The 115343-nt window shown below is 39.1% G+C and carries 106 protein-coding genes, 1 tRNA gene and 4 pseudogenes (2 of these 111 running past the window's edge); 68 read left to right on the forward strand and 43 right to left on the reverse strand.

What is annotated here, in order from left to right:
- Positions 1–2020: the 5' portion of a glutamine synthetase III family protein gene (locus tag EJF25_RS06150; protein ID WP_125040508.1), read on the reverse strand. It extends 170 nt beyond the left edge of the window; the window shows 2020 of its 2190 coding nt (coding positions 1–2020); the start codon lies at positions 2018–2020; its stop codon lies off the left edge, out of view.
- Positions 2021–2238: 218 nt separating this feature from the next.
- On the opposite strand from EJF25_RS06150, the gene EJF25_RS06155 reads away from it, so the two are divergent.
- The 30 genes and pseudogenes from EJF25_RS06155 to EJF25_RS06295 all read left to right on the forward strand — a co-directional run bounded on the left by EJF25_RS06155 (position 2239) and on the right by EJF25_RS06295 (position 33255).
- The gene (locus EJF25_RS06155) at positions 2239–3183 is read left to right on the forward strand and encodes a tyrosine-type recombinase/integrase (protein WP_125040792.1); all 945 of its coding nucleotides are present in this window, start codon (positions 2239–2241) and stop codon (positions 3181–3183) included.
- 315 nt (positions 3184–3498) lie between these two features.
- Positions 3499–4092, forward strand: a complete 594-nt coding sequence (locus EJF25_RS06160; RefSeq protein ID WP_125040509.1) for a UpxY family transcription antiterminator — start codon at positions 3499–3501, stop codon at positions 4090–4092.
- 28 nt (positions 4093–4120) lie between these two features.
- Positions 4121–4480, forward strand: a complete 360-nt coding sequence (locus tag EJF25_RS06165) for a UpxZ family transcription anti-terminator antagonist (RefSeq protein ID WP_370685704.1) — start codon at positions 4121–4123, stop codon at positions 4478–4480.
- An 18-nt stretch (positions 4481–4498) separates the two neighbouring features.
- Complete coding sequence (locus EJF25_RS06170) at positions 4499–6913, forward strand: SLBB domain-containing protein (protein WP_200832877.1); 2415 nt, start codon at positions 4499–4501, stop codon at positions 6911–6913.
- A gap of 7 nt (positions 6914–6920) precedes the next feature.
- Positions 6921–8018 (forward strand): chain-length determining protein, encoded by a 1098-nt coding sequence (locus EJF25_RS06175; RefSeq protein WP_125040511.1) that lies wholly within the window; start codon positions 6921–6923, stop codon positions 8016–8018.
- Between the two features lie 45 nt (positions 8019–8063).
- Positions 8064–9989 (forward strand): polysaccharide biosynthesis protein, encoded by a 1926-nt coding sequence (locus EJF25_RS06180; RefSeq protein WP_125040512.1) that lies wholly within the window; start codon positions 8064–8066, stop codon positions 9987–9989.
- 144 nt (positions 9990–10133) lie between these two features.
- Complete coding sequence (locus EJF25_RS25055) at positions 10134–10568, forward strand: hypothetical protein (RefSeq protein ID WP_200832889.1); 435 nt, start codon at positions 10134–10136, stop codon at positions 10566–10568.
- Positions 10569–10772: 204 nt separating this feature from the next.
- On the forward strand, positions 10773–11660 hold the full coding sequence (locus tag EJF25_RS06190; RefSeq protein ID WP_125040514.1) for an NAD-dependent epimerase/dehydratase family protein: 888 nt from the start codon (positions 10773–10775) through the stop codon (positions 11658–11660).
- Between the two features lie 5 nt (positions 11661–11665).
- Positions 11666–13105 carry an NDP-hexose 2,3-dehydratase family protein gene (locus EJF25_RS06195; protein WP_125040515.1) on the forward strand — a complete coding sequence of 480 codons (1440 nt, stop codon included), beginning with the start codon at positions 11666–11668 and terminating at the stop codon, positions 13103–13105.
- A 10-nt stretch (positions 13106–13115) separates the two neighbouring features.
- Positions 13116–14144, forward strand: a complete 1029-nt coding sequence (locus EJF25_RS06200) for a Gfo/Idh/MocA family protein (protein ID WP_125040516.1) — start codon at positions 13116–13118, stop codon at positions 14142–14144.
- 10 nt (positions 14145–14154) lie between these two features.
- Positions 14155–15627, forward strand: a complete 1473-nt coding sequence (locus EJF25_RS06205) for an O-antigen translocase (protein WP_125040517.1) — start codon at positions 14155–14157, stop codon at positions 15625–15627.
- A gap of 5 nt (positions 15628–15632) precedes the next feature.
- Positions 15633–16841 carry a glycosyltransferase gene (locus EJF25_RS06210; RefSeq protein WP_125040518.1) on the forward strand — a complete coding sequence of 403 codons (1209 nt, stop codon included), beginning with the start codon at positions 15633–15635 and terminating at the stop codon, positions 16839–16841.
- On the forward strand, positions 16838–17650 hold the full coding sequence (rfbF, locus tag EJF25_RS06215; protein ID WP_125040519.1) for a glucose-1-phosphate cytidylyltransferase: 813 nt from the start codon (positions 16838–16840) through the stop codon (positions 17648–17650). Before EJF25_RS06210 ends, rfbF begins: the two co-directional genes overlap by 4 nt.
- Before the next feature lie 152 nt (positions 17651–17802).
- The gene (gene rfbG, locus EJF25_RS06220; RefSeq protein ID WP_125040520.1) at positions 17803–18870 is read left to right on the forward strand and encodes a CDP-glucose 4,6-dehydratase; all 1068 of its coding nucleotides are present in this window, start codon (positions 17803–17805) and stop codon (positions 18868–18870) included.
- Between the two features lie 203 nt (positions 18871–19073).
- A complete protein-coding gene (locus EJF25_RS26535; protein WP_370685705.1) occupies positions 19074–19817 on the forward strand; it encodes an acyltransferase family protein in 744 nt (247 codons plus the stop codon).
- Complete coding sequence (locus EJF25_RS06225; RefSeq protein WP_125040521.1) at positions 19818–20729, forward strand: NAD-dependent epimerase/dehydratase family protein; 912 nt, start codon at positions 19818–19820, stop codon at positions 20727–20729.
- Positions 20730–20997: 268 nt separating this feature from the next.
- A complete protein-coding gene (gene rfbC / locus EJF25_RS06230; protein WP_125040522.1) occupies positions 20998–21567 on the forward strand; it encodes a dTDP-4-dehydrorhamnose 3,5-epimerase in 570 nt (189 codons plus the stop codon).
- A gap of 2 nt (positions 21568–21569) precedes the next feature.
- Positions 21570–22439 carry a glycosyltransferase family 2 protein gene (locus EJF25_RS06235; RefSeq protein WP_125040523.1) on the forward strand — a complete coding sequence of 290 codons (870 nt, stop codon included), beginning with the start codon at positions 21570–21572 and terminating at the stop codon, positions 22437–22439.
- Between the two features lie 184 nt (positions 22440–22623).
- Positions 22624–23736: a hypothetical protein gene (locus EJF25_RS06240; protein ID WP_125040524.1), complete on the forward strand. Its 1113-nt coding sequence runs from the start codon at positions 22624–22626 to the stop codon at positions 23734–23736.
- A gap of 107 nt (positions 23737–23843) precedes the next feature.
- Entirely contained in the window at positions 23844–24929 is a 1086-nt protein-coding gene (locus EJF25_RS06245) for a glycosyltransferase (protein ID WP_125040525.1), read from the forward strand.
- Positions 24916–25659, forward strand: a complete 744-nt coding sequence (locus EJF25_RS06250; protein WP_160119381.1) for a glycosyltransferase family 2 protein — start codon at positions 24916–24918, stop codon at positions 25657–25659. Before EJF25_RS06245 ends, EJF25_RS06250 begins: the two co-directional genes overlap by 14 nt.
- A 217-nt stretch (positions 25660–25876) precedes the next feature.
- Positions 25877–27139: a TolB family protein gene (locus EJF25_RS06255; RefSeq protein ID WP_125040527.1), complete on the forward strand. Its 1263-nt coding sequence runs from the start codon at positions 25877–25879 to the stop codon at positions 27137–27139.
- Positions 27140–27167: 28 nt separating this feature from the next.
- On the forward strand, positions 27168–28142 hold the full coding sequence (locus EJF25_RS06260; RefSeq protein WP_125040528.1) for an SDR family oxidoreductase: 975 nt from the start codon (positions 27168–27170) through the stop codon (positions 28140–28142).
- A 24-nt stretch (positions 28143–28166) separates the two neighbouring features.
- On the forward strand, positions 28167–29435 hold the full coding sequence (locus tag EJF25_RS06265) for a nucleotide sugar dehydrogenase (protein ID WP_125040529.1): 1269 nt from the start codon (positions 28167–28169) through the stop codon (positions 29433–29435).
- The gene (locus EJF25_RS06270; RefSeq protein WP_235016739.1) at positions 29422–30429 is read left to right on the forward strand and encodes a glycosyltransferase family 2 protein; all 1008 of its coding nucleotides are present in this window, start codon (positions 29422–29424) and stop codon (positions 30427–30429) included. Before EJF25_RS06265 ends, EJF25_RS06270 begins: the two co-directional genes overlap by 14 nt.
- A gap of 18 nt (positions 30430–30447) precedes the next feature.
- On the forward strand, positions 30448–30642 hold the full coding sequence (locus EJF25_RS06275; RefSeq protein ID WP_125040530.1) for a hypothetical protein: 195 nt from the start codon (positions 30448–30450) through the stop codon (positions 30640–30642).
- A gap of 129 nt (positions 30643–30771) precedes the next feature.
- Complete coding sequence (locus tag EJF25_RS06280; RefSeq protein WP_125040531.1) at positions 30772–31017, forward strand: acyltransferase; 246 nt, start codon at positions 30772–30774, stop codon at positions 31015–31017.
- An 18-nt stretch (positions 31018–31035) separates the two neighbouring features.
- A pseudogene (locus EJF25_RS06285) lies at positions 31036–31688 on the forward strand (sugar transferase).
- A 4-nt stretch (positions 31689–31692) separates the two neighbouring features.
- Positions 31693–32937 carry a DegT/DnrJ/EryC1/StrS family aminotransferase gene (locus EJF25_RS06290; RefSeq protein ID WP_125040532.1) on the forward strand — a complete coding sequence of 415 codons (1245 nt, stop codon included), beginning with the start codon at positions 31693–31695 and terminating at the stop codon, positions 32935–32937.
- A gap of 84 nt (positions 32938–33021) precedes the next feature.
- Positions 33022–33255, forward strand: a complete 234-nt coding sequence (locus EJF25_RS06295; RefSeq protein WP_025075272.1) for a DUF4248 domain-containing protein — start codon at positions 33022–33024, stop codon at positions 33253–33255.
- A 90-nt stretch (positions 33256–33345) separates the two neighbouring features.
- Here EJF25_RS06295 and EJF25_RS06300 read toward each other — a convergent pair whose 3' ends face one another.
- The 4 genes and pseudogenes from EJF25_RS06300 to EJF25_RS06310 all read right to left on the reverse strand — a co-directional run.
- Complete coding sequence (locus tag EJF25_RS06300) at positions 33346–33789, reverse strand: N-acetylmuramoyl-L-alanine amidase (protein WP_125040533.1); 444 nt, start codon at positions 33787–33789, stop codon at positions 33346–33348.
- 10 nt (positions 33790–33799) lie between these two features.
- On the reverse strand, positions 33800–33901 hold the full coding sequence (locus EJF25_RS24845; protein WP_159106330.1) for a smalltalk protein: 102 nt from the start codon (positions 33899–33901) through the stop codon (positions 33800–33802).
- Between the two features lie 66 nt (positions 33902–33967).
- Entirely contained in the window at positions 33968–34447 is a 480-nt protein-coding gene (locus EJF25_RS06305; protein WP_125040534.1) for an HU family DNA-binding protein, read from the reverse strand.
- Between the two features lie 251 nt (positions 34448–34698).
- Positions 34699–35778 (reverse strand): annotated as a pseudogene (locus tag EJF25_RS06310) (DUF3987 domain-containing protein); the annotation flags it as partial.
- Positions 35779–35979: 201 nt separating this feature from the next.
- On the opposite strand from EJF25_RS06310, the gene EJF25_RS06315 reads away from it, so the two are divergent.
- The 8 genes from EJF25_RS06315 to EJF25_RS06350 all read left to right on the forward strand — a co-directional run bounded on the left by EJF25_RS06315 (position 35980) and on the right by EJF25_RS06350 (position 43297).
- Complete coding sequence (locus EJF25_RS06315; RefSeq protein WP_016277256.1) at positions 35980–37212, forward strand: site-specific integrase; 1233 nt, start codon at positions 35980–35982, stop codon at positions 37210–37212.
- 2 nt (positions 37213–37214) lie between these two features.
- A complete protein-coding gene (locus EJF25_RS06320; protein ID WP_117589464.1) occupies positions 37215–37619 on the forward strand; it encodes a hypothetical protein in 405 nt (134 codons plus the stop codon).
- Between the two features lie 65 nt (positions 37620–37684).
- Positions 37685–38230 (forward strand): DEAD/DEAH box helicase family protein, encoded by a 546-nt coding sequence (locus EJF25_RS25500; RefSeq protein WP_235016740.1) that lies wholly within the window; start codon positions 37685–37687, stop codon positions 38228–38230.
- Positions 38220–39296 carry an AAA family ATPase gene (locus EJF25_RS06330; protein ID WP_117616358.1) on the forward strand — a complete coding sequence of 359 codons (1077 nt, stop codon included), beginning with the start codon at positions 38220–38222 and terminating at the stop codon, positions 39294–39296. The genes EJF25_RS25500 and EJF25_RS06330 overlap by 11 nt, the downstream gene beginning before the upstream one ends.
- Positions 39297–39505: 209 nt before the next feature.
- Positions 39506–40468, forward strand: coding sequence for a DUF8464 domain-containing protein (locus tag EJF25_RS06335; RefSeq protein ID WP_117589463.1), 963 nt, complete (start codon positions 39506–39508; stop codon positions 40466–40468).
- 186 nt (positions 40469–40654) lie between these two features.
- Entirely contained in the window at positions 40655–42022 is a 1368-nt protein-coding gene (gene mobV, locus EJF25_RS06340) for a MobV family relaxase (RefSeq protein WP_117589462.1), read from the forward strand.
- A 339-nt stretch (positions 42023–42361) separates the two neighbouring features.
- Positions 42362–43030 carry a hypothetical protein gene (locus EJF25_RS06345; RefSeq protein ID WP_117589461.1) on the forward strand — a complete coding sequence of 223 codons (669 nt, stop codon included), beginning with the start codon at positions 42362–42364 and terminating at the stop codon, positions 43028–43030.
- Positions 43031–43048: 18 nt separating this feature from the next.
- The gene (locus tag EJF25_RS06350) at positions 43049–43297 is read left to right on the forward strand and encodes a hypothetical protein (protein WP_229532295.1); all 249 of its coding nucleotides are present in this window, start codon (positions 43049–43051) and stop codon (positions 43295–43297) included.
- Positions 43298–44428: 1131 nt separating this feature from the next.
- Here EJF25_RS06350 and EJF25_RS06355 read toward each other — a convergent pair.
- From EJF25_RS06355 to EJF25_RS06365, 3 genes are all read right to left on the reverse strand, one after another.
- Entirely contained in the window at positions 44429–44698 is a 270-nt protein-coding gene (locus tag EJF25_RS06355; RefSeq protein WP_125040535.1) for a DUF3098 domain-containing protein, read from the reverse strand.
- Positions 44699–44711: 13 nt separating this feature from the next.
- The gene (locus EJF25_RS06360; protein ID WP_125040536.1) at positions 44712–47846 is read right to left on the reverse strand and encodes a protein O-mannosyl-transferase family; all 3135 of its coding nucleotides are present in this window, start codon (positions 47844–47846) and stop codon (positions 44712–44714) included.
- 141 nt (positions 47847–47987) lie between these two features.
- Positions 47988–49076, reverse strand: coding sequence for a tetratricopeptide repeat protein (locus EJF25_RS06365; RefSeq protein ID WP_125040537.1), 1089 nt, complete (start codon positions 49074–49076; stop codon positions 47988–47990).
- A 202-nt stretch (positions 49077–49278) separates the two neighbouring features.
- On the opposite strand from EJF25_RS06365, the gene EJF25_RS06370 reads away from it, so the two are divergent.
- Positions 49279–50181, forward strand: a complete 903-nt coding sequence (locus EJF25_RS06370) for a helix-turn-helix domain-containing protein (RefSeq protein WP_125040538.1) — start codon at positions 49279–49281, stop codon at positions 50179–50181.
- Positions 50182–50187: 6 nt separating this feature from the next.
- Here EJF25_RS06370 and EJF25_RS06375 read toward each other — a convergent pair whose 3' ends face one another.
- The gene (locus EJF25_RS06375; RefSeq protein WP_125040539.1) at positions 50188–50988 is read right to left on the reverse strand and encodes a DUF4846 domain-containing protein; all 801 of its coding nucleotides are present in this window, start codon (positions 50986–50988) and stop codon (positions 50188–50190) included.
- Positions 50989–51232: 244 nt separating this feature from the next.
- On the opposite strand from EJF25_RS06375, the gene EJF25_RS06380 reads away from it, so the two are divergent.
- The 3 genes from EJF25_RS06380 to EJF25_RS25510 are packed head-to-tail and all read left to right on the forward strand — an operon-like array spanning position 51233 to position 53015.
- Positions 51233–51907 carry a response regulator transcription factor gene (locus EJF25_RS06380; protein WP_125040540.1) on the forward strand — a complete coding sequence of 225 codons (675 nt, stop codon included), beginning with the start codon at positions 51233–51235 and terminating at the stop codon, positions 51905–51907.
- Positions 51904–52431, forward strand: a complete 528-nt coding sequence (locus tag EJF25_RS25505; protein ID WP_235016741.1) for a hypothetical protein — start codon at positions 51904–51906, stop codon at positions 52429–52431. The genes EJF25_RS06380 and EJF25_RS25505 overlap by 4 nt, the downstream gene beginning before the upstream one ends.
- A complete protein-coding gene (locus tag EJF25_RS25510) occupies positions 52386–53015 on the forward strand; it encodes a sensor histidine kinase (RefSeq protein WP_235016742.1) in 630 nt (209 codons plus the stop codon). The genes EJF25_RS25505 and EJF25_RS25510 overlap by 46 nt, the downstream gene beginning before the upstream one ends.
- On the opposite strand, the gene EJF25_RS06390 is transcribed toward EJF25_RS25510, so the two are convergent.
- The 7 genes from EJF25_RS06390 to EJF25_RS06420 all read right to left on the reverse strand — a co-directional run bounded on the left by EJF25_RS06390 (position 52967) and on the right by EJF25_RS06420 (position 58264).
- Positions 52967–53353, reverse strand: coding sequence for a GDP-mannose 4,6-dehydratase (locus EJF25_RS06390; RefSeq protein WP_125040541.1), 387 nt, complete (start codon positions 53351–53353; stop codon positions 52967–52969). The genes EJF25_RS25510 and EJF25_RS06390 overlap by 49 nt on opposite strands.
- A 104-nt stretch (positions 53354–53457) precedes the next feature.
- Positions 53458–54006, reverse strand: coding sequence for a tetratricopeptide repeat protein (locus EJF25_RS06395; RefSeq protein ID WP_125040542.1), 549 nt, complete (start codon positions 54004–54006; stop codon positions 53458–53460).
- A 762-nt stretch (positions 54007–54768) separates the two neighbouring features.
- On the reverse strand, positions 54769–55164 hold the full coding sequence (locus EJF25_RS06400) for a hypothetical protein (RefSeq protein ID WP_125040543.1): 396 nt from the start codon (positions 55162–55164) through the stop codon (positions 54769–54771).
- 119 nt (positions 55165–55283) lie between these two features.
- The gene (locus tag EJF25_RS06405; protein WP_125040544.1) at positions 55284–55817 is read right to left on the reverse strand and encodes a hypothetical protein; all 534 of its coding nucleotides are present in this window, start codon (positions 55815–55817) and stop codon (positions 55284–55286) included.
- 59 nt (positions 55818–55876) lie between these two features.
- On the reverse strand, positions 55877–56887 hold the full coding sequence (locus EJF25_RS06410) for an ArnT family glycosyltransferase (RefSeq protein WP_125040545.1): 1011 nt from the start codon (positions 56885–56887) through the stop codon (positions 55877–55879).
- The gene (locus EJF25_RS06415; RefSeq protein ID WP_125040546.1) at positions 56877–57521 is read right to left on the reverse strand and encodes a lipid-A-disaccharide synthase N-terminal domain-containing protein; all 645 of its coding nucleotides are present in this window, start codon (positions 57519–57521) and stop codon (positions 56877–56879) included. The genes EJF25_RS06410 and EJF25_RS06415 overlap by 11 nt, the downstream gene beginning before the upstream one ends.
- 5 nt (positions 57522–57526) lie before the next feature.
- Positions 57527–58264 (reverse strand): glycosyltransferase, encoded by a 738-nt coding sequence (locus EJF25_RS06420; RefSeq protein ID WP_125040547.1) that lies wholly within the window; start codon positions 58262–58264, stop codon positions 57527–57529.
- Between the two features lie 109 nt (positions 58265–58373).
- Here EJF25_RS06420 and kdsR point away from each other — a divergent pair, with 109 nt between their 5' ends.
- Positions 58374–59186: a 3-ketodihydrosphingosine reductase gene (gene kdsR, locus EJF25_RS06425; protein WP_125040548.1), complete on the forward strand. Its 813-nt coding sequence runs from the start codon at positions 58374–58376 to the stop codon at positions 59184–59186.
- A 76-nt stretch (positions 59187–59262) separates the two neighbouring features.
- Here kdsR and EJF25_RS06430 read toward each other — a convergent pair whose 3' ends face one another.
- From EJF25_RS06430 to EJF25_RS06440, 3 genes are read right to left on the reverse strand one after another with little or no spacing between them, the layout of a single operon-like run.
- Positions 59263–59991 (reverse strand): DUF6064 family protein, encoded by a 729-nt coding sequence (locus tag EJF25_RS06430; protein ID WP_125040549.1) that lies wholly within the window; start codon positions 59989–59991, stop codon positions 59263–59265.
- A gap of 13 nt (positions 59992–60004) precedes the next feature.
- Positions 60005–60490, reverse strand: coding sequence for a threonine/serine exporter family protein (locus tag EJF25_RS06435; RefSeq protein WP_125040550.1), 486 nt, complete (start codon positions 60488–60490; stop codon positions 60005–60007).
- Complete coding sequence (locus EJF25_RS06440) at positions 60487–61254, reverse strand: threonine/serine exporter family protein (protein ID WP_125040551.1); 768 nt, start codon at positions 61252–61254, stop codon at positions 60487–60489. Before EJF25_RS06440 ends, EJF25_RS06435 begins: the two co-directional genes overlap by 4 nt.
- A gap of 221 nt (positions 61255–61475) precedes the next feature.
- Here EJF25_RS06440 and EJF25_RS25515 point away from each other — a divergent pair.
- Positions 61476–61698: pseudogene (locus EJF25_RS25515) on the forward strand (MFS transporter); the annotation flags it as partial.
- 311 nt (positions 61699–62009) lie between these two features.
- Here the strand turns inward: EJF25_RS25515 and EJF25_RS06450 are convergent.
- Positions 62010–62765, reverse strand: a complete 756-nt coding sequence (locus tag EJF25_RS06450; RefSeq protein ID WP_125040552.1) for a CDGSH iron-sulfur domain-containing protein — start codon at positions 62763–62765, stop codon at positions 62010–62012.
- Between the two features lie 251 nt (positions 62766–63016).
- On the opposite strand from EJF25_RS06450, the gene EJF25_RS06455 reads away from it, so the two are divergent.
- Positions 63017–63691, forward strand: coding sequence for a DUF421 domain-containing protein (locus tag EJF25_RS06455; RefSeq protein ID WP_125040553.1), 675 nt, complete (start codon positions 63017–63019; stop codon positions 63689–63691).
- Between the two features lie 80 nt (positions 63692–63771).
- Positions 63772–64302, forward strand: coding sequence for a GNAT family N-acetyltransferase (locus EJF25_RS06460; RefSeq protein WP_125040554.1), 531 nt, complete (start codon positions 63772–63774; stop codon positions 64300–64302).
- A 147-nt stretch (positions 64303–64449) separates the two neighbouring features.
- Here the strand turns inward: EJF25_RS06460 and EJF25_RS06465 are convergent, their stop codons facing one another.
- Positions 64450–65241, reverse strand: a complete 792-nt coding sequence (locus EJF25_RS06465) for a head GIN domain-containing protein (RefSeq protein WP_125040555.1) — start codon at positions 65239–65241, stop codon at positions 64450–64452.
- Positions 65242–65381: 140 nt separating this feature from the next.
- Between EJF25_RS06465 and EJF25_RS06470 the strand changes: the two genes are divergently transcribed.
- Positions 65382–66263 (forward strand): SDR family NAD(P)-dependent oxidoreductase, encoded by an 882-nt coding sequence (locus EJF25_RS06470; protein WP_125040556.1) that lies wholly within the window; start codon positions 65382–65384, stop codon positions 66261–66263.
- Positions 66264–66422: 159 nt separating this feature from the next.
- On the opposite strand, the gene EJF25_RS06475 is transcribed toward EJF25_RS06470, so the two are convergent.
- The 9 genes from EJF25_RS06475 to EJF25_RS06515 form a co-directional block, all read right to left on the reverse strand.
- Positions 66423–68693 carry a GH92 family glycosyl hydrolase gene (locus tag EJF25_RS06475; protein WP_125040557.1) on the reverse strand — a complete coding sequence of 757 codons (2271 nt, stop codon included), beginning with the start codon at positions 68691–68693 and terminating at the stop codon, positions 66423–66425.
- Positions 68694–68695: 2 nt separating this feature from the next.
- A complete protein-coding gene (locus EJF25_RS06480) occupies positions 68696–69664 on the reverse strand; it encodes a 1,4-beta-mannosyl-N-acetylglucosamine phosphorylase (protein ID WP_125040558.1) in 969 nt (322 codons plus the stop codon).
- Between the two features lie 19 nt (positions 69665–69683).
- Positions 69684–71015: an MFS transporter gene (locus tag EJF25_RS06485; protein ID WP_125040559.1), complete on the reverse strand. Its 1332-nt coding sequence runs from the start codon at positions 71013–71015 to the stop codon at positions 69684–69686.
- A gap of 128 nt (positions 71016–71143) precedes the next feature.
- Positions 71144–72178, reverse strand: coding sequence for a BT_3987 domain-containing protein (locus EJF25_RS06490; protein ID WP_125040560.1), 1035 nt, complete (start codon positions 72176–72178; stop codon positions 71144–71146).
- Between the two features lie 12 nt (positions 72179–72190).
- A complete protein-coding gene (locus EJF25_RS06495) occupies positions 72191–73381 on the reverse strand; it encodes a DUF1735 and LamG domain-containing protein (protein WP_160119382.1) in 1191 nt (396 codons plus the stop codon).
- Between the two features lie 20 nt (positions 73382–73401).
- On the reverse strand, positions 73402–74484 hold the full coding sequence (locus tag EJF25_RS06500; RefSeq protein ID WP_125040562.1) for a glycoside hydrolase family 18: 1083 nt from the start codon (positions 74482–74484) through the stop codon (positions 73402–73404).
- Positions 74485–74522: 38 nt separating this feature from the next.
- Positions 74523–76091 (reverse strand): SusD/RagB family nutrient-binding outer membrane lipoprotein, encoded by a 1569-nt coding sequence (locus EJF25_RS06505; RefSeq protein ID WP_125040563.1) that lies wholly within the window; start codon positions 76089–76091, stop codon positions 74523–74525.
- A gap of 18 nt (positions 76092–76109) precedes the next feature.
- Positions 76110–79442, reverse strand: coding sequence for a TonB-dependent receptor (locus EJF25_RS06510; RefSeq protein ID WP_125040564.1), 3333 nt, complete (start codon positions 79440–79442; stop codon positions 76110–76112).
- 348 nt (positions 79443–79790) lie between these two features.
- Positions 79791–80783: a FecR family protein gene (locus EJF25_RS06515; protein WP_125040565.1), complete on the reverse strand. Its 993-nt coding sequence runs from the start codon at positions 80781–80783 to the stop codon at positions 79791–79793.
- Positions 80784–80946: 163 nt separating this feature from the next.
- Here EJF25_RS06515 and EJF25_RS06520 point away from each other — a divergent pair, with 163 nt between their 5' ends.
- From EJF25_RS06520 to EJF25_RS06545, 6 genes are read left to right on the forward strand one after another with little or no spacing between them, the layout of a single operon-like run.
- On the forward strand, positions 80947–81558 hold the full coding sequence (locus EJF25_RS06520) for an RNA polymerase sigma-70 factor (RefSeq protein WP_125040566.1): 612 nt from the start codon (positions 80947–80949) through the stop codon (positions 81556–81558).
- 20 nt (positions 81559–81578) lie between these two features.
- Complete coding sequence (locus EJF25_RS06525) at positions 81579–84749, forward strand: UvrD-helicase domain-containing protein (protein WP_125040567.1); 3171 nt, start codon at positions 81579–81581, stop codon at positions 84747–84749.
- 27 nt (positions 84750–84776) lie between these two features.
- Positions 84777–85397, forward strand: coding sequence for a radical SAM protein (locus tag EJF25_RS06530; protein WP_125040795.1), 621 nt, complete (start codon positions 84777–84779; stop codon positions 85395–85397).
- 4 nt (positions 85398–85401) lie between these two features.
- Positions 85402–86358 (forward strand): TonB family protein, encoded by a 957-nt coding sequence (locus EJF25_RS06535; RefSeq protein WP_160119383.1) that lies wholly within the window; start codon positions 85402–85404, stop codon positions 86356–86358.
- Between the two features lie 19 nt (positions 86359–86377).
- Complete coding sequence (locus EJF25_RS06540) at positions 86378–87190, forward strand: energy transducer TonB (RefSeq protein ID WP_125040568.1); 813 nt, start codon at positions 86378–86380, stop codon at positions 87188–87190.
- 23 nt (positions 87191–87213) lie between these two features.
- Positions 87214–90081, forward strand: a complete 2868-nt coding sequence (locus EJF25_RS06545; protein ID WP_125040569.1) for a PD-(D/E)XK nuclease family protein — start codon at positions 87214–87216, stop codon at positions 90079–90081.
- Positions 90082–90242: 161 nt separating this feature from the next.
- On the opposite strand, the gene EJF25_RS06550 is transcribed toward EJF25_RS06545, so the two are convergent.
- The 7 genes from EJF25_RS06550 to EJF25_RS06580 form a co-directional block, all read right to left on the reverse strand.
- Positions 90243–91376 carry an ATP-binding response regulator gene (locus EJF25_RS06550; protein WP_125040570.1) on the reverse strand — a complete coding sequence of 378 codons (1134 nt, stop codon included), beginning with the start codon at positions 91374–91376 and terminating at the stop codon, positions 90243–90245.
- Between the two features lie 21 nt (positions 91377–91397).
- Complete coding sequence (locus EJF25_RS06555; RefSeq protein ID WP_125040571.1) at positions 91398–92327, reverse strand: UDP-glucuronic acid decarboxylase family protein; 930 nt, start codon at positions 92325–92327, stop codon at positions 91398–91400.
- Positions 92328–92490: 163 nt separating this feature from the next.
- Entirely contained in the window at positions 92491–93033 is a 543-nt protein-coding gene (locus tag EJF25_RS06560) for an IbrB-like domain-containing protein (protein WP_125040572.1), read from the reverse strand.
- Positions 93030–94334 carry a DUF3440 domain-containing protein gene (locus tag EJF25_RS06565; protein ID WP_125040573.1) on the reverse strand — a complete coding sequence of 435 codons (1305 nt, stop codon included), beginning with the start codon at positions 94332–94334 and terminating at the stop codon, positions 93030–93032. The genes EJF25_RS06560 and EJF25_RS06565 overlap by 4 nt, the downstream gene beginning before the upstream one ends.
- Positions 94335–94340: 6 nt before the next feature.
- The gene (locus tag EJF25_RS06570; RefSeq protein WP_125040574.1) at positions 94341–94748 is read right to left on the reverse strand and encodes a hypothetical protein; all 408 of its coding nucleotides are present in this window, start codon (positions 94746–94748) and stop codon (positions 94341–94343) included.
- A gap of 365 nt (positions 94749–95113) precedes the next feature.
- The gene (locus EJF25_RS06575) at positions 95114–95350 is read right to left on the reverse strand and encodes a hypothetical protein (RefSeq protein ID WP_125040575.1); all 237 of its coding nucleotides are present in this window, start codon (positions 95348–95350) and stop codon (positions 95114–95116) included.
- Positions 95351–95455: 105 nt separating this feature from the next.
- Positions 95456–95671, reverse strand: a complete 216-nt coding sequence (locus EJF25_RS06580) for a hypothetical protein (RefSeq protein WP_125040576.1) — start codon at positions 95669–95671, stop codon at positions 95456–95458.
- 394 nt (positions 95672–96065) lie between these two features.
- On the opposite strand from EJF25_RS06580, the gene EJF25_RS06585 reads away from it, so the two are divergent.
- From EJF25_RS06585 to EJF25_RS06605, 5 genes are all read left to right on the forward strand, one after another.
- Entirely contained in the window at positions 96066–97847 is a 1782-nt protein-coding gene (locus EJF25_RS06585) for a glycosyltransferase family 2 protein (RefSeq protein WP_235016743.1), read from the forward strand.
- 70 nt (positions 97848–97917) lie between these two features.
- Positions 97918–98163 carry a hypothetical protein gene (locus EJF25_RS06590; protein ID WP_125040577.1) on the forward strand — a complete coding sequence of 82 codons (246 nt, stop codon included), beginning with the start codon at positions 97918–97920 and terminating at the stop codon, positions 98161–98163.
- A complete protein-coding gene (locus EJF25_RS06595; RefSeq protein ID WP_125040578.1) occupies positions 98163–98813 on the forward strand; it encodes a hypothetical protein in 651 nt (216 codons plus the stop codon). Before EJF25_RS06590 ends, EJF25_RS06595 begins: the two co-directional genes overlap by 1 nt.
- Before the next feature lie 36 nt (positions 98814–98849).
- Positions 98850–99845, forward strand: coding sequence for a hypothetical protein (locus EJF25_RS06600; protein ID WP_125040579.1), 996 nt, complete (start codon positions 98850–98852; stop codon positions 99843–99845).
- Positions 99846–99849: 4 nt separating this feature from the next.
- Entirely contained in the window at positions 99850–101325 is a 1476-nt protein-coding gene (locus tag EJF25_RS06605; RefSeq protein ID WP_125040580.1) for a hypothetical protein, read from the forward strand.
- A gap of 151 nt (positions 101326–101476) precedes the next feature.
- On the opposite strand, the pseudogene EJF25_RS06610 reads toward EJF25_RS06605, so the two are convergent.
- Positions 101477–101674 (reverse strand): annotated as a pseudogene (locus EJF25_RS06610) (integrase); the annotation flags it as partial.
- Between the two features lie 246 nt (positions 101675–101920).
- A tRNA-Asp gene (locus EJF25_RS06615) sits at positions 101921–101994 on the reverse strand.
- Between the two features lie 164 nt (positions 101995–102158).
- Between EJF25_RS06615 and EJF25_RS06620 the strand changes: the two genes are divergently transcribed.
- Together EJF25_RS06620 and EJF25_RS06625 are read left to right on the forward strand one after the other, a co-directional pair.
- On the forward strand, positions 102159–103475 hold the full coding sequence (locus tag EJF25_RS06620) for a pyridoxal phosphate-dependent aminotransferase (RefSeq protein WP_125040581.1): 1317 nt from the start codon (positions 102159–102161) through the stop codon (positions 103473–103475).
- Positions 103476–103577: 102 nt separating this feature from the next.
- Positions 103578–104168, forward strand: coding sequence for a YqgE/AlgH family protein (locus EJF25_RS06625; RefSeq protein WP_125040582.1), 591 nt, complete (start codon positions 103578–103580; stop codon positions 104166–104168).
- A 13-nt stretch (positions 104169–104181) separates the two neighbouring features.
- Here EJF25_RS06625 and EJF25_RS06630 read toward each other — a convergent pair whose 3' ends face one another.
- Genes EJF25_RS06630 through recR form a run of 3 tightly spaced genes read right to left on the reverse strand, consistent with a single transcriptional unit; the run spans position 104182 to position 105824 of the window.
- Positions 104182–104721 (reverse strand): GNAT family N-acetyltransferase, encoded by a 540-nt coding sequence (locus EJF25_RS06630; protein WP_125040583.1) that lies wholly within the window; start codon positions 104719–104721, stop codon positions 104182–104184.
- Between the two features lie 8 nt (positions 104722–104729).
- Positions 104730–105179 carry a hypothetical protein gene (locus tag EJF25_RS06635; RefSeq protein ID WP_125040584.1) on the reverse strand — a complete coding sequence of 150 codons (450 nt, stop codon included), beginning with the start codon at positions 105177–105179 and terminating at the stop codon, positions 104730–104732.
- Between the two features lie 27 nt (positions 105180–105206).
- Complete coding sequence (gene recR, locus EJF25_RS06640) at positions 105207–105824, reverse strand: recombination mediator RecR (protein WP_125040585.1); 618 nt, start codon at positions 105822–105824, stop codon at positions 105207–105209.
- A gap of 90 nt (positions 105825–105914) precedes the next feature.
- On the opposite strand from recR, the gene EJF25_RS06645 reads away from it, so the two are divergent.
- The 7 genes from EJF25_RS06645 (at position 105915) to EJF25_RS06675 (ending at position 113798) form a co-directional block, all read left to right on the forward strand.
- A complete protein-coding gene (locus EJF25_RS06645) occupies positions 105915–107372 on the forward strand; it encodes a sodium:solute symporter (RefSeq protein ID WP_125040586.1) in 1458 nt (485 codons plus the stop codon).
- Positions 107373–107475: 103 nt separating this feature from the next.
- The gene (gene yihA / locus EJF25_RS06650; protein ID WP_125040587.1) at positions 107476–108081 is read left to right on the forward strand and encodes a ribosome biogenesis GTP-binding protein YihA/YsxC; all 606 of its coding nucleotides are present in this window, start codon (positions 107476–107478) and stop codon (positions 108079–108081) included.
- 2 nt (positions 108082–108083) lie between these two features.
- A complete protein-coding gene (locus EJF25_RS06655) occupies positions 108084–108683 on the forward strand; it encodes a DUF4923 family protein (RefSeq protein ID WP_125040588.1) in 600 nt (199 codons plus the stop codon).
- Positions 108684–108778: 95 nt separating this feature from the next.
- A complete protein-coding gene (locus tag EJF25_RS06660; protein ID WP_125040589.1) occupies positions 108779–109198 on the forward strand; it encodes a DUF1573 domain-containing protein in 420 nt (139 codons plus the stop codon).
- 94 nt (positions 109199–109292) lie between these two features.
- Positions 109293–111287: an OPT family oligopeptide transporter gene (locus EJF25_RS06665; protein ID WP_125040590.1), complete on the forward strand. Its 1995-nt coding sequence runs from the start codon at positions 109293–109295 to the stop codon at positions 111285–111287.
- A 1-nt stretch (position 111288) separates the two neighbouring features.
- Positions 111289–112851, forward strand: coding sequence for an N-acetylmuramoyl-L-alanine amidase-like domain-containing protein (locus EJF25_RS06670; protein ID WP_125040591.1), 1563 nt, complete (start codon positions 111289–111291; stop codon positions 112849–112851).
- Positions 112848–113798, forward strand: a complete 951-nt coding sequence (locus EJF25_RS06675; RefSeq protein WP_125040592.1) for a PorV/PorQ family protein — start codon at positions 112848–112850, stop codon at positions 113796–113798. The genes EJF25_RS06670 and EJF25_RS06675 overlap by 4 nt, the downstream gene beginning before the upstream one ends.
- Here EJF25_RS06675 and lipB read toward each other — a convergent pair.
- Entirely contained in the window at positions 113776–114438 is a 663-nt protein-coding gene (gene lipB / locus EJF25_RS06680; RefSeq protein WP_125040593.1) for a lipoyl(octanoyl) transferase LipB, read from the reverse strand. The genes EJF25_RS06675 and lipB overlap by 23 nt on opposite strands.
- A gap of 68 nt (positions 114439–114506) precedes the next feature.
- Between lipB and EJF25_RS06685 the strand changes: the two genes are divergently transcribed.
- Positions 114507–115343, forward strand: the 5' portion of a protein-coding gene (locus EJF25_RS06685) for an AraC family transcriptional regulator (RefSeq protein ID WP_125040594.1). The gene runs 3 nt beyond the window's last position; 837 of the gene's 840 nt are visible here — the first part of the coding sequence; the start codon lies at positions 114507–114509; its stop codon lies off the right edge, out of view.

The raw sequence follows: 115343 nt of genomic DNA on the forward strand, positions 1-115343 counted from the left end.
TTGCTTCGGTCATATCATGTACGAGCACCTTGATAGAAGTGACACGATGGGATATTTCGCGAATCAATTCTTTACGATCAGCACTTAATACCTCATATTCCTCAGGAGAGAAGATTTCTTTCAGTCCTCGTAAATTCTCAAGTAAACGATTCTGGTATGCAACAGCTGTCGGAACGATATGATTGATAGCAAGATCACCTAAAACGCGACTTTCAATTTGCACTTTCATCGTATATTTTTCCAGTTCCACTTCCAGGCGGCAATTCAATTCCGTTTCATTGAAGATACGTTCACCGATAAGGACTGCTTTTGATTGATTATCGACATAGTGCATTAGAGCTTGCGGCACATGGCAAATATTGGTTAGTCCGCGACGGGCAGCTTCTTGTTTCCATTCTTCCGAATAACCATCACCTTCAAAACGGATTGGTTCGGAAGCAATAATTGTTTCTTTCAGCAGGCGGAAGATTGCTTCGTCTTTACCTACTCCTTCTTCCATTAGTTTTTCTACCGATGCGCGGAATTCGTTTAGTTGGTTTGCCATAGCTGCGTTGATGGCGATCATGGCAGCAGCACAGTTTGAAGAAGACCCAGCAGCACGGAATTCGAAACGATTTCCGGTGAAAGCGAAAGGAGAAGTACGGTTACGGTCTGTTGTATCAAGTAGAATTTCAGGAATACGCCCGATACCGAGTTTCAATGTTGTTTTCTCTTCCGGAGTCATTTTTTCATTTCCTACTTGGCGGACAATTTCGTTTAATGTAGCCGAAAGTTGTTTTCCCAAAAAGCAGGAAAGGATGGCAGGAGGTGCTTCGTTGGCTCCTAATCGGTAGCTATTGCTGGCACTCATGATAGAGGCACGTAGTAAATCCTGATTTTTATATACCATCATTAATGCATTCACCAAGAAGGTAAGGAATAACATATTACCTTTCGGGTTCTTACCCGGAGCAAACAAGTTGATTCCGGTGTCGGTACAAAGTGACCAGTTATTGTGTTTGCCGGAACCATTCACACCACTGTATGGCTTTTCGTGTAGCAGTACATTAAAATGATGTTTGCGGGCGATACGTTTCATCAGATCCATAACGAGCTGATTATGGTCGTTTGCCAAATTACAGTTCTCGAAAATAGGAGCTAATTCAAATTGATTGGGAGCTACTTCGTTGTGTCGGGTTTTGGCAGGGATTCCCAGTTTATGGCATTCTATTTCCAGTTCCTTCATAAAAGCGGTGACGCGTGGAGGAATTGAACCAAAATAATGGTCTTCCAATTGCTGGTCTTTGGCAGATGAATGTCCCATCAATGTTCTTCCTGTCAGGCAGAGGTCAGGACGTGCATTATATAAGGAAGAGTCTACAAGAAAATATTCCTGTTCCCAACCAAGATTTGTATATACGCGTGTTACATTCTTATCAAATAACTGACAGACTTCAGTAGCAGCTTTATCTACGGCTGCAAGCGCTTTCAACAAAGGAGTTTTGTAGTCGAGTGCTTCGCCAGTATAGGAAATAAAAATTGTTGGGATGCAAAGAGTTGTATCTACGACGAATGCGGGAGACGAAACATCCCATGCAGTATATCCTCGAGCCTCGAAAGTATTACGAATACCACCGTTCGGGAAAGAAGAAGCATCCGGCTCTTGCTGTATAAGCAGCTTTCCTGAAAAACGTTCGATCACTCCTCCTTCTTCACTGAATTCAATGAAACCGTCATGTTTTTCGGCCGTACCGTCTGTCAGAGGCTGGAACCAGTGTGTGTAGTGAGTTACATTAAGTGATTTAGCCCAACTCTTCATACCATTGGCAACCAGGTCCGCTACTTCCCGACTGATGGGTGTACCTTTTTCAATGGCATCAATTACAGCCCTGTAGGCCTCTTTCGGAAGATACTCCTGCATCTTCTTGCGATCGAATACATGGCTACCATAATAATCTGAGAGTTTGTTGGAAGGGGCAGTTACTTCCAGAGCTTTCCGATTGGAAAGTTGTTGCAAAGCGAAAAATCTCAATTTGGACATAAATAGTCTAACTTTTATCGGTTGATGGCGCAAAATTATATGTTTTTTCTGAAAGTACCCCTATTTTTTAGGGGGTAATTTGAAAAAATAGTTTGTTTTTTGAGAACTACCCCCTCCCTGATGTGAAATCAGAAACTTATTTTTTAAATTTGTCCGTTTACAGTGAAAAGTTACTCTAATATACCCCATGTAGTTATAAACCAATAAAGAATTAAATGATGGAAAATAATAGATTTACCATTTGTGCGATTAATTATATTGCTTCTTTAAGAAAAGAAGGCCGATACTCTACAGCACACGTATACAAAAATGCAATTCGTTCTTTTACTCAGTTTTGTGGAACACCGTCCGTTGCGTTTTATCAGATAAATCGTGAGAATCTGAAACGATATAGTAATTATCTCATTGCCCGTAAATTGAAACTTAATACAATTTCTACTTATATGCGTATGCTGCGATGTATTTACAATCAGGGAGTTGATACAGGTCAGGCTCCTTATATATATCGTTTATTTCATGATGTCTTTACAGGAGTGGAGACTCGGCAAAAGAAAGCACTTCCTGTGCACGAACTTCGTACCTTATTATATAAGGATCCTCAATCCGAATCTCTCCGTCGTACTCAAGCTATTGCCAGCCTATTGTTTCAATTCTGTGGTATGCCTTTTAGCGATCTTGTTCATTTGGAGAAAACAAACTTGAAACAGGGCATCCTTAAATATAATCGTATGAAGACGGGTACTCCTATGTGTCTTGAGATTTTGGATACTGCGACAGAGGCTATTACTTTGCTTCGCAATAAACATTCTACTCACCATTCTGATTATCCCGATTATCTTTTATGTGTGTTAAGTGGTAATTATAAAAGAAATGATGTAAGAGGTTATATTGAGTATCAATCTGCATTGCGTTGTTTTAATAACCAATTGAAACGTTTGGCAAAGCGGTTATGTATTTATTCCTCTGTTTCTTCGTATACCTTTCGTCATTCCTGGGCTACTACGGCCAAGTATCGGGGAGCTTCTATTGAAATGATTAGTGAGTCATTAGGTCATAAATCTATTAAAACTACACAGATCTATTTAAAAGGATTTGAATTAGAAGAAAGAACAAGAATAAATCGTATGAATTATTCTTACGTAATAAATTCTAGGGTAATGTAGGGAGAATGCATAAATGGTTGAATAATAATAGTATATGTTATCCGTTACTTCATAGGTAACGGATAAGAATTCGCTGCAAAGATAGATAAAATAGTAAATAGAAAACAAATAAAAAAAATCTTTTTTTCTTTTTTCTTAAAATATATAACAAGAAAATACCCCCAGACATGAAGAATACCGTTCGTGTCAAAGAATTTTCCATTGTTTGAATGTTGAGGAAATCTACTATGTATCAGCAAAGACTCTTCTGACATCTGATACTAGCCTAATTATCCGTTACCTATGAAGTAACGGATAAACATGGGGTAAAAATAGATGATTCTTAACAAAAATGACAATTCTCAAGTTCTGCCGGCAAATGTGACTGGCAGAAGCGTAGCACACTCAAAACGTTGGTTGGTGGCTGTAGTGCGTATTTACCACGAGAAAAAGACGAGCGAACGTCTAACGAAAATGGGAATTGAAAATTTCCTTCCTATTCAACAAGAATACCATCAATGGAGTGATCGTCGTAAAGTGATCGATCGTGTTTTACTTCCGATGATGATTTTTGTCCATGTCGATCTTCAGGAGCAGAAAGAAGTCCTGACTCTGTCAGCTGTGACCCGCTATATGGTATTACGTGGTGAAAGTGCTCCGGCAGTGATTCCCGATGAACAAATGTTACGTTTTAAGTTCATGCTCGATTATTCGGAAGAAACGATTAGTATGAGTTCCTCACCGCTGTCACCAGGTGAAAAGATTCGTGTAATTAAAGGTCCTTTGGCTGGATTGGAAGGTGAGTTGGTGACGGTTAATGGCAAGTCTAAAGTTGCCGTCCGTTTAACGATGTTGGGATGTGCTTTTGTCGATATACCCGTAGGTTGCGTGGAATCTATTGAGATGGAAAATGAACATGGAATAAAGTAGAGTAATAGTGATTGGGGATATGGGGAATATGCTATTACAAGAAAAAATAGACAATCTGTACAGCTTGGCAGATCGTTTTCTTCACATTGGTGATCAGAATGGTTATGTATATGCTGATGACCTTTCTCTTCTTAATAAAAGCATTCATATTTTAATCAATGAATTATACCCTCAGCGAGGTGTGACTTTAGAGCAGGAAGCTGCTTTATGCTTAGCTTTGTTGATGGGATATAGTGTGTCGATGTATGCTAATTGGGAAGACGAATCTAAAAAGCAAGCCATATTGGCTCGTTCCTGGAAAATTCTTCCAACTCTTTCCCCTTCTCAGACTAAAGAACGTTTATCGACACTTTGTAATGAATTGAATCACTCATTTGAAATCAACTGATATTTATTTAATTAGTAAATGAAAATACAAAACCTATTTCGCTTATTTCTATTAGTTCTAATGTTGGGTAGTAGCCCTTCTCTGATGGCTCAGACTATGAGTGACCAACAAGTCCTTGAATATGTCAAAGAGGGTATCAAACAAGGCAAGGAGCAGAAACAAATGGCCGCAGAATTAGCCCGTAAGGGTGTAACCAAGGAACAAGCCATTCGAGTAAAAGAATTATACGAGAAACAGAATAATGTAAACACTTCCAATGCTACCGGTACAGATATAAATGAATCTCGTCTTCGCGAAGAGATGAAGGAAAACACTTCCGACATGTTGGAAGACCATCCCAGTACTCAAGATTTATCCCGCGAAGATCAAGTATTCGGACGCAATATCTTTAATACCCGGAATTTGACCTTTGAACCTAGCGTCAATCTCGCTACCCCTTCCAATTATCGTTTGGGCCCCGGCGATGAAGTCATTATTGATATCTGGGGCGCCAGCCAGAATACCATCCGTCAAGCTATCTCTCCTGACGGAACGATTAATATCCAGAAGATCGGTCCTGTCTATCTGAGTGGTCTGACCGTTTCTGAAGCCAATGATTATCTGAAGAAATCGTTGAATAAAATCTATAACGGCCTTAATAACGCTACCGATCCGAGTTCCGATATTCGCCTGAGCCTGGGCAATATCCGTACCATCCAGATAAATATCATGGGAGAAGTCGTTCAACCCGGTACCTACGCCCTTTCCGCTTTCTCCACAGTCTTCCACGCCCTCTATCGTGCAGGCGGAGTCAGTGACATCGGCAGTCTGCGTAATGTCCAACTAGTACGTAATGGCAAAAAACTTACCACCATCGACGTCTACGAATTCATCATGAAAGGCAACGCCCAAGATGACATCCGTCTTCAGGAAGGCGATGTTGTCATCGTTCCTGCCTATGACGTTCTGGTAAAGCTAAGCGGTAAAGTAAAACGCCCGATGCGTTTTGAAATGAAGCCAGACGAACCCCTTTCCACCTTAATCAAATACGCCGGTGGCTTTGATGCCGACGCCTATACCCGTTCTTTGCGTGTTGTACGCCAGAATGGTGAGGAATACGAAGTAAATACAGTCAAAGATATCGATTATAGCATCTATAAGATGCGTAACGGTGATGTAGTAACCGCCGAGGCCATCCTGAACCGCTTCACCAACAAGCTTGAAGTTCGCGGTGCAGTTTATCGTCCCGGTATCTACCAGCTGAGCGGTACCCTGAATACCATTCGTGAACTGGTGAATGAAGCCCAAGGTCTGACCGGTGATGCTTTCCTGAACCGTTCAGTTTTATACCGTCAGCATGATGATTTAACCACCGAAGTATTACCCATCGATATCAAGTCCATCATGGACGGCACTTCTCCTAATATCGCCTTGCAAAAGAACGATATCCTATATATCCCCAGCATTCATGATTTGTCCGACCGAGGAAATATCACCGTTCATGGTGAAGTCGCCAACCCCGATTCCTATCCTTATGCCGATAACATGACCTTAGAGGACCTGATCATTCAAGCAGGTGGTTTACGCGAGGCCGCTTCAACCGTTCGCGTTGATGTAACCAGACGCATCAAGAATCCCCGTAGTACGGCCGATAACGACACCATTGGCCAAATGTTCTCTTTTTCCTTGAAAGACGGTTTTGTCATCGACGGTCAGCCCGGTTTTGTTCTTCAGCCCTATGATGAAGTCTATGTCCGTCGCAGTCCGGGTTATCAGGCACAACAGAATGTGAAGATTGAGGGCGAAATCCTTTTTGGTGGTACTTATGCCTTGACTAGCCGCGAAGAACGTCTCTCTGATTTGGTGAATAAGGCCGGTGGTGCTACAAATTACGCTTACTTACGTGGTGCAAAGCTTGCTCGTGTAGCTAATGCCGATGAGAAAAAACGTATGGGAGATGTAATTCGTCTGATGCGTCGCCAGTTAGGAGAGGAGATGATGGATTCTCTGGGAATAGATGTTGATAGTACTTTTACCGTAGGTATTGATTTGGAAAGTGCCCTTCGTAATCCTCAAAGCAGTTCCAATATTGTTTTACGAGAAGGCGATGTCATTTCCATTCCGAAGAATACCAATACAGTCACTATTAATGGTGCTGTGATGGTTCCTAATACCGTTTCTTATTTGGAAGGAAAAAATATTGATTATTATTTGAATCAAGCTGGCGGCTATTCGGATAATGCTAAGAAAAGTAAGAAATTCATTGTCTACATGAACGGAGAGGTGACCCGGGTAAAGGGTAATGCTAAGAAACAGATCGAGCCCGGCTGTGAGATCATAGTTCCGAGTAAATCGAAGAAACGTACTAATGTAGGAGAAATACTGGGTTATGCCACTTCTTTCAGTTCTCTGGGTATGATGATTGCCTCTATTGCCAACCTGATAAAGAAATGATGAAGTGATGGAAGAACAGAATAAACAAAATATGACCGATGAGTCGGAAATCGACTTGATGGAGATTTTACGTAAGATCATCAAGATTCGCAGGACGCTTTATAAGGCCGCAGGTATCGGACTGATCTTTGGCATTATTATAGCGTTAAGTGTTCCCAAGCACTATACGGTGGAAGTAACTTTGTCCCCCGAGATGGGCAGTTCCAAAGGTAACAGTGGTCTCGCCTCGATGGCTGCCTCGTTTTTGGGAGCTGGGGCGACAATGAGTGATGGGGTGGACGCCTTGAATGCCTCCCTCTCTTCAGACATCGTTTCTTCGACCCCTTTTCTGTTGGAGCTTTTGTCAATGAATGTTCCCGTTGATGGTGAAAAGATTACTTTCGGATCTTATTTGGACACTCAGTCCACTCCTTGGTGGAGTTATATTATAGGTTTTCCGGGCATGGCAATCAGCGGGGTACGGTCATTGTTCTCGAACGAGGATGAGACTGATGGCATGAGAAACGGTGATTCCGGTGCTATTGAGCTTACTAAAGATGAGAGTAAGAAAATCATCTCTCTCAAGAAGAGTATAACCGCCATGATGGATAAGAAGACTTCCATAACCGATGTTTCTGTTACTCTGCAGGACCCTAAGGTCGCTGCCGTCGTAGCGGATTCAGTTGTTCGTAAGTTACAAGAATACATCATCGGTTACCGCACCTCAAAGGCTAAGGAGGACTGCGCCTATTTAGAGAGATTGTTTAAGGAACGTCAGGAGGAATATTATGCTGCACAGAAAAAATATGCCGAGTATGTGGATACCCACGACAACTTGATCCTTCAGAGTGTTCGTGCTGAGCAAGAACGCCTACAGAACGACATGAGCCTTGCATATCAGGTTTACAGCCAGGTGGCTAACCAGCTTCAGGTGGCGCGCGCCAAGGTACAAGAAGAAAAACCGGTGTTCGCTGTAGTGGAACCTGCAGTTATACCACAGGAATCTTCAGGTACCAGCAAAAAGACCTATGTGACTCTCTTTGTCTTTTTCTTTGTGGCTGTTGTCTGTGGCTGGAAACTTTTTGCAGAAGAATTCTGGGATAAATTAAAGCGTGAATTTGTGTAGCGGCTGTATCGTGTAGAAGATAACAAGGGGAATATAGATACAATTATGAAGAAATCATTGGAGAAATTTTTGCATTACACTAGTCGCAATTTCTTTAACTGCTGGCTTATTCTTGGCGTGGATACGTTGATTGCGGGTTTGTGCACGCTGTCGGCTTTTATCGGCATTTACTACATTGCGGGTATCGGTTGGAACGCCTTTCAGCTTTTGCAAGTTATAGCGGTCTCCCTGCTGTCCAGTATCGTCGGTGACTTGTTTTTCAACACCTATCGCAATACGATCCGTTATTCAGAGATAAAAGACCTGTGGCGTATTACCTGCAGCGTCTTGTTCAAGACGTGCTGTCTCGCTGTTTACGTGTTTTTTCTTTTGCAGGGAGATAAGTTGTTCAGCAGCCAGAATTTGGTGTTTGTCATCGTTGACGGCATGCTTACCCTGATCGCCCTGATTGGGTTGCGTGTCGCGGTGATCGTTACATACGAGTCTCTGATTGGCATGGTTCGTAAGACCGACATGCGTGTGTTGATCTATGGTACCGGCGACAAGAGCGTCGCACTGAAGACCCGTCTCCGTAACAGCTCGCATTACCGGATATCGGGTTTCTGCGTTTACAGTCGTGAGCGCAGCCGCAGGATCCTTGCCGATTCCCAGGTGTATTCCTTCTCGGGAAAGTCGGATTTTGAAATACTGATCAAGAAACATCAAATTCAGGGAATCTTGTTTGCGCGCTACGACTCCATTAAGGATGAGGAGAGCCGTCTTCTTGAATATTGTAAGAGCGCGGGTGTTAAAACCCTGATCGCTCCCTCGATCAGTGAGGCCGATGTTGACGGCCTTTTTCATCAGTTCGTTCGTCCAATCCGTATCGAGGACCTTTTGGGGCGTGAGGAAATCAAGATTAACATGCGCGAAATTGCGGTCGAATATTGTAACAAGACAGTGTTAGTAACTGGTGCGGCCGGAAGTATCGGTAGCGAGCTGTGTCGTCAGTTGGCTCAGATAGGTGTCCGTAAGCTAATTCTATTCGACTCTGCCGAGAGTCCTCTTCACAACGTCCGTTTGGAGTTCGAGAAGAAATATCCTGAGATTGACTTCGTTCCTGTGATTGGTGACGTTCGTGTGGCCCAGCGCCTCCGTATGGTCTTCGACTTGTATCATCCACAGATTGTTTTCCATGCCGCTGCTTACAAGCATGTTCCCCTGATGGAAGAGAATCCCTGCGAGGCTGTTTATGTCAACGTCATCGGTTCGCGCCAGGTTGCTGACATGGCTGTCGAGTACGATGCTGAGAAGATGATCATGGTCTCTACGGACAAGGCGGTCAATCCCACGAATGTGATGGGAGCTTCTAAACGTCTTGCTGAGATTTATGTTCAGAGTCTGGGCACAGCAATAAAAGAAAGAAGAGTAAAAGGTAATACGAAGTTCATCACCACCCGTTTCGGTAACGTTTTGGGTAGTAACGGTTCGGTGATACCTCGCTTTAAGGAGCAGATCGAGAACGGTGGCCCTGTGACTGTCACCCATCCCGATATCATCCGTTATTTTATGACCATTCCCGAGGCTTGTCGTCTGGTCATGGAGGCTGGCATGATGGGTGAGGGGAACGAGATTTTCCTCTTTGAGATGGGTGAACCCATCAAGATTGTAGATTTGGCGACTCGAATGATTGAGCTGGCCGGTTATCGTGCGGGAGAGGATATTAAGATTGAGTTTACAGGCTTAAGACCGGGAGAGAAATTATATGAGGAGTTATTAAGTACTGAGGAGAACACGCTTCCCACTTCAAACAGGAAGATTAAGATCGCCAAGGTCCGTCATTATGAATATGAGGACGTATTAGGAGTTTACTCCGAGTTTGAGGATCTAGCCCGTAATGTGAGGATCATGGATACGGTCGCCCTGATGAAGAGGATCGTTCCGGAGTTCATCTCCAAGAATTCGAAGTTTGAGGTGCTGGATAAAAAGTAGATTAAAAACAAAGAAACATGAAAATAACGGTAGCAGGCACCTGTTATGTAGGCTTGCCCATGGTAACGTTACGTAAGCGTCCAAAATGACGTATTGCTTCAAGCATAAATAGCCAGATCTTTACTGCTGTATCAGCTTATAAATATGTATAGTAGCAGTGATTATGAGCGTCTGTTCATCCGCTACAAGGCAGAGACTGTTCCACAGGGAAAATCTATTCAGAATTTCTGCTTTAAGATAAAGTACCTTACAATATCTTTCACAAATGGTATAAGGATACGTGACATTTGTTGGTTCCTGTTCAGGTCGAAGACCGTACGGATTTGGAATCTGTCCTGTGGCTTCCGTTATTCAGGAAGTCCCGAAAAATACGGGACTGTGTCCTTTGAAGATAATGATAGACATCTGTATGAGCAACGGGATGCATATACAGCAGCAGAACCTAAGCTATCAAAGTCTGAGAAGTTTGGTGTAGAAACTGGAGGGGCTATGCTGAGCATTATAGGAATGACCCGTTTCTATTACCTGAGGAACTTCCACTACCTTCGTTGCAAGAACAGTCGGGTGTTCTCCATCTAAAAGAATATTGGCTTATCATTGGAACTATAAGAATATGGTATATAATAGGATAAAAAATTCCATTGTAGACAGTATATAAATCAATAAGCATTATGCGTGTTTTTAAATCTTGTGCAGTTCTTTTAGGTTTGAATATGTTCTCTTGTGCTTTAATGACTTATTTAAAAAAGTTCTTTTGTTTATATGGATAATAGTTAGATGGGCATGAAGAATACGAAAACAGCAATAATCGGAGCCAATGGTTACATTGGTAAACATCTTGAGTTCTATCTAAAAAGGATGGGATTAGATCCTACGTGTTACGATATACAAGATGATAGTCGTGAAAATTATAAGCAGGTTGATATAACAGACAAAGAGTCTGTTAAAAATATTGATATCAATGTAGATTATATCTATATGTTTGCAGGTCTTACTGGTACTTATGCTGGATTTGATAAGTATGAAACTTACGTTAGCATTAATGAGATTGGATTGCTGAATCTTCTTGATGCTATACGAAATTCGGAGAAAAAACCTAAGATAGTGTTTCCTTCAACTCGATTAATATATAAGGGAGTTGATAAACCGCTTAAGGAAGAGGATGAGAAAGAGACGAAGACTCTATATGCTATCAATAAGTTAGCATGCGAGAGTATTCTCTATGCTTACAACAAAAGTTTTGATATTCCATACACAATTTTTCGTATCTGTATTCCATATGGCAATATGCTTTCAACAGACTATAGTTTTGGAACAATTGGTTTCTTTATCAAACAGGCTAAAGCAGGTAAAGATATAGCTCTTTATGGAGGTGGAGATGCCAAACGTACTTTTACTCATATGGAAGATCTTTGCTACCAAATAGTACAGGGATCAATGAGTAAAGATAGTAATGGCGAAATTTATAATATTGGTGGTCAGACTCTTTCTTTGAGAGAAGCAGCCGAATTTGTTGCCAAAAAATTTAATACCAATGTAGTTGCAGTGGAATGGCCGGAAAAAGATTTTCGTATAGAAAGCAATCATACATACTTTGATGATACAAAAATTCGCTCATTGTTATGCATTGGTGAGTACAAACAATTACAAGAATTTTCAAAAGACTTATAAACTCGATGAAAACAAGAAATATAGAGGACGTGCAATTAGATTTCCTTGTTTCAGCACTTAGCCATGGCAATTTCATCAGTACTACTGATATTCTTATGTGGATGAAGCAACAGAATGAAGATGTTGTTAGTAATGTCAAGCAGATTCCAATCGAACAACTTAAAGGGTGGAACTATCGTGATGATCGTATTTGTCATGATAGCGGTAAATTCTTTAGTATTGATGGTATTCACATCATGACTAATTATCGTAATGTACCAGAATGGGATCAACCTATCATCAATCAACCTGAAATTGGATTTCTTGGCTTTATAGTAAAGAAGTTCAATGGGGTAATGCATTTTTTGATGCAGGCTAAAATTGAACCCGGAAACTTGAATATTGTTCAACTTTCCCCAACTCTTCAGGCTACAAGAAGTAATTATACACGTGTCCATGGGGGTAAATCTCCTAATTATTTGGAGTATTTTAACGGTGAGAAAGAAGTATATGTATTGGTTGACCAATTGCAGTCAGAGCAAGGTGCTCGCTTCCTTCATAAGCGTAATAGAAATATTATTGTGGAGATTAATGAGGATGAGGAAATCTCTGTAAAGGATGGTTTCATATGGGTATCTCTTGGTCAGATAAAAGAGTTACTACGTTATCCTAATGTTGTAAATATGGATAGCCGTACTGTTATTTCTTGCATTAAGTTTGGTAACTATTCAGAACAGTCGCTTAAATTACTTTCTTCTGTGAAGAACATGTATGGAATTGAGAACGATAAACCTGATTTATTTCTGTATTCAGTTTTGAGTAGCGATAACCATCTTCACGAATTGCAAGATATTATCCAATGGGTGACGTCACTTAAATTTAAATACGAACTTGGTGTGAATTCTATCGGTATTTCAAAAATGAAGTATTGGATTTATGACGGAAATGTTTTGCGTCATGAAGATAATAAGTATTTTGATGTGATTGGGGTACGGGTTGAAATTGGTAATCGTGAGGTCGTATCTTGGGATCAGCCTATGGTACGATCTGCTCAGGAAGGACTCATGGGCTTTATCGTGAAGAAGATAAATGGTATCTATCACTTCTTGGTTCAGGCAAAATTAGAAGCAGGCAATTTTGATATAGTGGAAATGGCTCCAACGGTACAGTGTTTGACTGGAAACTACAGAAATGGTAAAAACGAATATACTATACCTTATTTGGAACAGGTACTAAATGCGCCCAATGAGAATATTTGGTATAGCAGTTACCAGAGTGAAGAAGGTGGACGTTTCTTTCAAGAACAGAACCTGAACATAATTGTAGAGGTTGGTGACGAATTCCCTATAGAAGTAGAGGAAAACTACTGTTGGATGACACTCAACCAGATGCTTTCATTTGTTACATATAATAATTACTTAAATATTGCAGCTCGCAGCCTCTTGTCTGCTGTCAGTTTCTATTAAAGATTAATATATGATTAAAATAGGCATTATTTGCCCCTCAGAAATAGCTTTACGTAGATTTATGCCCGCTCTCCAAAAAGTGCAGGGTGTGTTGTTTTCCGCTATAGGCATTGCCTCTCCTAAAGAATGGTTTGGGGATTTGGAGAATGTCACAGCTGAACAAATTGAAGAACAACAATTTCGAGAGCTTGCTAAAGCTAGTGCTTTTGTTGATCAATATGGTGGCGAGATTATTGTGGGTTATGAAACACTGGTATCATCTGATAAGATTGATGCAATTTATATTCCGCTCCCCCCAGCACTACACTATAAATGGGCTAAATTAGCTCTTCAGAATAGTAAACATGTGTTTGTGGAGAAGCCTTCTACTACAACTTTGGCAGATACAGATGATTTGATTTCAATAGCTTCAGAAAAAGAACTTGTTTTGCATGAGAATTATATGTTTATTTATCACTCTCAGTTAGAAGAAATTCAGTCAGTAGTGAAGAAAGGTGAGATAGGAGAAGTGCGTTTGTACCGCATTACATTTGGCTTTCCTCGACGTGCAGCTAATGATTTTCGTTATAATAAAACATTGGGAGGTGGAGCGCTATTAGATGCAGGTGGTTACTGTTTGAAGTATGCTAATTGGCTCCTTGGAGGTGATGCCCATGTGATTTCAGCTCAAACTAATTATTTAGAAGGTTTTGAGGTTGACATGTATGGTTCTGCTATTATGGCTGATTCTGATGGGCATATTGCACAACTTGCTTTCGGTATGGATAACGACTATCGTTGTGATATTGAGATTTGGGGGAGCAATGGAACCATCACCAGTGGTCGTATTTTGACTGCACCAGCGGGCTTTGTACCTACATATAGTATAAAGAAAAATCAAAACATTGAAATTCGTCAGCTTTCTGCAGACGATACATTCTTCAAATCAATTCAGCGATTTATATCTTGTATAGAGAATGCTAGTGTTCGTATAGAAGAGTATAATCTTTTAAAAAAGCAAGAAGAGCTAGTTGAAGAATTTAAATATTTATGTAAATAAAGGAAGGAGCATGTCCGATAGCAAACAGTCTACATATAGAAGTATTTTTAAAGCTACATCTTTATTTGGCGGGTTGCAATTATATCTGATTTTTATTAGTATAATTAAGTCCAAGTTTATCGCTATTTTACTTGGTCCTTTAGGTGTTGGAATACAGGGACTTTTTCAGTCAGGTACTGAGGTCATTCGTACTTTAACTAACTTTGGATTATCTCAAAGTGCTGTCAGAGAAGTTTCTGAAGCTAATGGGAATAAAGATGAAGTACGCATAAAGCTAGTTACTTCAGTCATCAATAAACTGGTTTGGATTACTGGGCTCTTAGGCGCAATTTTAGTTTGTATACTGTCACCATATTTAAGCCAATCTTTATTTAGGAATTACGATTATACCGTTCCCTTTATACTCCTGTCTGTTACTTTGTTGTTAGAACAACTCTCAGCAGGTCAAAAAGTTATTCTTCAGGGGCTGAGAAAAATAAAAGAACTTGCAAAAGCATCAGCATGGGGCTCTACAGTAGGATTGCTGGTATCAATTCCAATTTACTATTTATTTGGAGTTAAAGGTATTGTACCGACATTAATATTAAGTTCTGTTACTACGTTTTTGCTTTCTTGGTTCTATGCAAGGCATTATATAAAAGCTTGTCCTAAAGTTACAATAAACCAAACCGTTACTGAAGGTTGTTCAATGCTAACTATGGGTATAGCAATGAGTGTTAGTAATATTCTGATAACTGTTTGTGCGTTTGTATTAAGAGCTTTCATCAGTAATAACGGAGGAACAGAAATAGTAGGTTATTATACAGCTGGTTTTACTATAGTTACCACCTATTTTTCTATGATATTCAATGCCCTTGCTACAGATTATTATCCACGGCTTGCGGCCGTTAATTCTGATAATGTGAAATGCCGAAATTTATCCAACGAACAAGGGGAGATTGCTTCACTTATTATGGCTCCCTTATTGTTAATATGTTTGGTATTTATGTCACTCATATTACAAATTTTATATTCAGATAAGTTTTTAGAGGCTAATAATTTCGTAATTTGGGCAGTTGTAGGTATGCTTTTTAAACTTGCTTCTTGGCTTATCGCATTTCAGTTTATAGCAAAGGGTGAAACAAAAATTTATATAGTTAATGAAACACTTTTAAATTCGTATACTCTTGCTCTATCTCTATTAGGTTATAAATACTTTGGATTGGCAGGTTTGGGAGCAGCGTATTCTTTGAGCAATTTATTATACTTTATTCAAGTTTTCTGTATTGCAAAGGTTCGATATGGTTATTGCTTTAGCGTGAGCTTTAAAAAATTATTCACAATGCAAAATCTAATGGTTCTAGTGTGTTTTCTTCTTGTGTTGTGTAGTAATAAATTGTTGTCATATATACTCGGTTCTGTTTGTATATTGTGCTCAGGTATTTATTCATTTGTAGGTCTAGATAGAAGAATGGGAATTTGCAATCTACTAAAGAAGAAATAAAAGCGATGAAAAAGAAGGTTTTACTATATAGCGATTGTAATTTATTTGGTGGAAGTGAACATGTGATATATAACATCATTCGTAATCCGTATTTGAAAGAAAAATTTTCTTTTTCCTTCTTATACAGATATAGCAAGCTATATCAAGATAAAGTGACCGAACTAAACTACAGTCAATATTGTGATAATTTGTATTCAATACATCTGTTAACAAACCATACAATACATAGATATTTAAAATCGAAAATCACAATTCGTATAATTAGAAGGATTCTTTTCTTGCCGTTTTATATTTTGGAGACTGTAGGTTTTTATAAATTCATTAATCGTATAATCATAGATATATTCATCAAAAAACACCATGACTATGCGATAGTGCATATAAATAATGGTGGTTACCCTGGTGCATATTCTTGTCTGCAGTTTGCACTAGGATTAAGAAAGTATCCTAAAATTAGAACTATTATGCAGGTCAATAATTTGGCACAATCAGGGTATGAAAAAATTGATGATAGAGTATGTTCTTCTATTGATAAATTTGTAACAGCTTCCAAAAATGCGCGTAAGGCACTTCTTTTAAAACGGAAAATAAAATCTTCAAAGGTTACTACACTATCAAATTACGTTGAAGATGTAGCTATTCAATATGACAAAGGAGGCAAAGAGGATTTGGATGACGGTACAATCACTATCCTTCAAGTTGCATTACTTCAAAAACGTAAAGGGCAAAAGTATTTAATTGATGCATTGAAAATTCTAAATACTAATTCTTCTGTTAAATATCATTTGTTGCTTATAGGCAATGGTGAATGTTATAATGAAATAAAACAATACATTAAATTGCAGGGTGTTGAAGCTTGTGTACAATTACTTGGTTATAGAGATGATTATCTTGATTATGTAAATAAGGCAGATGTCATAGCTTTGCCGTCAATTAAGGATGAAGATATGCCTCTGATAATACTTTCTTCTATGGCATTATCGAAACCTATTGTATCAACTGATATAGGCGGTATTCCTGAAGAAATTATCAATGGGGTATCAGGCATTTTAATTAGTCCAAAAGAAGACGGTTTTTCTTATCGACTGGCAGATGCAATCAAAAAGGCCTATAAAGAAAGAAATGTGATAGGGGAAAATGCTCGTTGTAGGTATGAAGAATGTTTTAGTGCACAATCATATGCAAAGAATATAATAAGATTATATAACGAATGAAAGTAGTTTTATTAGCTGGAGGCTTTGGCTCTCGCATATCTGAGGAATCTCAGTTTAAACCAAAACCAATGATTGAAATTGGTGGTATGCCAATTTTGTGGCATATCATGAAGGAGTATGCCTACTATGGTCATACTGAGTTTATTATATGTGCCGGTTACAAGCAGGAGTATATTAAGGAGTGGTTTGCTAACTACTATCTTCATAACTCAGACGTAAGTTTCGACTTTCGTGAGGGTAAGAATGATATAACTATTCATCATACTAATTTGGAACCATGGAAAGTGACAGTTGTAGATACTGGTTACAACACTATGACTGGAGGTAGGATCAAGCGCATACAAGAGTACGTGGGCAATGAGCCTTTCTTAATGACTTATGGTGATGGTGTGTGTGATGTGGAAATTGATAAGTTGATAAATTTTCATAAGTCTCATGGCAAATTGGCTACTCTTACTGCTGTAAAGATGGCACAAGATAAAGGAGTGCTTGATATTACCCATGATCAGGCTGTTCGTGCGTTCCGCGAAAAGAATTCTGTTGACGGTTCTCCTATCAATGCCGGTTACATGGTACTGCAGCCGGAGGTGTTCGAACTTTTGGATGGTGATTCTTGTGTATTTGAGAAAAATGTACTAGTGGAGCTTGCTAACAAAGGTGAGTTAATGTCTTATATCCATACAGGTTTTTGGCAGTGTATGGATAACGTTCGTGAAAAGTCAATACTTGAAAAGTTATTGGCAGAGGATAAAGCTCCTTGGAAGCGTTGGGAGCGTTCTGTGCCTAAGATACCTGAATATGCTAAATAATTTTGATCTCAATATCGGTTGTTATTTTTTACTATACTTATTTTTATGGGATATGGAATCTCTTTTAGGTAACCATGTCGTTGTTGGCTACGAAAAGTGTACGATATGTCAGAATCATTAGTTACCAGTTTAATAAATACTATGTTTAAGATATGGAGAATATACTAGATTTTTACAAAGATAAACGAGTCTTCCTAACTGGACATACTGGCTTTAAAGGTAGTTGGATGTGTAAAATATTTACCAATGCGGGTGCCATTGTTACTGGCTATTCGTTAGAAGCTCCTACAGATCCCTCTCTCTTTAAAATCGCTGACATTGAGAATGATATCAAAAGTGTGATTGGTGACATTCGCGATATGGCAGCTTTGAAGAAGGCATTTGATGAGACTCAGCCTGAGATTGTTTTTCATCTAGCTGCACAGCCTATTGTACGCAACTCTTACGAAAATCCGGCCTATACTTATGAGACTAACGTAATGGGTACAGTTAATATCTTGGAGTGTGTCCGTCAGTCGAGTTGCGTAAAGTCATTTTTAAATGTTACTACTGATAAAGTTTACTTAAATAAGGAGTGGAATTGGGGGTATCGTGAAAATGAAGAATTGGATGGCTATGATCCATATTCTAATTCGAAATCTTGCTCTGAACTGGTGACACATTCATACAAGCGTTCGTTTTTTACAGATAAGGATGGCAAGGCAATTATTCCTATTTCAACTGCACGTGCTGGTAATGTGATAGGAGGTGGTGATTTTGCTAATGATCGTATTATTCCTGATTGTATTCGTGCAGCAACTAAGCATGAAGATATCATAGTTCGTAACCCATTCTCTACCCGTCCATATCAACATGTGCTAGAGCCTCTGTATGCTTACCTTTTGATTGCTATGAAGCAGTATGAGGATAGCTCGTATGCTGCTTATTACAATGTAGGTCCGGATGATGTTGATTGTTTCCAGACAGGTGCTTTGGTTGACCTCTTTGTGAACACGTGGGGGGGAGGTATGAAGTGGGTGAACAAATATGATAGCGGTCCTCATGAGGCTAATTTTCTAAAACTGGATTGCTCTAAACTCAAATCAACCTTTGGTTGGACTCCTCGTTGGAACTTGGATAAGGCCATGGAGAAGATTGTGGAATGGAGCAAGATTTGGTTATCTGGTGGTGATGTACGTGCCTGTATGGATAGACAGATTATAGAATTTCTTCAGAGGTAAGTAATGAAAAATAGGGATTATTCGCTTGATTTTCTAGCTGGTATTCTGCTTCTTCAGATAATTTACAACCATTGTTGCTCTATAAGTAAATCTGTCAGCATAGATCTTTCATTTTTAGCTTTCTATATGCCTTGGTTTTTTTATAAAGGAGGAATGTTTTTTAAAGCTTTAGAAAGTAAACAAATGTTAACGGGGGTAAAAGGTTGCTACTACCTTTTATGAAATACTCCATTTTAGGGTTAAGCATAGGTTTTATATTATCGCAGTTAAAGGATGTGTCAGTTTTGGATTTCTCGTTATGCCAAGTCAAATATATCCTGTTACAAGGATCATTCTTTGGTAATTTACCCCTATGGTTCCTTCCTGCATTATTTGGTGCAAGGCTTCTATCAAATTATCTTGTTAACCATAAATGGAATATGATCCTTAGTGTAACATTGTTGTATACTGTTTCGATATTATTGAATTACATTCAAGTAAATGTCACATCTTATATTCCCTATATGATATGTACTATTTGTACAGGTACAATGTTCTTCCTGTTGGGGGCTTTGCTGAAAGACATTCAATATGACAAGCATATATTTTTGATCTCTGGGTTTGTTTATGTCACTTTTTTATACTTTGGCATTCCTATTATAGATATGCGTACCAATTTGACTGTCTATGGTTCTTATTACCTATGGCTTCCATTTTCGGTTAGCGGCTGTCTGTTTTTTAACAATATAGTACACCATATATCAGTTAGATTTATAGAAAGTGAATATAATCTATTTACTTATGTAGGTACTAATTCTATGACGTATTATGTGTGGCATTGGATTTTCTTATTACCTGCAAATTATCTGTTAATCAATATTATTCATGTTCCGAAAGAGTATTGTTTACTATCTATTTTAATGATAGTGGCACTATGCCTCTTTCTTGTAAGAAAAAAGACGATATAAATGGAAAAAGTAATAATCACAGGTGCTGACGGTTTTGTTGGCAGTTATACAGTAAAACATTTTTTGAATGAGGGTAAGGTCGTTCTTGCTTTGGATATGGGCTCTGTTGCTCGCAGATTGGAGGCTCATCCCAATCTTACCTATATGCAGTGTGACATCACCAATACGCAGGCAATGCTCGAGAATATTGAGCATGACGTGTATGATACCTTCATTCACTTTGCCTGGGCCGGATCAGCTGGTGAGGCTCGTATCGATTACAATCTTCAGATGCAGAATGCGCTCAATACAGTAGAGTGTATGAAGTCTGCAAAAGAGCTGGGTTGTAGCCGTTTTGTATGTGCTGGTTCTATTATGGAGTATGAAGTTGAAGCTGCTATCCATACTCAAGGAAGTAAACCGGGAATGGGGTATATCTATGGAATGGCTAAACACATTGCTCACTGCATGTGTAAATCTGTTGCTGTAAATATCGGTATTGATCTTCTTTGGCCCATGATTACCAATGCTTATGGGGTAGGTGAGTTCTCCCCACGTTTTGTGAATACTACACTTCGTAAGATTATCAACGGAGAAACTCTTCAGTTTACTGCAGCTACACAAAACTATGATTTTGTTTATGTGAGTGACGTGGCAAAAGCTTTCTATTTGGTAGCAGAAAAGGGTAAACCATTCTGTGAGTATATGATTGGTTCGGGTGATGCTAAACCATTGAAGAATTTTATACTTGAGATGGTGGTAAGCTGTGGTCCCGAAAGTACCCCTTTGTTTGGCGATATTCCTTTCACAGGTACTAACATGTCATTGAGTACATTTTCAATCGAAGCAATTAAGAACGATTGTGGCTTTGTGCCGGACGTAACCTTTGGTGAGGGAACCAAGATGACCATGGATTGGCTGAAAACTATTTAAAACATTTATCATGATCTCTATATGGTATCACAACTGTTTAGCCGATATTGTTGTTCGGGCTCTATTGACTCTTGTATTTGCGACACATCTAATATACAGTCTTCTTGCATTTTAAAAATCTTAAATATTTTATTGCTGTTAGATTTTCAATGGATGGGTGTAGATATTTAGGATGTACTGTTTCACCTATTTTATTTGTGTGATTTTATACCGATTATTAAATAAGCTGGCGCCGAGGCTTCCTCAGCGTTGGTAGGAAAACGTTAATATGATAAAAAAAATCAATTTTGAAGAACTGGATTTGAAGGGAGCCTTCAAGATTCAGCCTTTTTATGCCACCGACGAGAGAGGTGGTTTTGTAAAAGATTACAATATAGATATGTTCAAGTCTAACGGCATTGAGCATGAGCTGAAAGAAGTGTTCTATACCATCAGTAAGAGAGGTGTGGTTCGTGCTACGCACTTCCAACTTGTGAAACAGCAGGCAAAACTTGTTCGTTGCATCAGTGGTCATGTTTATGATGTGATTGTGGACTTGCGTCCGGATTCTCCCACATTGGGTCAATGGAGAGGTTTTGATCTTACAGGTGAGAACCAAGTTGAGCTTTATATTCCTCAGTACTTCGGGCACGGTTATCTTGTATTGGAAGATTCTGTGGTGAGTTATAAGTGTGGTGAAGTATTCTATGGTGAAGGTGATTCTGGTATAATGTATAATGATCTGGATATTAATATTAAATGGCCGTTTGAGAAGATTGGAGGTATTGAGAACCTGATAATCTCAGATAAAGATAAGAATCTGATGAGTTTTAAGGAGTATATTAAAAGGGTGAAGTAAGTATGGTTTCAATAATTACAAATTGCTACAATGGAGAGGCATTCTTGAATGAAACCATTCAATCTGTTTTAAGCCAAACATATGCAGATTGGGAATATTTGCTTTTCGATAACTGTTCTACAGATAAATCTGCAGAGATATTCAAATCATACAAGGATCCAAGATTTAAGTATTATCATAATGATCATACTGTACCTCTTGGACATGGAAGATATGAGGCAGTAAAGTTAGTACATGGAGATTATGTTTGCTTTATCGATTCAGACGATCTTTGGCTTCCTGAGAACCTAGAAAAACAAGTAGCTGTAATGGAGCATGATTCATGTATAGGAGTTGTTTATACTGACTATCAAAAGTTTGGTGTAGATAATTCAATGAGAAGCACAAGTAAAAAAGGCTATCGAACAACCAGTGAAATGCTAGCATACTATGATTTAGGGCTTTCTTCTACCATGTTTAGAAGAGAACTCTTGCAGAAGTACAACATTAATATAAACAAATCATATCAGATTATTGCAGATTTTGATTTGTTTATTAGGCTTTCGCGCGTTTCAAAGTGCTATCATATTAAAGAAAATCTTGTTAAATATCGTACTCATGCAAAAAATTTGTCATCAACATATACGAAAACGCGACTAGAGTATAAGGACATATTGAAAAAGTTTGATGAGGAATTTTCGGATAAAGAAAAAAGTGAATGTAGAGAAGGTCTGAATAAATTTAATGATGAATATGAAATTATGACTTTAGAAAATAATCTTAAGAATCATAATCATATGGAGGCATTTAAAGGTGTTTTTCAACTAAAATGCAGTCGCTCCTACTTGTCTTGTTTGAAGAGATTTGCTTTATATCTTATAGGAAAATTGTAATTCCCATATGCTAATAAAGTATTTAATTAGTATAGCTTTAATGTTCGTTTATCTATTTTCGGTGAATGTTACATTTCTACCTTCATTAATATCAACAAGATGGTTCCTAGCAGTGCCAGGAGTTCTCTTGATGCTTATCTACTATAAAAATCTATACAAAAAAACTATTCATTATAAAAAGACAATGAATAGCTTTTGGAAAAGTTTGTGTTTTTTTTATTTTACAGTATTATGTTCAAGCATATTAAACGGTAGGTTTGATGGTTTTTACTCTTCTTACCCAATTACGATACTATTAATCACCACTGCTAGTTTTTGTCTAATATACTTGTTGAATAAAATATGGAATGGTGTTGACTTAAGGCGATATTTTTGGCTGCTTGTATTGACTTGTGTTGGTCATCAGTTATTATCTATAGCAATGTTTTTCTTTCCAGTAGTGAACGATGTGGTATTTTCTATCATACAGCAATCTGCTTTGGAGGAGCGAGCAAATGAACTTACAGTACTAAATCGATTTCATACTGTAGGAATAGCTTATTTTGGTGCTGGAGCATTATATTCATATTGTATACTCCTAACAGTTATACTATCCCAACATAATTATAAATTTATCAAACGGTGGGGTATACCAATAATATTAGTCTTCCTTTTTGCTGTAGGTAGTGCTGTGTCACGTACTACTATGATGGGGCTTATTGTTGCATTGATGTACTTAGGATTGGTTATTTGGCAATCAAAGGGATCTCAAAGAATGATAAAGCTTGTAAAATATGTATTTGGTGGTGCCTTTGTCCTTTTACTAACTTTTATACTGTTTAATAAGTATATTGCTGATAATTTTTTGCTTGAATCCGTTATAGAACATGCATTTGAAGGGATATGTAATTTGTTTAACGATGGTAAATTCACTACGTCATCTTCAGAAAAAATGTTCGATGCATATATATGGCCTGACAATCTTTTGACATGGCTTATTGGTGATGCCAAACTTAAAGGAATAGATGAATTTTCGTATTATATGTTTACAGATATTGGTTGGTGTCGGTTAATTTTTGATTTTGGCTTAATAGGGACTATTGCATTTATCTTTATGCAGTGGAAACTATTAAAAGTAGTCTTTGTACAAAAGATCAACTATCTAATTGTTTTTGTTCTATTTTTATCTTTTCAATTCAAAGGAATTTCGGAATTAATCGTTTATTTTATGCCAGCCGCAATGGTATGGTTATTTAAGGAACCAAATATTGAGTTGTCAAATGAACAAAGTAAACTCGCTAATCTAATAGTTAAATGATAACTTCCGACGCTTTTATCGATAAATCCTTGAATAACAGAAAGTCCTTTAAAAAAATGTATAAAGTTATTGTTTAGTTATTACTAAATCTAATAAAATTCAAGAATATGCATATAGGTGTTGTTATGGATTCTTTCAATATAGGGGGAGTTCAATCTGTCTTTTACAATTTAATTTCTGAATGGTCGAAAGAAGGACATGATGTTACTGTGTTTGTCTATCAGAATAAAGGAAACTTGAAGAATAGGTTACCGTCTAATATCAAAGTGATTCCATTTACGTCTTCAAGATTATACAAAAGTTTTTTTGTAATCCCTAATTTGTTGCGAAAATATAATATTGAGATTCTATTGACAGCAAAGGATGGAATTAATCTTTTTTATATATTAAATAAGCTAACTTTTCAGTATAATACCAAACTTGTGATTTCTCAGCATAACCACTTAATATTTGAGAACCAATTTAATAAGAAATTTTATAAGGTAATTATACCGTTCTTGATTAAGAATATGTATAAGAGAGCTGACTATATAATATGTGTATCGCATAGCGTTGATTTGTTTTTAAAGAAACAGGGGATTGGAAATAAGATGAAGACTATCTATAATCCCCTTAATATTTATGAGGTATTAGAAAAATCTCTGGAAACTCCTCATGTCAAGTATAAATATTTATTATATTGTGGAAGATTCAGTACTGTAAAGAATTTATTCTTTTTAATAGACTCATTTTCGCATTTTCATAAAAAAAATCCCAATTATAAACTGCTATTAGTCGGTGATGGACCGCTAAAGTCAGATTTAGAGATTTACGTGAATGAAAGAAAACTAAATGAAGAAGTGATATTTACAGGATCTCAAAGTAATCCTTATGGCTATATGAAAAAAGCTGAATTACTTATCCTTTCATCTTTTTCTGAAGCACTTTCCATGGTGTGTTTAGAGGCTATGTCTCTTGGAATAACTATTGTTTCTACACCATGTGAAGGTCCTTCCGAAATTCTTTCTAATGATTTAGGTTATATTTCAGCAGATTTCCATGATGCTCAAAATTTTGCAAATTTGATGGAGTATGCATTATATAATAAAAAAGATCCATCTATTCTTAAGGCTTTTGTTTCAAAGTTCGGAGTTATCGATATTTCAAAGGAATATATTAACGTTTTTAAAAACATCATTCATGGAAGCAATTGATAATAATTTGGTTTCTTGTATCATACCTTCATATAAAAGAACTGATACATTAAGAAGAGCTATAAATAGTGTACTAAAACAAACTTATAAGAATATTGAGGTTTTAATAGTTGATGATAACTTTAATGGCGATGAATATAGTGAACAAGTTAGAAATATAGTTGTGTCATTTGACAATCCTCGTATCAGGCTTATTTCTCAACCGATGCATATAAATGGTGCAGAAGCAAGAAATGCAGGGGTGCGGGCTGCGAAAGGTGAATATATAGCTTTTCTTGATGATGATGATGAGTGGCTATCAGAAAAAATCGAAAAACAATTAAGATTTTTAAAAGATAATCCTATATATGATGGATGTTCTGTATTCTATCAGGAATTTAACAATAACATCGTTGTACATTCATGTCCTCCATATATAGCGAGAGATCTTTTTTACAAAATTTTTTGTAGGGAAGTTGCAGTATTAACTCCTACAGTTTTGTTGAAGAAAGGATGCCTAATAAATACAGGTATTTTTGATAATTCATTAAAGCGTCATCAAGATTTACAGATGCTTCTACGTTTTACGTCAAAATATAATCTTGGGGTCTTACCAGAATACTTGGTAAAGATTCATCGGGATTCAGAGATTAATAGACCTAATGCTAAAAGCATTATTGAAATTAAAAAAATTTTTTTAGATCTGTCCAAGATTTATTTGATTCTTGTACCTCTAAAGAAAAAAGAATAATAAAATTTGCTCATTGTTATGAGGTTCTTTTTGTGGCACTTAAACAGAAGCAATTTGTTATGGCTATTAAATATTTTTTCAAAGCAGGTATATCTATTAAAGGGTATAAATTATTAATCAAAAGAGCTCAAGATCGAAAGTATATTAATGCGGAACATTAGTGTATATTCTCTTTTGAGGTGTCGTATGCTAGTATTTCAATTTTAATCCATAATTTATGAGCATAGAACAAAAAATAAACTACCAACTGAATAAATTTCCATTGGTAAAGAGGGGGATTAAACGAGCATATCAGTCAGTTTGCTATGCAGTAAGTAAGAAAATAGAATCAGAAGGAAATATTGTTCGTTTATCACCAAATGATAAAGAACATGAGTACTTTTTTGGATATTATGACAAGAGTCCTTGGGATGCGACAGGTCGCTACATTATTTGTATGCGAGCCAAAGATACTTGGAGTGAACCAGATCCGGTTGAATCAGCAGATATCTTATTAATTGACACGTTGAAAAGTAATAGTATATGTAAGATTGCCACTACACATACATGGAACGTCCAACAAGGTTGTATGGCACAGTGGCTGGGGCCTGATTATAAGAGTCATATTCTTTATAATGACATACGTCAGGGAAAATATTGCTCAATAGTATTGAATATAGAAGCTGGTGTTGAACGTGTATTGCCAATGCCTGCATATACAGTTTCGGCAGATGGTAAGATAGCATTGTCACTTGACTTCTCTCGTTTACATAGTTTGCGCTTGGGGTATGGATATGCAGCTTTGCCAGAAACCACCAAAGGTGAAGCTCTTCCTAATAGTACAGCTATCTGGCGAATGGATATTGAAACTGGAAAAGTTGTAGATATTCTTAAATACGTAGATTTTTCAAATTTCCAACCTCGCCCCGAAATGAAGGAAAAAGGTAGCGTACACAAGGTAAATCACTTGATGCTTTCACCTAATGGGAAGCGTTTTATGGTCCTTTATCGTTGGTTTTGCGGTCAAAGAAAATATACTCGTTTGGTGACTTGCAATGTGGATGGTTCAGATATGTATCTATTGAGTGATGATGACATGGTGAGCCATTGTTATTGGAAGAATGATGAAGAAATAATTGCTTTTGAACGTAAGCATTCAGAAGGCAATGGTTACTATTTGATGAAAGATAAAACCCAAGAGTGGAAACACCTGTGGTCTCAGTTAAGTAATGATGGTCATCCAAGTTACAGTCCTATAGATAAGAATTTGGTCGTGATTGACTCATATCCAAACAGGGCTCGTATTGCAGACGTTAAAATTCTTAGGGATAACGACCCTGAAGGCAAAGATATAAAAGTTATTGCTCGTGTGTTTGCTCCCTTTAAATACGATAATGATACTCGTTGTGATTTGCATCCTCGTTGGAGCAGAGATGGCAAGAAAGTTTGCTTCGATTCTATCTTTGAAGGGCATAGAGGTCTTTATGTAGTCGAGCTTTAATTACGAAGAGTAAAAAATAAAACATATTATGGCATATAAACATCTAAAATTTCCAGAGAACTCATTATTCTTGGTGACTGGAGCTGCAGGTTTCATTGGTAGTAATTTGTGCGAGGCAATCTTGAATATGGGATATCGTGTCCGTGCATTGGATGATCTTTCAACTGGTAAGCAAAAGAATATCGAGTTGTTTATTGATAATCCTCGCTATGAGTTTATAAAAGGGGATATTAAAGACCTTGATATTTGTATGAAGGCTTGCGTAGGAGTGGATTATGTTCTCAATCAAGCTGCTTGGGGATCTGTTCCCCGCTCTATTGAAATGCCGTTATTCTATTCTTTGAACAATATTCAAGGTACACTTAATATGCTTGAGGCGGCTCGCCAACAAGGTGTGAAGAAGTTTGTGTATGCGTCAAGTTCTTCTGTCTATGGAGATGAGCCAAATCTTCCTAAAAGAGAGGGTATAGAAGGTAATCTCCTTTCTCCTTATGCCGTAAGCAAACGTTGCAATGAAGAGTGGGCAAAGCAGTACACAAAACATTATGGTCTTGATACCTATGGAATGCGTTACTTCAATGTGTTTGGGCGCAGACAAGATCCGGATGGAGCTTATGCAGCAGTTATTCCTAAGTTTATAAAGCAGTTGCTTAACGGTCAGGTATGCCACATCAATGGTGATGGCAAGCAATCGCGTGATTTTACTTATGTTGAGAATGTAATAGAGGCTAACCTTAAGGCATGTCTCGCTTCAAGTGAAGCTGCCGGTCAAGCTTTTAATATTGCATATGGTGGGCGTGAGTATCTGATTGACATTTATTATGGCTTAACTAAAGCACTTGGTGTAAATATTGAGCCTGAATTCGGTCCAGATAGAGCAGGTGATATTAAGCACTCTAATGCGGATATCTCTAAGGCTAAAAAGCTCCTTGATTATGATCCGGACTGGAGTTTCGAGAAAGGTATAGCTGCAGCGATTGATTGGTATAAAGCAAATTTGTAATAAATAGTTTTAAAGGCAATAAAAATGAAAGAGACTAAAATCTGTGTAATAGGCTTGGGCTACGTAGGACTTCCCCTTGCTCGTCTTTTCAGTTCTAAGTACAAGACCATTGGTTTCGATATGAACGCAAAGCGTTGTGAAGCTTTGATGGCTGGTCATGATTCAACGCTTGAAGTAAGCGACGAATTGCTTCAGGATGCAATCAATAATCATGGCTTTCTTTGCACAGCAGATATCGAACAGATTAAAGATTGTAATTTTTATGTAGTTGCAGTTCCTACTCCAGTGGATGAGAATAACAACCCAGATCTTACTCCTCTATATGGAGCATCTACTACTGTCGGTAAAGTCATCTCAAAAGGCAATGTCGTTGTATATGAGTCAACTGTTTATCCTGGGGTAACAGAGGATGAGTGTATTCCTGTGGTAGAGAAAGTAAGTGGCATGAAGATGAACATAGACTTCTTTGCAGGTTATTCTCCTGAGCGTATCAACCCTGGTGATAAACTTCATACAGTTGAACATATCAAGAAGGTAACATCAGGCTCAACTCCTGAGATTGGACAATATGTAAATGAGGTTTATGCTTCTGTTATCACAGCCGGAACCCACCTTGCTCCTTCAATTAAAGTAGCTGAAGCTGCTAAAGTGATTGAGAACTCTCAGCGTGATATTAATATTGCATTTGTGAATGAACTTTCACGCATTTTCAACAAAATGGATATTGATACTCTCGATGTTCTTGAAGCTGCTGGTACTAAATGGAATTTCTTGCCTTTCCGCCCAGGTCTGGTAGGTGGTCACTGTATTGGCGTTGACCCTTACTATTTGGCTCAGTGTGCTCAACGTCATGGTCATAATCCGGAGATTATTCTTGCCGGACGACGAATGAATGATGGTATGGGAGAGTATGTAGCTACTGAAACAGTTAAGTGTATGCTTAAGAAAGGAATCCAAGTACTCAACTCAAATGTTATCCTTTTAGGCTTCACTTTTAAAGAAAACTGTCCTGATGTACGTAACACTAAGGTTGTTGACATCTATCGAACTCTAAAGGAGTATAATGTGAACGTAACAGTCTATGACCCATGGGCTAATCCTGCCATAGCAATGCACGAGTATGGTGTTGAGGTAGTAAATGAATTACCTACTCAAAAATTTGATGTTGCAATTGCTGCTGTTGCTCACAAAAAGTTTGAAGGAATGGATATTTGCACTCTCTTAAAGGAAAATCATGTTATCTTTGATGTGAAGTGTACATTGGATAGAAATATTATTGATGCTAGATTGTAATATGGGTTCAGCGCAGTTACCCTTTGTTTCACTTCTTCTCGTTACTCGCAACGAGAAGAACTACATTGAGAGGTCATTGATGTCTCTTATTAACCAGACATATCCTAAAGACAAATATGAAATTGTCATAGCTGACGGAAAGTCTGAAGATGGAACCCTTGATGTTGTTAGGAAATTTCAAGACAAATATATAAAGGAAGGGCTGGTGATTACTGTTGTGACGAATGAGAAGAAAATCTTAGCTACAGGATGGAATATCGCTATTAATGCAGCTAAGGGAGAATATGTTACACGTATAGATGCTCATGCCGAAGCAGAACCTGATTTTGTGGAAAATAGCATTAAAGCAATCTTAACAGTTGATGCTGTATGTGTAGGCGGTAAGCTAACTTCTCTTTCTTTGGATGGTGCTGAGAATGTGATATCAAAGGTGCTGTCTTCTCCGTTCGGAGTGGGAAACTCATCATTTCGCGTGTCAAGTCAAGCATGTTATGCGGATACTGCAGTGTACGGCTTGTATAAGAAGAGTGTGTTTGAAGAGGTTGGATATTTTAATGAGAAGATGGTGAGAAATCAAGATATTGAACTCCATAGCAGAATAAAAGCGGCAGGTTATAAGTTTTATTTTGATCCCTCAATCAAATCAACTTATTATACTCGTACTACCCTGTCTAAAATGTTGAAACAGGCGTATGGTAATGGCTTTTGGAATATGATTTTGCTTAAGAAAGGAAACTCTGCACTTTCGTTGCGTCATTTAATTCCGTTTGCATTTGTGGTTTTCTTGATGCTATCCATTATTGGGGGGTACTTTTGGAGGACAATATGGGCTTTAGGCTTGGGCGTTGTTTGTCTTCATTTATGTTTGGGACTATATTTCGCTGGCAAGAAAACGCACTCTTTGTTAGAGATTTTAGAAATGTCTTGGCTATTTATGTCCCTACATCTGGCATATGGTTGGGGGTATATAATGGCTATATTCAAGAAGATTTGATTTGTGAAACTCAAGTATATGAGAAACCTTCATAATATGTTTGATACAGAACCTCTTTCTTTTCATAATGAGATTCTGATAGAGTGCCTTATGGATGGTAATCCGTGGGATATCTTAGAACATGCTTTGGAACAGATTTATGATGAGTTATATCAACTGTCTGGAATATTCATCGTACCAGATATATCGCTTCGTGGGAATTCCCGGGAGTGAGACTCTCGAAGAACATCCTCTCATTAAAAATATTCTTAATGACTGAATCACTCTTAGTAACCCTTCTAATTTTAATGACAAAGAGTGACTGGATATAAAGAAAAAGGGTAAGCAGCCAAAAATGACATATTGTTCATAATTGGACGCTTACTTTTTTATGGTGTTTTCTTTGCTTGTCATGGTCGTAAGCAGGGGTATCATTCGATTAAAATTGAAGATAGAGCTTATGTTGAAATGAATGCAATCATCATAGCCCGCAAAGATGAAGGTACCATTATTGGGGAAAATGCAGTGGTTGGTGCCTGTACACTGGTCAATAAAAGCATACCCGAAGGTGCTACTTCGATGGGAGTACCTGCAAAGGTGATTGGATAACAGATTATTCTTAACGTTATGTGTATTAAATTTCTTTTCGACCGCTTAGTCTCTCTAATCGGTTTGCTCTTTCTGTGGCCTTTACTTATCGTTGTGGGCATTCTTATCAAGATAAAAATGCCGGATGGGCCTGCTATATTCACTCAAAAACGGGTGGGAAAGATGGTAAGTTGTTTACTTGCCATAAATTCCGCTCGATGACGATGAAGCACAGTGGTTCGACGGTGAGTGTGGCGGGCGACAGTCGTATTACGCCTTTGGGTGCTATGCTTCGCCATTACAAGATTGATGAGCTTCCGGGGCTGTGGGATGTGTTGATTGGCAATATGTCGTTCGTCGGTCCTCGTCCCGATGTGCCTGGTTATGCTGATAAACTGCAGGGGGATGATCGCATTGTATTGAAACTTCGCCCGGGCATTACGGGGCCTGCCACGCTGAAGTATCGTCTGGAAGATGAGATGATTTCAGAGTATGTCACGAAGAAGCAGGAAGAGGGGGATAGCCGTTCCGCTCAAGAAATCGCTGAAAAGTATAACGATAAGGTGATTTTTCCCGATAAGGTGCGCATCAACAAATACTACTACGAGCACTATTCATTCATCAAGGATATCCAAATGATTTTCTGTACGGTGTTGGGAAAGAAAATGAAGTATAATAACGAAATAATATAAACTTATGACAAACAGAATATATTTATGTCTTGCCCACATGTCGGGCAAAGAGCGGGACTTCATTAAAGAAGCGTTCGACACCAACTGGGTCGTTCCTCTTGGTCCGAACGTGAATGGTTTTGAAGAGGACCTGAAGCAGTTTATAGGTGCTCAGAATGAGGTCGTTGCTTTATCAGCAGGTACAGCTGCCGTACATTTGGCCTTGATAGCTTGCGGTGTGAATCCCGGAGATGAAGTGATTGTGCAGTCGTTTACTTTTTGTGCTTCCTCGCACCCGATAACTTATCTTGGTGCTAAGCCTGTGTTCGTGGATTCGGAAATGGATACCTGGAACATGGATCCTGACCTATTAGAAGTAGCTATCAAAGACCGTATTGAGAAAACCGGAAAGAAACCGAAAGCGATTGTGCCAGTGTATCTGTATGGTATGCCTGCCAAGATCAATGAAATCATAGCAATTGCAGAGAAGTATGACATCCCTGTGATCGAGGATGCTGCCGAAGGTTTTGGCTCGAAGTATAATGGGCAGATGTGTGGTACATTCGGGAAATACGGTGTGTTGAGTTTTAACGGCAATAAGATGATTACCACTTCAGGTGGTGGGGCTCTAATAACTTCTTCTGCGGAAGATAAGAAAGAAATAATGTTCTATGCTACCCAGGCCCGCGAGTCATATCCATATTACCAACACGAGAAGATCGGTTATAACTATCGTATGTCAAATATCTGCGCTGGTATCGGTCGTGGTCAGATGACGGTAGCGGAGGCTCACATTGACCATCATAAACACGTTCAAGCTCTCTATGAAGAATTACTGAAGGACGTGCAGGGGATTAAGCTTCATTGCCAGCCGGAAACCGGTGAGTATGACAGTAACTATTGGCTTTGTACTGTCACTCTTGATCCCACATTGAAGGTGAACGGACAGGAGAATGTCTATAAAGCAGTTGTTCAAGGCGCGGTGGGAGGTGCTGCCGGTGTGACTCACGATACGAAAGATCTTCATACCGACTGCGAACCTAATCCGAATGTTGAAGCTATGCGTATATTCCTTGACGCTAAAGGTATTGAGAGCCGTCCACTTTGGAAACCTATGCATAAACAACCCGTATATGCCAATGCAGTGGCTTACACTAATGGCGTGTCGGAATCTCTCTTCAAGGTTGGTCTGTGTCTGCCTTCCGGTCCATGTGTCACTGATGACGACGTGCGTTACATCATTGATTGTATCAAGGAAGCAATTCTGTAAGTACTGACAATATCATACTATTTTGTTGTAAATTAGCGATTTATTATGTATCTTTATAGTCTATAATTCAAACTTAAAGATACAATGAACCAACCAGATTTTGTAGTGAAATGCTACAATAAACAAGAACTTGCCCAAATGTATTTTCCTGATATAAGTGTTCGTGCTTCTGTTGATAAACTCCGTCGTTGGATGCGTCGTTGTCAGCCTTTGATGGATGAGATACTTGCTACGGATTTCCATCCGAAAACAAAGGCTTTTTCTGTACGTGAGGTACGTTTAATTGCTTATTATTTAGGTAAACCAGGAGAATTCTGATCTAATCTGAATTGTAAATGATATATTAAAAATAACGGGAGACAGCATTTTCGCTGACTCCCGTATTTAGTATTAGGACTATACCTACAATTATATTTGTGAATATTCTTTTCTTGCATCAAAGCAAGGACAAGCTTTATGAATATTAGCACTTAACTGATAATGTCCCAGGACTTGTGCCTCCGGATACTGATGTTTGAGAATAGCCAGCAGATCGATCAAGGCGAAGCGTTGTGCCTGCGTTCTCGTATCTGCCGGACGACCTTCTTCGTCGAGTCCTCCTTCATAACAAATTCCAATACTATGTCGGTTGAATCCTCTCACATGAGCTCCCGGTTCAGAGACCGGACGGCACTGATGTGCTTCTCCGTTACGAGTAATGTAGAAATGATAACCGATATCTTTGAATCCTCTTTGCTGATGACATTCACGAAGTTGCTCTACAGAGAAGGGGACATTGCAGCGCGTAGCGCTGCAATGAATCACCAACAACTTAATCTCTCGTGGAAGATACTCTTCTTTTGAATTTTCCATCGTCATCTATTTATAAACTTCCCATGCAAGAGGTTACACCTAGGGCAGAAATGATAGACGTGGCTATCGTTACGATAAACTGAAGAACATTTTTCCAAACTTGTTTTTTCATACACATACAATTTCACGTTTTAAATGAATTATTTGAATTTTAAATAATGAATCACCGATTTGTTAACTACAGTGTCGGATCAGGAGATTCTCCGTCATCAGGATCAGATCCACCGCCATCAGGCAACGGTTCATCATTTTTCGAATCAGTCTTGCTGTCACTCTTATACAAAGTGAAATCTATCGCCTTACATAGTTTCTGGAGATCGCTTCCCGGATGAAACAACACTTTGCCTTTCTCAATGCAATATGCCTTGAACTCTTTTCCTGTTGCTGTAGGAGTACCGGTTTTGAGACTCATCCGGAAATTTCCCAGATCACCCATCTGTACGATATTTCCTTCTTCCAACACATTGACAATCTCCAGTAGAAACTCTCCGATACATCCTTCGAGTTCTCCCTTGGAGTAAGAGGAACGTTCGGTGATACGTTTGCAGACCTCCTTAACGGAAACTTTCTTTCCGCTGCGTGCCACTGCATAATACTTCGGAGCTTCGTCCGGTTTCAACAGGTTCTTTCGAGCCATAATCACATAATTCTGAGCCATAACATTTAGAATTTTAAGTTTTGAAATTTTGAATCATTTTGTAACCGATTACATAGCAAAGATACGATAGGACAGAATCTGCATAAAGTACAATGACGTACACCGACGTACTGAAAAAAGATAAAAACATTGGGAAGTTTGTATTGAATCTTCCCAATGTTTAGATTCAATCATTGAGAAGATTTTTTCAAACTTCTCAATGATTTTTTCAGTGTTTCAAAACGACAAAACGACAAAAACGACATATGACGTTATTTACCACTCAACTTTCTATATGAACCATGGGACATTTTTGTGATTATCACCCCATTAAGTGATTTTAATAACCTGTTTATTTTACGAGAGCTGAATCCGTAATTTGCGCCGGCTTTAATTGCTTCATCGGTCGTAAATGTATCAGAAAGTTCATTAATAAATCTTCTTGTTATGTTAGGATCTTTTAGTGGATGTTTGCCGGAGGAACTCATGGATGAGAGTAACAGACGGCTATGTTCGTAACAACAAAGTACGATTTCTAATGAACGTTGAAAATCGATGTCGTTACAGTAGATTTCCGATGAAAGGTCGTTTGTTTCGAACTGGCGGATACGGGTCTGCACCATACTGATACGCATTACTAAAACAGCATATCTTTTCACAACTGCTTGCAGATCATCATTTCCTTCCAGCACCACTTCATTCAATAATACGGAAAAGGTTTTGTTTAATTGATCCCATTGTGAGCGTTTGAAGTGAAATAAGACCGGATTGTTCAAGCAAAAATTGAATAACTCAAATACCTGATGTGCTAACGGATGGAATATTTCTTCCTGCGACACACTGTCGTCATCCATTGATTTCCAATTCGGATTGAGCCTGAAAGTATAGAAACCGACCCGGCTTGTTAATCCGTTTTCGTAACTTCCTAACAAGGCTTCCAACTGTCCGGGAGTTCCGGTCAGAAACATGGCAAGGCTGGGATGCTTGATGGTGATGGGGGTAGTTCCGTTCGCTTTGTACGAAGATTCAATGTTCTCGTGCTCGTATGCTTTTCGAAGCATATCATTGAAGTTGCCACAATCCAGATGGTTGGCGGTGGTAAGGGTTTCGGCTTCAGTGTCGAAAATGATACCTCCCAATGCCCCGTTGTCTCTCATCTGTATTTGCATTCGCGTATAGCTGGTGGTTGCCGGGATAAACAACATTTTGAAGGCCGGTCTTTTAGGAGCATCGGAAATCTCTTCGTCGCAAGTCTCCTTTTTCATGCATCTCTTTTGCCACCGGATATGTTCCTTTTCGTATGCTTTCTGCTGATATTCACTTTGCGAGAGAATATATTGTTGGATTTTATCTTACAGTTAAAATAAGCCCATTTTTATTTATTTTCCACCATTTGACCTATATACGCAAATCACTGTATTATAGTGCGTTTTAGCAAATTTTCTCTCCAAATAATTTGCATCGTTTTCCGATAATCTCTATTTTTGTATGCAAATCGTATGCACATATATTTGCATACAGACCAAGTAAAGAACCATCAAAAACGGCAGATTATGTACAAGTATTCAAAGGACGGAATTTCGGTGCTGTCGGTACTGGACGCACGCAGGGCGAAGAAAAGCGGCTTGTTCCCCGTGAAGATACAAGTCATACACAACCGCAGGCAGAAATACTATTCCACGGGGCAGGAGCTGTCAAAGGAGGATTGGGCGAACCTTGCGGAAAGCAAGAGCCGCAGGCTCACGGAGGCACGCTCGAACATAGAGAACAGCTTCTCAATCATCAAGGGGCAGGTGGAGGCACTCGCCGAGCGTGGCGATTTCGCGTTTGATCTTTTGAGTGTCCGGCTGGGCAGATGCTCCACCGCGACAGTGAACGCCGCGATAAAGGCGAAGACGGAAGAGTTGAAACGTAACGGGCAGGCGGGTACGTACCGCAGCTATCATGCACTGCTGACGGCGGTGGAGGAGTTTGCAGGGAAAGACATTCCGTTTTCTGCCGTCACGGTGGACTGGCTGAACCGCTGCGGAAGATTCTGGACGGGCCAAAAGAAAAGCAAGTCCACGCTCAGCGTCTATTTCAAGATGCTCAAGGCGATAATGAACCGGGCAAAGGCGGACGGCATAATAAAGGAGGCGCACTTCCCGTTCGGCAGGAACAGGTTCGAGATACCCTCAGCCGAGGGCAGGAAGCTGGCACTCACACTGGAGCAGATAAAGAGGCTCGTCACCTATACCGACGGAAGGGAGGAAACCGAGCTTTACCGGGACATGTGGTTCTTCTCCTACCTCTGCAACGGCATCAACTTCCGGGACATGCTCTATCTTACTTACGGAAACATCGTGGGAGGTGAAATCTGTTTTGTCAGGGCAAAAACGATGAATACTTCCAAGCAAGTGCGTACCATACGTGCGGTGCTCACCCCCGAGATGCGGAAAATCATGGACCGCTGGGGTAACCCCGACGACGGAAACCCCGGCACGCTCATCTTCAAGTTCGCCACGGGGAAGGAGGACGGCTTCGCCACCAAGCACCTTGTCGATACGGTCATACAGAAATGCAACAAGGTATTGGGTAGGATAGCCGAGGCGGTGGGTCTGCCCCCCGTGACCACGTATTCGGCCCGGCACTCGTTCGCCACCGTGCTCAAGCGCAGCGGGACGAATATCTCCTACATATCCGAAAGTCTGGGGCACTCCAACCTTGCCATAACGGAGAACTACCTTGCCAGTTTCGAGCGGGACGAACGGATGAGGAACGCGCAGTTACTTACCAAATTCGACTGACCATGCCAAGAAAGAAGACCAGAGAGATAAAGATACGGCACCTCAAATGTTTCGGTGCCATATGGGAGGAGCTTTCCGGACATCCCGGGCTTGCCGGATATGAGATAACGGAGGCCGTGATACGCGTACAGGAGCGGGTACGGCCCACCATAAACAATGTGGAGGCGGTCATCGAACGCATAAGGTTCAGCCATGCCACCCGCAAGTACAAATACCCCGTCATCCTCGGCAGGGAGATGATAGGCCAGAGTGTACTGGCAAAGATGGCGGGCGTGAGCCGCCAGAGCATAGCCCGGTGGGAGGAGCTGGGCTTCATATCGCGCTCCGACATCGGGATACCGGGAGAGAAATATTTCGTAATAGAAGAAGTCATTTCCCAACTCGGAAAGTTAAAGGATGTGAAATAATAGTGCATTCCGAATCACTTGACATATGTGTGCAAAACGGTGCCATTGGAAGATTATATCCGCCTATGGCACCGTTTCCCTTTTTACCCGCCCCACGCAGTGTCACCAAAAGTCATGAAACGTCCATAAAAGTCATATCCGTGTTAAGTTATTTGCGGTTCGATATTCGCTTTCCTTTATTCTTCCTTTGCGCCACAACCGGTTGGAACGGCTGTGACGACAGCCATAGTACAAACACCCAAAAAGAAAGGAAGAAAATGAACCAGATCATTCTTACCACGCCCGAGGAACTCCGGGCAATCGTGAGCGAGAGCGTCTCGCAGACACTGGCAGGGCTCACCCTGCCGAAGGACGAACCCGACAACCTCACGCCGGATGCGGCTGTGGGGGTACTCGAACAGCACGGGTTCCTGATTTCGAAGGCCCGCCTCTACAAGCTGACCGCCAAGGGGAATGTGCCGTTCCGCAAGTACGGAAACAAACTGCTGTTCTCCCGCAGGGAGCTGCTCGTATGGGCCGAAAGCCTCGCAAGACGTGTGAACGACAAGGGCGAGGCGGCACTCGCCATCGCCAGAAGCGCAAACCGAAAACTCCGCAGCCATGGAAAGTAACGAGCGCATGGAAGAAGTGACCCGTGAGAACGCCATCATCATCTGGCAGGCCTCACGGCTGAGCATCGGCATGAAATGTGAGAAGGCTCCCGAGATACTGAAGGCGAACGGCACTGTCGTCGGCACGCTGGGCAATTTCAGCGCGTCCATCGGCAAGGCGAAAAGCAAGAAGACGTTCAACGTCTCTGCCATCGTCGCGGCGGCGTTGAAGAACGGCACGGTACTGCTGTATTCGGCGGAACTGCCCAAGGACAAGCGGAAAATCCTCTACGTTGATACCGAACAGAGCCCGTACCATTGTCTCAAAGTGATGGAACGCATCCTGCGCATGGCAGGCCTGCCGACCGACCGGGACAGCGAGCACCTCGAATTTCTCGCCCTGCGCAAGTACACCCCGAAAGAACGCATCGCGGCTGTGGAGCAGGCCATCTACAATACCCCGGAACTGGGACTTGTCGTGATAGACGGCATCCGCGACATGGTGTACGACATCAACAGCCCCGGCGAATCCACACGCATCATCTCCAAGCTGATGCAGTGGACGGACGACCGCCAGATACATATCCACACAATACTGCACCAGAACAAGGGTGACGAGAACGCGCGCGGGCACATCGGCACGGAACTGAACAACAAGGCCGAGACGGTGCTGCTGGTGGAGAAGGACAAGGGCGACGCCGACATCAGTCGGGTATCGGCCATGCACATCCGGGCGATGGACTTCGAGCCGTTCGCCTTCCGCATCAATGACAGGGCACTTCCCGAACTGGTGGAGAACTATACCCCGCAGGGGAGGAAAGCCGGAAGACCGCAGCAGGAGCCGTTCGACGCGTACAGGCACATCACGGAGCAACAGCACCGCATCGCGCTGGAGGCGGCATTCGCACTGAAAAGCGAATACGGCTACAAGGAACTGGAGGACGCGCTGATAAATGCCTATGCCTCCGTCGGCGTGAGACTGAACCACCACAAGGCGGTATCGCTCATCATCACGTTGCGCAACAAGCGGATGATAGTGCAGGAGAACGGCAGGAAATACACCTTCATGCCCGATTTCCATTATTAAACCGGATGCGGAGAAACGCTTCACTTTATTCACGGTGCCTATATATAAGGGAAAAGCGAAGCGGTGCGCGGACATCACGCAACCGCTTCACTTAATACCCGTATCCTATATATACGAGCATTTAAGTGAAGCCATGTATATGCCGTACCTTATATAAGAAGGTGCGGGCGAAAAAACAAAAACAGTCATTCATTCAAACACTCACACGTATGGACATTCAGACAGCGAAACAAATCAGCATAGCCGAATACCTGCACAGTCTGGGGTACTCACCCGTAAGACGGCAGGGCGGCAACCTATGGTACAAGTCACCGTTGAGGGAGGAAACCGAGGCCTCGTTCAAGGTGAACACCGAACGTAATCTCTGGTATGACTTTGCCACCGGGAAAGGCGGCAACATCATCGCACTAGCGGCGGAACTCTACGCATCCGACCATGTGCCCTACCTTCTGGAAATGATAGCAAGGCAGGCACCGCACGTGCGCCCCGTCTCCTTCTCTTTTGGCGGGCAGACATTATCACAACCAAGTTTCCGGCAGTTGGAAGTAATGCCGCTTTCTTCCCCCGCCTTATTCTCCTATCTGCGGGAAAGGGGGATAAATACGGAACTGGCAAAAAGAGAATGCAGGGAGGTGCACTATCTGACCGACGGCAAACCCTACTTTGCCGTCGGTTTTCCCAACCGTTCGGGAGGCTACGAGATACGCAACAAGTTCTTCAAGGGCTGCATAGCCCCGAAAGACATCACTCACATACGGCAAACGGAACCGGGGGAAACCTGCTGCCTCTTCGAAGGTTTCATGGACTACCTCTCCTTTCTCACGCTGCGGCAGGCGGGGCATCCCGACCGCCCCGCCCTTGACGGACAGGACTATATCGTGCTGAACTCGGTTTCCAATCTTTCCAAAGCCCTGCGGCTGCTGGGGAATTATGAGCGGATACACTGCTTCCTTGACAACGACCGCGCCGGGCTGGAAGCCCTGCGCGAAATCCAAAGAGAGTACGGTTCGCGTGTCCGCGACGCATCACCTGTGTACAGCGGGTACAAGGACCTGAACGACTACCTGAACGGAAAAAAGTTGTCACAGCAGGTGAACCCGGTACAGCAGGCAAAGCAAGTACAGTGGGTGCAGCAGCCGGGCAAGAAAAAGGGGAAGGGCATCGGAATGTAACCCACGCATCCCGCAGGCTTTTTGCACAGTGAAAAGCCATAGCTCAATAGGGCGTTTTCTTCACGCAGCGCAAGCGCAGCTAAAAACGCCCTATTGAGGCGAGGGGCCGGCCCCTCTGCACACCCCGTTCGCCGTGAGGCATATCCGCACGGCAGGCGGAATTGTCAAACCTAAAAAGACTTTACAATGGGATATTTCTCACTCGATTTCAGAAAAGCGAAGGGGGCATCCGACAGCCGGATGTCCGACCATATCGAGCGCAGGGTGATAGCACCGAACGTCGACCCCACGCGCACGCACCTGAACCGCGAGCTCGTCCGGATGCCCGAAGGCATCAGGGAGCGTGACGACGCGATTGCGGCCCGCATCAGCAGTGCGGGCATCAGAAGGAAAATCACCCACGACCAGGTACGCGCCATCCGTGTCATGCTCTCAGGAACACATGAGGACATGATGGAAATAGAGAAAGCCGGAAGACTGGACGACTGGTGCCGGGACAGCATGGACTGGCTGTACAGGACCTTCGGGCGGGAGAACGTGGTCTCGGCGGTGCTGCACATGGACGAGCACACGCCGCACATACATGCCACACTTGTACCGATAGTGACGGGAGAGCGCAGGAAGGCGGGGCAGAAGAAGCCGAAGGAGGAAGGGCGAACTTACCGCAAGAAGGCGAATGCCGTCCGACTGTGTGCCGACGACGTGTTGAACCGTACCAAACTGATTGCCTATCACGACGACTATGCCAGAGTCATGGTGAAATACGGCCTGCAACGCGGGATAAGAGGTTCGGAAGCCCGGCATGTCTCCACCGCCCAGTATTACCGCGATTTGAGGCGGCAGACGGACGAACTGGAAGAGAACGTGCGCCAACTCCAAGCCGAGCAGGAAGAGGCGGAGAAACGGCTGGAAACGGCCAGAAAGGAAATCAACACGCAAAAGCTGGAGGCGGTCAAGGTGGAGGCAAAGACCGCCATCATGGCGAAGGTGGGTTCTCTTTTGGGCAGTGGGAAAATCAGGGAGCTGGAGGCGGACAACCGCAGCTTGCAAAACGAAATAGCCGCCCGTGAAGAGAGCATAGAGGACTTGCAGGCCAGTCTGCAACGGCAGCGGGCACAGCACGGCAGGGAACTTGCCACGGTGCAGACCGACTACATCCAAAAACTGGAAAGGGAAAGGGAGCGGACGGCATATCTGCAAAAATGGACGGAGCGTGCGTGCGGCTGGTTTCCTCTTTTCGCCGACGCGATGCGCATGGAGAGGTACTGCCATTCGGCAGGCTTCACACCCGAGCAGACGGACCGGCTTTTCACGTTCCAGCCGTTGGAGTACAGCGGGAACCTTTACTCCGAGGAACACAAGAGAGCCCTCTCCGTGACAGGTGCCACTGCGCAGATGGGAATAGAGCAGGGAGAGAGAGGGAAACGCTTTGTCCTGCGCATCAACGGGAAGAACATCCTCGACTGGTTCAGGGAGCAGTTCGAGAGGCTGCTCCGACGAATACGGCCAACGATACAGCAACCGCAACGGAAAAACAAGGGATTCAAACTGTAACGATTATAAATACTTATGTGCCAACATAAAAAATGCAGGAAATATTATTGCGCTTCCTGCATTTTTCATATTTTTGCATTTGGAGAGAGCAACTCCCTCCAAGACATTTTAGAATTTGAAGAAGCGTTATGCGTATCTTGTAAATTGAAAACGTAGGAAATTTTCAAATGTAGTACAAGGGATTGCATAGTGGTTCTCACGCTATAGCGTGGGCTGCTATATCCATATCTGTACTACGGGTTTTCCTACGACCTTCAATTTAGACGTGGCATTGCAGTTCCACGCTTCGTGGTTTAGTAAAGGTTCTTATGGTAACTGGGGAACAAAAAACTTGGTAATATGAAAAAAATACTATCAATTACGATGTTGCTTATGTTTTCAATAGTCGTACATGCGCAACAAGATGTTACCCAATTTCTTGGAATTCCTATTGATGGGAACAAGAAAGAAATGGTACGCAAGCTAAAAGAAAAAGGTTATCAGAATGATCCTATGTCAGAAGCTTTAGTAGGAGAATTTAATGGCGCAAACGTTAATGTTTTTGTAGTGACGAATAATAACAAAGTTTGCCGCATCATGGTAGCTGATGCCAATAATGTTGATGAACGGGCTATTCAAATAAGGTTCAATAGACTCTGCGAACAATTTGCACATAATCCCAAATATGTATCTTTACAAGACTATACAATACCCGAAGACGAAGACATCTCCTATGAAATAAGTGTTCACAAGAAACGATATGAAGCCGTTTTTTATCAACAGCCAACAGATACTGTTACCGTTAGAGAAAAATTACGATCTGTCCTATTATCCAAATATACAGAGGAGCAATTAGCAAATCCGACCGAAGAAACCCAGTCAGAGATTATAAAACTCTCGACTGAATATTTAATGGAAGATTGGTCAAAACGCCCTGTTTGGTTTATGATTTCAGACTATTATGGGAAATATTATATTACAATGTTTTATGATAACGAATACAATCGTGCAAATGGCGAAGACTTATAACAAATAATAGCAATGAATATGAATAACTTAAATCAAGGATTTTCCGTTAAGTGTGGAAAAACAACTGATAGTTTTGATGAACTAAAAATGTTATGCGAAAAAGAAGCAGATAAACTGTTGGAAACAATAGATTTTTCCTCTCAATCAATGACTTCTGTAGCTTTTTGGACAACAGATATTCCTGAACTTATCTGTGTAGGTGATTTTTTTAAAGAAAAAGGAGATAAGGTTTCTTACCATTTGGATTTTTCACAAACTACTTTATAGCATTTATTACATTTGAAAATTTAAAAGTAGCCATTTTTTTGATTGTACAAAAAAATGGCTACTTTTAAATTTACAGAGAGTTATGTGACAGCATTGCATTACAGATCGCAGAAAATGGAACGGTTGCCAATTCGTTACTTCATACTACTCAAATACTCTGCTAAATGTTTATTCCTCAAATGATTGTATCAAATCGCTGAAAATCTAAAATAATATTATTACTTTTAATCAATACACATTTTATTCACATTAGTACAAACGGAAGAAAATAGTGCTAAAAAGGGCTTACTATTTTTCATTTCAAAATTCGTATTTTTGCGTATTTGCTTTCTTGAATCCGGTGTTTTTGTATGCAAATCGTATGTATACATATAAATAAGTTTGATTAAATTGCTTTGTAAAATATTGATTATTAATATGTTAGATTATAAATTTAAACGTTTTATATTTAACTTACAGACAAGGTTCAATTAGTATTTTTTGCAAGGTATGTATTCTCGTTTCATGTACGTGAACCATTCGGATGCAGTACGTGAACCCAAAAGATCACGTACGTGGAGCCATGGGATCATGTACGTAAAACGATATTTACCATCTCAAAAAGACATTAATTGAAGCTTTAAAACAACTAAACAAACGGTTTATTTACCTTTATATAAAGGAGATTGCGCAATTTTACACGCTAAATCTATTCTATTGAAAGAAAAATAACACAAGCTGGGGGAAAGAAAAATACAAAAGCATAGCGGATAGTAGAATAACAAAGTGACAATAGAACCCGAATAACTTTCTATTGTCACTCTATTGTCACCGACTATTATCACCATTTCAGCATTGATTAGTAACTGTTTAACTTAAAAAAGTGACAAATGACAATAAAACAAGCATTTTTTAGTCTAAGTATGCTGAAGGAACGAGCCTTGAATGTACAGTAACTGACCGGAAGAACTAGAATAACTTGATAGTTACTGTACAGCATTCAGTCAGTTGCTCTGTTGTAATATAGTTGTTCGTGCAGATGTTTTCGCTAATGGATAGAGGAATATTATTAATTTATACGGATAAAAACGATAACTCCTCTTTATGGATTGGTAAAGACACTTTTTATTATTAGACTACAAAGGTCATCTTTTATTGCGCTTTACTCTTTTTCTGTCGGGATTTACTTATATAAACAACTCCACAAATAGTTAGTAAATATCCTGTCAGGCATATTACAGGAGCTACACGTATACGTTGATCACTGAATATATCCGGATTATAAGCGGTAAGGGTACTCCCCTCGCCGCTCATCAACATATATCCTACAATAATCAATACTGAACCGACCAATAGGATTATATAGTTTACCTTTCCAAATACATTTTCGGTTTCCAGTTGTTCCATTTCTCTTGTTTTCATATGTCTTTGATTATTAATTTCCGATATTCAAGATTTGAGAAAACTGTGCATATTTCTCTTCAAAACGGTGAGAATTCTCTTTATACTTGGTCGAATCTATTTCTTTCATTAAGTCATTATAGAGATTCCACTGCCAGAATTTAGTCATACAATCTTTTTGAGCAATTCTTATATCGCTATCATTCAGCGAAAAAATCCACCGGATAGATGACTCTGCTTCTGCCGTTAGATAGTCCAGTATAGAAACAGCTTTCTTCTTTTCACCCAAAGCAGCATAGGCAGTTGCCATATCAAAGGAACCGCTTTCATATACTTCAGGCACATTGTAGTTAGGGATAGCCTTTTCGGCATATGCAAGCACTTCCTTAGCTCGTGAATGTTCTCCCTGTTCTATCAGTTTCAAAGCAAGTTGCGTAAATAATCTTCGATGAGAATAACAGAGACGCATGGTTGTTTCGTCTATATACAACCCCGGAGTATCCAAACCACCATATTTATATCTTTGCATTACGTTCGTATAAAGTTTCTCTACATCTACCACACGATTGTTATGTTCGTCCGCATCCCCCCATTGTTTATAATCGAACGGAGTGAAACGATAAGCCAACCCCTCCATTACAAAATAATTATCCAGTTTCAACTTGCTGGCTTCACCTACGGAAATGGCCATATAGAGTGGTCGTTCCCAATTACAATTAGCAATCATTTCCAAAATCAATAAATCCATTTTAGTCAGCATACGTATTCCTTTTAATGAGATTTCTAGTTTTTCAGGTAGAGCATTCATCAAATCCTCTCCTTTTAAATGCCGGATAGACTGAGGAAGCATGACACCGGAACGTAGAATGGCTTCTTTATCAAGCCGGATGGTAACAGTATCTGTAGGTATGACATGGAAGTCCGGATTTTCTGAAAACGCCCAATGTTTCAGGATATTCTTCACCTCAAAAGGGTCTTCTCCAAAACTGTCACGCGCTTCTTCCGGATGCTTTTGATAAAATTCCTCTATCTGTTTCTTTAATTCCGGACGAATGGTGACATATTCGTTTTTGCCTTCTTTATATTGTTCCCTTTCCCAAGAGATGGGTAACCCTGGAGCGTCATACAGGGGACATTGCTGCTGATAAATATACCAGTCGGTTTGTGCATAACTGAGGTTACAGATACGGATATCCCGACGCACTTCTTCGGTATCCTGATTGTACCACAAAGGGAAAGTATCATTATCTCCATTACAGAAAATAATCGGATTTCCTTTATCGGGAAGAGTCATTAAATAGTTAGCTCCGAAGTCACGACAAGTATAACGGTTGCTTCGATCATGATCATCCCAAGTTTGACTGACCATCTGTATGGGAATCAGCAAACAAATTGCCATCACCCCACTAACCGGAACAATACCTGCTTTCTTTTTACGCATCCAATCACACAAACCGGCAGCTCCCATCCCTATCCAAATAGCAAAAGCATAGAAAGAACCGGCATAAGCATAATCCCGTTCACGAGGTTGATCCGGAGCCTGATTCAGGTAGAGTATAATGGCAAGTCCTGTCATGAAGAAAAGGAAAAGTAAGACACTAAACTGCTGTTGTCCCGTTCTGCCGCGTTTCAATTGCCAATAGATACCTATCAGTCCTAAAAGTAATGGCAGACCATAAAAGACATTGTGACCTTTGTTCTGACGCAAAGAATCCGGCAATAGTTCCTGATCGCCAAGCCTTAGATTATCGAGCCAGGAAATACCCGTAATCCAGTTTCCATGTTCCAGATCTCCATGGCCTTGTATGTCATTCTGTCGCCCTACAAAGTTCCATAGGAAATAACGCCAATACATATAATTTAGCTGATAGGTCACAAAATAAGTCAAGTTCTCTATCTGTGTAGGAAGTCCCTCCGTACCGCCCGACCAAGCTTTATAAAGAGGTGTCGCCCGTTCATTCCACATTCGGGGGAAAAACATATTTTGAGTGTAGCAAACATCCTCTTTCTGCCGAACGACTTTATATTTATGATCGTTTTTATCGAAAGAATATACTTTTCCTCCTTGTTTCATTTTTAGTTTGTAATATTCTCCTTCAACTACGTATTCCGGCTCGGAAGCATAACTCTTTCCATAAAGTAATGGAATACTTCCGTATTGATCCCTGTTCAGATAGCTTTTCAGAGTAAAGATATTATCCGGTGCGTTCTCATTTAGCGGAGTATTGGCGTTCGCCCGAATTAGAATTACGGCATAAGTAGTATAACCTACCGTAAGCATAATCAGACACCAAAGAGACGTACGTATCACTCGTTTTCTGAATCGATAGACAGCTTCTACCAACAGTAATAAAACCAAAACAACGAAACTAATCAAACCGGATTGGAAAGGAAGTCTCAATATATTAACGAAAAGAAGTTCAAACCATCCACCCATTTCCGCCATTCCCGGAATGTATATGAAAAGAATGAAAGCGATAATCAACCCGGAAAAAGCCATTGCCATCATAAAGCCTTTGAAAGAAATAGAACGGTATTTCTGATAGTAGAAAACCAATACTATAGCCGGAATACAAAGCAAATTGAGTAAATGTACCCCGATGGAAAGGCCGATAATATAAGCTATCAATATAATCCAACGGTCACCGGAAACTGTTTCCGACTCATCCTGCCAACGAAGAATCATCCAAAACACCACCGCAGTGAGAAAAGAAGAAAAAGCGTAAACCTCTCCCTCCACTGCACTGAACCAGAAGGTATCACTGAATGTATATGCCAACGCTCCAACCAGCCCTGAACCTAGAATAATAATACTATCAATTTTCGACAAACTTTTCTGACCATCCGTCATTAAACTCCTGACCAGTCGGGTAATACTCCAGAAGAGAAACAAAATACATCCCGCACTCAATAACGCATTCAGCAGATTGACCATACGTGCTATCTGTGAAGGATCAGTAGCAAATTGAGTAAAGAGATTTCCCACTAACATATAGAAAGGTGCACCCGGTGCATGACCGACCTGTAACTTTTCGGCACATGAAATAAACTCGGGACAATCCCAAAAACTTGCTGTCGGTTCAATCGTCGATCCGTATACAAAAGCAGCGATCAGAAAAACACTCCAACCAATAAAATCATTCCATCTTTTAAACAGTAATTTGCTCATGGTTCTATTACTTTTTTATTTGCAAAGTTATAGAACTGGCATATAAAAGACTAGTTTCTAGCCGGACGAATACGGACAACTGCAAATTACAATAATCTGATAATCAGAAGAAAAGTTGAAAATTACGCGGACAAATTCGGACTACAACGATTTTACAATCTCTTCCAATGATTCTTTAGAGTTCACCAGCATTAATTTCTCCGTTTTTATTCTGGATATTCTACGGGTTAATGTTTCCACTGTCAGCTTCATGAGATCGGCAAAGCAAGAAGGTTGAACACCCTCACGCAAGAAAGCGCATACCCTCAAATCTTCTTCAGTAAGTTTAGGGCCGATCTCTTTCAGTTTGGAGACGATTCCATAAACACCTTCTTGAAGCCGTAACAATTCATTCCAGTCTCTTTCCGAAAATGAAGGTATTTTAGCAGACAAAACATTTCTATCCTTAAACTGACGAACTTTAGTAATCACCGGAGAGCTTTCATAGATTTGCAACTGTAACGATTGGTATTTCTCTTCCAAATGCTCGCATTGCAACATCAATTTATCCGACTGAGTATCCTTCTGTCTTATTTCCTCTTTGAAAGTATTCAATTGAGCATACGCATATCGGTTCTTTTTCCAAAGCAAACCTAATAATAAAGATAAAACACCGAACATACCCAAAGCAGAAGAAAGAATTGTCGTTGAATGATCTTTACTATCATTTAACATCAACTGACTTGCATAAGCTTTTCTCTCCATTTCCAAAGCTTCATCAAAGTTTCCATTTTTCTGGTAATACAGACTGCATCGTCTGCATATTTTAGTCATGTAGTTATAATTTTCGGTAAGAGTCGCCAATTTTATAGCTTCCTTAAAGTGCATTTCCGCTTCCTGTTTCCGATCCAGATCACTTTCTACACAAGCAAGATAGTAATATGCCTGTGTCTTTTGAAGCCGGTTACCATTTACTTCAAAATAAGAGACAGCCTGACGTATTTGTTCATCGGATGAATGATGGACGTTCTTATCCTCATTGACTTTTGTACACAACAGATTATACTCGGCAAGTTGTGCCTCGTTCATCTGGTTCGTCTGAATATTTTCAAGAATTATAAATGCAGTATCCGGGTCCTGCTCCATTATTTGCGCAGCTCTGTCTAACCCCTGTTTTACATTTGCCCCTTCCGGATGACAACCAACCAGAGAAAACAACATCACATAAAGTAAAATTCGGAATTTATTCATAGCAGTATCATATCTATTGATTGTTGTCGCAAATATAAAAAATAAATATAAAATGAAGTAACAAATAAAAGAAAGAAAAGAGGAATGTGCCTGGGTCAATTGATACAAATTACAGTTTGTTCTACCATTATTACTGATAGGTAATACCAATACCGGAAAAAGTACTAAATTTGTATCGTATCAATCAAGCTTAAAATAGAGTATGGACGAAATCATCAAAATGGATCACATCTACCAATACAATGATCGGGTAGGCAACGAAACACTACATCCGCTAGTGAGTGTAATAGATTTCTCTAAATGCAAATCTATGCGGCATTCACGTCAAATGTTGGGCTTTTATACCATATTTCTAAAAGAAGTGAAATGTGGAGATATACATTATGGGCGCCAGTATTATGATTATCAGGAAGGAACAATGGTTTTTCTTGCTCCGGGGCAAGTTGTAGGCTTTGTAGACAACGGAAAGCCTTTCCAACCCAAAGGCTGGGGATTGCTTTTTCATCCGGATTTTCTTCGTGGAACATCACTGGGACGTAATATTAAGAATTATAACTTCTTTTCTTACGAATCCAACGAAGCCCTCCACCTGTCTGAGCAAGAACGGGGGGTGATTATTGAGTGTTTCCATAATATACAAACAGAGTTACAACGTGGTATCGACAAACATAGCCAAACGATTATTGTAGCCAATATAGAATTGCTCCTAAACTACTGTATGCGTTTCTATGATCGTCAATTTATTACTCGTAGTAATGTAAATAAGGATATCTTGAGCCGGTTCGAAGATCTTCTGCACAACTACTTTCTGTCGGATAAGCCACAGGATATCGGTCTGCCTTCAGTACAATACTGTGCAGAGAACCTGAATCTTTCACCCAATTATTTTGGAGATTTAATCAAGAAAGAAACTGGAAAGTCACCACAGGAACATATCCAGCTTAAATTGATAGAAACAGCAAAAGAAAAAGTCTTTGATACAAGCAAATCTATTAGCGAGATAGCATACGAATTAGGGTTTAAATATCCTCAGCATTTCACGCGTTTATTTAAGAAATGTGTAGGTTACTCTCCTAACGAGTATCGGCAGAATGGCATAAACTAATGCACTTTATTTGAAACGCTTTAGATCTTTCTTTGCGAATGTCCATTCCGGAGTATAAAGATTTCCATCGTCTGTATCGGTCAGTTCGTACCAAGGAGACAGATTGCGATCTGACGGATTGACTAAGATATGAATCTGTTGAGCCGGCATATAACTTTGTGCCAATAAAAAGACCTTTTTCTTTGTCGTTGGATGGATAGCAACGTCCATCACGATTACAGCATGTCCCGGAGAGCCCCCTTTGATAAAAACATCTCCGGGTTGTAAAGAGGTGTAAGGCACTGTTTGAAGTTCCTTTGCGAGAGAGGCCGTACCGGCATACATAAATACCATATCCAGATATTTGCGAAAAGTTTTATATGAATAATCTTTTCCTCCTGCGGCATACCACTCCACTTTATTTCCACTTACCTTCATACGTTTCCCTTCTGCCCACTTCGTATATTCTGCCGGAAAACCACTGGTAAAGTTAAACTTGATTTCACCATATCGCTTTTGTGCCCATAGATACTCTGCCCGTAAACGTATCACCGCATCTGCACATTGCTGCAAATCCCGATTACCGATTTCCATATTTACCACAGCATAAGCAGCTGATTGATTGCGTTTTTCTTGTCCATTATAAAGTTTGACTTTACTTCCTTCCGGAAACAAGGGAAGTTGTCGTAAATAAGCTGCAAAAGAATTTCCATCACACTTTTCACGAACATATCCGTTTTTGAGGGCCACTCTTTGTTCTATGGTTTGTGCAAAAAGGAAAGTTGAAGATAACAGACAATATGCAATTACAATAAATATCTTATTCATTTTCTCCCGGCATTTATTAGTGAATACTCAGAAACAGGTTCTAAATATAGAGAAAAATCTGATTAGTTAATTGCGAAATACTTCTTTCTTCAAAATTCCTTCAATATTCTCCTCTTATTTTTGCAATAAATAATTTGATTAAGGGTGCTTATGATATCCATTAGAATATGTAGATTTGTAACCTACGACTAAGTCCTAATGATATGAATACTGTATAATACCTGAACATATTAATAAATCAGAAATGAAACTATTGATTATCGAAGACGAAAAAGAACTTTCAGGTAGTATTGCTACTTTTTTAAGTTCTGAAAATTATTTATGTAAACAAGCTTTCACTTTCGACGAGGCAATGGAAAAAATCAGTCTATACGATTACGACTGTATCTTGTTGGATTTAATGTTACCCGGCGGAAATGGATTGGATATTTTACATGAGATCAAACGTCTGAATAAAACTACAGGAGTCATTATTGTTTCGGCTAAAGATTCTCTGAATGACAAGATAGTCGGACTTAAAATAGGAGCAGATGATTATTTATCAAAACCGTTTCATCTCCCTGAGTTAAGTGTACGCATTTATGCTCTCATTCGTCGCCAACAGTTTTCGAGTAATAATACGATGTGTAGCAATAATGTCTCTATTGATTTATTAAGTAAAGAAGTTCATATAAATAGTAATCACATTATATTGACGAAAACAGAATATGAATTACTTCTTTTCTTCATCGGGAATCGTAATAAAGTGATTTCCAAAAGTGCACTTGCCGAACATTTGAGCGGTGACATGGCTGATATGTTAGATAATCAGGATTTTGTATATGCACATATCAAGAATCTAAAAGCCAAATTAGTCGAAGCAGGAGCACAAGATTGTATTAAAAATATTTATGGAACCGGATACAAATGGGTAGAATGAAAAGTCTTTTGAATAAACCTCTGATGCAGTTTATTATTTGTGCAGTCATACTATTGTTAATAGCCACTCCCCTGTTCTATTTTCTTGTAGAACATTATTATGCCGAAGATTTGATAGAAATAATGAATGCAGCGGAACAAGGCAATCCTTTACCCCCCCCTACTGATCTGGAAGAGGATTTAATGATAGGAGTTGTATATCAATTCGTATTAATTGCCGGAGTACTGAGTATTTCGCTGGTTCTCATGATGAGATTGATTTCTAAACGTCTGTGGGTTCCTTTTGACGATACCCTTCATCGTATAGAACAATTTTCATTAGAAGGAGAGAATATACCTCAATTTATGCAGAGTGATATAAAAGAGTTTACCCGCCTGAATAATGCCATTACTCAATTGATGAAAAAAATCTGGAAAGCTATAAATCACAGAAAGAGTTTACAGAAAATGCTTCTCATGAGTTGCAAACTCCTTTGGCTGTGTTTCAAAGTAAACTGGATCTGCTGTTACAACAATCCGAGATGACAAAAGAACAGGCTGAAATCGTTCAAACTTTATATGAAGTAACCAACCGCCTCTCACGCTTAAACAGGAACCTGTTACTTCTTACCCGAATTGATAATCATCAATATAACCAAGTGGAACAAATCGATGCAGTCCAAACTTTAAGGGATATATTGCCATTAATGAACAAACTCACTGAAGGTATAACCGTATATACCGATCTGGAAGATTCATCCATGTTTATACAAGCCAATCAATCTTTGCTTGAAAGCTTGATTAATAACCTAATTGTTAATGCAGTACGCCACAACATTAAAGACGGAAATATATTCATATCAATCAAAGAACGCCAGTTGATCATAGCCAACACTTCCGCTGAAGGTGAACTGCAAGAGAAGCTGCTATTTACCCGTTTTTATCGTCCTTCGGAGAAAATTAAGGGCAATGGTCTGGGACTAGCTATTGCAAAAGCAATCTGCGAATACCATGGATGGAGTATACATTATACTTATAGAAATAATATGCACCGGTTTACCGTATTCTTTGGAGCTTCCAATCAAACTTCCAATATATTCAAGAAACCTAATATATTTGTCTCTACATAAGCATAAGGATTTTCAATAGAGTAACGCACTCCTGCCTGTCCCGCTAAATTAATAACAAAATCAAAGTTCTCCACATCAAAAAGATGAATCATTCCGATATGGTCCGTCAAGTCCATTTTTATAAAACGATAAAGCGTTTCTGTCCGGCTAGTAATCATCTGATTGTCTTTAATCATTTCTTGAGCTATACCTACTTCTGATAAACGTGCATATTTTAATCTCGTATCATAATAAGAATTGATGCAATCTAACCCTATAACTTCATAATGCTGTCCCAACAATGCTTTTACCACAAATGAACCTATAAATCCGGCAGCTCCCGTCACTAGTACTTTCATATACTTTTTCATTTATAATATTACTATACCATAATTACCACTCACATAACTTTGCTTCTCAATAATCACTTTTCTCAATGTATCCATTTCACGTATCGGTACTATCAAAATAGCATTATGCAGTTTCCCTTCAATAATCTCTTCCCACGTAACAGTTTGTACCTCTTTTTGTAAATACACATCCATATTCTCCGGACGGGAAATCTGCCATGTATAATAGGTATAAATATGAGTCCCTGAATATCACTATTTTGCTCATCAGAAGATATTTCCACAGCCTTTTGGAAGGCATCAAGTGCCCGGGGAGTTTTACACATATCCATATAAACCCTACCTAAATAATAATAGGCTGTTGTCAATTTTTCATAATCTTTTTTTTCTTTATAATACAAAACGACCTGCTTTATCAATGAATCAGAAGTATGCAATTCATAGGATTTATCAGACGCTTTCACTAACAACAAATTATAATACATCTGTATATCAATAGGCTTCTTGTTAACTTCATGCTTTATCGATTTTAGAAAAGATAATGCACTATCCGGTTTTTCTTTAATAATACGTTCTGCTAAAACTATTTCATCCGGATAAGATCTTCCACATCCACTACACAACAATACCCATACTACAATATATAATAGACTTTGTCTCATGATTCTAACAATATTAACAAATAGATATATTATACGGCACTTTACGAAATTTATTGTGCTATAACATATTTTTTTAATGGGAGAATGAATATATTATCAATCTCCCATTATCTTTTGCTTATTTAGAATCTATGTTATCGGAAATAAACTCTATTTTTATAGTAACATCCCCCAGCTCAGTATTATTCAATGGCAGTTGATACATTTCATTTTTCCCTATCTTCAGAGATGAGAAATAAACGACTTGCCCCTTCGAATCTTCGGCTTCAACTAAAATAGTTTTATCTACCGCCGAATACATTTCAACAATATCATTCGGCCTATTAACACGAATCACTACGCGATATCTGTTATCGTCAATCCACCACCCGCCCTGCTCCGGGAATTTTACTGGTTCTTCAGCCTTAGACGGAATGACACCAATAGCAATAATAACAATGCGAAAAATTTCTTTTTATTCTTCATACCACATTCTATTTTTTGTTTTTGTAAAATTGGTAAAAACGTGGCATTTTACAGTTAAAATTTTGTTCAGAAATTGTTCAATTCTTCTAAACACAAGATTTCCAGATAATAACACATAAAAGTATAAAATGAAATATTTCACTCATTAGCCAACAAATGTACAAAAGAAAAGTCATTCTATAGTTTCATAGAAACTCCCACAAACAAAAAGGTTGCAAAGTAACAAGTAACGCTTACTACTTCACAACCTTCATAATACGATCATCCATCATTTTTTTTCTGCACTCCATCAGTGGTCTATTCTTTTGGATAGACAACAATCCAATTATTTTCCTCTAATTGCTTTTTAGTCAATTCATATCGTTCATAAAGATGATATTTTCTAATAGTATCAATTGCCAAAGTAGTATTTTCTGTATCTATAGCAAAAACTTGCATGATTGGATACTTCTTAAATAACTTTGTTCTTGACAAATAATAGGTATAATCTCTTTGATCATTCGGTCCTACAGAAATACTATGTCCAAATTGAAACACAGTATCAGGATAATGTTCCCCCATGATAAATTCTATAGATTTGTCACTTCTATTTACGATAGTAATAAAAGGGTTTCCCCAACCTTCTTCCATTGAACATCTTGAAGCTGTTGCCACTAGAAACAATATACAAAATATAAAAAATATCTTTTTCATAACATAATAGCCATTATAGATTTTAGACAAAATCGATACATGCAAGATAGTGATTTTCAAGAAAAAGAACAAAAGAAATGATGATAAAAGCCATTTCTTTTGCTCTTTTTTAACAATTACTATTTTCCATTAAAGTCTTGACTCTCAAAAGGAGAAATCAACATAAAGAAATTATACCATTTCGCACTAAAAGAGAGTGATTCTTTCAGTTGTTTCATTTGTTCACCATTTGCATAATCAACATACCTTTGGCCATCGGGAGTCCCATAAGGAACAAGTGGATTACCTTTAAAGTCCCATCCTTTTACATGTGGAGAATTCGAATTCCATTCATCTTTGCTCGTATAGAACCCTGTTACGTTTTTATTAAAATACTTAAATGCCCTATAATTGGCATCGCTCTCAAATGCTCTATATCTGTGCTTACCATCATTTTTACTTGCACTCAGCAAACTTGGAAATGCAACTCTAGAAAAATAGGACCAACCCATAGCTTGACTTTGCAAATAATGTCCATATTCGTGCTGGAAGGTACTGTTATTAGGATCAGCTCTAGTATCCTTATCACCAATAATCCAACTACCCATTGTGAAAGCTTCTCCATTTTTCATATTGGTTGTAGTCAATACAGTTGCTCCAAATTTCGTGTCCACATCTAAGACATTCCCAAATGTATTATACAAATGCGAAGCTACAAAACCGATCGTATTATTCAGTCCTTGGTAAGTAAATCTAGAAATGAATTCCCATGATTTCCCCCAAAAACTTTTATTTGAATCAAGTGCAAATAAACCTCCAATTTAGAACTGACAAAAGACAACATTATAAAAGTAGTAATCAATACAGCCAGAAAGAACTTTTGCAGTTCTGTGTGAATCCAACCTTTTCTTATTGAAACTCCAATTACCCCTATTAATAATAATGACCAGGGAAACATCGAATACCAGATAGAAACAAAATAATGATAGAAAGGTGCTTCATGGTGAAATGAATTGATTGCCTGGTCTACTGTTTGGTGAAAGAGTAAGTTTTGTAGATATTCACCTCCGGCTTCCCAATATACACAACCGAACCAAATAGTACATAATATTAAAAGAATACTCCATGTTTTCCAATTCCAATAACGTCCCAAAGAACGTATACGCTTGGTCCATAGTAAGAAAACAAATGTACATAATAATGGTATTAGAATGCCTACAGGACCTTTCGTAAATATAGCCAGAAAAATATATATCGGAAATAAGATTGCATTTATTTGCTGATTACCCTTTCCTGTCAGCATTTTATAAAAGGTATATAGAGATAAAGTGATAAACATACACATCAATATATCCATCCGTAATACAAGAGTTGAACCTAGAAATAGTCCGCAACTAAGTAATAACAACTGACTGGTCAGCATATATTCCCTTTCTATTTTTTGTCGAGTCCAATCATTCATTATATGTACAATAACAAATGCCGGTATCAATGAAAACAGTGACAAGAATAACATGTAATGTGCTCCCAACAAATATTTTCCTAACATGACAATCCAAAAATACAAAGGAGGCTTATCAGCATAAGGAATTCCTTGATTGGTAAAGGTAAAAAAGGTTCCGTTACGTAAAGCTTCATCAGCAATACTTAAATAACGGAGTTCGTTGCTAGGAGTATAATCTCGAAAAATCAAGATGGGTAACAAAGCCACTAAAATAAATATATATAAATAGTTAATTCTCATGTGCGACGGATTTTGAGTAATGATATTCTATATATAAATTTCGGATATAAGCTATTAAACCGAATGATTGTCCCAAGATTAATACAATATCCAGTCGTAAGATTCCGTAAATGACAATAATAGAAGCACCTATCAGACTTATAATCCAAAAGCCGGTTGGTAAAACAGACTCTTTATGGTGATATGAATAAATCCACTGATAAACGAATCGCAGTGTAAATATCACCTGACCTATAGAACCAAATATCAATAGCCATAAAGGTATTTGTTCGTTCCTGAAGAAATTATCAATAAATTGCGTGAGATTTAATGACATAAAAACTGTAACAACCATCGGAGTAAGTAGGAATATTCCCTTAACTATTTCGGGAATCTTCTTCCAGATTCCGTTCTCTTTCAAATTCCATAAATAAATGTAATAGGTTATGAATTGTCCCAAGATGATAGAAAAATCATCTCTTAACCATCCATAAAGGCACAACAAGGAAGAACCGGCCAAACTTAAAATCCAAAAGATGGAAGGCGATACAACATGTTTTGCCCGTTCAGATAAAACCCATTGCACAAGGATACGGGCAGAAAAAAAGAGTTGAGCCAAAAATCCAATAGATAAGATGACAAAATGAGAATCCATATTTATCATTGTATGGTTATATTAGTATCTGTAATTCGATAATTAATGTATCTATTTCGCATCCAACGATAAACAAAACAATCAATGAAAGGTGATATCAATCTATTCCACAAATGATATTTAGATTTCCCTGTGACGCGAGGAAAATGGCGAACAGGAACTTGTTTTACTTTTCCCTCTTGCAAAAGAATCAACGTCGGCAAGAAACGATGCATACCCGTAAAGAAAGGAATACGTTTAGCAAAATTCGTATGAAGTATTTTCAACGGACAACCTGTATCTTGTATTCCGTCCTGTATCATCATCCGACGAAAGCCATTAGCTATTTTCGATTGGAGTTTCTTGAAAAAAGTATCTTGTCTGTTAGCCCGGATTCCCATCACTAATTCATACCGGGCAATATGTTGCAGTAATAAATTAAAATCTTCGGGAGTTGTCTGCAAATCGGCATCCATATATCCCACATAAATCGATTCTGTAGCATCTATACCCGCCTTAATAGCTGCACTCAATCCTGAATTCTTTTCCAGTGATAAATAAAAGAAGTTATTATTCCGCTCGCATACTTCGATGATACGTTTTAAACTTTTATCCTTAGAACCATCATTCACAAAAAGCACACAAGCCGGCAAAAGGGAATGAAGCAAAAATGTACCTATTTTTTCTTCCAGAATATAAATACTATCTTCTTCATTATATACCGGAACTACAATCGTAAATTGATATTTAGCCGTTTTATTCATTTGTCACCTATTTTAGGTAGGCAAAAGTATAGACAGATTTTGTAGAAATTTTGAAGATTGTGAATAACTCTATTTAAAAGAATATTTATCTTTGCCGAAAATAGTAAATATGCGATCAGAACAAGTCATACTTATCACCGGGGCTTCTTCCGGATTTGGTAGATATACAGCACAAATGTTATCAGAACAGGGACATATCGTTTATGGAACCAGTAGAAAGGCTTCTGAAAATATAGGAAATGTAAAAATGTTAGCTGTTGATGTTACCAATATGTATTCCATACAATGTGCTATTGATAAGATAATATCGGAGCAAGGAAGAATCGACGTACTGATCAATAATGCCGGGATCGGGATTGGAGGCGCATTAGAACTAGCTACTGATCAAGAAGTAATGACACAAATGAATACCAATTTCTTTGGTGTAGTAAATATGTGTAAAATGGTGCTACCATTCATGCGTAAAGTTCGCAAAGGAAAGATTATCAATATCAGTTCGATTGGTGGCGTAATGGGTATTCCCTATCAAGGATTTTATTCGGCTTCTAAATTTGCCGTAGAAGGATATAGCGAGTCATTAGCTTTGGAAGTTCATCCTTTTGGCATCAAGGTATGTCTGATAGAACCGGGAGATTTCAAGACAGGATTTACTGCCAATCGTAATATATCAGAAGCGACATTGAAAGACGCTGATTACGGACAGAGTTTTGCCAAATCTTTAGAGATTATAGTGAAAGAAGAACAAAATGGTTGCCATCCTCGTAAACTAGCAGGTACTATCTGTAAGATCGTATCCTCTCAAAATCCTCCTTTTCGAACGAAAGTAGGACCATGGGTACAAGTGTTATTTGCTAAATGCAAATATTGGTTGCCAGATAAAGTTACACAATTCGCACTCCGTTTTTTTTATGCTATTCGATAGTTTCCTTCCATAAAAATAATCCTCTTATTTTCCAAATATGAAAATGAGAGGATTATTTTTATGACACTATTTCGTTCTATGCCTTAGGTATCAATTCCAGAAACATAGTAGTAGTTAATAATACTGCTAATCCCACGCAAACTGTAATCAACAACCAGTTTATATATTTCGCTTTTGGCTTAGTATCTGCATGCAGGTTATTTAAAAAATATTCCCGGAAGAATAGATACAAGCCCGGAATGGTCGCACTTGCCAACAAAAAGTCCTCGGGTATTTGGAAGAAATATGTTTTAGACAATCCAATCAGTGACCAATGGCAAAGAAAAAGAACCAGAAACATATTCACCTTATGGGCAAATAACAGCAATAATCCAATGGTAAATACCACTACCGAACAAGGCATTACCGGAGAAGTCATTTCCGGAAAAGTCAATCCGCGAGCTAAAGAAACAAGAGGATAGACAAATGGCATTGCTAACAACACATAAGAAAGTATATCATATTTATGAGTACGTTCAAAAGTTGTATAGCCCGTAATAATATCCCAGAGCCATATAATAGCCATTACTCCCCAAAACATAGCCATCACCCCATTATAACTACGTTCTTCACAACAAATATAATAATAGACAACCGAAATCCATGTATACAGTCCTATCATATAGATTTTCATAGCCGTCTTCTTCCATGGACAAGGCTTGCTCACAAGCAATGCGGTCAGTACAATCCCAATCAAGATAATTGCTATCTGATATATCCAGGTAACAGAATTATAATATCCAATTGTTCTCCAAAAAATCTCCATAAATGTAGTTTAATTAGTGTCTTGTTAATGAAAAAGCTCTATGTGGGAACACGAACATTGGAAAGGTAGCTCCTACAGCCAACATAAAGATAACTGTACTTGCTATCAAAGAATTAGCAAAAAACATTTCCATAAATTTACCAAACTTATCAGGTTCATTGACAGTCTGCAAACACATAATCAACGAGAACACCATGTTATATGCAAACTTACCCGGAATCATTGGAAGCAATGCCGGAATATAAAGTACTGTCATTGGACAATAAACTCTTTTGCCCAGCCATAAACTACCAAAGCCAATCACCAATCCCGCAAACAGGGAAGCTGTAGCAATATCTACTCCTAAATAAGTCATCAGACAAAAACGACATGCATGTCCCAATGCCGCCAAAACTGCAATCATTTTGAACGCTCGCAAAGGAGGATCAGAAATGGCTCCAAAACCAATACCGGCCACTGCTGCAAAAAGTCCGTCAGTTAAAATATCAAATGCTATCATATCAAACTATTTTTTACCATTAATAATGTAAATGAAAGCCCAATGGCAATACTTACAATCAAAAGAGAAGCTTCTGTTAAACGCGCAAAACCGGTCAGCACATATCCTTCTACTACATCAATCACACCATTAATCAAAGGAACTCCCGGAACAAGATATAATACACTGGTTGCCATCGCTATTTCCGAAGTTGTATCAAATATCAACGCTGTCGAAGCGCAAAGTGAAGCAACGAATGCCGAAACAATAAAAGTAATATAATGATTGATCTTTTTCTTCTGCATCTGTTGTTTTAAGAAAAATCCGGTAATTGTAGCAGAGAAAACTATACCCATTGAACATAAATCACCGCCAAACAACTTACAAAAAGAAGCATTGGCAAAGCCAACCAGAATTAATACAAATAATGGATGTATTTTAGGAGCACTAATAATCTTATTATATTTTTCAGTCAATTCCTCCAGTGATAAATGTTTATCGAGCGCCTCCCAACTCAATGCACTTAATTCGGAATTATGTTCAAAACTAATGGGATGTGCTGGAATATCTATTACTTCATTACATGCTTCATGAGTTTCTTTGTCGATAATGGTCAAGATAATATTTTTATGAAAAACGCCCAACTTCACATTTACATTAAAAGCCTCGCCAATACGTTTTGAGTTGCGCACAACCCGCGAAGTATGAACTCCGGCTCCCATTAAATGGGCTGAATATTCTGCAATAAATTTACCTATAGATAATAAAGATTCGCTTGTCTTCATATAGTGATATTTTTTTAATCGGGCACAAAAGTACAAAAAAAATAGATACCTTTGCCCCCGCCAAAAATAAAAACACACATGAATATGCAATTTACGTATCCTAAAGAATACGTTTCGCTATCTTTACTCTCTTTTTTTGCCCGAGAACTTTACATGGCAAGTTGGGCAAGCCGTATACCTGACTTTAAAGATCTATTTGCCGGCAACTATGCTTTTTAATGGGACGCTTCTTGACAAACTATGCTTATCGGCAATTCGGTAAAAAGAGAGTTTTGCAAATTGCAGGAAGTTTTATTTGTTTAGGCTTCTTTATTTCCACACTATTAGGAAGTTTTTTTGAGTCTATAGCTTTGAAAGTTAATCAATTCCTTCGGCTTTATGTTAGTCGGACTGGGGATATCATGCGTAATACCCACCTTATATAGTTTTGTAGGAGCCAAGTCTGTTAGTTTAAGTAAAACTTTCAAAATCAAAGAATAATACTATGCAATAAAAATATTCAATTGTCTTTATACTTATCATAATCACTAACCCGAACTATTACTAGGACTAAATTTAGAATATCGATAATTAAACATAGAGCATCGTATTAACCCATAAAATATTTTCTTTAATAGAATAAAGAAAACTGTTTTAACAACATTATCCTCCTTAAATATAATAGATTTTAGCTTTCATAGTGTCTGCATACTACCTCTTATACACAGAATAAAAAGAGCTGGATTCTATTTTACAGGGATAATTTATATAAGGTTTTAAAGATTTCTCATTTCCAGTGGAATATCATCACAGAAACGCATACTGGCATGAGTGCCGTCACAAAATGGTTTATTGGATGATTGCCCACAACGACACAATGTCACTCTATTTCTTATTTCATAACTTTTGCCGTCTGCTCCTTCTATGCGAATACCACCTTTCACCCAAATAGGACCACTTACTTTTATTCCCGGATCCTCAATTATACCGATAGACGGCTCAAAAGGAGGCTCATATATAGTCTCTGTCTCTTTGTCCCATACGACTAATCTTCCGGCAGGACAATGCCCGGCTTCCCGGCGTACTAATTCACGTTCTTTTTCACTCTCTGCCCTCTCTACCAAGTTCCATATTCGACCGTATGCATCACAGAAACGAGCAAAAGCACAATAACTTTCATTATCAGCTAAAACCATAGTTGGTCCCTCAATCACTTCGGCATTCTCCAGCAAAGGACGATGAGAAGCGGTTTCAGTTGAATCCCAATCAGCGTGTTTATGTGCACCGTCACAGAAAGGTTTATGTTTCGAAAATCCACACCTGCACAAATAAACCGGATTCTCGTTAGTTTCAAAATGTTTGCCTTTCTGATATACCCAAGCAGATCCTTCCTCATTAGGTAGAATAATCTCTTGATCAATAGGTGGATTACCATATAATAAATATGGACCGTCTGCTGCAATCTTAATATAAAACTTCTCAGGCGCCATTTTACTTCCTTCTTCAACTGATAAACCTTCTTTCTTAGCCATAATATACATGTTAAATAGTTTAATGAATTACGTAGAACCTTACTCCGAACAATTTACGGTTCCGGAAAGTTTTCCGATTTCCCTAGATTCTCTTTCAGAATGTTTTGATATCCAAAACGAATATTTTACTTTGCTCTATTAAGTTTTCTTCGAAATAAACGTATAGTACTTCTTGCTCCAATTATTTTCTCCGAAACAAAAACAAAACCTAACTGTTCTATTGAAAGATAAACTTAATATTTAATTCAGCCATGATGTATCTTACCATTGTAATAAAAATAGTTGTTGGTATGCTAGGTGTTCTTTTCTTTCTTCGTATTTCAGGAAAGACACAAATGGCACAACTTACTCCCCTCGATTCAGTCAATGCTTTTGTTTTAGGGGCACTGGTCGGAGGTGTCATCTATAGCCCGGACATATCCGCTTGGCAACTTGTTTTCTCTTTGGGAGTTTGGACTTGTTTTAACATGGGAATTCGATACTTACTTCGTTTTAAAACTCTGCGCCGCCTAATTAAAGGTGACACAGTAATGATTGTACGTGATGGACAGATTAATCTTAAAGAATTCAAGCGCAACGGATTGGAAATGGAACAGTTTAGGACTCTATTACGAGAAAACGGGATTTTTTCTATGCTTGACGTAAATGATGTCCGTTTCGAAACCAATGGACAACTAACCGTTTCAAAAAAGAAGTCTAAATCAGAATCCTTCCTATTTGTGAATAATGGTTCTATCTTACAATCGTCATTGGAAGGTAGCGGAAAAACGGAAGAATGGCTCAAAAGCAACCTCTCCCGCCAAGGCTATTCTGATATTGATGAGCTATTTTGCGTAGAATGGACACCCGGTCGCGGTTTCTATGTCACACAGAAAAACGAAAATGAGTCAATTACGGAAAAAGAGATAAATGATATTTCGAACTGATTTATCCACTTGAAAAGATATATTTGTCTCATTTTCTTTGATAATTATTTATACCTTTGCATAATTATCTCATCATAATTATGCAAACTTACATAGAGACACCCCGTTTAATCCTTCGTGATTGGAAAGAAGAAGATATTCCGGCCTTTGCCCGTATAAATGCTGATCCTAATGTAATGGAATTCTTCCTCAAATCACTAACAGAAGAAGAAACTCTCGCTTTTTATTACCGCATTCAAGATGAACTTCAAAACTACGGATTCGGACTATATGCAGTAGAGTGTAAAGAAGATCATGCATTCATAGGCTATACCGGATTGCATCGATTCACATTCGACACTGATTTTGCACCGGGAATAGAAATGGGTTGGCGTCTGGCACACAAATATTGGGGACATGGATACGCACCGGAAGCTGCAACTGCCTGTCTTGAGTATGCACGTAAGCACTTAGACATAGAAGAACTTTATGCATTCACATCTGTTCCCAATCACCGTTCGGAACGTGTGATGCAAAAAATTGGAATGAAACGCCTGAAGATGTTCGGTCACCCACTTGTCCCACCGGAACATCCTTTATATATGCATTTATTGTACCACATCAAGTTATAGGTTTTAAGAGTGTGTCTCTAACAAATACAAGTGCGTTCTTGCGCAGACTTTTAATATGCTATATTATAAATAAAACAAGAGTCAGATAATAGGGTAAAGATCTGAATCTTGTTTTATTATATCCATTAAAATAAGAAGGAATGCTATTTATTTTTTAGAAATCTGATCCTTCCTTCCCTCTTTATTTACAACAGACGGATTACCTTTATATTCAATATCACCGCTACCACCAACTTTGGCATTAAGCTGCTTCGACGCATAACATTCAATATCTCCCGAACCGGAAACAGTAGCAGTAACATTAGTGGCAACTAAATTACCCGCACTAATATCACCGGAACCATTGACAGTCAAAACCGCACGTTGTGCAACACCTCTCATATCAATATCACCGGAACCCGCAACTACTGCATTCACATTATCAACCTTCATATTTTTCAATACGGCGTCCCCACTTCCTTTAACTGCCACAGAAATATCTGCATAGTTCAGATTTTCGGCCTCAATATCTCCGGATCCTGTTATATTCAATCGAATATTTGTACCGTTTATAGCACCTTTCAAATTTACATCCGAGGAACCCTGAATATCAACTTGTGTCAATGAAGGCGAAGAAGCGATGACTTTCAAACGACGCTCTCCGCCATGAATATTGACTCCTTTCTTTATATTTACCTGTAATACTCCATTCACCGTATTTACTTCCAATAAATCAACCAGATTATCGGAACCATAAATAGAAACTGTCGTCTTAGAATTATTACTTTGACGATATTCTACATCCGGACTGCCCAATACTTTAATAGCACTAAAGCTACTTGTATTTTTTACTTCTCGCGTGATATATTTCTTACTGGGAATAACAGTCTGTGCCTTTACTCCTGCTACGGACAATAACATCAATACCATCCCCACAGATACATTCTTCAAATTCTTCATAATTTCTTCATTTAAATTGATTCATTACAAATATACTTCATATACTTTAAATAACAAGGAAATAACCTACTATTCTTTATTGTATAACACCTATAAATTCATTACTTTTGTTCATTAAAATAAAAAATGAACAGTTGGTTATGGCAGATAATTATATAGAAAAACAACAAGAAGCATATGAGGCCCGAAAAGCCGCATGGAAACTAGCTATAAAAAATGGTAAAAAAACAACTACTCATCAAGCTAAAGCGAAACAATCTACTGAAACAGTCTCTGATGAAGTAACACAGAAAAGAAGAGTTTTTGTAACAGGAGGAGCAGAAGGAATTGGCAAAAGTATTGTATCAATGTTCTGTCAGAAAGGTGATTCAGTTGCATTTTGTGATCATAATGAATTGGCAGGACAAGCCACCGCAAAAGAAACAGGAGCTACTTTCTACCAAGTAAACGTCAGTGATAAAGAAGCACTGGAGAAATGTATCCTGCATCTTCTGACAGAATGGAAAGACATCGACATTGTTATCAATAATGTAGGTATCAGCACTTTCTCATCTATTATAGAAACAAGTGTGGAAGACTTTGACAGAATACTTTCTATCAACCTTCGCCCGGCATTTATTCTTTCGCGACTACTGGCAATCCACCGCCAAGCCCAAGTTACTCCTAACCCTTATGGGAGAATAATTAATATTTGTTCTACACGCTACTTAATGAGTGAACCCGGTAGCGAAGGATATGCCGCATCCAAAGGAGGGCTTCATTCGCTCACTCATGCACTGGCAATCTCTCTTTCAAAATGGAACATCACCGTAAATTCAATATCTCCGGGATGGATACAAACACAAAATTATGAGCAACTCCGCCCCGAAGACCATTTGCAACACCCTTCCAAACGAGTCGGAAAACCGGAAGACATCGCCCGCATGTGTTTATTTATCTGTGAGAAAGAGAATGATTTTATCAATGGAGAAAACATCACGATTGACGGAGGTATGACAAAGAAAATGATCTACTTAGAATAACCAATCTAATTGTTTTTCTACTTTTAAAAAGAGTGACACTATCCTATCAACTTAGTGACGGTATATGCTCAACATGGTGTAACCATCCGAGACATATACCGTCATTCTTTTACAAACATTATTATGTACCCCCAAACAACACCTATGACACATTGAATACTATTTTAATTCAAATAGCATCTTTTTGCCATGCACAAGTTCATCATGAGTAATACGGTACTTATTTATTTTCTTACCGTTCAATAATACTTTATCAATATAAAGCGCCTCCGTCCCGGTACGATTACTTTCAATAACCAGCTCCTTCTCTTTATACCATTTCGGATCCAGACGGATCGTTACTTTATTGAAAACCGGAGTCGTCAAAGTATATTCCGGCAATCCGGGACAATCCGGATAGAAACCAATCATATTGAAAATAGCCCAAGCCGACATCGTTCCCGTATCATCATTTCCGGGAATACCATCCGGTTTTGTCGTAAAATACTTATCCAACAAACGTTGAGTTTCTTTCTGCGTACGCCATTCCTCTCCTTTAAAATAAGAGAATAAATGAGCATAAGCAATATCCGGTTCATTGGCAGGATCATAAAGCCCTTCATCAAATACCATTTGTAACTTATTGATAAAAGCTTTCTTCCCTCCCATCAACTTGGCAAGTCCGTAAACATCGTGTGGCACATAGAATGTATAGTTCCATGAATTACCTTCATGAAAGCCCGGACTCGGTTCAAAGTTCTCTCCTTGCTTCGGATCAAACGGACTATAGAAAGTTCCATCCGGAAGAATCGGGCGAAGTGTACCAAATTCTTTGCTGTAATAATGTCGATAACCCAAAGAACGTTTGTAGAACATTTCTGCATCTTTCTTCTTACCTAATGCATCAGCAAAACGTGAAAGTGCAAAGTCTGCAATATAATATTCCAACGCATGGGATACAGAGTTATCATATTGTTCGCGGAGAGGAACATATCCTTTCTCCATATAATCATCATTATCCGGACGCATCAGGTTTTCAGCTCCGGGTAATGTAGCCGATTTATACATCGCTTCATAAGCCAGATCCACATCAAAGTCACGCAAACCTTTCATCCATGTATCCACAATGACCGGAATACTCGGATCACCCTCCATAGTCAGCGTCTCTCTTCCATACAATTCCCACTTCGGCAACCATCCATGTTCCCGATACATATCCAGCATGGTACGTACCATTTCTATCTGACGTTCCGGATAAACCAAGGTCAGCAACTGATGTACATTCCGATAAGTGTCCCAAAGAGAGAATACCGTATAGCGGTCTCCTTTCGTCGTCAAAATCTTGTCACTTTCCATTGCCGGATATTCTCCATTAACATCCTGCAAAATATTCGGATGAATCAGTAAATGATAAAGCGCCGTATAGAAAACCGTTTTCTGATCATCCGTTCCTCCTTTCACAGTAATTCGCGACAGGTCATCGTTCCATTTGACACGTGCATCTGCATGAACCGTTTCAAAATTCTTTCCGACCTGTTCTTTATCCAGATTCAAACGGGCATTCTCAATACTGACAAAAGAAACACCCATCCGTACCTCTATCTGTTCACCTTCTTCCGTATCGAAAGAGAAATAAGCCCCGACATCATCTCCGGCAATCTCTTTTCCATACTTAGTATACAGTTTATATTTCCCATTATCCGAATCCCATTGAGCTTCTACACCTGTCATCGGACGTTGTTTCTTCCAATACCCCGTTGCAGCAGGAACCTTATTCACCCGCATCACAAAATAGATAGGAAATACCGCCTGTGGATTATAACAGAAAGTACCCAACAGCTTCATTCCTTCCACCTCACAATCATTCACGCGGCGAAGCATTGCTCCTGTCTCATTCGTCAATCCTTCTCCCAAATTCAATAGCACATGGCTTTTACCTTTCGGAAAAGTAAAACGAGTGATACCCGTACGCGGAGTAGCCGAAGCTTCCGTCTTCACATTATATTTTGTCAGATAGTTAGAATAATATCCGGGAGAGGCTTGTTCGTCCTTATATTTACTTCCATACTCTTTGTAATCAACGTTCAGTTCTCCTGTGGTAGGCATTAGCAATAAAGATCCTAGCTCCGGACAACCGACACCACTCAAATTCACATGAGCATATCCTGTAAAAAAACAGTTCGTATGTTCATAAGGAGTAGACCACCAGCGGGCGTCTTTATCATACTTATTATCAGAAGAACCCATCACATTGAAAGGTACAACGGACATCATTCCGTTCGGGCAGACAGCCCCCGGATTAGTAGTTCCGAAATTTGTTGTTCCGATAAAAGGATCCACATAATCTATCAACAAATCCTTTTTCTCATTGAAAGGGGGGCTTCCTCCCTCTTCCGCACAAACGGAAAGAAGGGAGAAAGCAAGTGTGTAAGTTAATAGTATGCGTTTCATATTTAGATAATACTCGTTCGTTTAGTAAATTCGATGATTTCTTTGATATAACCGAAAGCCATACCTACTACAGTATCCGCTGCACCATAATAAACAGCTACCCGTTCACCATCTTGCAAAGCAGCACAAGGGAATACCACATTAGGCACATCTCCCTGAAGTTCATAAGGAGCAGCAGGACCGAGCAAATATTCACGAGTCCGGTACAACACTTTCTCCGGATGATCTTTGTCAAGAATAGCAGCACCCATCGAGTAACGGAAACCATTGCAAGTCGTAATCACCCCATGATAGAAAAGTAACCAACCTTCGTCTGTCAGGAAAGGTACCGAACCTGCACCGATTTTAGTACATTGCCATGCACTTTCAGGGAAAGGAGTTACTTTCATCACACAACGATGTTCACCCCAATATTTCATATCCGGACTGAAACTGATATAAATATCACCGAAGGGTGTATGTCCATTATCACTGGGGCGGCTCAACATCGCATATTTACCATCTATCTTTTGCGGGAAAAGTACACCATTACGATTGAAAGGAAGGAATGCATTCTCACATTGGAAGAACTCCTTGAAATCAAAAGTATAAGCAATACCTATAGTCGGACCATGATAACCGTTGCACCAAGTCACCCAGTAACGATCTTCAATCCATGTAACACGAGGATCATATTTATATTCAGATTCAATCATCTCGGTATTACCTGCTTTGAAGCGAATAGGTTCATGGCTAATATCCCAATGAATACCGTCTTTACTAAATCCGGTGAAAATATTCATCTGTACAGCCTTATTATCGCAACGGAATACCCCGGCGAATCCATCTCCAAAAGGAACCACTGCACTATTAAAGATACTATTTGATGAAGGAATATGATAGCGTCCGATAACCGGATTCTGTGAATAACGCCACATAACGTCCGTACATCCTGCGGGACGTTCTTCCCAAGGCATTTGAATTTTACTCATAGTCATTTTTTTATATTAGTTATTTTTTAGAATCATCGTGAGTGAATGGAATAAAATACGTAATCAGAAAAGCCGGAATAGTAGCCAGCAGCACATAAATAAAGAAATCTCGGTAACCAAGCAAATCACTCAGATAACCACTAGCCATCCCCGGTAACATAACTCCCAGATTCATAATCGCCGACGCAAATGCATAATGAGACATCTGATACTTTCCGGGAGCAATCTGCTGCATCATGAACAATGTCAGTCCGACAAAGCCGAAGCCGTAACCAAAATATTCCATCGTAATACAAGTCCCTACTAAATAAAGATTATCCGGTCGGACAACAGCCAGAAAAGTATAAGCAATAAATGGAAGATTGAATATGCAACAAAGCGAGAAAAGTGTTTTCTTCAGTCCCAACTTAGAGACATAAAAACCTGCCAGCAAAGAACCAAGCACAAAAGCTGCGGAACCAAATATTCCAACCAATGTACCTATTTCTGTGGTTGTCAGTCCCAACCCACCGACTTCTCTCGACGAACGAAGGAACAAAGGAGCAACCTTCATGATAAAACCTTCGCCAAATCGATATAGGATAATGAAGAAAATATAGTAAATGATATGTTTCTTAGTAAAGAAATTGCGAATCACCACAATCAGTTCCTTGCCAACCTCCGAAATCGTTTTTCTCTCGGAAGAACTCACCGGAACTTGTGTTGATGGTAACATTTTGATGTGATAAACTCCCAATAAGACGAGCATTAACGCAATGATCCCATAAATAATCATCCAAGAGTAGGAATAGGCTTCCCTATTCATCTCCAGCGGAGCTCCCTCTACAGCTCCGAAGTATTCAGATAACATACCTGCCAAAGCGACTAGACCTCCATTAGCCACCAACTTAGCTACATTGTAGAAAGCCCCCTGAACTCCAATATACTTAGTCTGATCAACTTGATTCAACTCAGCCATGTATACTCCATCACAAGCTACATCATGAGTAGCTCCGCTAAATGCAATCACAGCCATGGTAGAAATACTAATCGCAAAAAAGTAATTAGAAAACAAAGAAAATGCGACTACTCCAAACAGTAAACCACTTAACATTTCAGTCAACAAAACAAAGAACTTCTTCGTACGGTACATTTCCATAAAAGGACTCCATAAAAATTTCAAAGTCCAGGGCAATATTAAAAGAGAAGTCCAAAACGTAATCTGTGTATCCGAAATTCCTAATTCCTTATACATGTACAAAGAAACCAGATTAACTGCAATGAAAGGAAGCCCCATTGCAAAATAAGCGGTAGGAACCCAGCAAACCGGGTTAATTGTTTTTTGTCGAGAAGCAGTTTTATAATGTCGCATAAATCATAGTATATAGATGAAAAAACTTATTTATCTAACCTATCCTAATATAGAACAACTGAGAGGAGCAAACTACTAACATCTGCCCCTCTTTTTTTTCATTTTATTCTATAACTAAATAGTAAATTCTACAGTACCACATGGAATTCAGCAATATAAATATCCGGACGACTACCATTCCAACAATTCGGAATTCCCAATTTTATATACTGTGTCGTTACCGGGACATAGAATTTGATTACACTTACCACCGGATTTTCTGCTGACGCCTCTTTAGGTAAAGCAGATACTACCATTCTTCCCTGACTAATCCAATTCACCCCATCATCACTGATAGATACTGTCACATCTTTCAGGTTATAAGGATAAGGAATAGAGGAACCGTAATAGCTCTTATTATAATTAGGATCTACTGCAAAACCTTTTATAGTCAGTGATTTTCCCAAATTAATAATAAAGTTAGGATCATTGACCTCCGAATAAAAATAGTAATTCCATTTCGTAGTCATATCTCCATCAAACGCTTTCTGAATAGTCTTCTCCATATTGGAAGGATTAGCTGTAAAACTCCATCCATCTGTCGGAGCATATTCTCCTTCAATTTTAGTTGCTTCAGGATCCAAATTCTGGAACTCATTCTTTAATAAGAGAAACAGATAATTCATATTAGCACTCAATTCTACCTGCTTATTAGAAATATTCGACAATCGTAAAGCAAACCCATGTCCTTTCGTCGCTTTTAATTTACTGAAATCTGTTACAGATAAATGAATTGAGTCTGCCGATTCATAAGTCCCGGCTTTAATGGTAACCGTATTCTTTTTCAATTGGTACGAACCATCGGCCGGCTTCTCATAAGCCGTACCATGTACTTGATTATATGTATCTATCCCATTGTTATCAAGCTCCACAGAAACGGTAATGTCCGAACTTGCCGGGAAAGTAATACGAACCGGAAATTTACATTCCGAATATTCACATTTCGAATCCAACGGTGTTTGAATAACTTCCCACTTCATTTCACTATTAGGATACACTCCTGTCGTTAGATATACCGCCTGTCCTTCTAACAGATTCTCTTCATCACTACATGCAGCAAATGCACCTATTACCAACGCACAGACAGCTAATCTACCAAGTTGTTTTAATTCTATATATTTCATAATCCGTCTCCTTTAATTAGTTCCACTTTCCACTTCACTATCCGGCAGATTGTCCGCTTTCACATGAAGTACCCATTCCGTTTTACCGGTAGATCTGCATGCATTTCCATTTCCTGTTGCATCTTTAAATTCATTACCGGTTCCCTCATTGAGCCTCCAATAAGCCTCCAAACCTTCTGTTTGAGGATCAATACTAAACATATTATTCATAATCTGAGTATCGGAAATCGCTTTCGTCCAAAAACGAATCTCGCTAACCTTCACATCCGCTTTCAGGTAATCTTGATTACCAAAACCAAAATTATCTTTCGATAAATTAGTGGTCTTTCCGCTAACAGCCAACTCACTATCTTTAGCGCCATTGACATACATAATAACCTTTGAACCATTGCAAACAAAAGCGATATGATACCAAGTATTTGTAGCAAAAACCGTATTACTGTTAAACTGTGAGCCCTGATTTTTTATCTGTAATTTATTACCCTCTACCTGAGCATCCCCAAAACGAGTGTAAATCTCATCACCACCGGGACCGAAAGCGGCAAACATCGCCTGATTGTTCATCTCACCTTTCTTTGTACCCAGCTTATTAATACTGATACGATATTCTACTGACCATTCCGTCAGTGAATAATCCTGCCTCATAGTCATCTTCAAATTATTCTGCGCATTAATGACCGGAACAGAAGTGATAATCAATGGATCAACAATATATACCATCAAATCAGCACCTTCCAAAGTCTGCATCCCCTCCGGCGCCACCGCTTTCACCGGCAACGCATATTGCTTGCCCGTTTGTGACAGTTCTTCCGAAAGAGGTTTGAAAATCACCTCTACACTCGATGCAGTCGTTCTTCCCTTCTCAATTTTTGCTTTCAGTTGCTCAAATTCATAGAATTCCTCCGGCAACATCTCCAGATTCATACCATTTCTCTGATTAAAAGTCTTTAAAGCAGCTGCATCCGCTTTCAATCCCACTTCAAGGTCAAAAGGAGCCTTTTCTCCAATCCGGGGAGTCACCATGATAGAAATATTCTTATCCCTGACAGGTACCTTCTTCGAAATATTCGCCTGAGTACCCGTTTCCTGTAGAAACACCAAACTGTCTATTTCATCATAATTTGCATCATTGCAATTCGTTACAAGCAGCATCAACAGTCCGGCTGCGAACAAATTCCGGATATTTAGATTCTTTATTTTCATACCATTCATCTTTTAATCATTTATTTTACAGCAGGATTCATCAACTGAATAGCTTTGCGGAGATAAGGATATGTACCTTCTTTCCCGTCAATCATGTATTCATACTCCATGTGGAAAGTTCCGACCCCACCTTTACGTACTTTCTTTCCATTAATAATCGGATTCCATCGAGCCATTCCCTCTACGGAATTCATCTTGTTTCCTTCAGAGTCCGTATAGGTCAGCCCCCCCGTACTTGCATACTTCTCAAAGTCTTCCGTTACTATGTATTTCTTTGCACATTCTTCGGCAGATAAAACTCCGTCATAATATTTAATGATATCATTCAATCCATGCTCACGAATCATCAGGGCTGCATCCGAAGTAGCACTGTAAGCCTGTACAATAAAATAATCGAAACATTTACCCATTTCTTTCGGAATCTGTGAGTTTCCGGGCTCGCCGTCAATCACGAATAACCGCCCTGTACCCGAACGAGGACCGATGCGTTTAGACATCTCATCTATAAAAATACCGATACGTCCATTCTTTGCCATCTCATATGACGTTTGGAAAGGATGGGAATAAGAAGGTTCCCAGTCCAAATCATATCCATCATAATTGTATTTATCAATCGTATCACATAACGCATTGGCATATTTCCGGATAGATCTTTCAATCGCTTCGTCATCTCCATCCACCCAGCCCCAGAATTTATGAGGTTCTTCGCCTACAGGAGTAATTTGAGCTCCTATATCCAGCAAGATGAAACAAACCAAAGCTTTAATCCCCTTCTGTTGCTGCACAAAACGCAGATCTTCCAACATCGCAGCAGAAGGATTCTTCCAACCACCCCACATCGAAATCACATCTACACTGTCCGGCAATCCGGCCATACTATTCATCAGACTGACACCCGTTCCGGTCCAGTTTCCAAACCATCCGAAAGCAATCGGATGATCTGAAGCCTTATACGCACGGAGCCTTGTGTAATACTCTTCCGAATGTGAGGACTCAATCAGATTCTCCGGATTTTTCACTTCTGTTTCCGTCCAGTCTTCACAGGCTGAGAACAATGCGCACAAACCTATCAACGACAGAAAATAATATAGTATATTTTTCATAAATCCAATTATTATTTATTGTAATTCACCACTCACATTTACTTATCCCGGCGTTGCCACCAAACTTTCACATCATATCCGTCACCACCCACTTTAGCAATAGCTGCTTTCACATTTTCCGCATTACGTGTAAATTCAGAAGGCGGAAAAGGAATACGATTAGCTACAGGTATATTAGGAGTCACATTTCCATACACAGGGAAGAACTTAGGATATCCCGTACGACGATATTCACTCCAAGCTTCCTGTCCCAATGGATAAAGAGCAATCCATTTTTGAGTAATCAGTCGTTCGAGCTTCTCTTCATCTCCCGCACCGTCATTCCATTTAATAGTGATGGCACTTACCGGTTGAATATTTCCGGCCCCATAGAACGGATCTGTATAAGAAGCTTGTGTTGAAGTATTATCACTCAGATAAGTATCCGCACCCTTTGCTCCCCATTGGCCAAACGAAAGTTTCACTCCTTCTTCATAAAGGTCTTTCTCCTTACCTCCCATATTCCATTTCAACATTGCTCCTTCGGCCCGGTTAAACGCCGTTTCAGCAGCACACATCCACAACATACGGTCTTTCTCGTCCGTATTGATTCTCGACAGTTTCGGACCACTGATATAGTCACCATAAGATTGACCGGCTCTCATTCCGACATAAGGTTCTTTTTCATACCCCTTTGTATTTTTAGTTACGTAAAGAGGCAAACGCGGATCTTTGAAACCATTCATATAAGCGGTAAGATCAGCAGAAACGCAATGGTCAGCCCACTGGGTAAGTACGGTCCAAAGTTGGTTCTTAGTTCCCAGACAGAAAGCATTATCATCATTGGAAGTCATAACTCCTATCGGATGATTCACAGCTTCTTCCGCCATTTCCTGTGCCAGGCCGGCAGCAGCAAAACGAATACGAATAGCCATGCGGAGTTTGAGAGAATTAGCAAATTTCACCCATTTCTTGAAATTCCCATCATATACAGGATCAAATTCAGCCATTGAACGAACCGAAGGATTACTTTCCACATATTGAGTCATTACATTAATTGCATCCGTCAGATCCTTGAACATAGCCCGATAAGCCTCTTCCATCGAATCATAAGCAGTTGTGATATCTCCCTGCGGTACTTTAGTATAAGGAATAGCTCCATAAACATCCACCAACCGTTGCATTGCCAACACCCGTAATATCTGTGCCCAAGCATAGTTCACTCCTACTTCACCCGTCACCTGACGAATTTTATTCCAGGCAGCGTGGAGGTTTACCATACTTCCTTCAGCATGGAAAATAAAATTCAACCAGTCATCACTAGCATTATAAGTAATATAGTTGGCTCCCTTGAATTTATCCGTAGCCATTACCATATATCTCCCGTAGCAATCGCCCAAGATAGACATTTCGCGATTATATATATTCTCATTACCCGTCGGATAAGCATAGTCACACATAACAGGGAAAAAAGCATTAGCGGCAAAACCATCCCGGTTCAATTCTTCTTCCGAAACGCGTCCATCCGGATCATTCAGACCATCGTCTATACAGGCTTGGCACAAAGCAATCCCTAATAGAAGTGAGCCGACAACCGAAAGTCTCTTCAAATATTTTTGTATTTTCATGATGTATTTCAATTTAAGTTAAAACTGTATTTTCACATTAAAGCCGACGCTCCGCAAACTCGGTTGCATGAAATAATCGATCCCTTGGTAGTAAGTACCTGTAGAAGCTGTAACTTCCGGATCAAATGGTGCTTTATTATATATCATCCACAAATTATGTCCTACAATCGACAAGCTAAGATTCAATTTATTATTGAACCATCGGACCGGGAAAGCATAACCGAAAGAAGCTTCCTGCAAACGTACGTTCGTCGCACTGTATACATAGTTGGCCATCAACCCACTTGTCCCTGCCGTCTCCGTATAAAATGTCTGCGGATCGACCTTTCCTTTATTTACCGAAATACCTTCATTATCACGCGCTAAAGCCGAAGCTTTCGACACTCCAAAGGCATCCATAGCAGCCTGTGTCGGTGAAAGCACGATCCCACCAAAGCGGGCAGCAAACATAAATCCCAGACTAAAACCTTTATAAGTAAAATCATTACGGAATCCCAAGTTACTTTTTGGAAGCACAGAACCGATCTTTATATAATCATCCGAAGATTCTATTTTTTCCTTCTTCACATTCTGCGTAGCAGGATCAATCCATACATTTCCTTCCGGATCACGTTTCAGGCGATTGTTCACATACATATCTCCCATGCTTCCGCCCTTTCTCAAAATAGTTCTTGCCGAACCAAAACCACCTTGATCAGTCTCACGAAGCGTATAAGTAGTTCCTGTCAATTCATCCACATAGTCAGTAAGTAGGTCTACAATTTTATTCTTATTAAAGCTGAATGTTACATTCGAATTCCATCCGAAATCATTCCATTTATGATTATAACCTAATGAAAACTCCATACCTTTATTCTCTACATTACCAGACTGTGCATACATACTGTCATAACCGGAACCTGCTGAAATAGGAACTTTAAATGTTTGCTTCTTAGTATTTGATTTATACCATGTTATTTCCAGACTTAATGAATTATTGAAGAATTTCGAGCTAACTCCTGCTTCCCATGAATCCGTTCTTTCCGGATAAAGTTTTCCTAACGGACGGTAAGTCTGCATCACCCATTTACTGGTTGAACGGTTCCATACATATTTCTTCTCCGAAGACAAATTTCTGGGAATAGCCGAACCTACTGATGCATATGAACCGCGAACTTTCAGATAAGAAATAGCCTTAGGTAACGTCACCATTTCCGAAATCACTCCGGAAAGACCGATGGAAGGATAAAAGAACGATTTCTGTTCTGTACGCCTCAAAGCCGAGTCCCAATCGTTACGTCCCGTCATTGTCAGATAAAGCATACTCTTCCACCCCAATTCCATACTGGCAAAAGCAGAAATAGTACGTTGCTTATATCCCTCTTCTATCGGATAAGTATCTTTATCCAACGTCGTATTCATATTAAACAAAGAATAAACATTCGACATATTTTTCAGTCCACCCTGAAAACCTCTTTCATTATAGTACACTTGTGTGAAACTTCCTCCGACATTGGCTGATAGGGAAAAATCTCCCAAACGTTTGTCAATATTCATAAGAACATCCGAATATACCTGCCTGTCGTCTGCTTTAGAATACTTATAGAAACCATATTCGGAACCATTTGTAAAGAAAGTATCCGTAGAACCGTCACGCTTATCACTATAATCATTGTCAGCATTGTCAATTCGTACACGTCCCATTACATTCAACCAGTCCAAAATCTGATATTGCAGATTGATATTAGCCATAAAACGTTGCTTCTTAGTACCATGATTCATATTGTTAATCACCCAATACGGATTATTCTTCATACTGAAACCCGGATCTCCCCATGTCCAGTTCTGAACATTGATTTTCCTTGTTTCGTCATAAGTCTGGTACATACGGATCGCATTAAAGTTTTCACCACGAGGGAAGAGATAGATTGCCGGAAGTGGATTGAAATATTCCCCTTGTGCCATTAAATTACGATCTTCCTGTACGATATAACTCAGACCGAAATCCAAAGTCATCTTATTATTCAGTAATTTAGTGGTATTTCTTGCCGTAAAATTATAACGGTCATACTTACTATTAGGAATAATACCTGCGGAATTCGTTGTTCCTACGGAGATATATGTCTGATTCGTCTCATTTCCTACAGAAACAGAAACCGTATTTTGGATATTCGTTCCCGTATTAAAGAAGTCTTTCGGTTGATATTCGCCATAAGCGGAAATTCCTTTATCTCCCCAAGTCTGAAAAGCTCCCGGTTTATTGAGATATGTATTCTGAAATTCCGGCATAATAAAAGGACGCATAAATGTACTATTATTAGAAATAGTCACATTCACTTTTCCTTCTTTTCCTTTTTTAGTAGTAATCAAGATAACACCCTGTGCTGCATTCGAGCCATACAATGCTGCAGCAGCAGGACCACTCAACACAGACATACTTTCTATATCTTCCGGATTGATATCCGAAATACCCTCACCTTTCGGTTGAGTAGAATATTGTCCGTTGGAATTACCATTGTTTGTATTGAAAATAGGAATACCATCTATCACATACAAAGCATTATTGTTGGCAGAAATTGATTTTGTACCACGCATGACGACACGCGTTGCACCACCTACACCGGCAGAAGAAGTATTAATATTCACACCGGCTACCTTTCCGGACAATGCATTCATGAAGTTGGCGTCTTTCACTGTTGTCAATTCATCTCCCTTCACCTGCTGTACATTATAGCTCAATGCTTTTTGTTCCCTTTTGATACCCAGAGCTGTTATAACCACTTCATCCAACACTTTAGTATCTTCTCCCATCACAATCTTCAGTGGTTCCGCATTAACAATAGTGATGGCTTGAGGTGCATATCCGATATACGAAATATCCAATACATCGCCTTTGGAAGCATTTAAAGCGAAATTTCCATCAATATCAGTGATTGTTCCCGTAGAAGTACCTTTTATTTGTACATTTACTCCAATCAAAGGCTCACCGGTATTATCGACAATAGTTCCTTTTGCTTTTACAGGCTCTTTGGGTTGTTGTTTCTCTTTATCCGTATTCTTCACAGAAAGGATGATGTGGGTATTCGAAATGGAAAATGATAAATTAGTTCCCTTCAATAAACGGATCATTACTTGTGACAGCCGTTCTTTTTCCACTTTAATTGTCACAATGCGATTTAAATCTACGTCAGCAGTGTTGTATACAGCCGACAAGGACGTTTGTTTCTCAATTTCTTTCAGAACCTTCTGAAAGGAAGCTTTAGAAAAGTTTATAGTTACTGTCGGCTCTTGTCCGGACGCGGATAAAAAAGCCGGTAATGATAACAGAAAAAATAACAAGTATGGTAACTTGCGTTTTATGATGTTTTTCATTTCATTCTTTTTTAGTTAGAATAATTCAGGTTTTCACAATGTAAAATAGTCAATATAAAATATATACTCGAATACTATTTTCTGAAAAGTAGCTAAATGTATGTATATCTCATAATAAATATAATTTAAAGGTTACAATTCTGTTTTTCTAGGCCTATTCATAAGTAATACATCCCAAGTTGTAACCCTACTAAACAAATATAGTATTTTTTTTTAAGAATATTATATTTTAAACGATCCAATGCCGAATTCAAGGGAAATAAAAACATGAAAAAAGCGGAAAAAGGCTGTATTACCAGCCTTTACCGCTTTCTCTCTAAACACATTCTCTAAATTATGAGGGGGATTTTATTTTTTCTTCAAATGGATGGTTCGTCCTTTCTTCTGATAGTTGAAGTGATTAGTTTGAGTTAGCACATTCAAGATATCTTCCGGCGTTTCGTCTGTTGAAAATTCTCCTGTAAACCTTTCCGACTTCAAAGCTTCATCTTCAAAAACAAAATGAATATCATACACCTTTTCCATCGTAGCAATAATTTCCTGCAAAGAATTCCGTTCAAAATGTAGTTTACCTTTTATCCATAACAGTACATCCGACGGTTGCGAATATTCAATCAATTCAGCCTGATATGTAGTTGCATTGACCTCCAAGGTTTGTCCCGGTTTCAGTAAATGACCGTTTTCCCCGGTAGTCGGAGAATCCACCCGCACAGAACCTTGAAATAAAGTAGTCACCACTCTATTTTCATCTTCACGTGCGCGTACATTAAATTTCGTACCCAACACACATGTTTTAATCTGCTTGCTATTTACGATAAACGGAGCATGTTTATCATGAGCCACTTCAAAGTAGGCTTCTCCGGACAAATCGACCTGACGGTCCGAATTCCATAACGAATTCCGGTAAATAACTTTGGTTGATGCGTTCAACCATATTTTAGTTCCGTCGGGAAGCACAGTCTGTGCCCTTTGTCCTTCGGAAGTCGCAATCGTATAATCGGAAAGTTTATTAGAAAGAAATCCCCAGACAATTCCTCCAGTAAAAATAAGTCCGGCAAGAAAAGCAGCCGCCAAACCTGCATATCGTCTCCAACGGATTGAAAGAACCTTCCGGTTAATCCTTTTCTCCTTTTCACGGACAGACGCTTTAAATTTCTTCAATGATTCTTCTGTATCTACCGCGTCCATTGCAGCAATGCGATCACCCACAAAAAGTGTATAGTACAGTTGTTCCAGTTGCCTTCGGTTCTCCGGCGACTCTTCACACCATACCTCTACCATGCGGTTCTCTTCATCGGTGCACTCTTCCCGAAGATAGTTCAACAAGATAGTTTCATCCATGTTCATTAATCTTTTTATCTTTAAAAATAGAATACCTTATAAGTAGTACAGTTGAGAATACAAATATACTAAACGATCAAAGAAAAAAATATTTTTATTCCGTTTTTATTTCGTTTCTTATATTGCTTTCATTATTTTTGTTGTGCATATAATATGAATAAGAATGCCACAATCCTTTATATACTTAGATATCAATGACAATAAGGCTGTAATTACCTATTTGAAGGCGGGAGAAGAACGTGCTTTCGATGCGGTTTATCGTTATTATTTCAGCAGGTTATGTGGCTTTTGTTCGCAATATGTCAATGAACAAGAGGAAATTGAAGAGATTGTACAGGAAACAATGATGTGGCTATGGGAAAATCGTTGTAGCCTGATGGAAGACTTAACCCTCAAAACTTTACTGTTCACAATCGTCAAGAATAAAGCACTCAACCGACTTTCCCATTTTGAAATTAAGCGCAGAGTGCATCAGGAGATTGTAGAAAAATATGAGAGTGAATTTGACAATCCCGACTTCTATCTGAGTAATGAACTTTTCCGTCTATATGAAGAAGCACTCAAACAACTCCCGGCAGAGTTTCGTGAAGCTTATGACATGAACCGTAACCAACACCTGACTCATAAAGAAATTGCAGAAAAACTCAATGTTTCACCACAGACAGTCAATTATCGGATTGGGCAGGCATTAAAGTTGTTAAGAATCGCTTTAAAAGATTATCTGCCATTATTCATACTTTGTTTTGGTACGGATTTCCTCAAAAAACTTTATTAATTTATATTTTAAACTGAAGCATGAGTGAGCTCCTAGTATATAAAGCCTCTGCCGGATCCGGCAAAACATTTACACTGGCTGTGGAATATATCAAATTATTGATTCTCAATCCACGTGCATACCAACACATTTTGGCTGTAACCTTTACCAACAAAGCCACAGCTGAAATGAAAGAGCGTATTCTCAGCCAGTTATATGGCATTCAGACAGGCGATAAAGATTCCGAAGCTTATCTCGAACGTATTAAAGAAGAGACAGGAAAAACAGAAGAAGAAATACGCACAGCTGCCGAAACGGCTTTGGGCTATATGCTACACGATTATAGCCGTTTCCGAGTAGAAACGATCGATTCATTCTTTCAGTCCGTTATGCGTAATCTGGCACGTGAACTTGAACTTAGTCCAAACCTGAATATCGAACTGAATAATACCGAAGTATTGAGTGATGCTGTAGACAGTATGATCGAGAAACTCGGCCCTACTTCTCCTGTGCTGACTTGGTTATTAGATTACATCAACGAACGAATTGCAGACGATAAACGCTGGAATGTATCCGATGAAGTGAAAAATTTTGGACGTAACATATTTGATGAAGGTTATATTGAAAAAGGAGAAGGACTTCGCCAACGGCTTCGTACCCCTGACACGATAAAAGAATATCGAAAACAACTGAAAGCTCTGGAAACCGAGATTCTGGAACAGATGAAAGGATTCTATGACCAGTTTGAAGGAGAATTGGATAGCCATGCACTAACTGCTGATGACCTGAAAAACGGTTCACGAGGAATCGGAAGTTATTTTCGTAAACTGAATAACGGAATTCTAAGTAACGATATTCGTAATGTAACTGTAGAAAAATGCCTGGAAGATGCAAAGAACTGGGCAACTAAGACTTCTCCCCGTTACGGAGATATTATTGCTTTGGCCGGTTCGAGTCTGATGCGGATTCTGGAAGATGCGGAAAACCTCCGTCCAAAGAATAACCTTTTGTTAAATAGTTGCCGCCTGTCCCTGCAACATCTTAACAAAGTACAACTTCTCGCCAATATTGACGAAGAAGTACGTCAATTGAACCATGACAATAACCGCTTCCTTTTGTCAGATACTAACGCATTACTCCATCAATTAGTAAAAGACGGAGATTCTTCATTTGTCTTTGAAAAGATAGGAACCAACATCCATAACGTTATGATCGATGAGTTTCAGGATACCAGCCGGATGCAATGGGGAAACTTCAAGCTCCTTTTGCTCGAAGGCCTGTCTCAGGGCTCAAATAGTTTAATTGTAGGAGATGTGAAGCAATCCATTTACCGTTGGCGAAATGGGGATTGGGGTATTTTGAATGGATTAAACGACTATATCGAACATTTCAAAATCTGCGTTAAAACATTAGCAACCAACCGTAGAAGTGAAACAACTATCATCCGCTTTAATAACCACGTCTTTACTGCCGCCGCCGAATACCTGAATGGTATCTATAAGCAACAATTGGGAAAAGACTGTGAGGACTTGCAAAAAGCCTATGCAGATGTTGTCCAGGAATCTCCGCGAACCACTGAAAAAGGATATGTTAAAGTCTCTTTTCTTGAGCCTGACGAAGAACATGATTATACGGAACAAACACTTATCAGTCTGGGTGATGAAGTTAAACGGTTACTTGCCTCCGGCATAAACCTGAATGATATTACTATTCTGGTACGAAAGAACAAGAATATTCCCCGAATTGCCGATTACTTCGACAAAGAGCTACATTACAAAATAGTATCGGACGAAGCTTTCCGCCTGGATGCTTCCCTCGCTATTTGTATGATGATAGATGCACTTCGTTATTTATCCAATGAGAATAATCGCATTGCACGTGCCCAACTAGCCGTAGCTTACCAGAATGAAATCTTGCAGAAAAGCTTAGATATCAATACTCTCTTATTGCACCCTGTAGAAGATTATCTCCCTCCGGTTTTTCTTGAAAAGCTTAGTGAACTAAGGTTAATGCCTCTATATGAATTATTAGAAGAACTTTTCAGTATCTTCGAAATGAGCCGTATTCAGCAACAAGACGCTTATTTATTTGCTTTCTTCGATGCTGTGACCAACTATTTACAAAGCAATTCTTCGGAACTTGACAGCTTTCTTCGTCATTGGAACGAAACATTATGTAGCCAAACGATCCCTAGCGGTGAAGTAGATGGTATCCGTATTTTCTCCATTCACAAATCCAAAGGATTGGAATTCCATACAGTACTCCTTCCATTCTGCGACTGGAAACTTGAAAATGAAACAAATAACCAGTTGGTATGGTGTACACCTCAGGAAGCTCCATTTAACGCATTGGATATTCTTCCCATCAACTATTCCACCCAAATGGCGGAATCAATTTATGGAAACGATTATTTGCATGAACGATTGCAATTGTGGGTAGATAATCTTAACTTACTATACGTAGCTTTCACTCGTGCAGGAAAGAATCTGATTATATGGAGCAAGAAAGGACAAAAGGGTACCATGTCCGAATTACTCACGAATGCACTACCCGTTGTAGCCCTTAAAGAAGGAATCGATTGGGAAGAAGATTGCTACGAACAAGGAGAACTTTGTCCTTCTGAAGAGAAGAAAACTAAAGTTTCCACCAATAAACTTACCCGAAAACCGGATAAATTACCTATTCATATGGAATCCATGCGCCACGATATCGAATTCAGACAATCCAACCGCTCTGCTGATTTCATACAAGGAATTGAGGAAGACGAATCCAGTGACCGTTTCATCAATCGCGGACGTATGCTTCACACGTTATTTTCTGCTATTGAGACGGCGGATGATATTGAACCGGCTATCGAACGGCTTGTATTTGAGGGTGTAATCAGGGATCAAGATAAAGAAGAAATGACTCGTGAAGTGGCACATAAGGCCTTCTCACTTCCCGAAATACAAGAATGGTATTCCGGGGAATGGACACTATTTAATGAATGTGCTATCGTATACAAAGAAAGAGGGGTCCTTCAAACCCGCCGTCCGGATCGTGTCATGATGAAAGACGGGCAAGTAGTGGTTGTCGATTTTAAGTTTGGAAAGGAAAATTCCAAATATAATAAGCAAGTAAAAAGCTATATGCAATTACTTGCCCAAATGGGATATAAAAATATTACCGGTTATCTATGGTATGTAAATGAAGAAAGAATTGTAAAAGTATAACAGAAGAATATGGATAAAGTATATACAATGAAGAAAGTTCCTTTAATAGGAATTGCCCGGCACAGGATTACCATTGACGGTGAGGGAGTTACAACTCTCGTCGCATTTCATGGCTGTCCGTTGCATTGTAAATATTGCCTGAATCCTACATCTCTGCATCCGGATGGTATTTGGAGAAAATATGATTATACCGAGCTTTATGAAGAGCTACGTCAAGACGAACTCTACTTTCTTGCCAGTGGTGGCGGAGTTACTTTCGGTGGTGGAGAACCACTACTGCAAAGCGAATTTATTTTTCAATTCCGCCAACTTTGCGGTCCTCAATGGAGAATCACAGTAGAAACATCGCTCAATGTTCCGTCACAACATCTGAAACTTCTATTACCTGTGATTGATAACTACATTATTGATATTAAAGATATTAATAATGATATCTATCTTCGGTATACTCAAAAAGAAAATATGACTGTTCTTTCGAATCTCCGTTATTTAATCGAACAAGGAAAAGCAGAACAAATTATCATCCGTACCCCACTCATACCGTCTTATAATACAGATGAGGATATAGACGCCAGTATTCAACGACTAAAAGAAATGGGAATTATCCATTTTGATCGGTTCAAATATAAAATTCCTAATAACGAATAGAACCATGAAACGAGGAAAGCAAACTTGTAAGATCTTGAAAGAGATCCGTCAGCAAATAGCTGAAGCAAATGACATTGAGTTCATTACATCCGAATGCCAGTATCAGGGAGATTGTCTGGGTACTTGTCCGAAATGCGAATCAGAAGTACGCTATCTGGAACAACAATTGGAAAGAAAAAGACTGGCAGGTAAAGCAATCACCGTTTTAGGAATCTCCGCCGGAATGCTCACGATGCTTCCCATACAGGCTGAAGCACAACAGGTAAAAAACACAACAATAGAAAAAAAATCTGATTCTATTGTTGTGGATGAAGGAGAAAACGTATTACCCGGAGTCGTCGAGACAATGCCCGAATTTCCTGGCGGACAGGCTAAATTACTGGAATATATAAAAACAAATCTTCGTTATCCCGATCCTGACTGTTGCATATCAGGACGTGTGATCGTGCAATTTAAGGTAACGAAAAATGGTAGCATAAATGAAATCAAAGTTATACGTGGGTTGCATCCATTATTTGACCAGGAAGCAATCAGAGTGATCAGTACCATGCCCAAATGGAATCCCGGAAAAATAATGGATCGTCCGGTAAATACCTTATTTACTGTGCCGGTTACATTTAAATATGAAACTAATCATTCAACCAAATTACCAAAGACTCATATATTAGAAACCGCAACAAAAGATACCCCAGAAAGTCAGTTCATCACAGTAAAAGGAAAAGTGGTGTATACTGACGGTAGTCCTATAGTAGGTGCCAATATTTATGAATATAAAAATGAGCAGAATAATACTATATCGTATGTGGATGGTTATTTCCAATTAACGATAGAAAGAAAGCATGCCTTATTTGTTACATACATAGGCTTTGAACGACAGGATATAAAACTAGACAAGTATAAATCACCCTATATAACGATTGTACTTCGTGAGGGAAAGAATTTAATCTTAGGTGAAATATAATCCATTCAAAAAGATAAGTATGAAACGAGGAAAGCAAACTTGTAAGATCTTGAAAGAGATCCGTCAGCAAATAGCTGAAGCAAATGACATTGAGTTCATTACATCCGAATGCCAGTATCAAGGAGATTGTCTGGGTACTTGTCCGAAATGCGAATCAGAAGTACGCTATCTGGAACAACAATTGGAAAGAAAAAGACTAACTGGAAAAGCAATCACAATTCTTGGTATATCAGCGGGGTTAGTTACTATGGGTTCGATATCCTCCTGTACAAATAAAACCAATAAAGGAACGGAACAAGAAATAATACAAGATAGCATAACAGTAGTGAATGACACACTATCTGAAGATATTCTCGAAGGTGAGTTAGATATACCTTTAGTAAACAAAGATTCTATATTAACAGAACCAAGAAGTAATTCCGAAAAGGAAGCACCGAGGGTAACCGATCTTATCGGAATAATCGATGTTGAATCAGTAATGGGAAAAGTGAATACCGAGCAACAGCTAGAAGATGTTTTGGAAGTAGCCCCTGTTATGCCCGAATTCCCCGGTGGAAAAGATAGTTTGATGCATTTTATTGCCAGAAACATAAACTATAATAATATAGCACAAGGAGATATAATAGGACAAGGTCAAGTTGTTATTCAATTTATTATTGATAAAGAAGGTAATATCATCAATCCTAAAGTTTTACATGGGATAGATCCCGTCTTAGACAAAGAAGCCTTACGTGTAGTTGGCTTAATGCCAAAATGGAAACCAGCAGAATTGGCAGATGGTACTAAAGTAGCTGTTAAATATACAATTCCCGTTATGTTCAGATTACAATAAAGAATAATTTTTTTAATAATAATATGCAATCATTTCTCCAACTAGTCGCTCATGACCTGTACTCTAAAATAGGAAACGACTTGTCACGTACAGTACTCGTCTTCCCTAATAAACGTGCAAATCTATTCTTCAACGAATATCTCGCAGGTGAATCCGATCATCCCATTTGGTCACCTGCTGCTATGAGCATCAGCGACCTATTTCAGAAAATGTGCATGCAGAAAGTTGGAGATCCGATCCGCCTGGTCTGCGAACTTTATAAAGTATTTCGGGAAGAGACACAAAGCCAAGAGACATTGGATGATTTCTATTTCTGGGGAGAATTACTTATTAGTGATTTCGACGATGTAGACAAAAATATGGTGAATGCAGACAAACTATTCACTAACCTGCAAGACCTGAAAAATCTAATGGATGATTACGACTTCCTCGATAAAGAACAGGAAGAAGCTATCAAACAGTTTTTTCAAAACTTCTCCATCGAACGACGTACTGAGTTGAAGGAAAAGTTCATATCCCTATGGGATAAACTGGGCACGATCTATCATCATTATCGTAAAAATCTGACTGAGCTGGGGATTGCCTACGAAGGTATGCTTTATCGCAACGTCATCGAACAACTGGATACGGACCGATTAAAATACGACAAATATATATTTGTTGGCTTCAACGTACTGAATAAAGTCGAAAAGGAACTTTTTATAAAGTTGAAGAATGCAGACAAAGCAATGTTCTATTGGGATTATGACCTCTTCTATACTCAGCAAATAAAAAGACATGAGGCCGGAGAATTCATCCAAAAGAACCTCAAAGATTTTCCGAATGAACTTCCAGAAAGTTATTTCGATTCTTTGCGGCAACCTAAAAAAATTCGTTATATCTCCGCTTCTACCGAAAATGCACAAGCACGTTTCTTGCCAGAATGGATACGCAACACTTTTTCCGGCAATTATGAAGAAAAGGAAAATGCTGTAGTACTCTGTAACGAGGCTTTACTCCTTCCCGTCCTTCACTCCATCCCACAAGTAGTGAAGAATGTAAATATCACCATGGGATTTCCACTGGCACAGACTCCGGTATATAGTTTTATCAATGCAGCTATGGAATTACAGACAAACGGTTATCGTTCAGACACCGGACGGTTTACCTACGAAGCCGTTTCCGCCATACTAAAACATCCTTATACCCGCCAGCTCTCGGTGCAAGCCGAATCATTGGAATGGGAACTAACAAAAACTAACCGTTTCTATCCTTTTCCTTCAGAATTGAAGAAAGATGATTTTCTGGCAAACCTTTTCACCCCTCGTAGTGGAATTAAAGATCTTTGCAACTACCTTACGGAATTAATCAAAGACATCTCAGTTCTCTACCGTCAGGAAAATGAATACAAAGACATTTTCAATCAGCTCTACCGGGAGTCACTTTTTCAGAGCTTCACTAAAATAAACCGTATTTATAGTTTGATAGAAAGTGGTGAACTGGAAGTGCGCACAGACACTCTAAAACGTCTGATAACGAAAGTTCTGACCGCATCCAATATTCCTTTTCATGGAGAACCTGCCATCGGAATGCAAGTCATGGGAGTATTGGAAACACGTAATCTGGATTTTCGTAACCTTGTCATGTTATCGCTTAACGAAGGACAATTACCTAAATCCGGAGGCGAATCTTCTTTCATCCCCTACAATCTGCGAAAAGCTTTTGGGATGACCACCATTGAACATAAAAATGCAGTGTATGCATACTATTTCTACCGTCTCATTCAACGGGCAGAAAATATCACTTTACTATACAATACTTCCTCCAACGGTCTGAATCGCGGAGAATGGTCACGCTTCATGCTACAATTTCTGGTAGAAGGACCTCACGAAATTACTATGGAATATTTAGAAGCAGGGCAGTCGCCCCAAAACATAACAGATATTCAAATCGAAAAGACTCCTGAAGTATTGGCACGCCTACATCACACTTACGACAGTTCCAACCCTCGCTCACTGATCCTGTCTCCATCGGCTCTCAATGCTTATCTCGATTGCCGGCTGAGATTCTATTACCGTTATGTAGCACGATTGAAAGCTCCAGAGGAAGTCAGTGCCGGTATTGACTCTGCTCTATTCGGAACTATTTTTCATCGTTCTGCTCAACTTGCCTATACAGATCTGACAGCTAATGGCCGAATGGTACAAAAAGACGATCTGGAAAAATTATTGCGCAACGATGTGAAATTACAAGGCTACGTAGACCGTGCTTTCAAGGAAGAACTCTTCAAAGTTCCCCTGGATGAGAAACCCGAATACAATGGGGTGCAGCTTATCAACTCTAAAGTGATCGTTTCCTATCTGAAACAATTACTGAGAAATGATCTTCAATATGCTCCGTTCGAAATGATAGCAATGGAGAGCGATGTGGAAGAAAAGATAAAAATCCAGACGACACAAGGTCCATTAACGATCCGTCTCGGAGGAACAATAGACCGTATAGACTCTAAAGAAGATACTTTACGTATTGTAGACTACAAAACCGGTGGAAGCCCAAAAACTCCTGCCAATATCGAACAACTGTTTACACCGGCAGAAACACGTCCTAATTATATCTTCCAAACTTTTTTATATGCATCCATAATGAGCCGTCAGCAATCACTGAAAGTAGCTCCTGCACTGCTTTATATCCATCGGGCTGCTTCTGAAAGCTACTCTCCTGTTATAGAAATGGGAGAACCTCGAAAAACAAAAATACCTGTCAATAATTTCGCTTTTTTCGAAGATGAGTTTCAAGAACGTCTAAAAACATTATTGGAAGAAATCTATGATGAGAAGGAATCTTTTACACAAACAGAAGACACAAAAAAATGCAGTTTCTGCGATTTTAAATCAATCTGCAAAAGAGGATAAAAAAGAAGTTGTATCAAAATTAACGTCTACCCCTATCATCCCAAACGTAGTGAAGATTTTCTCTTCTGACTCATGCAGAAAGTAGATTCTTCACTATGTTTAGGATAACTTTTTCCTTTTAAGGACTTTAGAAATAGTCCTTTCTATTTTAAAGCCCGAAATTATCGTTGCAACAAAGGCACTGAGAAACTAAACGTAGATCCTTCTCCTTCTTTCGAAGTGAACCAAAGATTACCTCCGTTCTTAACCACGAAATCCTTGCAAAGTAACAATCCAAGTCCCGATCCTTCCTCATTATTCGTACCAAAAGTACTGAAATGTGTATCCGTATGCAACAATTTCTTCTGATTCGATTCGTCGATACCACAACCGGAGTCCTTCACACTAACGACTGCCATGCTATCCTCTTCTGTCAAAGATACCACTATCTCAGTTCCTTCATTACTAAATTTAATAGCATTACTGATTAAATTACGAACTACCGTTTTTATCATATCAATGTCAGCCCTTACTTCTACCCGGTCCGAAGAAATATCAAGTACAATCTTTATCTTCTTCAATCCGGCTACCATATTGAAGATCTCACTCACACCTTCTATCACTTCTACCAGATTAATATCCTGATAAACCACTTTCAACTTACCGATCTGGCTCTTAGTCCATTTCAATAAATTATCAAGCAGAGAAAACACGTCTTCCGTCGTCTGATTAGCCATCGTAAGTAGTTCGTACATCTCGTCACCTATCGTTTGAGTTGGCAAGTTCAAAATCAGCATATTCAGTACCATTTTGATTGACCCCATTGGTGAACGCAAGTCATGTGCTATCACAGAATAGAGTTTATCACGTCCCATGATTGTTCTGCGTAATTCCTCTGTTTGTGCCACAATAATCCGTTTAGCAGCCACCAAAGAAATTTGGTGAGTCACACGAATAATTAATTCTTCTTTGTTAAAAGGCTTTGAGATAAAATCATTACCCCCTACCTGAAACCCCTTTACAATATCTGCCGTACTATTCAGCGCTGTAAGGAAAATAATAGGAATTTCACTCAGTACCGCATCAGCTTTCATTTTTGTGGCGACCTCGAATCCACTCATATCCGGCATCATGACATCCAACAATACTAAATCCGGCTTTTCTTTTTCAACCTGTTCCAAAGCTTGCTGTCCATTGTTTGCCGTTACAATATTGAATTTCTCATTTGTCAAAAGCACTTTCAACAGAAGGACATTCGAAATCACGTCATCCACAATAAGGATCTTATATTCGGACGGATTTATTTCCACATTCATATCTTCGTTTTTTAAATTACGTCAAATTTGTTTAAAATACTCAGTCATACGTAGCAATCCTTCTTCTAATTCGATTGTCGGTTGCCATCCCAGCTTTTCCTTTGCCAATGTTATATCCGGCTGTCGTTGTCTCGGATCGTCGTGTGGTAAAGGCTTGAAAACGATCTTCGAAACAGATCCAACTAATTGAATCACTTTCTCTGCCAATTCAAGCATTGAGAATTCATGTGTATTCCCAATATTCACAGGACCTGTAAAATCATCCTCAGTATTCATCATTCTCACCATCCCCTCAACCAAGTCATCTATATACTGGAAACTACGTGTCTGCCTACCATCTCCATAAATGGTAATATCTTCATTTTTTAATGCCTGCGTGATAAAGTTGGATACCACACGTCCATCATTTGGCAACATACGCGGTCCATATGTATTAAATATACGGATTATTTTAACGCGAACCTTATTCTGACGAAAATAATCCATACATAAAGTCTCCGCACAACGTTTCCCTTCGTCGTAGCAAGAACGGTAACCTATCGGATTCACATTTCCCCAATAATTCTCAGGTTGTGGATGAATAGCCGGATCACCATATACTTCGCTAGTAGAAGCCTGCAACATCTTAGCATTCACTTTCTTTGCCAATCCAAGCATATTAAAGGTTCCCAATACTGACGTCTTAGTCGTCTGAATCGGATCATATTGATAATGAATGGGAGACGCCGGACAAGCTAAATTATAGATTTCATCTACTTCGGCAAAAAAAGGAAAGGTTACGTCATGTTCTACTAACTCAAAATTGGGCTCATTCATCAAGTGCTTTATATTATCTTGAGAACCTGTGAAAAAGTTATCCAAGCATGTAACATAATGACCTTCCTTTATGAGTCGTGTACAAAGATGAGAACCTATAAAACCAGCCCCACCGCTTACCAATATTCTCTTCATCTTTACTTTTACTACTTTTTAATCTCTCTGTTTTGTTTACTGAATACAAATATAACCACTTTACTCCTAATATGCAAATTAAACAATCAAATATAAACACTTAAAATATAAAATGCCACTGGTGAAAAGGAGTAAATCTTCTATTTCACTTTCCGATATAAAATTAATATGATTTTCTTTCTGTTTCTGTAGGAGCCACTTCATCGGGAATACTAAATTCATGATTTGCAAACAAGTCTGCTAATCCGGAAATTTGCTTCAGGCGTAACAACTCATCACGGTCCATACCTATATTTTTCATTATCCATTGATCGGACATACCTGCTTTGTCCAATTCAGCAACAATATGACACATCAATTCGATATTATGCATTCCTCGTGCACGATTGTGTCGGATCGTTGAACTCATTCGGTTCGATAAATCCTTATCAATTACTACAATTGGAAGCAATCCATTCTCGCGTTGATAAATACGTTTCGAAGTTTTCAATACCGTATAACGATGATAACCATCCACCAGAATGTAACGATCTTTCTCTTTGTCATAATAGCATACACAAGGCATTGTAAATCCATCTTCCCAGATCGACAGCTCCAGCAACTTCATTTCAGGTGGAGCAACCACATTAGGGTTATAATCATTTGCAAATACTTTTTCTACAGGTACGGCTTTCACTCCGTAAACCGGACTTTTATCTACACTCATGATACTATAATTCTATATTGTTCCATAATTTGACTTCTTTTACTCATCTCTTCCTTTGTCGGAGAAAATCCCATATACTTACAGGCATGGTCATTCTTCAAAATACAGATACACATTCGTTTATAAGTAGGTATCTCCCGAAATTCCGGAATATCAATATCCTCCTGATACTCCATACGTACCGGTTTCTTCAGGGTTTTATAATTACTGTTATCCATCACAATGATAGGCACTTTGGCATCAATCAACTTCTTAATCGTTGCATCACTCAGACAGCCTCCTTTAGTCCGCCAAAAGTTTACACTTACCGACAACTTCCGAAGATAATTCTTGCGCGCACGCTCCGGCAAAGTAGACAATAAGAAATACATAAATTCACGCCAGGTATATCCCTCCGGCAGTTTCACAGACTGCCATCCCATAGCGTGCGTACCACCATACATACCGGTAAAATTCACTCCATTTACTCGTCCGATCATTTTTCCCCAAGTATTAGGGTCGAGCACCCGATAAAGTGCCAGACTCTCTTGTGCTTCATTGATAAACGGGCTCGCTACACGCTGACGTTCCAAATTTACTCCGGCACGATAATAAAGGTCATACAATGTATTATAATCCCATTTGAATTTCCCATTAGCCGTCCAGACATCTGTTGTCTTCCAATCAAAAATAGGATATGCATTATAAATATCACATCCCACTTTCGACGTCCACTTATATTTATGATACATTTGGAATTTCCGGCTCATATAAATGCATCTCCAGCGATTGAAACTCTCTTGTGTACGGATTCCAATCAGGCAGCAGGTACGTACCGCATCGTTTTTATCATGTATCCATTGGGCAAAACGCATTTGGAATTCATAATCCCACATCGTAGTATTGTAAAAAGGGAAATCATCCTTAGTCAAAGCTCCTTTTGGCATAGGACGTACCCATAAATCCTTTTTACTTTCTTCCCAAGGACGCCAAAAAGACTGATACATCGACGTACAAGTAGCTACACGGAAAGGCACACAGACACGATATACGTCCAGAATATCTTTATTAGCTTCCAATATCCGGTCCACATAGTCAATGGTCATTTTATACTGGATCTCATAATCCATATGAAAAACGCTTAAACGCACTTTCAGATTATTCCGCCGAATATAATCAATACACATATTCAGCAATATCCCGCTATCTTTACCTCCTGAGAAAGATACATAAACATTATCAAATTCATTAAATATCATCCTCAGTCGCTCCTGCGCCAATTCATATACATTTTTTGTACCTGCAATTTTCTTCTTCCCCATAATCAATTATCTAAACATTTTCACATAACGTGTCCATTTCATGTCAATAGGTGAAAATTCGAATTTCTCGAAAGTCTCCTTATCTTGTATCAATGTCACCGAGTTGAGCATCCAACCTTCAGATACAAACTCTTTCATTATGGCAGGCAACAGCATAGACAATATCTCATCCCGCTTTTTAGCTTCCGCTGCTATATAATAATTATTGATTACCGCTCTTTTTCCACTCTTTTGTTCCACCGGAATAAAGCCAATAACTTCCCGGTTCTCAAAAGCAACGAACCATACAAAATTATCGTTTGTCTTAAACGGATAATTATTATTTGCACGTATCACCTCCGGATCCATCACCAAAGGTGCTAAAAAACGATATAATTGTTTGTCTTTTCCTTTTAACTGTATTACCTGTATCATAGCATTTTGAATAGATAGACAAAAGTAAAGAAAAAAATCTTTGTGTTAGCATAATTGCGAATAAAACATTTATTTTAAGCAATTAATCCATGTGTAGCATGACTGTTTTGCTTTCTCCGACTTGTTTATGAGTACGTTTATCGATTTCTGAATCATATAAGAAGCTATTTTGAATTATAAATATCTAAAGTTTCCTACCCCTCTTTGAGCAGTGTTTGAAGAGGGGTGGTATTCTTCAGCACTTCATATAATCAACGATTAACCTTTGTATAAAAAGAGTCATACGACAGAACACCAATTCTCAGAATGGTACTATTGTAAAGCATCAACCATTACCCAAACTTGCTTTGTACCCATTTCATCATTCAGTAAACCTTGAAGCATTTGTTCAGGCTCTGCGCCCAACAGCTTGGGTAAGGGTGTAAGCAGTTTTTCATGCACGAAAGCAAGCGTCTCCATAGTGTCAAAGTCAGCGACAGCTCTCTTTCAGCCCAGAACATTTCACCTATGGTTTCGTATTCTGCAAACCTTTTTCCTAATGCCAAGACGATGTAAGCACACTCTTCTACACGCGTCTTGTCAGGATTTGAATCTTTCCGCATGTATTTATACTACTTTCCCTGCTCCTATTTTGTCAGCCCAAAGTCCTTGTTTTTCCCTTTCTCCCGATGTAGGGGAAAGTCCATAGGCAGAGTAATGGTTCTGTCTTACAAGGCAAGCAGAAGGAGTTTGAAGCCCAATACATAATGACCATTCACGTGGTCGGACACGCGGCTTACATACTCAATCGAACTGCCTGTTTTCTCCAATGTCGTGTCATCAAGAAGATAGCATTGGGAAGCGTTCTCTTTGTGCAAAATGGTATACAAACGAGTGACCAAACTTAGAAGCAGCCGTCGCCAGTCCATTGTGGAACGAAGCATAATGCGATAGAAGTAATTCTTTCCAAAAGATAGTAGTCCGTGAAAGTACTACCAGCAAGCGCAAAAGATACTCATCCCATTGGTGCGAAACAAGGATAAGGATAAGATTAACATTACTACACTAACGTCCGATTGTTTTAACAAAGACAAGTGTCAAAACTGGTCGACAAGGCTAAAACGTCCGAACAGCTTAATAATTCCATCATTCATATCACTTTTAACACTTAAAACATTCTCCATTTCGCTGAAATTGCTTATTTTTGATATTTATAACAGTTCTCCTTTTATTATTGCAAATCAGTTTGTTGGTACTTGCTAATTTACGAATTTTTTTCGAGGTTCTGCTATATTCCCACCCTTTTTATTGGGTGGGAAACTTTAAATTCTTATTACTATGTTAGTTACAGATTCAAATATCAAATTTTCTGTTCTGATGCCTACGTATAATCAGGCATCTTTTATTCGACGTGCCATTGCAAGCCTTCTGAAACAGACATATCCTTTCTTTGAGTTGATTATCATCAATGATGGAAGCACGGACAATACAGAGGTGTTTATTTCCGATTATTTACATGATAAACGAGTCTCTTATATAAAGAATGATGTTAATTTTGGTTTAGGAAAGGCTCTTAATCAAGGATTAGAGGCTGCAAAATACGAGTATATTGCTTATTTGCCTTCGGATGATTTTTATGACGAGGATCATTTGGAGTCTTTTAAAAGCAGTTTTCAGAAACATCCGAATGCAGTATTATCGGTTAGTGGCATACGATATGATGAGTCTAATGTAGTCGGTGTATTGTCTTTTCGTAAATGCAAAGGTACCATTCCGGGATACAGTGTTCAATTGGTGCAGGCGGCACATAGGCGAACGGTAGAGCGATGGACGGAACGTATGGAATGTGTGTCGGAAGACCTTTTCTTTTTGTTTTGGAGAAAACTTGCCTGCAAGGGGATGTTTGTTTCTACTGGGATAGTGACATGCGAATGGACGAATCATTCGGATCAGCATCATAAGATATGTGGTGAAAGGTTTGGCGGTGGATTGAATAAATATCGTTCTTATTATAATGTGCAAATCCCTATTCGTTTTCGTTCCACTTCTTATAAGACGATTGATGAACCGGCCGCTTACCTTCCTTATCGAAAATCCGTATCACCTCGGTGCGGTGGTTTGAAAATATTGATTGTAGGTGAACTCGCCTATAATCCGGAACGGATCTATGCTTTTGAAGAGACTGGGCATAAATTGTATGGTTTGTGGGCAAAACCTCGATTCTGTTATTCTACCATTGGACCGCTTCCTTTCGGACATGTGGAAACCATTCCTTATCAAGATTGGAAGACACGGGCACGTGACATTCAGCCGGACATAATCTATGCCCAGTTAAGTACTTCTGCAATTGATATAGCTCATGAGGTGCTTATGGCTGATATGAATATTCCTTTCGTTTGGCATTTTAAGGAAGGACCTCACGAGGCGATGAAAGAGGGTTTGTGGAGTAAATTGATTGATTTGTACACTTATGCTGACGGAAAAATCTACTTGAATCAGGAAATAAAAGAGTGGTTTGATTTGTTTACTCCAACCTTGTATGATGTTCCAACGATGATAATGGACGGTGATTTGCCCAAAGCAGAATGCTTTCAGGGAAACTTCTCACCAAAACTTTCTGCTGCCGATGGAGAATTACATACAGTTGTAACTGGGCGAATCATCGGATTACCTCCAGCGGATTTCAGGGAGTTGGCAGCGAATGGTGTTCATCTACATGTGTACAACGAGAATTACATCTCCGACAATGAAGCATTTGAACCTTATCGACAAATGGCTCCGTCTTATTTCCATGTACACAGACACTGTTCACAATCAGAGTGGGTCAAAGAATTTTCCCGGTATGATGCCGGTTGGCTGCATTGCATCAATAGTGTCAACGACGGTTCACTTTTCAAGGCTACATGGGCGGACCTTAATCTGCCTGCACGGATAAATACATTGGCTGCGGCAGGGATTCCAATGATTCAGAAACAGAATTCCTGCCAAATTTCCGCACAATACAGTTATGTCATGCAATACGGTATGGGAATAGCTTATACAGAAGTAAAAGAAGTGATAGCACAGCTTAAAAACAGCTCTTTATTGGGAAAAGTCAGTCAGAATGTGATGCTCCATTGAGAACAGTTTATGTTCGACAGTCATTTGGAATCATTAATTCAATTTTTCAAAGAAGTAATAGCCGATCATCATGAAAGAAGAAATCAAAAATAGAGTTCTGCAAAACATTGCCAATACATTGAGCATGTATGTTTATCACATAGATAATAATGGTTTGGTGAATGGGAAAATGGGAATCATGCTTTTCCTTTACTGTTATTCGCGCTATGTGAAGGAGGAATATTACGAGGATTTTGCAGGAGAACTGTTGGATGGAATGTTAAAAACTTCTCGTTCATTGCCTTCCGGTTTTGAGGATGGGGATTCGATTGGCTGATGAAGCATGACTTTGTACAAGGAGACTCTAATAAAGTATTAAAACCTATTGACAATAAACAGCTTACACAGTTGGCATACGGCACGATAACTTCCATTACCGGAATACTGAACTATTGGACAGCAAGGATTCAGAAAGGAATTCCGGGAAATGATATTGTAAAGCTGACAACCGATTTATTGGATTTTATTCATCATAGTTTGAAAAATAGTGGAATATCTCTGTATCATATCAATGCTATCTTGCATTTTCTGTGGCGTGTAAGGGGTAGTATTTTACAGACGAACAAGAAAACTACCATTATTCAAATGTTGAATCCGATCATAAACGTGGTATTCAGTAAATTCGCTTTTGATACTGTCGACTTGTTTATTTTTCATCAACTATTGAAGAAATATAACGGCAAGATAATATTAAGTAAAGATGCGGAAATCACATTTTGTCTATGTGCTTCTATCCCTCTGACTATCACTCAACGGATTAAAGCAGCATGGCAAGAATGGATTTATTTTGATAAAGTGACTTGTCCTATGCCTGAAGATAAAGAAATAATGGAATATGTAGATAAAAATCTTCAAAATATACAATTAAATGATTTTGTCCTGAATCAAGGATTGGCAGGATTAGGACTTTGGATTTTGAATGTGTAATCATTAAAATATGTCTAATTTGAAACAAAATTGATTATGAAAAAGAGTTTAACAGAAAACAGTTTCCGGTCTATAGATGATATGAGTCCGGATGAATTAAAATCTTATTTAGATGAAAATGGTTATTGGGATTTTTATGATAAGATTTTTATAGAGGGAATAGAAAAAGAAGGAGAAGGTGTGACTTGGATAAGAAAGCATCCTCATGAATTTGAGTATAATATTTTAACTCATGAAGATTTGATAAAGCTTCAGTTAAGTACTTGGCTTCAACGGATGAGGGAAGAAGGAGCACCCGGTATGAAGAATAATCCTAATTCGGTTGAAGCCTATAATGCTTTTGCGCGTTGTGACGAATGGCGCGGTGGATATGTAGAAGGATATGGATATATAGATGTTGCAGCATCTTCTCTATATGGAAATTCTTTATGCTTAGGAAATTCGTGGTATGCATGTGGGGCTCCTCAAAATCCTATTCGTGTAGCTAAGTTTTATAAATTATCTCTTGCAAATAGATGGAGAGGTGGAGATGTCAGTTCGTGGGGATATGTCTCAGAAAATACAAAAATATTAGGCTGTTCTACAGAAACTCTCACTCAAGTGGGACAAGGGGAAGTGACTTTAGGAACTTTAATTAACGTAAATCATTCTTTGGGACATGGTGTCGTTACAATAGAGTCAATGAAAAATAGGTTTAAAGACTTTTGGGATACAGCAAGAAATAGTTATCAAATAGATGATGGGATACTCTCAGAGTATATTAGGCAGAATTTTTATTATGCACAAACCAATGATATAAAAGAGGGGTTGGCGCAGCACAAAACAAGTTTATTGCGTCAAGTGACAAGAACGACTGACGATTATCAGGGAATCAAAAAATATGGATATGACGTAATGGTAGTAGATTATAATGGAATAAAACATAAATATGAGTGTATTGAACCAACCGGACCATCTGTAACTTCTATTTCAGAAAAGGATATTCGGGAGGGGAAAATAGAAATTCAAACTCATATACTTTCAAAATCATAGCATTATGAAGAATGTTCTATTAGTTAGTACCATGGCACTGCTATTAGCAGTACCCGTACATAGTCAAGATTTGAATCGCGACAGTGTGCCGACTGTCAATGTTTATAAAAATGCAGACGAAATACCATTTTTCCCGGGAGGAGTTGATGGTTTCCAACGGTTTGTAGAAAAAAAATTCATTGTTCCAGCAGAAGTTTGGCGAAACGGAAAAGGAAATGGTATCAAATTACGATTTATTATCAGAAGGGATGGAGTGGCATGTGGACTTAAACGTGATGGTATGCCTCTTCCTTTGTATGAAGAATGGAAACGACTGTTTAGTATTATGCCCCTTTGGACACCGGCAACGACTAAAGGATTTCCTGTTGATGTGGAATATTCTTTATTTGTAAGGCTATATGATAGGGAAACGGGCTTTCCTTTTCATATAGTGAGACTGATGAAGGATTTAGGAGATTATGACAACCCTAATAAAAAATACAGAAAAGGTATAAATGAAAAGAAAGCGGAAGAATTAGTAACAAAAGTGAGTGAAATTGTGAATGTTACCCCTGAAAATGTGAGAGCAACTTCGCTTTTGGTAAGACTATATGTCTCTTTAGGAAAAAACGACGAGGTGATTCTTTTTGCCAAAGAAAGTTTAGAGAAGTTGCGTGATTTAGGAATAAAAAAGAGAAATATAGAGGAGAATAGGCCTTGGTTTATTGCGAAAGATGCAGAGATTAGAACGCCTTCTAATTATGACAGTAAACTGTATATGAATATGGCACTGACATATGCCCTTGCGTGTGATGTCGCTGGAAGCAAAGAGCAAGAAAAGAAAGCATATGAATATGCCCTTAACGTAATAAATGAACGTATTTTTTTGAAAGATATCAAAAAAACAAAGAACGATTATGAAAATGAAGTGTACCGTCGTCTGATGGCAGAGAAACAGATTTTAGCGGCAAGCTCCACTTCTCCCGGTGTAACCTTGAACAGTTCGGAACGTTCGGCGATTTTTAATCATGGGTGGGTGAACAGTGAAACAATGCGAACAATAGACAGAAATATAGAAGAAGGTAAGATAGATAATCCGCACATTCGACAGATTAACACCCATCTTAAAGAAATGGACGAAGAACGTCGTAAGAATCCTCCGATCAGGAAAGATACTCTCTATCTGTATGGTCTGCGTGCAATGGTAATTGATTTGTCAGAAGGTCAGGAAGCTTTGAACCACTATGTCGACAGTATGCAACAATGTGATAATGTAGGTTCTGAACTGAAATCCTATCTTTCCAAGCTGGCGGAAAACAAGCGGAAACATGCTGCGGTATTAAACAACAGAGAGGCGGCTGTCCGTAGTCTTGCGGGTTATGCTCCTATTAATGCAGAAGGGGAGAGCAAGGCGGAACAAAAACAGCGGGCGAAGGAATTTTATAAATATCGGGATGCCATGAAAGCGGTGTATCCGTTGAAGTGGTTGTGGAAACAATAAATGTTTTTTAGAGTTTTAAAAGAGGTGTGCTATGAAATATTCTTTATCAATAGTAATTACACTTTTATTGGCAGAGTCCACAAATCGTTTTAAAATAAAAAATCGAAGTGAACCCCGAAAGTTGGACAAAAAACTTTCGGGGTTCACTTTATTTCCGCAATTTGTCCGATTTAGGATCTTTATACAGAAGTGCATGAAGCTCTCCGGTAGGTAAAGCTTTCTTTTGCCCTGCATCCACTCCTTTATTATAGACACACCACAACATACGCATATATGTGGAAACTGTGTTGAGCTTATGATTATGCTCATACAAACGGATCAAGCGTAAATCCTGATTGGTGATTTTTCTTCTATTAAATATAGTAACGGTATCCCGTAGGTATAGTGACGGTATCGAAACCACATACCGTCACTATCATAAACATATACCGTCACTGTTTTTACATACCATATAAAATTTAAAATGCGTTTATTTTAATTCCAACAAAAATTTATACTTGATCCTCAAAATCTCGAGCTGTTACTTCTGGAGGGTAAATAATAAAAGCTCTGAAATCCTTAAATTTCAGAGCTTTACATCGTCTTTTACTTTAAGCGGTGCGCACGAGGCTCGAACTCGTGACCCCATGCGTGACAGGCATGTATTCTAACCAACTGAACTAGCGCACCAACTTTTTTTATTTTAATTAACCATGTACATTCTCACGAATGCGGATGCAAAGGTAGATGTTTTTTTGGAACCCGCAAGAGCTTATGTATCTTTTTTCTCAAAAAGTGTGTTTATTGAGAATTATCCTGTACATTTGCAAACATTACATCAAATAGAAAATAGAATGAAAAATACACCAATTGAACGATGTGTGATTGATGAAACAATAAATGAGTTTCAAATTGTCGATTTTTCCAAGGCTACAATTCGTGAAGTGAAAGCTATTGCTTCGAAAGCTGAAGCTGTATCCGGCGTTGAATTTATAAAGATGGAAATGGGAGTTCCAGGACTTCCTCCTTCTGCTGTTGGAGTAAAAGCAGAAATAGAAGCATTGCAAAACGGAATAGCAAGCCTATATCCTGATATCAATGGTTTGCCGGAGTTGAAAAAGGAAGCGTCGAAGTTTATCAAATCATTTATCAATATAGATATGAATCCGGAAGGCTGCGTACCCGTAACCGGATCTATGCAGGGGACATTTGCTTCCTTTCTGACTTGTAGCCAATGTGACGAAAAGAAGGATACAATTCTGTTTATTGATCCAGGATTCCCGGTACAAAAACAACAATTAGTAGTCATGGGTCAGAAATATGAAACCTTTGATGTTTATGACTACCGCGGAGAGAAACTGAGAGAGAAATTAGAAAGTTACCTGAGAAAAGGAAATATATCTGCTATTATTTACTCAAATCCTAATAATCCAAGTTGGATTTGCTTAAAAGAAGAAGAATTACAGATTATTGGTCAATTAGCAACTCAATACGATGTTATTGTTTTAGAAGACCTAGCCTATTTTGCAATGGATTTCCGCCAAGACTTAAGTAGACCCAACCAGGCTCCTTTCCAACCAACAGTTGCTCGTTACACAGATAATTATGTATTGTTGATCTCAGGTTCAAAAGCATTTAGTTATGCAGGACAACGTATTGGTGTCAGCTGTATCTCAAACAAATTATATCACCGAAGCTATCCCGGATTAACGAAACGTTACGGTGGAGGTACATTTGGTACTGTTTTCATTCATCGGGTACTTTATGCGCTTTCTTCCGGAACCAGTCATTCGGCCCAATTCGCAATGGCTGCTATGCTGAAAGCGGCGAACGAAGGTCGCTACAACTTCTTGGATGAAGTAAAAGTATATGGCGAAAGAGCCAAAAAGCTGAAAGATATTTTCCTTCGATACGGATTCCACTTAGTATATGACAAGGATCTTGACGATCCAATAGCTGATGGATTCTATTTTACCATTGGATATCCAGGAATGACCAGTGGCGAACTGGCTAAGGAATTAATGTATTATGGTGTCAGTGCTATTTCATTGGTCACTACAGGAAGTCACCAGGAAGGATTACGTGCATGTACTTCTTTCATTCAAGATCATCAATATGAACAACTTGAAGAGCGAATGAAACTATTTGCTAAGAATCACCCTATTACCTGATCTATAGATATTCTGAATACTAAAATTCAAAAAACTTGTCTTTAATGATAAAAAAATAGGAAAAAAAGAAAGATATTCCATTTTTTTTCTTAATTTAGGGGCATGAATATCAATTCCGACATATTTAAGATTGAGTCTAATAATATTTTGCCGTCACGAGGAAAGATTTTAATTTCAGAACCTTTCCTTCGTGACACAACATTCGGGAGGTCTGTAATTTTACTAATTGACCATACCGAAGAAGGAAGTATGGGATTAATAATCAATAAACGGCTTCCACTATTCACCAATGACATAATCAAAGAATTCCAATATCTAGATGATATACCTCTTTACAAGGGGGGACCTGTAGCTACTGATACATTATTTTATCTCCATACTTTAAGCGATATCCCCGGTGCGCTTACTGTAAGTAAAGGACTTTACTTGAATGGCGATTTTGATGAAATAAAAAAATATATATTACAGGAAAATAATGTCAATGTACCCATCCGTTTCTTTTTGGGATATTCCGGTTGGGAAGGTGAACAGTTAGGTAATGAAATCAAAGAAAACACCTGGTTGGTCTCTGAAGAGGAAAATGACTATCTGCTAAACACGAATATCAAAGGAATGTGGAAACAGTCCTTGGAAAAACTAGGTAGCAAATATGAAACTTGGTCCCGTTTTCCACAAGTACCTTCTCTTAATTAGTGATTTCTTGTTTTTATTGTTTGGTCGGATTAAGACATTGAAAGATGATAGCATCTTTATATGTACCTTCCACTTGCAACCAATTTTTCAATAATCCACATTGGACAAATCCACAAAAAGTAAATAGTTTGATGCAAACTTCATTATCGGTAGCGACATGAGAATATAACTGACTCAGAGACAAAAAATCAAAAGCATATTCGCAAAGCAACTTCAAAGCGTCCGTTGCGTAACCTTGCTGGCGATAATCTTTATGGATGGCAATTCCCACTTCACCACGGGAATGCAGCGGAACAAAGTCTGTGATATCGATTGTCCCTAAAACACAATGATCTGATTTACGCAAGATCATCAGACGCAACTGTTTATCCGCAAATATATCACATTGAGAACCTTCAATATATTGCCGCAGCACATAACGTGAATAAGGTACAGTGAAATTACTAATATCCCACAGAGAAGGATCATTCTCCATTTCATACATTATGTCCATATCTTCGGGCTCTACTGCACGAAGATAAATACGGTCGTTCACTAAAAAAGTTTTTCGCATTCCGTTTTTTATTCTTTGTTGATATGGAGTTCATTTCTAAGTCTCCTTTCGCTTGGCAAACAGAAAAGAGAAGCAGTCAGACAGATTAGCATACACAGATTTCCCGTATTACTGAAAGTCAGATAATAACAAAACAGGTTAAAAAGAATAGCAACTTCAAGCATTCCCAACCGGACATTACTCAATTGCACATAACGCTTCAAAGCCAAAGTTATAGTCATGTGATCTATCTTCTTCTTTAATATCAGATTAAATAATTTAAGAGAAAGAGGTACGCATACAGCAGTCAGCAATATGCCAAAAGTTTCAAAATAATAGGTGCCGCGTACATCGTCTGCAAGAGTGCCAACAGGAAAAAGCTCAAACTCTCCTGCCCCTAACAAAAATGCAGGGAGGACCCAAAAGAAGATATAACTAATATTTAAGTTTCTGACAGCACGTTTTATCTGTTCTTCCATGTTCGTTCAAGAAAAATAATTAATGATTTATACAGTTCCGGTAAATAGAGTCCGATTCACAATACTACGTCCCAAAGTTACTTCGTCAGCATATTCAAGTTCGTCACCGACAGAGATTCCTCGTGCAATCACACTAAGTTTTACATTCATCTTTTCCAATTTACGATAAATATAGAAATTAGTGGTATCACCTTCCATTGTAGTGCTCAATGCCAGAATAACCTCATTGATTCCTCCTTCCGCTACTCGCTGTACCAAGCTTTCAATTTGCAAATCGCTCGGTCCTACCCCATCCATTGGAGAAATAACACCACCCAATACATGATAAATTCCTCGGTATTGTTGCGTTGCTTCCACTGCCATCACATCACGAATATTTTCGACCACACAGACAGTTGAAGCATCCCGCTGAGAGTTACTACAAATCTGACATATTTCTGTATCGGAGATATTATGGCATACTTTGCAATACTTCACTTCACGTTTCAATGTTATAATGGAATTGCCGAAAGCTTCTACAGTAGCTGTATCCTGACGGAGCAGATGCAGCACAAGCCTCATTGCTGTCTTGCGCCCGATACCCGGTAGTTTGGAAAATTCGCCAACTGCCTTTTCCAGCAGTATAGAAGGATATTGTTGATTCATATAAAAAAATGATCGTTCTATCGATTACGGCCGCAAAGATACAGATATTGTTTTTAAATACCTATAAAAAATATTACCTTTGCAGTCGATATGATGATACTTGTCACTATTACATGCTATTTTACGGCATTATTACTAATAGCCCGTATCACCGGATATAAAAGCGATTCAAATGCAGCGTTCTTTAAAGGAGAGAGCAAATCACCTTGGTATGTGGTCTCTTTCGGCATGATCGGCGCTTCTATTTCCGGAGTAACATTTGTATCTGTACCGGGCATGGTACGTGGAATGGACATGACGTATCTACAAACTGTATTCGGATTCTTTTTCGGATATATGGCCGTTGCTCACGTACTCCTTCCTTTGTATTACAGACTGAACCTGACCAGTATTTACGGTTATCTGGAAACACGAATCGGAATACATTCCTATCGCACCGGATCTTTTTTCTTCCTATTATCACGCATGTTAGGAACTGCCGCCAAACTATATCTGGTCTGTCTTATTCTTCATACTTATGTATTCCAAGAATTACATGTACCTTTCTGGGTAATAGCAGTCGGTTCGGTAGCTTTAGTGTGGATATACACTCACAAAAGCGGAATTAAGACAATCGTATGGACAGACACTTTACAGACCTTCTGTTTGATTGCAGCATTACTTTTCATCATCTATTTCACAATTCAGAAACTGGATATTGGTTTCAATGGCATTGTACAGACCATTCGAGAGAGTGAACACAGCCGCATTTTTGTTGTTGATGACTGGATCTCCCGCCAGAACTTCTTCAAACAATTCTTCAGTGGCATCTTCATCGTTATTGTAATGACTGGGTTGGATCAGGACATGATGCAAAAGAATCTTTCCTGCCGAAATTTGCACGAAGCAAAAAAGAATATGTATTGCTACGGTTTTTCTTTCATTCCACTAAATTTTCTATTCCTATGCCTTGGAATTCTGTTATTGGCACTAGCCGGTAAAATGCAGCTGGAACTACCCGCTATGAATGATGATATTCTCCCAATGTTTGCAGCACAAGGATATCTGGGACAAGCGGTATTGGTACTTTTCACGATTGGTATCATAGCAGCAGCGTTCAGTAATTCAGACTCCGCTTTGACAGCAATGACTACAAGTGTTTGCGTAGATCTACTCAATACGGAAAAAGACACTGAAAAAATCGCACGTCGCAAAAGAAAAAGAGTCCATTTGCTACTTTCAGCCCTATTGGCATTTTTTATCTGCCTGGTAGAAATGCTAAATAATAAAAGTGTAATCGATGCTATATATATCATTGCATCCTATACATACGGTCCATTACTCGGAATGTTTGCTTTCGGATTATTCACCCGCAAGCAAACAAATGACCGATTAGTTCCACTTATAGCTATAATTTCACCATTACTTTGTTATGCAGCAGATTGGTGGGTAAACAAAGAATTCGGATATAAATTTGGTTATGAGTTGCTTATGTTGAACGGAGCACTTACCTTTGTAGGGTTGATGGCTTTGTCCACACAAAAAAAGAATCGGCTGAAAATGCCTTGAATAAAGGCGTCTATCGTTTATAATAAAAATGAGTGGAGTTTATCATAAACGTTGAGTGGAGTTTATCATAAACAAAAAAACAGTTAATTAATTGACAAGAAATATGGAAATAACAAATGCAGAATTTGTAATTAGTAACACAGATGTGAAAAAATGTCCGGCAGGAACATTCCCCGAATATGCTTTCATCGGCCGTTCCAACGTTGGCAAATCAAGTCTTATCAATATGCTGACTTCCCGCAAAGGACTAGCAATGACTTCTTCCACTCCTGGAAAAACGATGCTCATCAATCACTTCCTGATAAATAATAGTTGGTATCTGGTAGACCTTCCGGGATACGGCTATGCAAAACGTGGGCAAAAAGGTAAGGAACAGATACAGAAAGTGATCGAAGATTATATTCTGGAACGTGAACAAATGACCAATCTGTTTGTGCTCATAGACAGTCGTCTGGAACCTCAAAAGATAGATTTGGAATTTATGGAATGGTTAGGAGAAAATGGTATTCCTTTTTCTATTGTTTTCACTAAAACAGATAAGTTGAAAGGTGGCCGCCTGAAAATGAATATTAATACCTATCTGCAAGATTTACGGAAACAGTGGGAAGAACTTCCTCCTTATTTTATTTCATCATCAGAGAACCGTACAGGGCGTACAGAAATTCTCGACTATATTGAAACCATTAACAAAGAGATAAATACAAAATAAAAATGAAAAGAAAGTTTTTTTTTGCTGCATTCGTCGCAGCATTTTCAATGGTGGCAAACAACAGCCAAGCCCAGTCTTTAAAAGATCTATTTAACAAGGACAACATTTCTAAGGTAGTAAACGCTGTAACAGGTCAAACCCAAGCTATTGACATGACCGGAACCTGGAGTTATGAAGGTTCCGCAGTAGAATTTGAATCCGAAAACCTGTTAATGCAAGCAGGAGGAGTGGCCGCAGCTTCTGTAGCTGAAAATAAATTGGACGAGCAACTGACCAAAGTTGGTATTAAGGCCGGACAAATGAGTTTTACTTTCAATGCGGACAGTACTTTTACAAGCAAGGTAGGCAAACGTACCATGAATGGAACCTATTCTTATAATGCGGCAACTAAACAGGTATCATTAAAATATTTGAAACTGGTAAATCTGAATGCCAAAGTAAACTGTACTGCAGAATCTATGGAATTACTTTTCAATTCAGATAAACTTTTGAAACTTTTAGCTTTCATTGGTAGCAAAACTAATAGTACTGCACTGAAAACAGTCAGTTCATTAGCTGACAGTTATGATGGTATGATGGTAGGATTCGAGTTAAAAAAATAGTAAAAAAAGTCCATTTAATACAATTTCTCATAACAGAAAATATATTTTAGAGAAAAAATATTATCTTTGTCGCTTGTAATCAAAAAGAAGGAAAAATGAAAAAAATACTTTTTTTAGTGACTTTATTAGTGATGGGAGTTAGTTTAGCATTTGCTGAAAGAGCAGATGGAGGTGCTGCCATTAAGTTTGATAAGACAACACACGACTTCGGAAAATTTTCTGAGAAACAACCAGTAGTGAGTTGTGAATTCAAATTTACTAATATAGGTGACGCTCCTTTAGTGATTCATCAGGCGGTAGCTTCTTGCGGATGCACTGTACCGGAATACACTCAAGAGCCAATTTTACCAGGTAAGTCAGGTACTATCAAGGTGACTTATAACGGAGCAGGTAAATATCCGGGACACTTCAAAAAGTCCATCACTTTACGTACTAATGCTAAAACCGAAATGGTGCGGATTTACATCACTGGTGAAATGGAAGCCAAAGATAAAGGTGATAAAGACACCAAATAAGAAAAAATAGACTAGAAGGAAAAGGAGAATCTTTTGATTCTCCTTTTTTTTTGTTTACTTTGAAGTCTGGAAACATAAACTACTAAAAAATAATATGAAAGAACATCAAGAAGAAGACAAATTCACCGGGTTACCCGAGAATGCGTTCAGAGAATTAAAACCGGGAGAAGTATATAACCCGCTAATGAGTCCATCTAAAAATTATCCGGAAGTTACTTTCTGGTCAGTCTCGTGGGGTATTGCCATGGCAATTCTTTTCTCCGCAGCAGCAGCCTATTTGGGGTTGAAAGTAGGGCAAGTATTTGAGGCTGCTATCCCTATCGCTATTATTGCTGTGGGAGTCTCCGGTGCTGCAAAAAGAAAAAATGCGTTAGGAGAGAATGTAATCATCCAGTCAATTGGAGCTTGCTCCGGAGTTATTGTTGCCGGAGCTATCTTTACGCTCCCCGCTCTCTATATTCTTCAAGCTAAATATCCTGAAATGACTGTTACCTTTATGCAAGTGTTTATCAGTTCATTGTTAGGCGGTGTGTTAGGTATTCTTTTCTTAATTCCGTTTCGGAAATATTTCGTTAGCGATATGCATGGTAAGTATCCCTTTCCGGAAGCCACAGCCACTACACAAGTATTAGTGTCCGGTGAGAAAGAGGGTAGCCAAGCAAAACCTTTATTGATAGCAGGATTGATCGGTGGTTTGTATGACTTTATAGTAGCAACATTCGGTTGGTGGAACGAGAATTTCACAACTCGTGTTTGCGGTTTTGGAGAAATGCTGGCAGAGAAAGCAAAGTTTGTCTTCAAAGTGAATACGGGAGCAGCTGTACTTGGTCTGGGATACATCGTCGGATTAAAATACGCTTCTATTATCTGTGCCGGTTCACTGGCTGTATGGTGGATTATTATTCCCGGAATGTCTGCTATCTGGGGCGATAGTATACTGAATGCATGGAATCCGGAGATTATTTCTACAGTAGGGATGATGAGTCCGGAAGAGATCTTCAAATATTATGCAAAAAGTATTGGTATTGGTGGTATCGCTATGGCAGGTGTCATAGGTATTATTCGTTCATGGGGAATTATTAAAAGTGCTGTTGGACTTGCTGCAAAAGAGATGGGTGGCAAAGGTAATGTAGAAAAGAGCATTGTCCGTACACAGCGTGACCTTTCAATGAAGATTATTGCTATCGGCTCTATCATAACATTGATTTTAGTTGTATTATTCTTCTATTTTGATGTGATGCAAGGCAATTTGGTACATACATTAGTAGCTATCGTTCTGGTAGCCGGTATTTCTTTCTTATTCACAACAGTTGCAGCAAATGCAATTGCCATTGTAGGAACGAATCCGGTATCAGGAATGACATTAATGACACTGATTCTGGCTTCTGTTGTGATGGTATCGGTAGGATTAAAAGGCCCTTCCGGAATGGTTGCTTCTCTTGTAATGGGTGGTGTAGTTTGTACTGCATTATCTATGGCAGGAGGTTTTATTACTGATTTAAAAATAGGTTATTGGTTGGGAAGTACACCTGCCAAACAGGAAACTTGGAAATTCCTCGGAACGATTGTATCTGCTGCAACGGTAGGTGGTGTAATGATTATCCTGAACAAAACTTATGGATTTACTAGCGGTGCATTAGCAGCTCCCCAAGCAAATGCAATGGCAGCCGTTATCGAACCGTTGATGAGTGGTGTAGGTGCGCCATGGCTGCTTTACGGGATTGGTGCCGTTTTAGCAATTATTCTGACTCTTTGTAAAATTCCTGCATTAGCATTCGCATTGGGTATGTTTATTCCTTTAGAATTAAATGTGCCTTTGGTTGTTGGTGGAGCCATCAACTGGTATGTTACCTCTCGTAGTAAGGATACAGCATTGAACACAGAAAGAGGTGAAAAAGGAACTTTGCTGGCTTCCGGGTTCATTGCCGGTGGTGCATTGATGGGAGTAGTCAGTGCTGCTATGCGTTTTGGCGGAATTAATCTGGTAAATGAAGCTTGGTTGAACAATACCTGGTCAGAAGTGTTGGCATTAGGAGCCTATGCTCTGTTAATCCTTTATTTCATTAAAGCTTCAATGAAAGTAAAATAACATGAAGAGATTTTTATTCTTCATAATGTCATTTATGAGTGTAATAACATTCGCACAACAGCCCGTCGAGCTACCTTTGTGGCCCGACGGTGCTCCCAATACTAACGGGCTGACCGGGGAGGAACAAGAGTTGTCTCCTAACCGAGTCAGTAACGTAACACAGCCAACGATCACAGTTTATCGTGCAGAACAGCCTAATGGAATGGCTATTATTATGTGTCCCGGAGGTGGTTACAGTCTTTTGGCCACAGATCATGAAGGACATGACATGGCTCCCTGGTTCTGCGGACAAGGTATTACTTATATCGTACTGAAATACCGAATGCCCAATACGTATAGTGAAGTTCCTTTATCCGATGCAGAGCAAGCTATGCGTATGGTAAGGCAGCACGCTGAGGAGTGGAATATTTCTCCTAATAAGATAGGCATTATGGGAGCTTCTGCAGGAGGTCATCTCGCTTCTACCCTTGCTACCCACTATAACTCAGATACACGTCCTGACTTTCAGATATTACTTTATCCGGTAATTACGATGTTAGAAAATACTCATGGTGGATCGCGCGACCAGTTGTTAGGTAAAAATCCAATCCGAGAACAAATACAAAAATACTCAAACGAATTGCAAGTAACTTCTGATACTCCACAGGCATTTATTGTCCTTTCTTCAGATGACGATGGGGTACCTCCTTCTAACGGAGTAAACTACTATCTTGCTTTACAGAAAAACAAGGTCCCTGCAACCCTTCATATTTATCCGACCGGAGGACATGGATGGGGCTACCGGGATAGTTTTACCTACAAACAACAATGGACTCAGGAATTAGAAAAATGGCTACGAGACGGAGTTGTTTTTTCTGAAGATGTGGAACCAATGCTGAGAATAGGTAAATCGTATCTTAATACTAAATATGTAGCTAATACTTTGGATGAAGATCAGGAAGAAAAGCTGATCATCCAACCCAAAACAGTAGATTGTGTTACTTTCGTAGAATATGTGTTGGCACAAGCACTCGGTTCCTCCTTTACCGAGAACTTACAGAACATACGATATAGGGACGGCATTATTAACGGATATCCTTCCCGGTTACATTATACTTCTGATTGGATAGACAACGGTGTTCGGCATGGTTTCTTGCAAGATATTACAGCCGAAAATAGTACATATACCACCAAACTAGACCTTTCGTATATGTCTACCCATCCGAAACTGTATAAACAATTAGCCAATTCACCAGAGAATGTAAAACGAATAGCTGAATGTGAAAAAGTACTGACTGGGAAAAAAGTGCATACCTTACCAAAGAATAAATTACCTGATACGGGGTTGACTTGGATTGAGAATGGAGATATCATCGCAATCACTACCAGTTTACCTGGATTGGATATAGCTCATGTTGGAATAGCATATTATATTGATGACAATCTTCATCTTCTGCACGCATCTTCTTCATTAGGAAAAGTAGTGATCAGCGAAGAGCCTCTCAGACATATGCTTGACAATTATAAATCATGGACAGGAATACGTGTTGTCCGGATGTCTCACCCTAAAAATAATCAATTATGAAAAGAGTAAAACATTTCTTTCTTGCTTTTTCTCTACTACTACCGACTCTATCAGGAGCACAAGGAGTAGCAAATGCTACTTTTCTGGAATTAACTCCGGATGCTCAATCAGCAGGTATGGCAGGCACAGGACTAGCCATCACTGATAATGGAAGTACGGCTATCTTTCATAATGCTTCCACCATCGCTTTCTCACAAGACGTCATGGGTGCCAGTTATTCATACGCTGATATCAATAAAGATTATGCACTACACAGCGCATCCCTATTCTACCGAATCGGTCGGGAAGGGAAACATGGTTTTACACTTGGTTTTCGTCATTACAAACAACCGAGTTTCTATGTAAATGACGAAAAAGAAAATGATATCATAAACTTTAATCCTCATGCCTGGAGTCTGGAAGCAGGATATTTCAGAAGCATGACACAGAATCTTGCTCTTTCATTGACTTTCAGATATTTGCAGACAAAAGCTTATCCAAATACTGATAGTAAAGGAACTGTTTGTCTGGACTTAGGAGCTACCTATCATCAAAATATGTCTATTCTGGATGAGATGGCATCCTGGTCTATCGGATTTCAAGCGGCCAATCTGGGTAGAAAGCTCGATGGACAGAAATTACCCGCCCGATTAGGATTAGGAGGATCCATTGATCTTCCATTCAGTATGGAAAATCGCCTACAAGTAGCGTTGGATCTCAATTATCTTCTCCCCTCCGATTACCGTCATCTTCAAGCTGGCATCGGAGCTGAATACAATTTCCTGAAGTACGGAGTAGTCCGCGCCGGATATCATTTTGGAGATAAAGACAAAGGAGTAGGCAACTATGGTACTTTAGGTTGTGGAATTAACTTCTGGCCCATTCGCGCAGACTTCTCTTATGCACTGGCTGATAAAGACAACTTCATGCATAAGACTTGGCAAATTAGCCTAGGAGTAGTTTTCTAAGCTCATCCTCAAGACGTTGCTTCACTTCGTCCATTGACACATCCTGTTTCAATTCCTGGCGAAGAGAAGTAACGCCTTTATCTATAAATCCACAAGGATGGATATAACTGAAATATCGCAAATCCGTATTCACATTCAAAGCCAATCCATGCATCGTGACAAAATGACTACTGCGTACTCCTATCGCACAAATCTTACGGGCACGAGATGTTTCACCTTCCAGCCAGACTCCTGTCGCTTTTTCCAGCCGTCCCGCTTCGATACCATAGGAAGTACAGACCCGTATCACTGCTTCTTCAAGTAAATGTACATACTCCTTTAATCCAAGTTGAAAATCTTCCAGATTCAGAATCGGATAACATACTAATTGTCCCGGACCATGATAAGTAATATCTCCTCCCCTGTCGATATGATAAAGGGTTGCATTAATGGCTTTGAGTTGTTCGTCACTCAACAACATATTATTTTCTTTTCCGCTACGCCCCAACGTATAGACATGAGGATGTTCACACATAATGATCCTGTTTACATACGGTTCTCCCTGTGCTTTCGCATGAACGAGAGCATCAAACCATTCCGTTTGCCGCTGCCATGCGTCGGCATAAGGTATCAAGTTCCAATATACAAAAGATGTTTTCATAAAAACAAAGATAAAAAATAAAAAGAAAATGTGTACATTTGTCGAACTAAATAAAAACAACCGACCTTATGAAAATGGATTTTCCTCAGGTTGATTTACCTCTTGAGGTTCTAGCCTGGACAGATGTCACTGAAGATATTCTTAACATTTATAAGCAATCATGCCGACTGCAAGCCTGTATTGTAGCTATTTGTACCGAGGGATACATGAAAGCCTCTATCAATTTGCTGGACTATGAGATTCGTCCCAATGATTTGATCACATTACTTCCAGGAACGATTATACAGTTCAAAGAAAAAACAGAAAAGGTACGTTTGTGCTTTGCCGGATTCTCTTCGACTTGTGCCGGGCGCATTAATCTGATAAAAGCTATCGGGGATGCTTATCCAAAATTATTGGAATTACCTGTAGTTCCCCTTTCCGAAGATATTTCTAAATATTTAAAAGAATATTTCACCCTATTATCTCATGTCAGTTGCGATGATTCTTTTGATATGGATCCGGAATTGTCAGAGATTTCTCTTCAGGCGATTCTGACAAGCGTCAGACTCATATACCGAAAACTAATTGTAAAGAATGACAGTTCAAATCGCAAAAAAGAAATTTGCCGAGAATTGATACAATCAATTACAGAGCACTATAAGGAGGAACGTCGTGCACAATTTTATGCAGATCAACTTGGCATTTCTCTCCAACATCTTAGTACCACCGTTAGGCAAGTAACTGGCAAAAGTGTGCTTGACACCATTGCTTATATCATTATCATGGATGCTAAAGCAAAATTGAAGGGTACTAATATGACTATTCAGGAAATAGCGTATTCTCTGAACTTTCCCAGTGCAACCTTTTTTGGCAAATATTTCAGACGATATGTGGGAATGACACCTGTAGAATTTAGAAATGGA

It is taken from the genome of Bacteroides faecalis (genome assembly GCF_003865075.1).
GTDB classification, from domain to species: Bacteria; Bacteroidota; Bacteroidia; order Bacteroidales; family Bacteroidaceae; genus Bacteroides; species Bacteroides faecalis.

Excerpts from the sequence above, each read along its gene's own strand:
- EJF25_RS06315 (WP_016277256.1), top strand. The coding sequence starts at position 35,980 with ATGTACAAGTATTCAAAGGACGGAATTTCGGTGCTGTCGGTACTGGAC.
- EJF25_RS06470 (WP_125040556.1), top strand. The coding sequence starts at position 65,382 with ATGGCAGATAATTATATAGAAAAACAACAAGAAGCATATGAGGCCCGA.
- EJF25_RS06465 (WP_125040555.1), bottom strand. The coding sequence starts at position 65,241 with ATGAAGAATTTGAAGAATGTATCTGTGGGGATGGTATTGATGTTATTG.
- EJF25_RS06435 (WP_125040550.1), bottom strand. The coding sequence starts at position 60,490 with ATGATAGCATTTGATATTTTAACTGACGGACTTTTTGCAGCAGTGGCC.
- EJF25_RS06655 (WP_125040588.1), top strand. The coding sequence starts at position 108,084 with ATGAAAAGAAAGTTTTTTTTTGCTGCATTCGTCGCAGCATTTTCAATG.
- EJF25_RS06530 (WP_125040795.1), top strand. The coding sequence starts at position 84,777 with ATGAAGAAAGTTCCTTTAATAGGAATTGCCCGGCACAGGATTACCATT.
- EJF25_RS06190 (WP_125040514.1), top strand. The coding sequence starts at position 10,773 with ATGAAGAATACGAAAACAGCAATAATCGGAGCCAATGGTTACATTGGT.
- EJF25_RS06400 (WP_125040543.1), bottom strand. The coding sequence starts at position 55,164 with ATGAAAAAGATATTTTTTATATTTTGTATATTGTTTCTAGTGGCAACA.
- EJF25_RS06570 (WP_125040574.1), bottom strand. The coding sequence starts at position 94,748 with ATGATACAGGTAATACAGTTAAAAGGAAAAGACAAACAATTATATCGT.
- EJF25_RS06670 (WP_125040591.1), top strand. The coding sequence starts at position 111,289 with ATGAAGAGATTTTTATTCTTCATAATGTCATTTATGAGTGTAATAACA.
- EJF25_RS06255 (WP_125040527.1), top strand. The coding sequence starts at position 25,877 with ATGAGCATAGAACAAAAAATAAACTACCAACTGAATAAATTTCCATTG.
- EJF25_RS06580 (WP_125040576.1), bottom strand. The coding sequence starts at position 95,671 with ATGCTTCGTTCCACAATGGACTGGCGACGGCTGCTTCTAAGTTTGGTC.
- EJF25_RS06635 (WP_125040584.1), bottom strand. The coding sequence starts at position 105,179 with ATGGAAGAACAGATAAAACGTGCTGTCAGAAACTTAAATATTAGTTAT.
- EJF25_RS06515 (WP_125040565.1), bottom strand. The coding sequence starts at position 80,783 with ATGGATGAAACTATCTTGTTGAACTATCTTCGGGAAGAGTGCACCGAT.
- EJF25_RS25505 (WP_235016741.1), top strand. The coding sequence starts at position 51,904 with ATGAAAAGTCTTTTGAATAAACCTCTGATGCAGTTTATTATTTGTGCA.
- EJF25_RS06505 (WP_125040563.1), bottom strand. The coding sequence starts at position 76,091 with ATGAAAATACAAAAATATTTGAAGAGACTTTCGGTTGTCGGCTCACTT.
- EJF25_RS06595 (WP_125040578.1), top strand. The coding sequence starts at position 98,163 with ATGAAGCATGACTTTGTACAAGGAGACTCTAATAAAGTATTAAAACCT.
- EJF25_RS06395 (WP_125040542.1), bottom strand. The coding sequence starts at position 54,006 with ATGAGACAAAGTCTATTATATATTGTAGTATGGGTATTGTTGTGTAGT.
- EJF25_RS06525 (WP_125040567.1), top strand. The coding sequence starts at position 81,579 with ATGAGTGAGCTCCTAGTATATAAAGCCTCTGCCGGATCCGGCAAAACA.
- EJF25_RS06160 (WP_125040509.1), top strand. The coding sequence starts at position 3,499 with ATGATTCTTAACAAAAATGACAATTCTCAAGTTCTGCCGGCAAATGTG.
- EJF25_RS06450 (WP_125040552.1), bottom strand. The coding sequence starts at position 62,765 with ATGGCTAAGAAAGAAGGTTTATCAGTTGAAGAAGGAAGTAAAATGGCG.
- EJF25_RS06355 (WP_125040535.1), bottom strand. The coding sequence starts at position 44,698 with ATGAAAACAAGAGAAATGGAACAACTGGAAACCGAAAATGTATTTGGA.
- EJF25_RS06205 (WP_125040517.1), top strand. The coding sequence starts at position 14,155 with ATGTCCGATAGCAAACAGTCTACATATAGAAGTATTTTTAAAGCTACA.
- EJF25_RS06295 (WP_025075272.1), top strand. The coding sequence starts at position 33,022 with ATGAACCAACCAGATTTTGTAGTGAAATGCTACAATAAACAAGAACTT.
- EJF25_RS06290 (WP_125040532.1), top strand. The coding sequence starts at position 31,693 with ATGACAAACAGAATATATTTATGTCTTGCCCACATGTCGGGCAAAGAG.
- EJF25_RS06170 (WP_200832877.1), top strand. The coding sequence starts at position 4,499 with ATGAAAATACAAAACCTATTTCGCTTATTTCTATTAGTTCTAATGTTG.
- EJF25_RS06460 (WP_125040554.1), top strand. The coding sequence starts at position 63,772 with ATGCAAACTTACATAGAGACACCCCGTTTAATCCTTCGTGATTGGAAA.
- EJF25_RS06475 (WP_125040557.1), bottom strand. The coding sequence starts at position 68,693 with ATGAAACGCATACTATTAACTTACACACTTGCTTTCTCCCTTCTTTCC.
- rfbG (WP_125040520.1), top strand. The coding sequence starts at position 17,803 with ATGGAGAATATACTAGATTTTTACAAAGATAAACGAGTCTTCCTAACT.
- EJF25_RS06575 (WP_125040575.1), bottom strand. The coding sequence starts at position 95,350 with ATGCGGAAAGATTCAAATCCTGACAAGACGCGTGTAGAAGAGTGTGCT.
- EJF25_RS06495 (WP_160119382.1), bottom strand. The coding sequence starts at position 73,381 with ATGAAAATAAAGAATCTAAATATCCGGAATTTGTTCGCAGCCGGACTG.
- EJF25_RS06485 (WP_125040559.1), bottom strand. The coding sequence starts at position 71,015 with ATGCGACATTATAAAACTGCTTCTCGACAAAAAACAATTAACCCGGTT.
- EJF25_RS06275 (WP_125040530.1), top strand. The coding sequence starts at position 30,448 with ATGAGAAACCTTCATAATATGTTTGATACAGAACCTCTTTCTTTTCAT.
- EJF25_RS06625 (WP_125040582.1), top strand. The coding sequence starts at position 103,578 with ATGAATATCAATTCCGACATATTTAAGATTGAGTCTAATAATATTTTG.
- EJF25_RS06180 (WP_125040512.1), top strand. The coding sequence starts at position 8,064 with ATGAAGAAATCATTGGAGAAATTTTTGCATTACACTAGTCGCAATTTC.
- EJF25_RS06620 (WP_125040581.1), top strand. The coding sequence starts at position 102,159 with ATGAAAAATACACCAATTGAACGATGTGTGATTGATGAAACAATAAAT.
- EJF25_RS06510 (WP_125040564.1), bottom strand. The coding sequence starts at position 79,442 with ATGAAAAACATCATAAAACGCAAGTTACCATACTTGTTATTTTTTCTG.
- EJF25_RS06605 (WP_125040580.1), top strand. The coding sequence starts at position 99,850 with ATGAAGAATGTTCTATTAGTTAGTACCATGGCACTGCTATTAGCAGTA.
- recR (WP_125040585.1), bottom strand. The coding sequence starts at position 105,824 with ATGAATCAACAATATCCTTCTATACTGCTGGAAAAGGCAGTTGGCGAA.
- lipB (WP_125040593.1), bottom strand. The coding sequence starts at position 114,438 with ATGAAAACATCTTTTGTATATTGGAACTTGATACCTTATGCCGACGCA.
- EJF25_RS06380 (WP_125040540.1), top strand. The coding sequence starts at position 51,233 with ATGAAACTATTGATTATCGAAGACGAAAAAGAACTTTCAGGTAGTATT.
- rfbF (WP_125040519.1), top strand. The coding sequence starts at position 16,838 with ATGAAAGTAGTTTTATTAGCTGGAGGCTTTGGCTCTCGCATATCTGAG.
- EJF25_RS06660 (WP_125040589.1), top strand. The coding sequence starts at position 108,779 with ATGAAAAAAATACTTTTTTTAGTGACTTTATTAGTGATGGGAGTTAGT.
- EJF25_RS06155 (WP_125040792.1), top strand. The coding sequence starts at position 2,239 with ATGGAAAATAATAGATTTACCATTTGTGCGATTAATTATATTGCTTCT.
- EJF25_RS06265 (WP_125040529.1), top strand. The coding sequence starts at position 28,167 with ATGAAAGAGACTAAAATCTGTGTAATAGGCTTGGGCTACGTAGGACTT.
- EJF25_RS06270 (WP_235016739.1), top strand. The coding sequence starts at position 29,422 with ATGCTAGATTGTAATATGGGTTCAGCGCAGTTACCCTTTGTTTCACTT.
- EJF25_RS06585 (WP_235016743.1), top strand. The coding sequence starts at position 96,066 with ATGTTAGTTACAGATTCAAATATCAAATTTTCTGTTCTGATGCCTACG.
- EJF25_RS06175 (WP_125040511.1), top strand. The coding sequence starts at position 6,921 with ATGGAAGAACAGAATAAACAAAATATGACCGATGAGTCGGAAATCGAC.
- EJF25_RS06165 (WP_370685704.1), top strand. The coding sequence starts at position 4,121 with ATGCTATTACAAGAAAAAATAGACAATCTGTACAGCTTGGCAGATCGT.
- EJF25_RS06480 (WP_125040558.1), bottom strand. The coding sequence starts at position 69,664 with ATGAGTAAAATTCAAATGCCTTGGGAAGAACGTCCCGCAGGATGTACG.
- EJF25_RS06675 (WP_125040592.1), top strand. The coding sequence starts at position 112,848 with ATGAAAAGAGTAAAACATTTCTTTCTTGCTTTTTCTCTACTACTACCG.
- kdsR (WP_125040548.1), top strand. The coding sequence starts at position 58,374 with ATGCGATCAGAACAAGTCATACTTATCACCGGGGCTTCTTCCGGATTT.
- EJF25_RS06545 (WP_125040569.1), top strand. The coding sequence starts at position 87,214 with ATGCAATCATTTCTCCAACTAGTCGCTCATGACCTGTACTCTAAAATA.
- EJF25_RS06330 (WP_117616358.1), top strand. The coding sequence starts at position 38,220 with ATGGAAAGTAACGAGCGCATGGAAGAAGTGACCCGTGAGAACGCCATC.
- EJF25_RS06350 (WP_229532295.1), top strand. The coding sequence starts at position 43,049 with ATGAATAACTTAAATCAAGGATTTTCCGTTAAGTGTGGAAAAACAACT.
- EJF25_RS06490 (WP_125040560.1), bottom strand. The coding sequence starts at position 72,178 with ATGAAATATATAGAATTAAAACAACTTGGTAGATTAGCTGTCTGTGCG.
- EJF25_RS06500 (WP_125040562.1), bottom strand. The coding sequence starts at position 74,484 with ATGAAAAATATACTATATTATTTTCTGTCGTTGATAGGTTTGTGCGCA.
- EJF25_RS06250 (WP_160119381.1), top strand. The coding sequence starts at position 24,916 with ATGGAAGCAATTGATAATAATTTGGTTTCTTGTATCATACCTTCATAT.
- EJF25_RS06600 (WP_125040579.1), top strand. The coding sequence starts at position 98,850 with ATGAAAAAGAGTTTAACAGAAAACAGTTTCCGGTCTATAGATGATATG.
- EJF25_RS06550 (WP_125040570.1), bottom strand. The coding sequence starts at position 91,376 with ATGAATGTGGAAATAAATCCGTCCGAATATAAGATCCTTATTGTGGAT.
- EJF25_RS06535 (WP_160119383.1), top strand. The coding sequence starts at position 85,402 with ATGAAACGAGGAAAGCAAACTTGTAAGATCTTGAAAGAGATCCGTCAG.
- rfbC (WP_125040522.1), top strand. The coding sequence starts at position 20,998 with ATGATAAAAAAAATCAATTTTGAAGAACTGGATTTGAAGGGAGCCTTC.
- EJF25_RS06645 (WP_125040586.1), top strand. The coding sequence starts at position 105,915 with ATGATGATACTTGTCACTATTACATGCTATTTTACGGCATTATTACTA.
- EJF25_RS06440 (WP_125040551.1), bottom strand. The coding sequence starts at position 61,254 with ATGAAGACAAGCGAATCTTTATTATCTATAGGTAAATTTATTGCAGAA.
- EJF25_RS06260 (WP_125040528.1), top strand. The coding sequence starts at position 27,168 with ATGGCATATAAACATCTAAAATTTCCAGAGAACTCATTATTCTTGGTG.
- EJF25_RS06560 (WP_125040572.1), bottom strand. The coding sequence starts at position 93,033 with ATGAGTGTAGATAAAAGTCCGGTTTACGGAGTGAAAGCCGTACCTGTA.
- EJF25_RS06590 (WP_125040577.1), top strand. The coding sequence starts at position 97,918 with ATGAAAGAAGAAATCAAAAATAGAGTTCTGCAAAACATTGCCAATACA.
- EJF25_RS06345 (WP_117589461.1), top strand. The coding sequence starts at position 42,362 with ATGAAAAAAATACTATCAATTACGATGTTGCTTATGTTTTCAATAGTC.
- EJF25_RS06565 (WP_125040573.1), bottom strand. The coding sequence starts at position 94,334 with ATGGGGAAGAAGAAAATTGCAGGTACAAAAAATGTATATGAATTGGCG.
- EJF25_RS06415 (WP_125040546.1), bottom strand. The coding sequence starts at position 57,521 with ATGGATTCTCATTTTGTCATCTTATCTATTGGATTTTTGGCTCAACTC.
- EJF25_RS06370 (WP_125040538.1), top strand. The coding sequence starts at position 49,279 with ATGGACGAAATCATCAAAATGGATCACATCTACCAATACAATGATCGG.
- EJF25_RS06210 (WP_125040518.1), top strand. The coding sequence starts at position 15,633 with ATGAAAAAGAAGGTTTTACTATATAGCGATTGTAATTTATTTGGTGGA.
- EJF25_RS06665 (WP_125040590.1), top strand. The coding sequence starts at position 109,293 with ATGAAAGAACATCAAGAAGAAGACAAATTCACCGGGTTACCCGAGAAT.
- EJF25_RS06375 (WP_125040539.1), bottom strand. The coding sequence starts at position 50,988 with ATGAATAAGATATTTATTGTAATTGCATATTGTCTGTTATCTTCAACT.
- EJF25_RS06630 (WP_125040583.1), bottom strand. The coding sequence starts at position 104,721 with ATGCGAAAAACTTTTTTAGTGAACGACCGTATTTATCTTCGTGCAGTA.
- yihA (WP_125040587.1), top strand. The coding sequence starts at position 107,476 with ATGGAAATAACAAATGCAGAATTTGTAATTAGTAACACAGATGTGAAA.
- EJF25_RS06420 (WP_125040547.1), bottom strand. The coding sequence starts at position 58,264 with ATGAATAAAACGGCTAAATATCAATTTACGATTGTAGTTCCGGTATAT.
- EJF25_RS25055 (WP_200832889.1), top strand. The coding sequence starts at position 10,134 with ATGTATAGTAGCAGTGATTATGAGCGTCTGTTCATCCGCTACAAGGCA.
- EJF25_RS06430 (WP_125040549.1), bottom strand. The coding sequence starts at position 59,991 with ATGGAGATTTTTTGGAGAACAATTGGATATTATAATTCTGTTACCTGG.
- EJF25_RS06320 (WP_117589464.1), top strand. The coding sequence starts at position 37,215 with ATGCCAAGAAAGAAGACCAGAGAGATAAAGATACGGCACCTCAAATGT.
- EJF25_RS06555 (WP_125040571.1), bottom strand. The coding sequence starts at position 92,327 with ATGAAGAGAATATTGGTAAGCGGTGGGGCTGGTTTTATAGGTTCTCAT.
- EJF25_RS06225 (WP_125040521.1), top strand. The coding sequence starts at position 19,818 with ATGGAAAAAGTAATAATCACAGGTGCTGACGGTTTTGTTGGCAGTTAT.
- EJF25_RS06195 (WP_125040515.1), top strand. The coding sequence starts at position 11,666 with ATGAAAACAAGAAATATAGAGGACGTGCAATTAGATTTCCTTGTTTCA.
- EJF25_RS25500 (WP_235016740.1), top strand. The coding sequence starts at position 37,685 with ATGGCACCGTTTCCCTTTTTACCCGCCCCACGCAGTGTCACCAAAAGT.
- EJF25_RS06305 (WP_125040534.1), bottom strand. The coding sequence starts at position 34,447 with ATGGCTCAGAATTATGTGATTATGGCTCGAAAGAACCTGTTGAAACCG.
- mobV (WP_117589462.1), top strand. The coding sequence starts at position 40,655 with ATGGGATATTTCTCACTCGATTTCAGAAAAGCGAAGGGGGCATCCGAC.
- EJF25_RS06335 (WP_117589463.1), top strand. The coding sequence starts at position 39,506 with ATGGACATTCAGACAGCGAAACAAATCAGCATAGCCGAATACCTGCAC.
- EJF25_RS06410 (WP_125040545.1), bottom strand. The coding sequence starts at position 56,887 with ATGAGAATTAACTATTTATATATATTTATTTTAGTGGCTTTGTTACCC.
- EJF25_RS06390 (WP_125040541.1), bottom strand. The coding sequence starts at position 53,353 with ATGAAAGTACTAGTGACGGGAGCTGCCGGATTTATAGGTTCATTTGTG.
- EJF25_RS06365 (WP_125040537.1), bottom strand. The coding sequence starts at position 49,076 with ATGAATAAATTCCGAATTTTACTTTATGTGATGTTGTTTTCTCTGGTT.
- EJF25_RS06360 (WP_125040536.1), bottom strand. The coding sequence starts at position 47,846 with ATGAGCAAATTACTGTTTAAAAGATGGAATGATTTTATTGGTTGGAGT.
- EJF25_RS24845 (WP_159106330.1), bottom strand. The coding sequence starts at position 33,901 with ATGAAAAAACAAGTTTGGAAAAATGTTCTTCAGTTTATCGTAACGATA.
- EJF25_RS06520 (WP_125040566.1), top strand. The coding sequence starts at position 80,947 with ATGCCACAATCCTTTATATACTTAGATATCAATGACAATAAGGCTGTA.
- EJF25_RS06455 (WP_125040553.1), top strand. The coding sequence starts at position 63,017 with ATGATGTATCTTACCATTGTAATAAAAATAGTTGTTGGTATGCTAGGT.
- EJF25_RS06300 (WP_125040533.1), bottom strand. The coding sequence starts at position 33,789 with ATGGAAAATTCAAAAGAAGAGTATCTTCCACGAGAGATTAAGTTGTTG.
- EJF25_RS06240 (WP_125040524.1), top strand. The coding sequence starts at position 22,624 with ATGAATAGCTTTTGGAAAAGTTTGTGTTTTTTTTATTTTACAGTATTA.
- EJF25_RS06235 (WP_125040523.1), top strand. The coding sequence starts at position 21,570 with ATGGTTTCAATAATTACAAATTGCTACAATGGAGAGGCATTCTTGAAT.
- EJF25_RS06245 (WP_125040525.1), top strand. The coding sequence starts at position 23,844 with ATGCATATAGGTGTTGTTATGGATTCTTTCAATATAGGGGGAGTTCAA.
- EJF25_RS06200 (WP_125040516.1), top strand. The coding sequence starts at position 13,116 with ATGATTAAAATAGGCATTATTTGCCCCTCAGAAATAGCTTTACGTAGA.
- EJF25_RS06540 (WP_125040568.1), top strand. The coding sequence starts at position 86,378 with ATGAAACGAGGAAAGCAAACTTGTAAGATCTTGAAAGAGATCCGTCAG.